The sequence below is a fragment of the Aliivibrio fischeri genome (assembly GCA_038993745.2).
GTDB lineage: Bacteria > Pseudomonadota > Gammaproteobacteria > Enterobacterales > Vibrionaceae > Aliivibrio > Aliivibrio fischeri_B.
Genome location: CP160629.1, coordinates 1 through 115,343 on the forward strand (window position 1 = coordinate 1; position 115,343 = coordinate 115,343).

General features: G+C 39.7%; 89 protein-coding genes, 1 tRNA gene, 9 pseudogenes and 2 riboswitches (1 of these 101 running past the window's edge). Of the genes and pseudogenes, 60 read left to right on the top strand and 39 right to left on the bottom strand.

Translation table 11 applies throughout. The features are described from left to right. Positions 1-312: 312 nt before the first annotated feature. The 9 genes from mioC to AAFX60_000045 all read right to left on the bottom strand — a co-directional run bounded on the left by mioC (position 313) and on the right by AAFX60_000045 (position 7,097). Positions 313-747, bottom strand: a complete 435-nt coding sequence (gene mioC / locus AAFX60_000005; protein ID XDF77669.1) for an FMN-binding protein MioC — start codon at positions 745-747, stop codon at positions 313-315. Positions 748-808: 61 nt separating this feature from the next. Further along, positions 809-2,176: a tRNA uridine-5-carboxymethylaminomethyl(34) synthesis GTPase MnmE gene (gene mnmE / locus AAFX60_000010; protein ID XDF77670.1), complete on the bottom strand. Its 1,368-nt coding sequence runs from the start codon at positions 2,174-2,176 to the stop codon at positions 809-811. 97 nt (positions 2,177-2,273) lie between these two features. Next, a complete protein-coding gene (gene yidC / locus AAFX60_000015) occupies positions 2,274-3,899 on the bottom strand; it encodes a membrane protein insertase YidC (protein ID XDF77671.1) in 1,626 nt (541 codons plus the stop codon). A 2-nt stretch (positions 3,900-3,901) separates the two neighbouring features. Then, positions 3,902-4,159 carry a membrane protein insertion efficiency factor YidD gene (yidD, locus tag AAFX60_000020; protein XDF77672.1) on the bottom strand — a complete coding sequence of 86 codons (258 nt, stop codon included), beginning with the start codon at positions 4,157-4,159 and terminating at the stop codon, positions 3,902-3,904. Then, the gene (rnpA, locus tag AAFX60_000025) at positions 4,126-4,479 is read right to left on the bottom strand and encodes a ribonuclease P protein component (protein XDF77673.1); all 354 of its coding nucleotides are present in this window, start codon (positions 4,477-4,479) and stop codon (positions 4,126-4,128) included. Before rnpA ends, yidD begins: the two co-directional genes overlap by 34 nt. A 15-nt stretch (positions 4,480-4,494) precedes the next feature. Next, entirely contained in the window at positions 4,495-4,629 is a 135-nt protein-coding gene (gene rpmH / locus AAFX60_000030) for a 50S ribosomal protein L34 (protein XDF77674.1), read from the bottom strand. A 185-nt stretch (positions 4,630-4,814) separates the two neighbouring features. Further along, positions 4,815-5,552 carry an amino acid ABC transporter ATP-binding protein gene (locus AAFX60_000035; protein XDF77675.1) on the bottom strand — a complete coding sequence of 246 codons (738 nt, stop codon included), beginning with the start codon at positions 5,550-5,552 and terminating at the stop codon, positions 4,815-4,817. Beyond that, complete coding sequence (locus tag AAFX60_000040; protein ID XDF77676.1) at positions 5,549-6,220, bottom strand: amino acid ABC transporter permease; 672 nt, start codon at positions 6,218-6,220, stop codon at positions 5,549-5,551. The genes AAFX60_000035 and AAFX60_000040 overlap by 4 nt, the downstream gene beginning before the upstream one ends. 124 nt (positions 6,221-6,344) lie before the next feature. Continuing rightward, positions 6,345-7,097 carry an amino acid ABC transporter substrate-binding protein gene (locus AAFX60_000045; protein XDF77677.1) on the bottom strand — a complete coding sequence of 251 codons (753 nt, stop codon included), beginning with the start codon at positions 7,095-7,097 and terminating at the stop codon, positions 6,345-6,347. 296 nt (positions 7,098-7,393) lie between these two features. On the opposite strand from AAFX60_000045, the gene dnaA reads away from it, so the two are divergent. The 5 genes from dnaA to ibpA all read left to right on the top strand — a co-directional run bounded on the left by dnaA (position 7,394) and on the right by ibpA (position 14,322). Continuing rightward, entirely contained in the window at positions 7,394-8,803 is a 1,410-nt protein-coding gene (dnaA, locus tag AAFX60_000050) for a chromosomal replication initiator protein DnaA (protein ID XDF77678.1), read from the top strand. Between the two features lie 32 nt (positions 8,804-8,835). Then, positions 8,836-9,936: a DNA polymerase III subunit beta gene (gene dnaN / locus AAFX60_000055; GenBank protein XDF77679.1), complete on the top strand. Its 1,101-nt coding sequence runs from the start codon at positions 8,836-8,838 to the stop codon at positions 9,934-9,936. A 13-nt stretch (positions 9,937-9,949) separates the two neighbouring features. Continuing rightward, the gene (gene recF / locus AAFX60_000060) at positions 9,950-11,029 is read left to right on the top strand and encodes a DNA replication/repair protein RecF (GenBank protein ID XDF77680.1); all 1,080 of its coding nucleotides are present in this window, start codon (positions 9,950-9,952) and stop codon (positions 11,027-11,029) included. Between the two features lie 17 nt (positions 11,030-11,046). Further along, entirely contained in the window at positions 11,047-13,464 is a 2,418-nt protein-coding gene (gene gyrB, locus AAFX60_000065) for a DNA topoisomerase (ATP-hydrolyzing) subunit B (GenBank protein ID XDF77681.1), read from the top strand. A 423-nt stretch (positions 13,465-13,887) separates the two neighbouring features. Beyond that, positions 13,888-14,322 (top strand): small heat shock chaperone IbpA, encoded by a 435-nt coding sequence (ibpA, locus tag AAFX60_000070; protein ID XDF77682.1) that lies wholly within the window; start codon positions 13,888-13,890, stop codon positions 14,320-14,322. A gap of 115 nt (positions 14,323-14,437) precedes the next feature. On the opposite strand, the gene AAFX60_000075 is transcribed toward ibpA, so the two are convergent. Continuing rightward, positions 14,438-15,685, bottom strand: a complete 1,248-nt coding sequence (locus AAFX60_000075) for a valine--pyruvate transaminase (GenBank protein XDF77683.1) — start codon at positions 15,683-15,685, stop codon at positions 14,438-14,440. 261 nt (positions 15,686-15,946) lie between these two features. On the opposite strand from AAFX60_000075, the pseudogene glyQ reads away from it, so the two are divergent. The 4 genes and pseudogenes from glyQ to AAFX60_000095 all read left to right on the top strand — a co-directional run bounded on the left by glyQ (position 15,947) and on the right by AAFX60_000095 (position 21,074). Further along, positions 15,947-16,833: pseudogene (glyQ, locus tag AAFX60_000080) on the top strand (glycine--tRNA ligase subunit alpha). A gap of 2 nt (positions 16,834-16,835) precedes the next feature. Beyond that, positions 16,836-18,902 (top strand): glycine--tRNA ligase subunit beta, encoded by a 2,067-nt coding sequence (gene glyS, locus AAFX60_000085; GenBank protein ID XDF77684.1) that lies wholly within the window; start codon positions 16,836-16,838, stop codon positions 18,900-18,902. A 145-nt stretch (positions 18,903-19,047) separates the two neighbouring features. Then, positions 19,048-20,688 (top strand): alpha-amylase, encoded by a 1,641-nt coding sequence (locus AAFX60_000090; protein ID XDF77685.1) that lies wholly within the window; start codon positions 19,048-19,050, stop codon positions 20,686-20,688. 134 nt (positions 20,689-20,822) lie between these two features. Continuing rightward, positions 20,823-21,074, top strand: coding sequence for a hypothetical protein (locus tag AAFX60_000095; GenBank protein ID XDF77686.1), 252 nt, complete (start codon positions 20,823-20,825; stop codon positions 21,072-21,074). A 45-nt stretch (positions 21,075-21,119) separates the two neighbouring features. Here AAFX60_000095 and tusA read toward each other — a convergent pair whose 3' ends face one another. Further along, positions 21,120-21,371 carry a sulfurtransferase TusA gene (tusA, locus tag AAFX60_000100; protein ID XDF77687.1) on the bottom strand — a complete coding sequence of 84 codons (252 nt, stop codon included), beginning with the start codon at positions 21,369-21,371 and terminating at the stop codon, positions 21,120-21,122. Positions 21,372-21,556: 185 nt separating this feature from the next. Between tusA and AAFX60_000105 the strand changes: the two genes are divergently transcribed. Further along, positions 21,557-21,748, top strand: coding sequence for a hypothetical protein (locus AAFX60_000105; protein ID XDF77688.1), 192 nt, complete (start codon positions 21,557-21,559; stop codon positions 21,746-21,748). A gap of 146 nt (positions 21,749-21,894) precedes the next feature. Further along, entirely contained in the window at positions 21,895-22,836 is a 942-nt protein-coding gene (locus tag AAFX60_000110) for a LysR family transcriptional regulator (GenBank protein XDF77689.1), read from the top strand. A 134-nt stretch (positions 22,837-22,970) separates the two neighbouring features. Here the strand turns inward: AAFX60_000110 and AAFX60_000115 are convergent, their stop codons facing one another. The 3 genes and pseudogenes from AAFX60_000115 to fadB all read right to left on the bottom strand — a co-directional run bounded on the left by AAFX60_000115 (position 22,971) and on the right by fadB (position 28,064). Continuing rightward, positions 22,971-23,951, bottom strand: a complete 981-nt coding sequence (locus tag AAFX60_000115; protein ID XDF77690.1) for an MDR family oxidoreductase — start codon at positions 23,949-23,951, stop codon at positions 22,971-22,973. Between the two features lie 759 nt (positions 23,952-24,710). After that, the gene (fadA, locus tag AAFX60_000120; GenBank protein XDF77691.1) at positions 24,711-25,874 is read right to left on the bottom strand and encodes an acetyl-CoA C-acyltransferase FadA; all 1,164 of its coding nucleotides are present in this window, start codon (positions 25,872-25,874) and stop codon (positions 24,711-24,713) included. A gap of 13 nt (positions 25,875-25,887) precedes the next feature. Continuing rightward, positions 25,888-28,064: pseudogene (gene fadB, locus AAFX60_000125) on the bottom strand (fatty acid oxidation complex subunit alpha FadB). Positions 28,065-28,306: 242 nt separating this feature from the next. Between fadB and AAFX60_000130 the strand changes: the two are divergent. The 13 genes and pseudogenes from AAFX60_000130 to thiH all read left to right on the top strand — a co-directional run bounded on the left by AAFX60_000130 (position 28,307) and on the right by thiH (position 42,272). Then, positions 28,307-28,923 (top strand): annotated as a pseudogene (locus tag AAFX60_000130) (YigZ family protein). Between the two features lie 56 nt (positions 28,924-28,979). Further along, positions 28,980-30,437, top strand: a complete 1,458-nt coding sequence (locus AAFX60_000135; GenBank protein ID XDF77692.1) for a TrkH family potassium uptake protein — start codon at positions 28,980-28,982, stop codon at positions 30,435-30,437. 32 nt (positions 30,438-30,469) lie between these two features. Continuing rightward, complete coding sequence (gene hemG, locus AAFX60_000140) at positions 30,470-30,994, top strand: menaquinone-dependent protoporphyrinogen IX dehydrogenase (GenBank protein XDF77693.1); 525 nt, start codon at positions 30,470-30,472, stop codon at positions 30,992-30,994. Between the two features lie 118 nt (positions 30,995-31,112). After that, a tRNA-Trp gene (locus AAFX60_000145) sits at positions 31,113-31,189 on the top strand. 181 nt (positions 31,190-31,370) lie between these two features. After that, positions 31,371-34,124, top strand: a complete 2,754-nt coding sequence (locus tag AAFX60_000150; protein XDF77694.1) for an insulinase family protein — start codon at positions 31,371-31,373, stop codon at positions 34,122-34,124. Positions 34,125-34,205: 81 nt separating this feature from the next. Continuing rightward, positions 34,206-34,400, top strand: coding sequence for a hypothetical protein (locus AAFX60_000155; protein XDF77695.1), 195 nt, complete (start codon positions 34,206-34,208; stop codon positions 34,398-34,400). Between the two features lie 104 nt (positions 34,401-34,504). Next, a riboswitch (Fluoride riboswitch) is annotated at positions 34,505-34,572 on the top strand. A gap of 126 nt (positions 34,573-34,698) precedes the next feature. Further along, positions 34,699-36,078, top strand: coding sequence for a voltage-gated chloride channel family protein (locus tag AAFX60_000160; GenBank protein XDF77696.1), 1,380 nt, complete (start codon positions 34,699-34,701; stop codon positions 36,076-36,078). A gap of 298 nt (positions 36,079-36,376) precedes the next feature. Beyond that, positions 36,377-36,489: riboswitch (TPP riboswitch) on the top strand. 189 nt (positions 36,490-36,678) lie between these two features. After that, the gene (gene thiC, locus AAFX60_000165) at positions 36,679-38,613 is read left to right on the top strand and encodes a phosphomethylpyrimidine synthase ThiC (GenBank protein ID XDF77697.1); all 1,935 of its coding nucleotides are present in this window, start codon (positions 36,679-36,681) and stop codon (positions 38,611-38,613) included. Positions 38,614-38,689: 76 nt separating this feature from the next. Next, positions 38,690-39,343 (top strand): annotated as a pseudogene (gene thiE, locus AAFX60_000170) (thiamine phosphate synthase). Next, on the top strand, positions 39,336-40,169 hold the full coding sequence (locus tag AAFX60_000175) for a HesA/MoeB/ThiF family protein (protein ID XDF77698.1): 834 nt from the start codon (positions 39,336-39,338) through the stop codon (positions 40,167-40,169). Before thiE ends, AAFX60_000175 begins: the two are co-directional and overlap by 8 nt. Continuing rightward, positions 40,162-40,374 carry a sulfur carrier protein ThiS gene (gene thiS / locus AAFX60_000180; GenBank protein ID XDF77699.1) on the top strand — a complete coding sequence of 71 codons (213 nt, stop codon included), beginning with the start codon at positions 40,162-40,164 and terminating at the stop codon, positions 40,372-40,374. Before AAFX60_000175 ends, thiS begins: the two co-directional genes overlap by 8 nt. Before the next feature lies 1 nt (position 40,375). After that, complete coding sequence (locus AAFX60_000185; GenBank protein ID XDF77700.1) at positions 40,376-41,146, top strand: thiazole synthase; 771 nt, start codon at positions 40,376-40,378, stop codon at positions 41,144-41,146. Between the two features lie 10 nt (positions 41,147-41,156). Further along, positions 41,157-42,272 (top strand): 2-iminoacetate synthase ThiH, encoded by a 1,116-nt coding sequence (gene thiH / locus AAFX60_000190; protein ID XDF77701.1) that lies wholly within the window; start codon positions 41,157-41,159, stop codon positions 42,270-42,272. Between the two features lie 117 nt (positions 42,273-42,389). Here thiH and AAFX60_000195 read toward each other — a convergent pair. The 3 genes and pseudogenes from AAFX60_000195 to AAFX60_000205 all read right to left on the bottom strand — a co-directional run bounded on the left by AAFX60_000195 (position 42,390) and on the right by AAFX60_000205 (position 47,955). After that, positions 42,390-44,836 (bottom strand): annotated as a pseudogene (locus AAFX60_000195) (family 20 glycosylhydrolase). A 259-nt stretch (positions 44,837-45,095) separates the two neighbouring features. After that, on the bottom strand, positions 45,096-46,889 hold the full coding sequence (locus tag AAFX60_000200) for an aminopeptidase P family protein (protein ID XDF77702.1): 1,794 nt from the start codon (positions 46,887-46,889) through the stop codon (positions 45,096-45,098). Positions 46,890-46,989: 100 nt separating this feature from the next. Next, positions 46,990-47,955 (bottom strand): LysR family transcriptional regulator, encoded by a 966-nt coding sequence (locus AAFX60_000205; protein ID XDF77703.1) that lies wholly within the window; start codon positions 47,953-47,955, stop codon positions 46,990-46,992. A 97-nt stretch (positions 47,956-48,052) separates the two neighbouring features. Here AAFX60_000205 and AAFX60_000210 point away from each other — a divergent pair, with 97 nt between their 5' ends. Then, positions 48,053-49,282 (top strand): multidrug effflux MFS transporter, encoded by a 1,230-nt coding sequence (locus AAFX60_000210; GenBank protein ID XDF77704.1) that lies wholly within the window; start codon positions 48,053-48,055, stop codon positions 49,280-49,282. 121 nt (positions 49,283-49,403) lie between these two features. Next, positions 49,404-49,694 carry a hypothetical protein gene (locus AAFX60_000215; GenBank protein XDF77705.1) on the top strand — a complete coding sequence of 97 codons (291 nt, stop codon included), beginning with the start codon at positions 49,404-49,406 and terminating at the stop codon, positions 49,692-49,694. A gap of 111 nt (positions 49,695-49,805) precedes the next feature. On the opposite strand, the gene AAFX60_000220 is transcribed toward AAFX60_000215, so the two are convergent. Further along, positions 49,806-50,708, bottom strand: a complete 903-nt coding sequence (locus AAFX60_000220; GenBank protein ID XDF77706.1) for a DMT family transporter — start codon at positions 50,706-50,708, stop codon at positions 49,806-49,808. Between the two features lie 127 nt (positions 50,709-50,835). Here AAFX60_000220 and rmuC point away from each other — a divergent pair, with 127 nt between their 5' ends. Genes rmuC through tatC form a run of 7 tightly spaced genes read left to right on the top strand, consistent with a single transcriptional unit; the run spans position 50,836 to position 56,886 of the window. Beyond that, positions 50,836-52,356, top strand: coding sequence for a DNA recombination protein RmuC (gene rmuC / locus AAFX60_000225; protein XDF77707.1), 1,521 nt, complete (start codon positions 50,836-50,838; stop codon positions 52,354-52,356). Positions 52,357-52,413: 57 nt separating this feature from the next. Continuing rightward, complete coding sequence (gene ubiE, locus AAFX60_000230) at positions 52,414-53,178, top strand: bifunctional demethylmenaquinone methyltransferase/2-methoxy-6-polyprenyl-1,4-benzoquinol methylase UbiE (protein ID XDF77708.1); 765 nt, start codon at positions 52,414-52,416, stop codon at positions 53,176-53,178. 11 nt (positions 53,179-53,189) lie between these two features. Then, positions 53,190-53,813 carry an SCP2 domain-containing protein gene (locus tag AAFX60_000235; GenBank protein XDF77709.1) on the top strand — a complete coding sequence of 208 codons (624 nt, stop codon included), beginning with the start codon at positions 53,190-53,192 and terminating at the stop codon, positions 53,811-53,813. Beyond that, entirely contained in the window at positions 53,810-55,444 is a 1,635-nt protein-coding gene (gene ubiB / locus AAFX60_000240; protein ID XDF77710.1) for a ubiquinone biosynthesis regulatory protein kinase UbiB, read from the top strand. Before AAFX60_000235 ends, ubiB begins: the two co-directional genes overlap by 4 nt. 51 nt (positions 55,445-55,495) lie before the next feature. After that, positions 55,496-55,744, top strand: coding sequence for a Sec-independent protein translocase subunit TatA (gene tatA / locus AAFX60_000245; GenBank protein ID XDF77711.1), 249 nt, complete (start codon positions 55,496-55,498; stop codon positions 55,742-55,744). 3 nt (positions 55,745-55,747) lie between these two features. Continuing rightward, positions 55,748-56,128, top strand: a complete 381-nt coding sequence (tatB, locus tag AAFX60_000250) for a Sec-independent protein translocase protein TatB (GenBank protein ID XDF77712.1) — start codon at positions 55,748-55,750, stop codon at positions 56,126-56,128. Between the two features lie 2 nt (positions 56,129-56,130). Then, positions 56,131-56,886: a Sec-independent protein translocase subunit TatC gene (tatC, locus tag AAFX60_000255; protein XDF77713.1), complete on the top strand. Its 756-nt coding sequence runs from the start codon at positions 56,131-56,133 to the stop codon at positions 56,884-56,886. 874 nt (positions 56,887-57,760) lie between these two features. Here the strand turns inward: tatC and AAFX60_000260 are convergent. Further along, positions 57,761-58,522, bottom strand: coding sequence for a TatD family hydrolase (locus AAFX60_000260; protein ID XDF77714.1), 762 nt, complete (start codon positions 58,520-58,522; stop codon positions 57,761-57,763). A 151-nt stretch (positions 58,523-58,673) separates the two neighbouring features. Here AAFX60_000260 and hemB point away from each other — a divergent pair, with 151 nt between their 5' ends. After that, entirely contained in the window at positions 58,674-59,690 is a 1,017-nt protein-coding gene (gene hemB / locus AAFX60_000265) for a porphobilinogen synthase (GenBank protein XDF77715.1), read from the top strand. Positions 59,691-59,960: 270 nt separating this feature from the next. Here the strand turns inward: hemB and gppA are convergent, their stop codons facing one another. Further along, positions 59,961-61,454 carry a guanosine-5'-triphosphate,3'-diphosphate diphosphatase gene (gppA, locus tag AAFX60_000270; GenBank protein XDF77716.1) on the bottom strand — a complete coding sequence of 498 codons (1,494 nt, stop codon included), beginning with the start codon at positions 61,452-61,454 and terminating at the stop codon, positions 59,961-59,963. 33 nt (positions 61,455-61,487) lie between these two features. Continuing rightward, on the bottom strand, positions 61,488-62,786 hold the full coding sequence (gene rhlB / locus AAFX60_000275) for an ATP-dependent RNA helicase RhlB (protein ID XDF77717.1): 1,299 nt from the start codon (positions 62,784-62,786) through the stop codon (positions 61,488-61,490). Between the two features lie 112 nt (positions 62,787-62,898). On the opposite strand from rhlB, the gene trxA reads away from it, so the two are divergent. The 6 genes from trxA (at position 62,899) to fre (ending at position 69,096) form a co-directional block, all read left to right on the top strand. Further along, positions 62,899-63,225: a thioredoxin TrxA gene (trxA, locus tag AAFX60_000280; GenBank protein XDF77718.1), complete on the top strand. Its 327-nt coding sequence runs from the start codon at positions 62,899-62,901 to the stop codon at positions 63,223-63,225. A gap of 239 nt (positions 63,226-63,464) precedes the next feature. Then, positions 63,465-64,724 carry a transcription termination factor Rho gene (gene rho / locus AAFX60_000285; GenBank protein XDF78862.1) on the top strand — a complete coding sequence of 420 codons (1,260 nt, stop codon included), beginning with the start codon at positions 63,465-63,467 and terminating at the stop codon, positions 64,722-64,724. Between the two features lie 159 nt (positions 64,725-64,883). After that, positions 64,884-65,879: a hypothetical protein gene (locus tag AAFX60_000290; protein XDF77719.1), complete on the top strand. Its 996-nt coding sequence runs from the start codon at positions 64,884-64,886 to the stop codon at positions 65,877-65,879. A 138-nt stretch (positions 65,880-66,017) separates the two neighbouring features. Further along, complete coding sequence (gene ubiD, locus AAFX60_000295) at positions 66,018-67,862, top strand: 4-hydroxy-3-polyprenylbenzoate decarboxylase (GenBank protein XDF77720.1); 1,845 nt, start codon at positions 66,018-66,020, stop codon at positions 67,860-67,862. Positions 67,863-68,024: 162 nt separating this feature from the next. Then, on the top strand, positions 68,025-68,288 hold the full coding sequence (locus AAFX60_000300; GenBank protein ID XDF77721.1) for a 2Fe-2S iron-sulfur cluster-binding protein: 264 nt from the start codon (positions 68,025-68,027) through the stop codon (positions 68,286-68,288). Positions 68,289-68,385: 97 nt separating this feature from the next. Then, positions 68,386-69,096 (top strand): NAD(P)H-flavin reductase, encoded by a 711-nt coding sequence (gene fre, locus AAFX60_000305; GenBank protein ID XDF77722.1) that lies wholly within the window; start codon positions 68,386-68,388, stop codon positions 69,094-69,096. Positions 69,097-69,173: 77 nt separating this feature from the next. On the opposite strand, the gene AAFX60_000310 is transcribed toward fre, so the two are convergent. Genes AAFX60_000310 through hemC form a run of 4 tightly spaced genes read right to left on the bottom strand, consistent with a single transcriptional unit; the run spans position 69,174 to position 73,244 of the window. Next, positions 69,174-70,358, bottom strand: coding sequence for a heme biosynthesis HemY N-terminal domain-containing protein (locus AAFX60_000310; GenBank protein ID XDF77723.1), 1,185 nt, complete (start codon positions 70,356-70,358; stop codon positions 69,174-69,176). Continuing rightward, positions 70,355-71,548, bottom strand: coding sequence for a uroporphyrinogen-III C-methyltransferase (locus AAFX60_000315; GenBank protein XDF77724.1), 1,194 nt, complete (start codon positions 71,546-71,548; stop codon positions 70,355-70,357). The genes AAFX60_000310 and AAFX60_000315 overlap by 4 nt, the downstream gene beginning before the upstream one ends. Continuing rightward, positions 71,545-72,306 carry a uroporphyrinogen-III synthase gene (locus tag AAFX60_000320; protein XDF77725.1) on the bottom strand — a complete coding sequence of 254 codons (762 nt, stop codon included), beginning with the start codon at positions 72,304-72,306 and terminating at the stop codon, positions 71,545-71,547. Before AAFX60_000320 ends, AAFX60_000315 begins: the two co-directional genes overlap by 4 nt. Before the next feature lie 2 nt (positions 72,307-72,308). Further along, positions 72,309-73,244 (bottom strand): hydroxymethylbilane synthase, encoded by a 936-nt coding sequence (gene hemC / locus AAFX60_000325; GenBank protein XDF77726.1) that lies wholly within the window; start codon positions 73,242-73,244, stop codon positions 72,309-72,311. A 257-nt stretch (positions 73,245-73,501) separates the two neighbouring features. Between hemC and AAFX60_000330 the strand changes: the two genes are divergently transcribed. Together AAFX60_000330 and uvrD are read left to right on the top strand one after the other, a co-directional pair. Next, positions 73,502-76,027 carry a class I adenylate cyclase gene (locus AAFX60_000330; GenBank protein XDF77727.1) on the top strand — a complete coding sequence of 842 codons (2,526 nt, stop codon included), beginning with the start codon at positions 73,502-73,504 and terminating at the stop codon, positions 76,025-76,027. Between the two features lie 84 nt (positions 76,028-76,111). After that, positions 76,112-78,313, top strand: a complete 2,202-nt coding sequence (gene uvrD, locus AAFX60_000335) for a DNA helicase II (protein ID XDF77728.1) — start codon at positions 76,112-76,114, stop codon at positions 78,311-78,313. Positions 78,314-78,728: 415 nt separating this feature from the next. On the opposite strand, the pseudogene rarD reads toward uvrD, so the two are convergent. Then, positions 78,729-79,633: pseudogene (rarD, locus tag AAFX60_000340) on the bottom strand (EamA family transporter RarD). A 227-nt stretch (positions 79,634-79,860) separates the two neighbouring features. Between rarD and recQ the strand changes: the two are divergent. Together recQ and AAFX60_000350 are read left to right on the top strand one after the other, a co-directional pair. Next, entirely contained in the window at positions 79,861-81,696 is a 1,836-nt protein-coding gene (recQ, locus tag AAFX60_000345; GenBank protein XDF77729.1) for an ATP-dependent DNA helicase RecQ, read from the top strand. A gap of 3 nt (positions 81,697-81,699) precedes the next feature. After that, the gene (locus AAFX60_000350) at positions 81,700-81,990 is read left to right on the top strand and encodes a DUF3630 family protein (protein ID XDF77730.1); all 291 of its coding nucleotides are present in this window, start codon (positions 81,700-81,702) and stop codon (positions 81,988-81,990) included. Positions 81,991-82,044: 54 nt separating this feature from the next. Here AAFX60_000350 and glpT read toward each other — a convergent pair. Next, positions 82,045-83,255, bottom strand: a pseudogene (gene glpT / locus AAFX60_000355) (glycerol-3-phosphate transporter). Positions 83,256-83,751: 496 nt separating this feature from the next. On the opposite strand from glpT, the pseudogene AAFX60_000360 reads away from it, so the two are divergent. Further along, positions 83,752-84,422, top strand: a pseudogene (locus AAFX60_000360) (7-cyano-7-deazaguanine/7-aminomethyl-7-deazaguanine transporter). Between the two features lie 700 nt (positions 84,423-85,122). Beyond that, entirely contained in the window at positions 85,123-87,921 is a 2,799-nt protein-coding gene (polA, locus tag AAFX60_000365) for a DNA polymerase I (protein XDF77731.1), read from the top strand. 724 nt (positions 87,922-88,645) lie between these two features. Here the strand turns inward: polA and yihA are convergent. Further along, positions 88,646-89,293, bottom strand: coding sequence for a ribosome biogenesis GTP-binding protein YihA/YsxC (yihA, locus tag AAFX60_000370; GenBank protein ID XDF77732.1), 648 nt, complete (start codon positions 89,291-89,293; stop codon positions 88,646-88,648). 288 nt (positions 89,294-89,581) lie between these two features. Here yihA and AAFX60_000375 point away from each other — a divergent pair, with 288 nt between their 5' ends. The 5 genes from AAFX60_000375 to hemN all read left to right on the top strand — a co-directional run bounded on the left by AAFX60_000375 (position 89,582) and on the right by hemN (position 93,516). After that, positions 89,582-90,199: a c-type cytochrome gene (locus AAFX60_000375; protein ID XDF77733.1), complete on the top strand. Its 618-nt coding sequence runs from the start codon at positions 89,582-89,584 to the stop codon at positions 90,197-90,199. Positions 90,200-90,353: 154 nt separating this feature from the next. Further along, on the top strand, positions 90,354-90,995 hold the full coding sequence (locus tag AAFX60_000380; protein ID XDF77734.1) for a class I SAM-dependent methyltransferase: 642 nt from the start codon (positions 90,354-90,356) through the stop codon (positions 90,993-90,995). Continuing rightward, the gene (gene yihI / locus AAFX60_000385) at positions 90,995-91,540 is read left to right on the top strand and encodes a Der GTPase-activating protein YihI (protein ID XDF77735.1); all 546 of its coding nucleotides are present in this window, start codon (positions 90,995-90,997) and stop codon (positions 91,538-91,540) included. The genes AAFX60_000380 and yihI overlap by 1 nt, the downstream gene beginning before the upstream one ends. A 2-nt stretch (positions 91,541-91,542) precedes the next feature. Further along, positions 91,543-92,034, top strand: coding sequence for a DUF2489 domain-containing protein (locus AAFX60_000390; GenBank protein ID XDF77736.1), 492 nt, complete (start codon positions 91,543-91,545; stop codon positions 92,032-92,034). A 108-nt stretch (positions 92,035-92,142) separates the two neighbouring features. Continuing rightward, positions 92,143-93,516: an oxygen-independent coproporphyrinogen III oxidase gene (gene hemN / locus AAFX60_000395; protein ID XDF77737.1), complete on the top strand. Its 1,374-nt coding sequence runs from the start codon at positions 92,143-92,145 to the stop codon at positions 93,514-93,516. Between the two features lie 505 nt (positions 93,517-94,021). On the opposite strand, the gene asnC is transcribed toward hemN, so the two are convergent. Then, positions 94,022-94,483: a transcriptional regulator AsnC gene (gene asnC / locus AAFX60_000400; GenBank protein XDF77738.1), complete on the bottom strand. Its 462-nt coding sequence runs from the start codon at positions 94,481-94,483 to the stop codon at positions 94,022-94,024. A gap of 140 nt (positions 94,484-94,623) precedes the next feature. Between asnC and AAFX60_000405 the strand changes: the two genes are divergently transcribed. Continuing rightward, the gene (locus AAFX60_000405; protein ID XDF77739.1) at positions 94,624-95,403 is read left to right on the top strand and encodes a class I SAM-dependent methyltransferase; all 780 of its coding nucleotides are present in this window, start codon (positions 94,624-94,626) and stop codon (positions 95,401-95,403) included. Here the strand turns inward: AAFX60_000405 and AAFX60_000410 are convergent. After that, positions 95,400-95,825, bottom strand: coding sequence for a universal stress protein (locus AAFX60_000410; GenBank protein ID XDF77740.1), 426 nt, complete (start codon positions 95,823-95,825; stop codon positions 95,400-95,402). The genes AAFX60_000405 and AAFX60_000410 overlap by 4 nt on opposite strands. Positions 95,826-96,007: 182 nt before the next feature. On the opposite strand from AAFX60_000410, the gene ftnA reads away from it, so the two are divergent. The 6 genes and pseudogenes from ftnA to AAFX60_000440 all read left to right on the top strand — a co-directional run bounded on the left by ftnA (position 96,008) and on the right by AAFX60_000440 (position 100,811). Further along, positions 96,008-96,535 (top strand): non-heme ferritin, encoded by a 528-nt coding sequence (gene ftnA / locus AAFX60_000415; GenBank protein ID XDF77741.1) that lies wholly within the window; start codon positions 96,008-96,010, stop codon positions 96,533-96,535. Positions 96,536-96,630: 95 nt separating this feature from the next. Continuing rightward, on the top strand, positions 96,631-96,969 hold the full coding sequence (gene uspB / locus AAFX60_000420) for a universal stress protein UspB (GenBank protein ID XDF77742.1): 339 nt from the start codon (positions 96,631-96,633) through the stop codon (positions 96,967-96,969). A gap of 48 nt (positions 96,970-97,017) precedes the next feature. Beyond that, a pseudogene (locus tag AAFX60_000425) lies at positions 97,018-98,201 on the top strand (NAD(P)/FAD-dependent oxidoreductase). A 116-nt stretch (positions 98,202-98,317) separates the two neighbouring features. Then, positions 98,318-99,508: an FIST N-terminal domain-containing protein gene (locus AAFX60_000430; protein ID XDF77743.1), complete on the top strand. Its 1,191-nt coding sequence runs from the start codon at positions 98,318-98,320 to the stop codon at positions 99,506-99,508. After that, positions 99,505-100,203, top strand: coding sequence for a GGDEF domain-containing protein (locus AAFX60_000435; GenBank protein XDF77744.1), 699 nt, complete (start codon positions 99,505-99,507; stop codon positions 100,201-100,203). The genes AAFX60_000430 and AAFX60_000435 overlap by 4 nt, the downstream gene beginning before the upstream one ends. Continuing rightward, positions 100,140-100,811, top strand: coding sequence for an EAL domain-containing protein (locus AAFX60_000440; GenBank protein ID XDF78863.1), 672 nt, complete (start codon positions 100,140-100,142; stop codon positions 100,809-100,811). The genes AAFX60_000435 and AAFX60_000440 overlap by 64 nt, the downstream gene beginning before the upstream one ends. On the opposite strand, the gene AAFX60_000445 is transcribed toward AAFX60_000440, so the two are convergent. Together AAFX60_000445 and AAFX60_000450 are read right to left on the bottom strand one after the other, a co-directional pair. Beyond that, entirely contained in the window at positions 100,801-101,388 is a 588-nt protein-coding gene (locus AAFX60_000445; protein XDF77745.1) for a DTW domain-containing protein, read from the bottom strand. The genes AAFX60_000440 and AAFX60_000445 overlap by 11 nt on opposite strands. Before the next feature lie 11 nt (positions 101,389-101,399). Beyond that, a complete protein-coding gene (locus AAFX60_000450) occupies positions 101,400-102,410 on the bottom strand; it encodes a hypothetical protein (protein ID XDF77746.1) in 1,011 nt (336 codons plus the stop codon). Positions 102,411-102,566: 156 nt separating this feature from the next. Here AAFX60_000450 and AAFX60_000455 point away from each other — a divergent pair, with 156 nt between their 5' ends. Then, a complete protein-coding gene (locus AAFX60_000455; protein ID XDF77747.1) occupies positions 102,567-103,202 on the top strand; it encodes a bifunctional 4-hydroxy-2-oxoglutarate aldolase/2-dehydro-3-deoxy-phosphogluconate aldolase in 636 nt (211 codons plus the stop codon). 15 nt (positions 103,203-103,217) lie between these two features. Here the strand turns inward: AAFX60_000455 and AAFX60_000460 are convergent, their stop codons facing one another. The 7 genes from AAFX60_000460 to glnA all read right to left on the bottom strand — a co-directional run bounded on the left by AAFX60_000460 (position 103,218) and on the right by glnA (position 114,592). Beyond that, positions 103,218-105,704, bottom strand: coding sequence for an EAL domain-containing protein (locus AAFX60_000460; GenBank protein XDF77748.1), 2,487 nt, complete (start codon positions 105,702-105,704; stop codon positions 103,218-103,220). A 276-nt stretch (positions 105,705-105,980) separates the two neighbouring features. Beyond that, a complete protein-coding gene (add, locus tag AAFX60_000465; protein ID XDF77749.1) occupies positions 105,981-106,982 on the bottom strand; it encodes an adenosine deaminase in 1,002 nt (333 codons plus the stop codon). 164 nt (positions 106,983-107,146) lie between these two features. Continuing rightward, on the bottom strand, positions 107,147-109,705 hold the full coding sequence (locus AAFX60_000470) for an EAL domain-containing protein (GenBank protein ID XDF77750.1): 2,559 nt from the start codon (positions 109,703-109,705) through the stop codon (positions 107,147-107,149). Positions 109,706-109,819: 114 nt separating this feature from the next. Then, positions 109,820-111,223, bottom strand: coding sequence for a nitrogen regulation protein NR(I) (gene glnG, locus AAFX60_000475; GenBank protein ID XDF77751.1), 1,404 nt, complete (start codon positions 111,221-111,223; stop codon positions 109,820-109,822). Between the two features lie 38 nt (positions 111,224-111,261). Continuing rightward, positions 111,262-112,317, bottom strand: a complete 1,056-nt coding sequence (gene glnL / locus AAFX60_000480) for a nitrogen regulation protein NR(II) (protein ID XDF78864.1) — start codon at positions 112,315-112,317, stop codon at positions 111,262-111,264. Between the two features lie 79 nt (positions 112,318-112,396). Then, entirely contained in the window at positions 112,397-112,933 is a 537-nt protein-coding gene (locus AAFX60_000485) for a DUF4124 domain-containing protein (GenBank protein XDF77752.1), read from the bottom strand. Positions 112,934-113,182: 249 nt separating this feature from the next. Then, a complete protein-coding gene (glnA, locus tag AAFX60_000490) occupies positions 113,183-114,592 on the bottom strand; it encodes a glutamate--ammonia ligase (GenBank protein ID XDF77753.1) in 1,410 nt (469 codons plus the stop codon). 537 nt (positions 114,593-115,129) lie between these two features. Here glnA and typA point away from each other — a divergent pair. After that, positions 115,130-115,343, top strand: partial view of a translational GTPase TypA gene (gene typA / locus AAFX60_000495; protein XDF77754.1) — the start only. 1,619 nt of this gene lie beyond the right edge of the window; only the first 214 of its 1,833 coding nucleotides appear in the window; its start codon is at positions 115,130-115,132; the stop codon falls past the right edge of the window.

A 115,343-nucleotide genomic window follows, 5' to 3' on the forward strand; every position in this document is an offset into this window, starting at 1 on the left:
AAGATCACTTAATATATATAAGATCTTTTAAAGAGATCTTTTATTAGATCTATTATATAGATCGTCGATCTCTGTGGATAAGTGATAAATGATCAATAGGATCATATACTTTAGATGGATCCAAAGTTGTTATCTTTCTTTGATCTTCGATCGGACAGCTTGAGGACAAAAGAGTTAGTTATCCACAAGGGGGGAGGGCGTTAGATCTTATTCAATGGATAACTATAACTTGATCACTGGATCTTTCTATAGTTATCCACATAGTAGGTGTCATCTATTTAATAACTTTTATAGATCGGACAACACTTTTTATTAACAAATGTGTTGTTTTAGCCACAATTCTGTTGGTTCTTCTGGGATACTATTTTGAGTTACATCTATCTCTAATAGAGGGTACTTTTCGATAGCGCCATGCTCTTTTAAGGTATTTTGAAGTGATTTTCCTGCTGCGCAGAAAGTGTCATAACTTGAATCACCGATAGCAACAACAGCAAATTCAACGCTCGATAATGGCTGAGTCACGCTTTCTAACTGTTGAATAAATGGTTTAATGTTGTCAGGGTAATCACCAGCACCGTGAGTTGATACAACGAGTAACCATAAGCTATCAATATCAATATCATCTAAATTTGGTTGATTATGAATATCGGTGGAAAAATCCATTTCTTCTAATAAATCAGCAAGATGGTCACCAACATACTCAGCACCACCTAGAGTGCTTCCTGTAATAATAGATACTTTTTTCATGAATTTATCCTATAAAAAATGGGCCTACATAGGCCCATTATTAATCTTATTAATATTGGTTTTATTTACCAATACAGAATGAAGTAAATATACGTCCAAGTAAATCATCAGAGGTAAATTCACCGGTGATTTCACTTAAATGTTGTTGTGCAATACGAAGTTCTTCTGCAAGGATTTCTCCCGCCATGTAACCTTCTAATTGTTGCTGACCTATATCGAGGTGTTGAGCTGCTTTTTCTAAGGCTTCTAGATGGCGTCGACGAGCCATAAAGCCACCTTCTTGGTTACCCGAGAAGCCCATGCACTCTTTTAAATGGTTACGCAGTGCATCAACCCCTTCACCTGTTTTTGCTGATAGGCGAATCAATGTAGGATCATTAACATGGCAAATACCGAGATCTTCACCGGTTTGATCCGCCTTGTTTCTGATCACTGTCATTCCCATGTTTTTTGGTAGACGATCAAGGAATTCAGGCCAAATTAATTTAGGGTCTGTTGCGTCTGTTGTTGTTCCATCAACCATAAATAAAACGCGGTCAGCTTGGGCTATTTCATCCCAAGCTCTTTCAATACCAATACGTTCAACTTCATCAGACGCTTCACGAAGGCCTGCAGTATCAATAATATGCAATGGCATACCATCAATATGAATGTGCTCTCTAAGCACGTCACGGGTTGTACCAGCTATGTCGGTAACGATAGCGGTATCTTTACCTGATAATGCGTTAAGAAGGCTAGATTTACCTGCATTTGGACGACCTGCGATAACAACCTTCATACCTTCACGCATGATGGCACCTTGGTTCGCTTCTTTACGAACCGCATTAAGGTTATCAATGATGCCTTGTAAATCACCACTGACTTTACCATCGGCAAGAAAATCGATTTCCTCTTCAGGGAAGTCGATTGCTGCTTCAACGTAAATACGTAGATAGATAAGCGATTCAACTAAGGTATTAATCTTATTTGAGAAAACACCTTGTAATGAATTTAAGGCTGATTTAGCCGCTTCTTCAGAGCTTGCATCAATTAAATCAGCAATCGCTTCTGCTTGAGCTAAATCCATTTTGTCGTTTAAGAAAGCTCTTTCTGAGAACTCTCCTGGACGTGCTGTACGGATACCATCAATCTTTAGAATGCGTTTGATTAGCATATCCATGACGACAGGACCACCATGACCTTGAAGTTCTAATACGTCTTCACCGGTAAATGAATGTGGGTTTGGGAAGTAAAGAGCAATACCCTGATCAAGCTCCAATCCATTTTCATCTTTAAATGGCGCATATTCTGCGTAACGAGGTTTTAGTTCTTTACCAATAACAGCAAGCGCAACGTCTTTTGCTTTTGGACCTGATACGCGAATGATGCCAACGCCGCCTCGGCCTGGTGCTGTTGCTTGTGCAACAATGGTGTCTGTATGTAGTGTCATGATTATTCTTTATGTCTATTGCTTACTGATATTGTATGCTCATTGAACAAAAAAGGCGACCAATGGCCGCCTTTTGTTTTACTTCAAGAGTGAAAGGTTACTTAGAATGTAAGCCTTTTTTCTCTAGAGCACGGTAAATCAGAGTTTGCTGAATTAACGTTACGATGTTTGATACTAACCAGTAAAGAACTAGGCCAGATGGGAACCATAAGAAGAATACAGTGAACATAACAGGCATGAACGTCATGATCTTCTGTTGCATTGGATCCGTTACTGTTGTTGGGCTCATCTTCTGGATTAAGAACATACTTGCACCCATTAATAATGGCAGGATGTAGTATGGGTCTTGTGCTGATAAATCCGTGATCCAACCAAAGAATGGAGTATGACGAAGTTCAACAGATTCCATTAATGCCCAGTACAGTGAAATGAAGATTGGCATTTGAAGAAGAATTGGTAAACAACCACCTAGTGGGTTTACTTTTTCTTTCTTGTAAAGCTCCATCATTTCTTGGCTCATACGCTGACGGTCATCGCCAATACGTTCACGCATCGCTGTCAACTTAGGTTGAAGCATACGCATTTTAGCCATTGATGTGTATTGTGCTTTCGTTAGTGGGTACATTGCACCACGAACGATGAAAGTAAGAACAATGATTGCTAGACCCCAGTTCACAACGATGCCTTGGATGAAAGACAATAGTTTATGAAGTGGTGAAGCGATAAACCATAACCAACCGTAATCAACAGTTAGGTCTAGGTAAGGTGCTGTAGCAGCCATTTCTTTCTGAAGTTTTGGACCTGTCCAAAGTGTTGCAGAAAGTGTTGCTTCTTGACCTGCTGGAATAGTTACAGAAGGCATACGAACGCCAATGTAACCATAGTCACCTGCTACGCGAGATGTCAGTTTTGCATCATTTACGTTACGAGGAATCCAAGCTGAAGCGAAGTAGTGTTGTAGCATACCCGCCCAACCTTGACCGTTTGTCATGTCGATAGATAAGTTTTTATCTTCCATGTCGTCAAAGCTGTATTTTTTATAGCGTGTATCTTCTGTTGAATAAGCAGCACCACGGTATGTTGGCATAGTAAGACTACCGCCATCATCCATTAAGTTTTGCTTTAGGTTTGTGTACATTTCAACAGTTGCTGGTGCTGAAGATTGGTTATCAACCGTGTAATCAACATCAATAGCGTAGCTGTCGCGTTTAAGGATTAGTGTTTTAGTATAAGTAATACCGTCTTTCACTAATGTTAAAGGAACACGTAATTCGTTTTGGCCTTCAGCTAAAACGTAATCTGTTTTTTGTGCTGTAAATTGAGCACGACCAGAGTTTGAATCGATACCTTGAGGACCGATTAGACCACTTTGAGCAACGTAGCTGTGTGTTGCGTCGTTCTTAAGAAGAACAAATTTAGCTTTAGAGCCTAGTTCTGCGTCGTATTTATTAAGAACAGATTCAATGATGTCACCACCCAATGTATCTACTTTTAAAGTAAGCACATCAGTTGTGATTGTGATCAGCTTGTCAGACTGTGCTGAATCGGCTGGTGTATCACTGTTTGCTGTTGAAGAAGTTGGAACATCACCATCCGTTTGTGTTTGTTGAACGGTACTAACTGTAGCTGGTTGCTGCGGATTAGTTTCTACTTGCCATTGTTGGAAAAGTAAAAAAGAAACTAAAGCCAGTGCGAGCAACAGAATATTACGTTGGGTATCCATCGTTATTGTTCTCTGTCTTTATGCTGCTTGGGTGGGACGGGGTCATAGCCCCCATCATTCAAAGGATGACATTTTAATAGACGTTTGCCAGATAGCCAACACCCTTTTACTAAACCGTGTGACTTTAGTGCTTCAATTGCATAATGTGAACACGTTGGAGTAAATCGACAGCGAGGTCCAATCATTGGACTGATGACGAGTTGATAAAAACGGATAAGACCGATTGCTATCCACGAGAAGGGCGAGACAGGCGATGCCATAATTTGTCTAATAGCTTGTTGAAGTCTTCGTTACTCAATTCTTGAGCACTCTTTTTAGCGATAACTACAAAGTCTTTCGCAGGTAAGGAATGTTGCTTATTGCGGAAACTTTCACGAACGATACGTTTGAACTTGTTGCGACCAACAGCAGTTTTAATTTGCTTCTTAGGAACAGCGAGACCTAAACGAGGGTGTGAAAGAGAGTTTTCTCTAGCAAGAATGGTGAAATGAGGCGAGCCAGCTCGATGAGCTTGCTTGAAGACAAATTTGTAATCTTCGGGAGTTAACAAGCGTAACTCCCGAGAGAAATCGTAATTCATCAAAATAATCTAGGATTACTTAGATAGACGCTTACGGCCTTTAGCACGACGAGCGTTAATTACGTTACGACCGTTCTTAGTAGCCATACGTGCACGGAAACCGTGAGAGCGTTTACGCTTAAGAACTGAAGGTTGGAAAGTGCGTTTCATTGGTATTACCTTATTACTGATCAGTAGTTATTAGGTTTAATTAAACCCGGCGTGGGACGTACATTCCGACGCCTCTCAACAAAGAGGCGGAATTGTAATCATTGACTCATAAATAGTCAACAAGAGGTTCCACGTATTTTCCGGATGGTGAATTATACGTTTTGTGAGCCAGAGCGCAAGGATCTTTATTCGATCCCAACTTGATTTAAGAATTTCTGCAATTTAGGATCCTGTGGATAACCAAAAATTTGCTCTGGCGTTCCTTGTTCGACGATCTTTCCATCAGACATATAGATGACACGATCGGCTACTTCTCTTGCAAATTGCATCTCATGAGTGACAACTAGCATCGTTTGGTGCTGTGTAGCCAGTTTTTTCATTAAAGTTAGCACCTCATTAACCCATTCCGGATCCAGTGCTGACGTGGGCTCATCAAATAATAGTAGTTCAGTTTCTAATGCCATAGCTCGGCCAATACCAACTCGTTGTTGTTGACCTCCAGATAAAGCCGCAGGGTAATTATCTCCTTTATCACCGAGTCCTATATCATCTAAAATTTGTTGTGCTTTTTTTAGAGCGTCGTCCTTTCTCCACTTGTGGACAGTTATTAGGCCTTCTGCAATATTCTGACGAGCAGTTAAATGTGCAAAAAGAGCGTAATTCTGGAAAATAAACCCAGTTTTTCTTCGCAAAGCCAACACATCACTTTTTGTGTGTTGTTCACTATCGACGCTGACATCACCGATACTGATCACGCCTTTATTTGCTGTTTCAAGAAAATTAATACAACGAAGCAGAGTGGATTTACCTGTTCCACTAGAACCGATAACAGCAATGATCTCTCCTTTATTTATTTCAAGATCTATTCCTGCAAGAACTTGAGTGTCGCCAAAGCTCTTATGTAAGTTTTTAACTTTTATCATCGTACATACGCCTTATTTAGTTTTTCTTCGGCCCAAATTTGTACTCGAGTCAGAATAACGACAACTCCCCAATAAATAAGTGCTACTGCAAGGAAAGCTTCAAAGAACTTAAAGCTAGATGAGGCTTCCATTTGTGCTTTTGCCATGATTTCTGCAACACCTAAAGTAAAAGCTAGAGAGGTGGATTTGATCATATCGATGAAGTAATTCATTAAAGAAGGCAGAGCGACGCGAGTTGCTTGAGGTAAAATTATTCGGCGCATTGCTTGAGATGTTGTCATCCCAATAGAAAGACTAGCTTCCATTTGGCTACGGTCAATACCAATAATAGCCGCACGAATGCTCTCAGCCATGTAGGCTGCAAAATGAAGAGTAAGGCCTATAACTGCGGCACTAAATGCATCTAATCCTACAAAGATAGGAAAGACTTGAGGAAGTCCGTAATAAAGGAGGAAAAGCTGCACTAATAATGGCGTTCCTCGAAAGAAGCTAATATAGAGTTGGCTTAGTTGATCAAATACAGGCACTTTAAATACTCGTAAGTTAGCGAGTACTAACGCAAGGGCTAAGGAAAAGAGTAATCCCCATAACGCCATTTCCATTGTGGTACCTAAATATTTAAATAATATAGGTAACAACTCAATCATGTAGGTAAAATCAAATCCCATAATGCTCTCTGTAATTATTTTTAGAAGTAAAGTGGGTAATTCAAAGAAAGATGAAACCCACTAGTAATATAGTGGGCTTATTTGATGAATGGTGAGTAATCGCTTACTTTGCGATCAGATTAGCTTATTGAGTGATGTCTGAATCGAACCATTTCTGAGAGATTTTTGCTAATGTACCATCCTCTCTCATAGCGTTTAATGCTTGATTCACTTCTTTTTGTAGCTTTTGGCCTTTTTCATTGTTTACAAATGGCCATGCATTCTCAATGGTTTCAAATGGTTTACCAGCTAGTTGCAAAGGAAGACCAGATTTCTTGATTAATTGAGCTGCAGAAAGTCGATCCATCACAAAAGCGTCTGCACGTCCTAAAGCAACATCATGCTCAATACCTGTATCGTATGTTTTGATATTGATTTGCTCTGATTTGTCGTGATCACGCAGTAATTTCTCAAAGTTTGAACCTAAATTAACGGCAACGGTTTTACCATTTAAATCATCAATGCTTTTGATGCTGTCATTGCCTTTACGTACCGTAATTTGCGCACCATCTACGACATAAGGGTCAGCAAATAGATACTTTGCTTCACGTTCTTTGGTTTTGGTAATTTGATTTGAAATCGTATCAATTCGCCCCGTTTCTAATAAGCCGAAAAGACCTGAAAAGCTAGCAGTTACGTATTCAACGTTATAATCGTTGCGGCGACCAATCTCATCCCATAAATCGACTTCAAATCCTTGCAGTTTATCTTGCTTAACAAAGGTAAATGGAAAATAGCGTCCTGACATCCCCACTTTTACTTCTGTTGCTGCTTGTGCAAATTGAGTGGTTGCTAATGTTAGTGCTAATCCTGCGAGGATATTCTTCGTCCATTTCATGATTGATACTCCTATTATTCATTCAGTATTAGGATGATACTTTTTTTGCGACTGAGCTCTAAATACCCGATGGTTATGTGTAATAACTAAATCATTAAATTATGATCATTTTTTCCGCATTGTTGATGGTTTTGGGTATAAGTCAGGTAAAAAGTGTGTTGATCTAGGTAAAAAAGCGTGATCAGTGTGAATAACTTCGATCTTATTCACTGGATCATCGATCTAACACTGGCACTATAGTTATCCACAGTATAAAATTAACGACCTTTTGAAATTAATTATGAGTGGGGTTGTCCGTGTCTTCATCGCTTTGGCTTCAGTGTTTACAGCGCCTTCAAGAAGAATTACCTTCCGCAGAATTCAGTATGTGGGTTAGACCACTACAAGCAGAATTAAATGACAATACCCTAACGCTATTTGCACCGAATCGATTTGTACTCGATTGGGTACGTGATAAGTACTTAAATAGCATTAACTCATTATTAAATGAGTTCTGTGGTAATGATATTCCTACCTTACGTTTTGAGGTGGGGAGTAAACCTGTATCTGCTCCTGCTGTACCAAAGCAGACTGCTGCTGATGTTGCTGCGGCAACTTCGGCTCCAGCGCAGCTTCAAGCGCGTCAATCTGTCCATAAACCTTGGGAATCTGAGGGTGCAGGCCCTGTTGCTGCGGATCTAAACCATCGCTCAAACGTCAACCCTAAGCATAAATTTACTAACTTTGTTGAAGGTAAATCGAACCAACTTGGTTTGGCGGCTGCACGTCAGGTTTCTGATAACCCTGGTACAGCTTATAACCCTCTCTTTTTATATGGGGGGACGGGTTTAGGTAAAACGCATTTATTGCACGCAGTCGGTAATGCTATTGTTGATAGTAAGCCGGATGCTCGAGTGGTTTATATGCACTCTGAGCGTTTTGTTCAAGATATGGTTAAAGCATTGCAAAATAATGCGATTGAAGAATTCAAACGTTATTACCGTAGTGTTGATGCTTTGCTTATCGATGATATTCAATTCTTCGCAAATAAAGAGCGTTCTCAAGAAGAGTTTTTTCATACCTTTAATGCGTTGCTTGAAGGTAATCAACAAATCATTCTTACGTCAGATAGATACCCTAAAGAAATTAATGGGGTTGAAGATCGTCTTAAGTCTCGTTTTGGTTGGGGTCTTACAGTTGCGATTGAACCGCCAGAATTAGAAACCCGCGTTGCTATCTTGATGAAGAAAGCAGAAGATCACCAAATTCATTTAGCGGATGAAGTTGCCTTCTTTATTGCTAAGCGCTTACGTTCAAATGTACGTGAATTAGAAGGGGCATTAAATCGTGTTATTGCGAATGCCAATTTTACTGGTCGTGCAATTACGATTGATTTTGTACGTGAAGCATTACGTGATTTATTAGCGTTACAAGAAAAGCTAGTTACGATTGATAATATTCAAAAAACTGTTGCTGAGTACTATAAGATCAAAATGGCGGATTTATTATCTAAACGTCGTTCTCGTTCTGTTGCTCGCCCACGTCAACTTGCAATGGCGCTGTCAAAAGAGTTAACTAACCACAGCTTACCTGAGATTGGTGATGCGTTTGGTGGTCGTGACCATACGACGGTGTTACATGCTTGCCGTAAGATTGCGCAACTTCGCGAAGAAAGTCATGATATTAAAGAAGATTATTCTAATTTAATTCGTACATTGTCATCGTAAGCCATAACCTACTTTATATATAGACGAGTATTATGAAATTTTCTATTGAACGCAGTCTGTTACTAAAACCACTGCAACAAGTATCTGGTGCCCTTGGTGGCCGTCCATCACTGCCTATTTTAGGAAATATCTTACTTCAGGTTGAAAATGGTCAGTTGTCGATGACAGCAACCGATCTGGAAGTTGAGTTAATCAGCAAAATTACTCTAGAAGGTGATTTTGAAGCAGGTGCAGTTACTGTTCCTTCTCGTAAGTTTTTAGATATTTGTCGTGGTTTGCCTGATAGTGCGAACATTACCATTGTATTAGAAGGTGATCGTGTTTTAGTTCGTTCAGGACGTAGCCGATTCACTCTTGCTACATTACCTGCAAATGATTTTCCAAACATCGAAGGTTGGGAGAGTGAAGTTGAAATTACACTTTCTCAAGCACAACTGCGCAAGTTAATTGAAAGCACTCAATTCTCTATGGCTAACCAAGATGTTCGCTATTACCTAAATGGTATGATGTTTGAAACTCAAGGTAATATTTTCCGTTCGGTTGCAACAGATGGTCACCGAATGGCGGTATGTAATATGCCGGTTGAATCTGAATTGCCAGAGCAACAAGTGATCATGCCACGCAAAGGTATTCAAGAGCTAGTTCGCTTACTTGACTCACCCGATCAGAGTGTTACTTTACAGTTTGGTAATTCAAATGTGCGTGCAGAAGTGAATAACTTTGTTTTCACTTCTAAGCTTGTTGATGGTCGTTTCCCTGATTATCGACGCGTAATGCCACAAAGTAGTAATAAAACGCTTGAAGCGGATTGTGATGAACTGCGTCAAGCATTTGCGCGTGCAGCTATTTTATCAAATGAAAAGTTCCGTGGTGTTCGTGTTAATTTAGCAAATAACCAAATGCGTATTACAGCGAATAACCCTGAACAAGAAGAAGCGGAAGAGATCCTAGATGTGGATTTCCAAGGCGATGATATCGAAATTGGCTTTAACGTAAGCTATGTATTAGATGTTCTGAATACTCTAAAATGTGAGCGTGTGCGAATTTCAATGACAACAGCTAATGCTAGTGCGTTAGTGGAAGATTGTGCTAATGATGAAGCACAATACGTTGTTATGCCAATCCGTCTGTAGATTTTAACCGTCGATGCCATTATCTCGTTTAATCATTAATGATTTTCGTAATATAACGACGTGTGATATTCAATTATCATCCGGCTTTAACTTTGTTATTGGCCCTAATGGCAGTGGAAAAACCAGTGTCCTTGAAGCGATTTATTTGCTCGGACATGGGCGTTCATTTAAGAGCTCGTTAACAGGTCGAATTATTCGAAATGACTGTGACGAGCTTTTTATTCATGGACGATTTACCACTCCAGAGCTGTTTGAATTACCTATTGGTATAAATAAACAGCGCGATGGCACAACTGAGGTTAAAATAGGCGGAGAAAGTGGTCAAAAACTGGCACAATTAGCGAAAGTGTTACCACTTCAATTAATTCACCCTGAAGGGTTTGAATTAGTTACCGATGGCCCTAAATTTCGCCGTGCATTTATCGATTGGGGAGTGTTTCACGTGGAACCTGCATTTTATGATGCATGGAGCCGAGTGAAGCGATTAACCAAACAACGTAATGCATTATTAAAAACGGCAAATAGCTATCGTGAATTGAGTTATTGGGATTTGGAACTTGCTCAACTGGCTGAGAAGATCGATCAGTGGCGAGTGGATTACATCAATCACATATCTGAAGCAACTCAACAAATATGTCAGGCATTCTTACCAGAATATGACATAAAGCTGTCATACTATCGCGGTTGGGACAGAGAAACCCCATACGCAGAATTGCTCAAGAAGAACTTTGAGCGTGATAAACAGCTGGGCTATACCGTTGGCGGCCCAAATAAAGCCGACTTAAGAATTAAAGTTGCAGGCACTCCTGTTGAGGATGTGTTGTCTCGCGGTCAACTTAAGTTGATGGTGTGTGCATTACGATTAGCACAAGGACAACATTTAACTGAGGCAACAGGAAAGCAATGCATCTATTTAATAGACGATTTTGCTTCTGAACTGGATAGCCATCGTCGCCAATTGCTGGCTCAATATTTGAAACAGACAAAGGCGCAGGTGTTTATTAGTTCGATTACTGCTGAACAGATTGCAGATATGCATGATGATGAAAGCAAGATGTTCGAGATTGAACATGGCAAAATAGCCCAAGGATAAAAACGCGAGAGTAACTCATGTCAGAAAATTATGATTCATCGAGTATTAAAGTACTAAAAGGCCTAGATGCGGTACGTAAGCGTCCGGGTATGTATATCGGCGACACCGACGACGGTACAGGTCTTCACCACATGGTGTTTGAGGTTGTCGATAACTCAATCGATGAAGCTCTTGCTGGTCACTGTAAAGATATCATTGTAACTATCCATGAAGATAATTCAGTTTCAGTAAGCGATGATGGTCGTGGTATTCCTACGGCAATCCACCCTGAAGAAGGCGTATCAGCTGCAGAAGTTATCATGACGGTACTTCACGCAGGTGGTAAGTTCGATGATAACTCTTATAAAGTATCTGGTGGTCTTCACGGTGTAGGTGTTTCTGTAGTAAACGCCCTATCTGAAAAAGTAGAATTAACGATTCACCGTGCTGGTGAGATTCATCAACAAGTTTACCACCATGGTGAGCCAGAAGCGCCATTAGCGGTTATTGGTAAAACAGATACAACGGGTACTAAAATCCGTTTTTGGCCAAGTGAAGAAACATTTACTAACGTAGTATTTGTTTATGAAATTTTAGCTAAGCGTCTTCGTGAGCTGTCTTTCTTAAACTCTGGTGTATCTATCAAGCTACAAGATATGCGTGAAGAAGATAAAGCTGATCACTTCATGTATGAAGGTGGTATTCAAGCGTTTGTACAACACTTGAACCGTAATAAAACACCTATCCACCAAAAAGTATTCCACTTTGATTCAGAGCGTGAAGACGGTATCTCTGTTGAAGTGTCTATGCAATGGAACGATGGCTTCCAAGAGAACATCTACTGTTTTACTAACAACATTCCACAACGTGATGGTGGTACGCACTTAGCAGGCTTCCGTTCTGCGTTAACACGTACGTTAAACACGTTTATGGATAAAGAAGGTTTCTCTAAGAAAGCAAAAGCAGCGACATCTGGTGATGATGCTCGTGAAGGTCTAACAGCTGTTGTTTCTGTAAAAGTTCCTGATCCAAAATTCTCAAGCCAAACAAAAGATAAGCTGGTTTCTTCTGAAGTTAAATCAGCGGTTGAATCAGCAATGGGTGAAAAACTGTCTGAGTTTTTAGCAGAAAACCCAAGTGAAGCTAAGATGGTTTGTTCGAAGATCATTGATGCAGCTCGTGCTCGTGAAGCGGCTCGTAAAGCGCGTGAAATGACTCGTCGTAAAGGTGCATTAGATATCGCTGGCCTTCCAGGCAAACTAGCAGATTGTCAGGAAAAAGATCCTGGTCTATCTGAACTATACATTGTGGAAGGGGATTCTGCTGGCGGTTCAGCTAAGCAGGGGCGTAACCGTAAAAACCAAGCGATTCTACCTCTTAAAGGTAAAATCCTAAACGTTGAGAAAGCTCGTTTTGATAAAATGCTGTCTTCTCAAGAGGTGGGTACACTGATTACTGCACTAGGCTGTGGTATTGGTCGTGATGAATACAACCCAGACAAACTACGTTACCACAACATCATCATCATGACCGATGCCGATGTCGATGGTTCTCACATTCGTACGCTTCTTCTGACGTTCTTCTACCGTCAAATGCCTGAGCTTATTGAACGTGGTTACATCTATATTGCTCAGCCACCACTTTACAAAGTGAAGAAAGGTAAACAAGAGCAATACATTAAAGATGAAGATGCAATGGCGGAATACCAAATTGCATTAGCGCTTGATAATGCATCTCTATTTACTAATGCTGATGCACCAGCAATTGCAGGTCAAGCATTAGAAGATCTAGTTGTTCAATACAACAGTGTAATGAAGCTAATTGATCGTATGTCTCGTCGTTACCCAGTATCTGTGCTGAATCGTCTTGTTTACACAGGTCGTTTAACACAAGAAATGTGTGCTGATGAAGCGTCTGCGCAAGCATGGACCGAAGCGTTTGTTGCTGAGTTAAATGCAAACGAAGTAGGTGCAAGCCAATACAATGCTGCTCTTTTATTTGATGAAGAAGCAAATGCATATCAACCTAAACTGGTTGTTCGTACTCACGGTGTTGAGCATGAATATGTACTAAGTATTGATCTACTGAACTCTAAAGAGTACGCACGTATTGCTGATTTAGCTGAAGCATTAGATGGTCTTCTAGAAGAAAGTGCTTACGCACAACGTGGTGAGCGTAAGCAACCAGTTTCTAGCTTTGAAGATGCATTGGCATGGTTAACTAAAGAGTCTCGTCGTGGTTTCTCTCTACAACGATACAAAGGTCTGGGTGAGATGAACCCTGAGCAACTTTGGGAAACAACGATGGATCCAGAATCTCGTCGTATGATGCAAGTAACGATTAACGATGCAGTAGCGGCTGATGAGTTGTTTACTACATTGATGGGTGACCAAGTTGAACCTCGTCGTAACTTCATTGAAGAGAATGCATTACGCGTATCTAACTTAGACATCTAATCTGAGCAAATATTTGCTGTAATCACTGATTTCTGTGTCGAAGGTGCCCACTTATGTTCATAAGCTCCGCGCCTTCTCCTTGAACTAAGCGATTACAGCGGCAATTTATCTCAACTTAGAATTTAGATATATGAGGAAGCACTGCTGTTGGCGGTGCTTTTTTTTATCTGAAATTTGAGGCGTTATTTTTATTTATTGTTCATAGAGTTAGTGGTGTTTTTGGTTTAAATCGAAAAATAAATAGCCTTTATCTCTTGAAAGTAAAAACAGTAAACCACATATCTAGTTATGAAGAGGATGCCGATAGGGTCTTCTGAAAATGACTTGTCCAAAAAGGAAAGTCTTACAATTTATTAGAGTCAACTAAGGACCCAAAGTTAGGGGTAGTTGTACTCACTATTGCTTAAATTAAAGGATAGTATTATGCGTAATGTAGATTTCACACCTCTGTACCGTTCAGCAATTGGTTTTGACCGTCTTTTCAATCAAATGGAAAATCATTCGGCAAAAACAAATGGCGGTTACCCTCCGTACAATATTGAACAGCAATCTGAAAATAAATACCGTATTACTATGGCGGTAGCTGGCTTTGCTGATAATCAAATCGATTTAACTCAACACGAGAATATGCTGATTGTTCGTGGTGAACGTCCAAAAGACATTGAAGAAAAAACGTATTTATACCAAGGCATTGCTGAGCGTGACTTTGAACGTAAATTCCAATTAGCGGATTACGTGAAAGTGGTGGGCGCAACGATGGAAAATGGATTATTACACGTAGATTTAGAGCGTGAAATTCCAGAAGCAATGCAGCCTCGTAAGATTGCAATTAATGGCAATAACTTGCTTGAAGGCTAATACTTAACAGTATTTATTATTGAAAATAAAGGCGCTGTGATAGCGCCTTTTTTTGTGCCTGTATTTTATTACAGCGGGTATTAGAAAAAGCAATGAGTCATGAGTACAAATTTATTTACTCTGAATAGGCCTTAAGCACTTCTTCTGCAATGATATTAATGCCTTTTTGCATCATGTCTTCATCTTGAACGTAATTCATACGTAAGCATTGATGAGCATGCTCCCAGCTGTCATCTTGTCCAATAAAGAAGTATTCACCCGGAACAATGAGTACACCACGCGCTTTCAAGCGTTTGTACAGTTCCATCGTCGTGATAGGCAGTTCATCAAACCATAGCCATAAGAAAATAGCACCTTCAGGTTTATGGATGCGGAAACGTGGATCAGTTATCGCTGTTTGTAGCATGTTCACCGCTGTTTGCGACTTTTCACGATAGAAAGGCTGTATTACGTTTTCACTTAAACGTAATAAATCACCGGATTCAATCATGTGTAATCCCATTGCTGGACCAACACTACCAGGAGCAAGATTGATAATGCCATTTAGATTTGTAATGGCTTCGGTCATCTTCTCATTTGCAATTACAATACCGCAGCGTAATCCCGGCAATCCTAGTTTAGATAAACTCATACATAGGATGGTATTGTCGTTCCAGAATGGTGTGACCTCTTCAAAGATAATGTTCGGGAAAGGGGTGCCATAAGCATTATCTAGAATCAGTGGGATGTTATTTTCACGCGCTAATTTATCTAGCTTAATGACTTCTTCGTCTGTAATTACATTACCTGTAGGGTTCGTAGGGCGAGAAACGCAAATCGCTCCGATGGATTCATCAACGGTGAGTTGACTGAAATCGACGTGATATTTAAAGAGTCCATTGTCTAATAACTCAATTTCAGGACGATAAGAAATAAAGCTATCAAATTCCAACTCAGAATCGGCGTACCCAATGTATTCCGGTGCAAGAGGAAGTAATATTTTCTTTTTTGAACCGTCCGCGTAAGTACCAGCTAATAGATTGAATAAGCTAAAGAAAGCACTTTGAGAGCCATTCGTTAAAGAGATGTTTTTTTCTGAAATATCCCAACCGTAAGTTTCTTTTAATAGCTTTGCTAATGCTTTTACAAAGCTGTCTTTACCTTGAGGACCATCGTAGTTGGCCATTGCCGCAATGAGCTCACCAGAATCGAGCATTTTTTGTGAGGCGTCTTTAAAGTAGTCGAGCATGGCGGGAATACCAGCAGGGTTACCACCACCGAGCATGATGGCTCCAGGTGTACGTAAACCATCATTTAAATCATCCATTAATTGAGTGATCCCGCTGTAACGAGTAAATTTTTCGCCAAATTGAGTAAACTTCATTACGACTACCGCGCTAATTGTTGAGTCTGAGTATTGATTGTTTTAACAACATACCTCAACACCAAACAGAGTTAAAGAGGCAAGATAATCACCATTTTTATTGCTTAGCATGTAAAGTCACGGTGAATTTTAAGAAAGTGCTTATTTTTGCTACTCCCAAAGAGCCTCGTAAGGTATAGTTACTTGTTATATTTTTATTTATTACTAACGAATCGCGCGAATTAAATTATGCAAAAATACGATATCAAAACCTTCCAGGGAATGATCCTCGCGCTGCAGGATTATTGGGCACAAAACGGTTGTACCATTGTACAGCCTCTAGATATGGAAGTAGGTGCAGGCACCTCTCACCCGATGACTTGTTTACGTGCACTTGGCCCAGAGCCAATGTCAACAGCTTACGTACAACCATCTCGTCGTCCTACTGATGGCCGTTACGGTGAAAACCCGAACCGTCTTCAGCACTACTACCAATTTCAAGTTGCTTTGAAACCATCGCCTGACAACATTCAAGAGTTGTACTTAGGCTCTCTAGAAGTGCTTGGTATCGACCCATTAGTTCACGATATTCGTTTCGTTGAAGACAACTGGGAAAACCCAACACTAGGTGCATGGGTTTAGGTTGGGAAATCTGGCTAAACGGTATGGAAGTAACGCAATTTACTTACTTCCAACAAGTAGGTGGTCTTGAGTGTAAACCAGTAACGGGTGAAATCACTTACGGTATTGAGCGTCTTGCTATGTACATTCAAGAAGTTGACTCTGTTTACGATCTTGTATGGAACATTGGTCCTGATGGTACTGCCGTTACTTACGGTGACATTTTCCACCAAAACGAAGTTGAGCAATCGACTTATAACTTCGAGCACGCAGACGTTGATTTCTTATTTGGTTTCTTCGACCAATGTGAAAAAGAATCTAAAGAGCTTTTAGAGTTAGAAAAACCGCTTCCTCTTCCTGCTTATGAGCGCATCCTAAAAGCAGCTCACGCATTTAACTTATTAGATGCACGTAAAGCGATCTCTGTAACTGAACGTCAACGTTACATCCTTCGTATCCGTAACCTAACTAAAGCGGTTGCAGAAGCATACTATGCATCACGTGAAGCCCTAGGTTTCCCAATGTGTAAGAAGAACGAGGAGAAGTAATCATGGCGAAGAATTTTCTAATTGAATTAGGTACAGAAGAGCTTCCACCAACAGCACTTCGTTCATTAGCTGAAGCGTTTGCATCAAACTTTGAAGCAGAATTAAAAGCAGCTGATTTAGCACACCAAGGTGTTAAATGGTATGCAACACCACGTCGTTTAGCACTTAAAGTTGCTGAACTAGCAGAAAGCCAAGCAGATAAAGTAGTTGAGAAACGCGGTCCTGCTGTTTCTGCTGCATTTGATGCTGATGGTAACCCAACAAAAGCGGCTCAAGGTTGGGCTCGTGGTAACGGTATTACGGTTGAACAAGCTGATCGTCTAAAAACAGACAAAGGCGAGTGGCTACTTCATAAAGAAGAAGTAAAAGGCAAACCAGTACAAGAGCTTGTTGTTGATTTTGCAGCAAAAGCATTAGCTGGCCTACCTATCCCTAAAGCAATGCGCTGGGGTAACTCTGACATTCAATTCATTCGTCCAGTAAAAACACTGACTATCCTATTAGGTGACGAGCTGATTGAAGGTTCTATCTTAGGCGTGAGTTCTGCTCGTACACTTCGTGGTCACCGTTTTATGGGTGAATCTGAATTTACGATTGATTCTGCTGCTCAATACCCTGCGATTTTAGAAGAGCGCGGTAAAGTAATGGCTGATTACGATGCTCGTAAAGCTATCATCCTAGCTGATTCTGAAAAAGCGGCAGCTGCAGTAGGCGGTAAAGCGGATTTAGAAGACGATCTTGTAGAAGAAGTAACGTCATTAGTAGAATGGCCTGTTGTTCTTACTGCTAAGTTTGAAGAAGAGTTCTTAAAAGTACCTTCAGAAGCATTAGTGTACACAATGAAGGGCGATCAGAAGTACTTCCCTGTATACGATGAGAACAAGAAACTGCTTCCTAACTTTATTTTCGTATCTAACATTGAGTCTAAAGAGCCTCGTCATGTTATTGAAGGTAATGAAAAGGTAGTTCGTCCACGTCTTGCTGACGCAGAGTTCTTCTTTAATACAGACCGTAAGCGTCCGCTTATCGACCGTCTACCTGAATTAGAACAAGCTATCTTCCAGAAGCAATTAGGTACGATCAAAGATAAAACTGACCGTATTACTGAGCTTGCAGGTTACATTGCTGAACAAATTGGTGCTGATGTTGAGAAATCTCAACGTGCAGGTCTTTTAGCTAAATGTGACTTGATGACATCTATGGTATTTGAATTTACAGATACACAAGGTGTAATGGGTATGCACTACGCAACTCATGATGGTGAAGATGAGCAAGTAGCATTAGCTCTTTACGAGCAATACATGCCACGCTTTGCTGGTGATGATTTACCAAGTACTGATATTTCTTCTGCTGTAGCAATGGCGGATAAATTAGATACGCTTGTTGGTATTTTCGGTATTGGTCAAGCACCTAAAGGTTCTGATCCATTTGCACTTCGTCGTGCGGCTCTAGGTGTTCTACGTATTATCGTTGAGAAAGAATACAACTTAGATTTAGTTGATCTTGTTGCAAAAGCACAATCTCTGTTTGGCGATAAACTATCGAATGCAAATGTAGCGACTGACGTAATTGACTTCATGTTAGGTCGTTTCCGCGCATGGTACCAAGATGAAGGTTTCAGTGTAGACATCATCCAAGCGGTTCTTGCTCGTCGTCCTACAAAACCAGCTGATTTCGATAAGCGTGTGAAAGCGGTATCTCACTTCCGTGAATTAGATGCAGCAGAATCACTAGCAGCAGCGAATAAGCGTGTTGGTAATATCCTAGCTAAATTTGATGGTGAGCTTGCTCAAGAGATTGATCTTGCTCTTCTACAAGAAGATGCTGAGAAAGCATTAGCTGAGAAAGTTGAAATCTTAGCTGAAGCGCTAGAACCTGTATTTGCAGCTGGTAACTACCAAGAAGCGTTAAGTCGTCTTGCAGAACTACGTGAACCTGTAGATGCGTTCTTCGATAACGTAATGGTTATGGCTGATGACGAAGCACTTAAGACAAACCGTCTAACGCTTCTGAATAAGCTACGTAACTTATTCTTAGATATTGCTGATATTTCTCTTCTTCAAAAATAAGAAATAGCCTTATCAAATGAAATACCTCGCTAATGCGGGGTATTTTTTTGTCTAAATATCGTATTTTCGAAAATTAGAGATTAATAATGTTGTTAACAATGGCTACAATTGAGTCACTGTTATTATTTTTAGGTTTCTGATTTCGATGAAATTGTCTGTTTGTGCAACACTTATTTCGCTGTCTTTATTAGTTGGGTGTCAAAGTACGCCATCAACTGATAATTCTTCTTTATCAGAAAACTCATCAAATCCATCATCTGACATAGCCAAGTCAACTAATAACGATGCAGCTGATAGCGTAGATATCATTTGTCCTCAGCTAGGCATTCAACCTGTAACTGTCGCTGTTTCTGATTTGTGGGCCGATGGTGAGGTTGTCACCGATGCTTATACTGGGCGCATTGCTCAAGTGAAAAATGGTAGCGTTACTTTAACGCCAAGTCGTCATAGTGGTGGCTTATTGCTGTTAGAATCAAAAAAAGAAGAAGTCCCTTTTCAATGGAAGAATGCGACTTTCTACCACATCGCAACGGATAGATTCTTTAATGGTAACAGTTGGAATGATCACAGCTATGGTCGACAAAAAACGGCACAAGGTTTTCAAGGCGGTGATATCGCAGGACTTACTCAAAAACTAGATTATTTAGCTGAGTTAGGTGTCGATGTTCTTTGGCTTTCGACGCCATTAGAGCAAGTGCATGGTTGGCTTCCAGGGAAAAACGGTAATTCTCCTGAATACCCATATGCAGGTGGAGCTACATTAGATTGGACTCAGCTTGATACCAATATGGGTACTGAGCAAGAGATGAGAATATTTGTGGATTCAGCTCATCAGTTAGGTATGCGAGTTGTATGGAGTGTTGATACCGTTCCATCAGAGCCAAGCCTTGCAGACTTACAACAATTTAATATCCAACCTAAAGATGGAAGTGACCTTCCTAGTTACTGGAATGAATGGCAACCGAAAGATGGTCAAAACCTGACTAATTATCTTGATGCATTTAAAGACGAAAATGGACAAGTACCACAGTGGTGGTCACCTGCGTGGTCAGATCCTAGTAGTGAAGGTAATATTTCCACGCCTGAGTTCTTTGCAAATAAACCCGTAACCAATGTAGCTCAAGTGAGTCGAGCTAAAAATGAAGTACTAACTCAATGGATAACGACGTGGGTTGCTAAATTTGGCATTGATGGGGTGGTTTTATCGGATTCAACACCACAATTGACCCAAAAGATAGAGGCGAGTGCGAGTAAAGCTTTTGAATTATGGAAAACACATAATCAATATAAGGCACTTGAATCCTCTTCTTTCCTAGTTGTTGATTTAAATGAGAAGGAATCATTTAAACCGCAAATAGTGTCGATGCAGAAAAATAAAGACCAGTGTTTTAGTCAATTTACTTATCGTTTATCTACGACTGAGAAATCACATGATCTATACGCGATTAATTGGTTTGAAGAACGTGGTTTAGATGAGCTATCTGAAGCAAATTACTCTGAGTACAGAGATACGGCTTCAGCTCTTTTATTATCACAAGGTAATATTGCTATTTGGTATGGCGATGAAACGGCTAAAAGCGGTGAGGCTTACAGCGAGATGAATTGGGGTCAAATGACTGGATTACGCTTATCTCTTATGTCTCATTGGAAAAAACTATTAGCTTTTAGAGCAAACCACTCTGCATTATCTGATGGAGAATATCAGGTTATTGAAAACAATAGTTACTATGCTTTTATCCGAAAAAATAAGTCAGACAATGTGATGGTTGTTTACACTGGTGAATAGTTAAGTTGTCACCAAAGTTTAATAAAATCAGAATAAGAGTGTGATACTAGGCACATAGCTTTTGTTCTAGAGGTGATAATCTACAGTTAGAATAAGTTGTATTGGTAGATGTTTCTTAAGGAAAGGAGCTTATCATGACTCGTTTTTTAGCTATATCCCCTCAAAGTCAATGCTATCTATTTACTGTCGCATTAGCTCTTAATTTATTAGGGATGGTACTTACTGATATGTGGGTACCTATGGTGGTTGGTGCAATCATTACAACAGGATTGTCAGTTGATGCTTGGGTTCGGGTACATTATGTATTACCGATGAGAAAAGAGTTGAGAAACTTACAGAATCAAATTGAAGTGATACAAAAGCTAGCACGAGATATCAATACGTAGTTTATAAGAGAAAGGCAACCATTATGGTTGCCTTTTTTGTTCGTATTATTTTGAAAGTCCTTTGCGGATCAAATAACGATAAGGAAGGGAATCAGTATCTTCTGCGATAAGTTCGTGATCCATAAAACGGCAAAAACTAGGAATGTCTCTTGTCGTTGATGGGTCATCGGCTTTAATTAATAGTGTTTCACCATCTTCCATCTTTCGAATCGTTTTTCTAACCATCATTACAGGTTCTGGGCAGCGTAATCCTTCTGCTTCTAGTGTTTGTGTTGCTGTATCAAAGTTGATGGTCATGTTTGTATCTCTTTACAGTTAAAGGCGACCGAGATCATACTGCTGTAAAAAAAATAATCAATACGCGTTGGCAAAGAACTGAAAAGGGAGTAGATTAAATTTAACAACAAATTAACATTGGAACGTTAACTTGTTGTTTTATCCATTCTAACTCTCGGTTAGAAAGCAACAGAAGGATCGTCATTATGCTTACTCAAATAGATCGCTTAACTATTTATTGTGTTCTTTGTCTTGTTACTATTAGTTCATTAGTATTGCGTACTCCTGAAAACATCAGTTTATTTCCACTTATTAGTTTGGCATCTGTGATGGTAGCGCTAACGGTAGAATTAAAAACATGGTCAGAAGCAGAAACTGCGGAAGAACAAGATTCTTAACTTACTTCTAAAAAACAAAAATACTCTCCAGTTTCCCGTTTTTTCATCATTCTTAATACCAAATAAGAGTTGAATGAAATGCGGGATTTTTTTTATTCAGAAAACAGTTACACTCACTAAGTAGATTAAGCCTAATAGGTAAGGTTATGGAATTAGAAGAAGTTTATCGTCGTGATTTAAATTTGTTAATTGCACTTAAAGTATTGTTAGAAGAAAACAGTGTTAGCCAAGCTGCGGTGCGACTTAATTTGAGTCAGTCGGCAATGAGCCGAGTATTAGGGCGGTTACGTGATTTATTAGGGGATCCGCTATTTACTCGACAGGGGCAGCATTTAGTTCCAACTCAAAAAGCGTTAGAGATTAATGAGCAGATAAACCTCCCATTAGAATCATTACGTCAGTTGTTAACACCAAGCGACTTTACACCTATGCATTGTGATCAGCATTTTTTAATCGCAACCACTGATTATGCAATGCAAACAATCTTACCTTATGCATTACCAAAAATTTATGAACAAGCGCCAAATATCTCATTAGAGTTTGCACCTTTAAATCATGAAAACTTATTTAAGCAACTCAGTACTGAAAAAGTAGATATGGCAATTTGTCGTCCTATCGGCTCTGTATTACCACTTAAACAGGAAGTGTTAGGGCAGGTCGGTGTGTTGTGTTTACTCTCTAAAAATCATCCGTTATCTGGCTCAATACTGACCTTGGATGATTATCTGTCTTTGCCACATGCAATGATAGCAATTAGCGATGGAGTAAAAGCGTTAATTGATGCGGCTTTATCAGGACAAAGAGAAAGAAGACAAGTACTTAGGGCTTATCATTTAGAAGCGGCGTTAGCGATTGTCGATAAAATGCCATTGGTGATCACTGTGCCCGCAGATTTGGCGTATTTAGTGGCTGAACGCTACGATTTAGTGATTAAACCATTACCTTTTGAATTTACTCCGTTTGATTATTCACTGATTTGGCATTCGCGTTGTGATACATCACCAGCTCAAACCTGGCTACGACGAGTGGTTAAAGAAGAGTGCGGTAAGTTAATTGAAAAACGTATTGAAGATATTGGTTTTGCATAATAAAAAAGGCAGCGATTATGCTGCCTTGAATTACTGATGTTATCTAAAACTAAGTTAGGTAGGACTTAGTTTTAAACCTTTTAGATTTTAATAACTACTTAGATTTTAATAACTACTTAGATTTTAATAACTACTTAGATTTTAATAACTACGCGACCTGTGATTTGACCATTGGTAATGTCTTCAGCAGCTTGGATAGCATCATCAAGAGACACTTCTTTTGTTGCTTGGTCAAAGAATGATGCTGGTAGTAGTTCAGCTAATTGTTCCCATGCTTTAATGCGTTTTTCGCGAGGGCACATTACAGAGTCAATACCTTGTAGGCGAACATTGCGTAGAATGAATGGCATTACCGTTGTTGGTAAATCAAAACCACCAGCAAGACCACATGCCGCTACTGCGCCGTTGTAATCTACTTGTGCTAATACTTTTGCCAATACTTTGCTACCAACAGTATCGATAGCGCCAGCCCATAGTTGTTTTTCTAATGGTTTTGCTGGTTCTTCTAATTCGCTACGCTCAACAATACGAGTAGCACCTAGAGATTTTAGTAATTCGCCATTTTCAGAAGCTCGGCCTGTTACTGCTGCAACTTTATAACCCAATTGGTTTAGAAGTGTAATTGCAACACTGCCCACACCGCCGCTTGAACCCGTTACTAGGATTTCACCGTCTTCAGGTTTAATATCGGCATCAACAATAGCTTGTACACATAGCATTGCCGTGAAACCAGCTGTACCGATTGCCATTACTTTTTTAGCATCTAGGCCTTTTGGCATAGGTACTAACCAGTCACCGTTTAGGCTTGCTTTCTCAGCCATACCACCCCAGTGACCTTCACCAACACCCCAACCAGTAAGAACAACTTCATCACCCGCTTTATAGCGAGGATCATCTGATTGAGAAACCACACCTGATAAGTCGATACCAGGAACCATTGGGAAGTTACGAACAATGCGTCCTTTACCAGTGATCGCTAAGCCGTCTTTGTAGTTAAGAGAAGAGTAGTTTACGTCGATTTTAACATTACCTTCAGGTAGTTGAGATTCATCGATCTCAGTAACTGCTGCAATTGTATTTCTATCTTCTTGATTTAGAACTAATGCTTTAAACATAACGAACTCCAATAAGGATAATAACGAACATCAAACGGTCTGTTTGACCAATGAGAGTAAGTGTAGGTGAGTTTTGAAAAGAAAAAAAATGATACTTAAACATGAGCTATATGCGTTTTATGCATAGATCACTAGTCTAGAAAATAAACAAAAAAATGAAAATAAGATCTTTACTTTTTTCTAGTTCGTGGTAATTTTGCGCCTTGCTCTAATGTATAGAGTTATTAATACAAGCAATAAGTACAAGTAAAACCCTCAGAAATATCTTCAAAAAAGTATTATCTCCGTGTTTCATTTCACTTTTCCAATCATTAATAATTGAACATTTCAGCAGATCGTTAGCAACGAATAAGCCTAACTGGATCTATTTATAATGTAATGTGACCGTGTGCAATCGAGGTTGTGAAAATGCGTCGGCTTTATACCTAACTAATGCTGTTAGGCTGCTTCCGTTACAAAGCAGAAAGATAAAGGACGTACAATCTCTCTAGTATAAATTACATAAGATAAATATCTCTTCTCAGGCTAAACGAAAGCATCACTTTGATGCATGTTTATACTTAAGTTAAGAAGGATATCTCATGTCTAAATCAACAGGCAGAAAGCGTTTTTGGTTCCACCAATCTCGTGATACAAAAACTACATTCAAAAAGTAGTCTGTTTATAGCACTCAGCTATAGATAGAAAGAAAAAGTCGCTTCAATGTTCATAGAACAGAGAGCGACTTTTTTTGTTTTTAACGTTTGAATTTACTTAGTATTAAGGGCGCTCAAACACAGTAGCAATCCCTTGCCCTAATCCAATACACATTGTCGCAACACCTAACTTGGCTCCAGTTCGCTCCATGTTATTGATTAATGTGGTGGCAATGCGAGATCCAGAGCAACCCAGAGGATGACCAAGAGCGATAGCACCACCATTTAAGTTGACCTTTTCATCCATCACATCAAGTAAGCCTAAATCTTTAATACAAGGTAGTGATTGAGCGGCAAACGCTTCATTCAGTTCGAATAACTCAATATCATCCAGTGATAATCCGGCACGTTTTAATGCTTTTTTCGTCGCTGGAACAGGGCCGTATCCCATAATAGATGGATCGCAACCAGATACGGCCATTGAGCGAACTTTCGCTCGAATAGGTAAACCTAACTCATAGGCTTTCTCTTCGCTCATAACTAGCATCGCTGATGCGCCATCCGATAATGCCGATGAACTGCCTGCTGTAACCGTACCATTTGCAGGATCGAAAGCTGGTCGTAATGCAGCTAATCCTTCTAATGTTGTTTCAGGTCGAATGACCTCATCATGTGTGACTAAGGTTAAAGCGCCATTTTCATCGTGACCTTCTATTGGAAGGATCTCCGAATCAAAATAGCCTTCAATCGTTGCTTTATGTGCTTTTTGATGGGATGCGAGCGCAAAGGCATCTTGCTGCTCTCGAGATATACCGTGCATTTTACCTAGCATTTCAGCCGTTAATCCCATCATTCCTGATGCTTTAGCAACACTTTTTGAAAGTCCTGAATGGAAATCAACGCCATGGTTCATTGGTACATGCCCCATGTGTTCAACGCCACCAATAATGCAAATTTCGGCATCGCCAACCATAATGGCACGTGATGCATCATGCAGAGCTTGCATGGATGAGCCACATAAACGGTTAACGGTTGTTGCGGCAATACTTTGTGGTAAACCGGCAAGCAGTGCGGAATTACGTGCAATATTGAAGCCTTGTTCTAACGTTTGTTGTACACATCCCCAATAGATATCTTCAATTTCATTAGGATCGACACTTGGGTTTCGTTTAAGCAAACCTTTCATTAGATGCGCTGATAAATCTTCAGCGCGAGTATAACGAAATACACCGTTTTTTGAGCGACCCATAGGTGTTCGAATACAGTCAACAATAACTACGTTTTTCATGATTAATCCTTCCCTAGGCTGACGGTGCTGATAATGATTGAGGCGCTGGGTAATAACATTCACCATCGGCTGCTTTTTGTTTGATGCTTTCTGGTACTTGATAAACGGCACCTAGATGTTCAAATTCTTTTGCTATGTCGAGATAAGTGGTTAATCCAATTGCATCAAGATAGCGGAATACACCTCCTTTAAATGGAGGGAAGCCCAAACCATAAACCAATGCCATGTCAGCTTCTGCAGGAGAGGCAATAATTCCTTCATCTAAGCAGCGGATGACCTCATTAATCATAGGTATCATCATGCGAGCACTGATCTGCTCTGATGTATAAGGTTGCGTTGTATTGGTTACTGTCGCAATAATGCCTGCTGTGCTTTCATCAATGTTCTTTTTAGGTTTGCCTTTTCTATCTATGCTATATGCATAAAAACCACTTCCATTTTTTTGACCATAGCGATCGGATTCGAACATCGCATCAATCACATCTCGTCCATTTTTTGCCATTCGCTCAGGGAAGCCTTGTGCCATGACGGCTTGTGCGTGATGTGCTGTATCAATTCCAACCACATCAAGTAAATAAGCTGGTCCCATTGGCCAACCAAACTCTTTTTCCATTACTTTATCTATTTGTTGATAGTCACCACCATCACGAAGCAACAAACTGAACCCTGCGAAATAAGGGAAAAGAACTCGGTTAACAAAAAATCCAGGGCAGTCATTGACGACAATAGGTGTTTTTCCCATTTGAGAAGCGTAAGCAACAACACGATCAATGGTTTGCTGTGACGTTTTTTCACCACGGATCACTTCAACGAGTGGCATCCGATGTACAGGATTGAAGAAGTGCATGCCACAGAAATTTTCTGGGCGTTTTAATGATTTTGCTAGTAAGGAAATAGGTATTGTCGATGTGTTTGAGGCTAAGATGGCATGCTCATTCACTTCATTTTCAACTTCAGCTAATACTGCAGCTTTAATCTTTGGGTTCTCAACGACGGCTTCTACGACAATATCTTTGTTTTCAATACTGGCATAGTTTAGTGATGGGGTAATAGAAGAGAGTACTTGTGCCATCTTTAAACCAGATAAGCGTCCTCGTTCTAATTGTTTATTAAGTAGTTTAGAGGCTTCATTCATGCCTAAATCTAATGATTGTTGAGCAATGTCTTTCATTAATACAGGGACGCCTTTTGATGCGGATTGATAAGCAATACCTCCACCCATAATTCCAGCACCAAGAACCGCTGCGCTAGTAACGGGTTCACTATTTTTTATGGCTTGTTTCGCTTTACTCTTCACTAATTGATCGTTTAAGAAAATACCAACTAATGACTTAGCCACATCTGTTTGAGTGAGTGCAACGAAGTTTTTATTTTCAACTTCAAGTGCAGCATCACGATCCATGAAGGCACTATTTTCAATGGACTTTACTGCTGTCATTGGTGCAGGATAATGTTTACCTGCCATTTTCATTATCATGCCTTTTGCGACATTAAATGACATTGCAGCCTCTAGAGGAGAGAGTTTTAATGGTGCTTTTTTCTGTGTACGACGAGATTGCCAATCCAGTTGACCCTCTATCGCTTTTTTAAGCATAGTGACAGAATCTGTTATCAAGGTTTCACGTGAAACAACACCATCAACCATTCCCAGAGCTAAGGCATCTTTTGCTCGCTTTGGCTTACCCGTTGTGATGACTTCCATTGCAGGATCGGCACCAATTAAGCGAGGTAAGCGCACTGAGCCACCCCAACCGGCATGATCCCAAGCTGTGTTTCGGGTAGACCGATAGATGCCGTTTCATCTGCTAATCGAAAATCCGTAGCAAGGACACATTCACAACCGCCTCCTAAAGCAAATCCAGTAATAGCAGATAAAGTAGGTACTGGAATGTCTTCTAGACGATTAAAAATGGCGTTAGCTTGATGTAACCAATCACTGAGCTCTTCTGTCGGAATATCAAACAAACCAAGAAACTCCGTAATATCAGCACCAACAATAAATGCACTTTTATCTGATGATAGAAGTAGACCTTGTAAGTCCTTTTGTGAGTAGAGTGCATCTATGGCTTCACCAACCGATTGTAGGGTGGCTAAGTTGAGCTTATTTACACTGCCTTTAGCATTAAATACTAAGTGAGCAATGCCCGGTTCGATGTAGTCTACAGAGAGGTTTTCACCTTGATAAATCATTTTCTATCTCCATGAAATAAAAACCAGAGAGGTGTATTCATTATTATATTAATCTGGTTTGACCAGTTAATATTGGTTCTTATTTAAACAGATTTCAAATTAAATTTAACAATTTGTTTACGTTTATCTTGTTTGATCACAAATTTGTTTGATGTAAACCGAGAATAAACATCAGCTTAAAAGAGTAAATTTCGACAGAAGTGATACACTTTAAGGTTCCGTTTTTGCTATCAGTGTAAGCTATGAATGACCAGCCATATCAAGTACCCAAGGCGATGGTGGTATTTGAAGAAGAGATAAAAAAAGCATCTTTATAACGTATTTAGCTCGAACGTCTTCCGTTGATGACGCGAAAGCATTTGTTGCTGAAATAAAAGCTAAGCATTCAGATGCTCGTCATAACTGCTGGGGGTTTGTTGCGGGTCGACCTGAAGATTCTATGAAATGGGGATTCAGTGATGACGGTGAGCCGTCTGGTACTGCAGGCAAACCAATATTAGCTCAATTGAGTGGCAGCGGTATCGGTGAGATAACAGCGGTTGTTACACGTTATTACGGTGGTGTGCGTTTAGGTACTGGCGGTTTAGTAAAAGCTTATGGCGGCGGAGTTCAACAAGCATTAAAACTGATAGAAACTGAAGAAAAAAGAATTACTGATACGGTTATTTTGCACTGTGATTATAACTTAGTGAGTTTGGTCGAAACTTTGTTGAGTCAATTTGAAGGTATTCAAGTGGATGCACAATACAGTGATAAGGTAGTGATGAGCGTTGAGTTAGAAAAGCGCGTTATTGAAGAATTTAAGATTGCCATTATCAATAAGAGTGGCGCAAAAATTGAATTTCCTTCAGATACATGAAATTCAAATACCATTAATTATTTAGGATATGAGTGACGTCAAGCGTCCAATAAACCATGCAGTTTCGTTCAATTATTCGAATCGTGGGTATTTTACTCGCGGTATTCAGTTTTTTCATGTTGGCTCCTGCCTTTATCGCGTTTATATATCGTGATGGTGCCGGTGTACCATTTGTTATTACCTTCTTTTTATTATTAGCTGGTGGCGGGGCTCTTTGGTTTCCTAACCGCCAGCATAAACATGAATTAAAATCACGTGATGGCTTTTTAATTGTCGTTCTTTTTTGGATGGTAATCGGTAGTGCAGGAGCATTGCCATTTTTGTTTTCAGGTTCACCAGATATTTCGGTAACTAATGCCTTTTTTGAATCATTTTCAGGGTTAACGACAACTGGTGCAACGGTACTAACTGGGTTAGATCATTTACCAAAAGCGATTTTATTCTATCGCCAATTGCTCCAATGGTTTGGTGGTATGGGGATTATTGTATTAGCTGTGGCTATCTTACCTGTTCTAGGAATTGGTGGTATGCAGCTGTATCGTGCTGAAATCCCTGGTCCAGTTAAAGATTCCAAAATGACGCCACGTATAGCGGAAACAGCAAAGGTGCTTTGGTATATCTACCTAACCTTAACTATTGCCTGCGCATTGGCATTCTGGGTTGCCGGAATGGGGTGGTTTGATGCTATTTCTCATAGTTTTTCAACCATAGCGATTGGTGGATTTTCTACTTATGATGCCAGTATGGGGCACTTTAATAGCCCTGTGATTAACGCTATTACGGTCGTATTTTTATTGATATCAGCTTGTAACTTTTCACTTCACTTTGCTGCGTTTGCATCGGGTGGTGTTCATCCAAAATATTATTGGCGTGATCCTGAATTTAGAGCATTTATTTTCATTCAAATTCTCTTATTCTTAATTACTTTTTTATTGTTGCTAAAGCACAATACATATAACTCGGTCGGAACCGCAATTGATCAGGCGTTATTCCAAACCGTGTCAATTTCAACGACAGCAGGATTTACGACGACTAGCTTTGCTGAATGGCCACTGTTTTTACCTGTTTTATTACTGTTTTCTTCTTTTATTGGTGGTTGTGCAGGCTCAACCGGTGGCGGTATGAAAGTGATTCGTATTTTATTACTGTCATTGCAAGGCATGCGTGAAATTAAGCGATTGATTCACCCAAGAGCGATTTATACGATTAAGATTGGAACTAAAGCATTACCTCAGCGTGTGGTTGATGCGGTATGGGGTTTCTTCTCTGCTTATGCCTTGGTGTTTGTTATTTGTATGCTGGCATTAATTGCTACAGGGATTGATGAATTAACTGCTTTCTCTGCAGTTGCAGCAACATTGAATAATTTAGGACCAGGTTTGGGTGAAGTTGCGGTTCACTTTGGTGAAGTAAATGATGCCGCAAAATGGATACTGATTATCGCTATGCTGTTTGGACGTTTAGAGGTATTTACGCTTCTTATTTTGTTCACACCGACGTTTTGGCGTAGCTAGTTTTTATAATTCAACAGATTAAAGGGTTTACTGTGGAAAGAGTATTACTTCTTCACTCAAGTCGTGAAGGTCAAACGATTAAAATATTGAACTACATTGCGACAAAGTTAGGAAGTGATGTTCAGTGTGAATTAGTTGATTTACACCAACCGCTATCGGTTTCATTTTCTGATTATGATCGTGTTGTTATTGGTGCTTCAATTCGTTATGGCCACTTAAATAAAAAGCTGTATCAATTTATCACTAAGTACCAAACGGAATTAGAACAGGCTAAGGCTGGGTTCTTTATTGTTAACTTAACCGCTCGTAAAGAGGGGAAAGATACGCCTGAAACGAGTGTGTACTTTAAGAAGTTCTTACTTAAATCGCCTTGGGTTCCTGCGTTACAGGATACGTTTGCTGGTGCATTGTTTTATCCTCGCTATAACTGGTTTGATCGTGTCATGATTCAATTCATAATGAAAATGACAGGTGGTGAAACGGATCCAACTAAGGAAGTTGAATACACTAACTGGCAACGAGTTGATCAATTCGTAGAGAAGATTAAACGCGGTTAAGTTTTACCCATTTTGGATAAAATAGTGCGATATAAGTAGAATTTTTGTTTTAGATTCAAATTTTTAGCTTCAAAAGTATGGATTTTATTATTGAAGTGATTACAATAGCACGCACAACAGGGGTGTAGCTCCAATTGGCAGAGCAGCGGATTCCAAATCCGCGTGTTGGGAGTTCGAATCTCTCCACCCCTGCCATATTTAGAGAAGGCTTGTATCGAAAGGTACAAGCCTTTTTGCTATCTGGGGTTTGAGAAAATAAACGAGATCAATACCTTATTGATAATAATAACTATTTCCCTTTATATCTTGCAATTATGCTTAATTTATATTCAGATACGTAACTTATAAAATATAAATATAATTACCAGGATGTATTATGAAAGGTTATTGGTTGGCGTTTATTGCTTGCTTGTTTATTTCAGGATGTGCAACCACATCAGTTACAGAACTTAAATCTGATCCTCGTTGGGTCAGTGGTCAGCTTGATAATGGGTTCCGTTATCATATTTATCCTGATCGAGAAAAAGAAGTATCTATTCGTTTTATTGTTCATGCCGGCTCATTTCAAGAGACACAAAATCAAAAAGGTTACGCTCATTTTGTAGAGCATATGGCTTTTAATGGTAGCGAACACTTTTCGCAAAATGATGTTATCTCTCTATTTGAAGATGCAGGATTAAGTTTTGGAGCGGATATTAACGCTTACACTTCTTATTCTGAAACCGTGTATAAACTTGATTTACCTGATAACTCTCAGCTTAACAATGCGCTTGTTTGGATGAGAGATATTGGTGATGGTATTGAACTGTCATCTAAAGAAGTGGAAAAAGAGAAAGAGGTTATTCTTGGTGAGTTTCGTTACTCAAGGTTAGAAGATAAGCCTATTTCGGCTCAGTTTTATGAGCATATGACCGCAGGAACTGTTTATGAAAATAGCGATCCTATTGGGAATAAGGAGTCGGTTTTATCTGCGTCCCCAACACAACTTGCAGAGTTTTATCAGCAGTGGTATCAACCTCAATTAACCGAAATTGTTATTAGTGGCGATGTTACTCTTGAAGGTGCGATTACACTGATAACTAAACATTTTGAAAGTTGGAAGAAAGGCTCTTCAGGTGTAAGTACGATGCCATTAGAGTCTCTAAATCAAAATGACTTTATTGCTAAAGTGGCAAGTGGTGAGCCACCAAGTATTGCTCTGGTTATTGAGCGTGGTGATTTTAGAGTAAATACAAGAGAACAGCAGCATCAACTATGGTTAGATGAAATTGCTCATTCAATTATTCAGCAAAGGTTAGGTGGTGTATTCCTTGACGCTGCAATGCCTGTTCAATGGATTTACTCGATGGATTACTATGTATCTGATCAGCGCTATTTTATTTCTTCAGTTTCATTTCCTGCTAGTTATAGAACCCAAAGCCAAACACTATTTTTAGATACGTTAGCTTCATTACGAGATCATGGTGTGTCACATGGTGAGTTGGATAACTTACTTCAACCTTATCATTATCAACTTGATAATCTTGATGCAAATCTTGAAAACTTAACGCCTTATGATCATGTTGAAAACAGAGTTAATGGTGTTGTGAGTCAGCAGATAAGTCAATCCAGTTTAGATTACAAGGCAAGTTTGACGTCATTTTTAGCAGCGACAGATTTGAAGGTTGTTAATGATCATATTGATGAGTTGCTTTCGTCTTCATACCAATTTGCTATTGGTGTTGATGCCGTTGAATCTCTCTCTCAAATAGAATTAAGTATTCCTGAGTTAAAGTCTGTGTATGCAAAATCGGGAAGTGAACCACTAATTAATAATGTTAGTGCCGCTTTTCCTGTTCCAATGAGCAGTGGAATGATTTTGTCTGAAACTAAATTATTTGAGGAGGTTGATTTAACTCGCTGGACACTAGATAACGGATTAAATGTTCTTTATTTGAGAAAAACCGATGCCGGTGATGACGTGGTGTTTTCGTTAGCAAGCCAAGGCGGAATAGCAGCATTGCCTTCAGAGTTGATACCAGCAGCGAATATTGCCATACCAGCAGTGACTCGTAGCGGTCTTGGTAAATTCACAGGCTCTCAGTTAGATGCTCATTTGAGAAATGAAGGTATTGAGCTTTATCCTTTTATTAATTTTACTCATCACGGTCTTGAAGGAATTACGGATAAGGAAGGGCTTGCTGAGACGTTTGCTGTAATTACTGCAATTATGTCTGAAATTAATGTTGATGAAGGGCAGTTAAAAGCGGTAAAGCAGGAGTTTGAACAAAACAGAGATGCTTATATCTCTACATCTCTTGGTCAGTTTACTAAAGCTATTAATAGGAACACTTATTCTTCTATTAATCGACATCAACTACTCGATGGGGAGGATGTAAATCTCGTTACTAGTGAACAGATTAAACGAGTACATCAGTTATTATTTCAACAGAATCGTAATTATCAGTTAGTTATTGTAGCTGATTTAAAACCGTCAGAGTTAAAACCATTACTTCGTCAGTACTTAGCAAATATACGTTTAGGTGCTGCAGAGAAAACGAATTACGCTGTTACTTATAAGTCAGATTCTGTACCGAGTATTAGCATGGCGGTAAATACCGAACAGAGTAGTCATTATATTTCTCAGTTTATAGCGGTTCAGGGCTTGGAAGATCACTCTGCAAAATCCATTTTTATTCAGGATATGCTGCAAAGAATAGTATCTAAGAGATTGATGCACTATGTTCGAGAAGAACTCAGTTTAGATTATGCTCCATATGCGCTTATGGTGAATGCTGACAGTGAGTTTAAGCCTCATTGGGTTATGGGGGCACAAGTTGACCCTAAGAATGCAGAGCTTATTGAATCTGCCATTGATAAGGTAATAAAAGATTTATTACGTGGGGTAACAGAAAATGAAGTTAATGCTGCAGCTAAACAGCTAGTGGTTGATTTAGAACCATTAAAAAATAACAGCACTCAACAAGCATGGCTGCTAAATCGTTACACCATACATAACTACGGAATTGAAGCTCTATTTGGTATTTCAGAAACAGCAAACTCAGTTAATGCAGAAGATATAAATAGATTGATCAAATATTCATTTGGTAAAAACAGTCATCAATTTAAGTATCTATCGACTCCAATTTGATTTTTTTGTGATCTATATCTTGTTTTTTAGGGCGTAGATAGTAAAATCGCTGCTTAATTAATCATCTAGGGTTTTGTTTAAATGGGTTACGATTTAGGTACTGTTTATCTTGGTCAAATGGCTGCAAAAAAAATGCTTAACGAAGAAATGTATGGCAAACAGCAACCAAGAATAAAAAAAACAGCAGTAACAAAAAAACTTTGGAAAGGATTCGAAAAAGTTAACACTAAAATGGCAAACATGGTGAGTGGATACACTCCTGTATTAACTTGGTAAATGATTTACTGAATAGTTTGAAAGGGCATACCTAAGGTGTGCCTTTTTTATTTGCCATTTGAAAATGATAGGAGTAGCATTCCGCTTGTTGTTTGGTTCTTATGCTAAATACGGGTGATGGATTTCCACCTTTAACCGCTCTATTTTTAGAGATAATGATTCCTACTATAGCGTTACCCTGATCAGTGAGTCTGATCGTATTGGGGTAGATCCGTCTATGGTAGAGCAGTTTGTTATTTCTCTTCTCTTCTAAGATCGTCTATCCTTTTGTTTAACCATTATTTAAAGATAGAGATCCATGGCACATCCTCTTAATCGAAATTTTCAAAACTTATTTCAAGTAGCTCGTTGGTCATTACTAATTCTACCTGTTGCTTTATTGGTAGGGTCATTTAACGCATTTTTCTTATGGTTACTAAGTGAAGCGACGCAAGCTCGTATTGCGAATCCATGGCTGATTTATTTATTACCGATTGCCGGTTTAGCTATTGTTTATAGCTACCGAAATTGGGGTAAAAATTCGGCGGGCGGTAATAACTTAATTATGGATGAAATTCACCAAGCAGGGGAAGGTGTTCCAGTAAGAATGGGGCCATTAGTGTTATTTACTACGGTGATAACGCATTTATTTGGTGGTTCTGCTGGTCGTGAAGGTACGGCTGTTCAAATAGGTGGTGCAACAACAGATTGGTTATCTAAAGTCTTTAAGCTATCTGAAGATGACCGAAAAATGATGCTAACCGCAGGTGTTGCTGCTGGTTTTGCTTCTATTTTTGGAACGCCTTTTACTGGGGCTATTTTTGCTCTTGAAGTATTGTTTATTGGGCGTATTAAGTTCAATGCCATCATTCCTGCACTATTGGCTGCTATCTTAGCTAATGTGGTCGCTTCGGCTTGGGGTGCTCATCATACGCATTATTTAATTAACTTTGATCAGGTTAGCACCTTGTTTGGTCATGCTGTTGATATCGATCTTTTATTAATGGCTAAAGTGATTATTGCTGCAATTGGTTTTGGTATTGCTGGTTATTTGTTTGGTGAGTTAACTCATGGCTTTAAAGACCTGTTTAACGCAACATTAAAGAACCCATATTTGATTGTAGTTGTGGGTGGTTTGATGGTCATCATCATTACGCAATTACTTGGCAATTATGATTACATTGGTATTGGTGTTTATCCAAGTCGTGATGGTGGGGTGAGTATTACTTCTGCATTTACAGAAGGTGGAGCTGAGTGGTATAGCTGGATTTTAAAATTGGTATTAACTGCGATTACTCTTGCTGCTGGTTATAAAGGTGGTGAAGTAACACCGTTGTTTTTTGTTGGTGCTACGTTAGGTAACTTCTTAGGTTGGGTTATGGGGGCTCCGGTTGATTTATTTGCTGCTCTGGGTTTCCTTGCTGTATTTGCAGCTGCAACCAATACACCATTAGCTTGTACGATTATGGGTGTGGAACTGTTTGGTGCTGAGTATTTACCTTATTTCGCATTAGCGTGTTATACGGCTTATTACTTTAGTGGTCATACCGGTATTTACTCTTCGCAACGTGTTGCTGTTTCTAAAACATTAGAGCATGGTCGTGATCATGACGGCCTAAATAAAATAGGGTCATATCGTGAACATAATTCATCGTCATTAAAACACCTAGCGAATAAGCTAACTAAAAAAGACAAATAGTTTCACGTGAAACATGATGGTTTATCTAGATTAGAACTTGGTAGAGAGAATTAGAACCTAATGTGCTTCTCCACAAAAAATAACATTGTATTTGGTGGTGTAAGAGCTACCGATGATAAAGGTGGTTTTTTGCTGCGAAGCACACAAGGTTTAATATGGATTGTCGATATGTAAAACTCTATATGCGCTCACTCACAAACTCAGCCAACCACTTGATAACTTTTTTGTCTTCCATTTCATTTCTTGCATACTTTCTTTATACTCCGAATACGTTCAGATTTTGATTCAACGATCTGAAAGAAACTTGTCGGAGTGCTTAGTGCTTTTTAAAGTACGAGCTGAGACCGCAGTGCGGGATCCGTAGAACCTGATCAGGCTAATACCTGCGAAGGGAACAAGAGACAATTTACATCTCAGTTTATGAAACCATATCTACAGATTGAAAGGTACAGACGTAGCTGAATTTTAGCTGCTATTTATTCTTTTTAACTTGTGGGCATAACAGTACAGACAGATATTCTCTGCAGCATAAACTAAGAACCTCTTGCTACAACTCAAATCCGGCAAGCAATTATTCTATTTTTATCAAGGAATTTTGCTATGTCGTCAAGTCGTAAACAAGCACGTTTAGATGCTAAAACCAATATTGAATCGTTATCGGTTCAACCATATCCGAATTCAAATAAAGTCTATATTGAAGGCTCTCGTCCTGATATTCGCGTTCCTATGCGAGAGATTTCATTAGCTGACAGTTTAGTTGGTGGTACCAAAGAATCACCAATTTTTGAACCAAATGAACCTATCCAAGTTTATGACACTTCAGGTGTGTATACCGATCCAAGCTACGATATCGATGTATACAAAGGATTACCTAAGTTGCGTCAAAAATGGATAGAAGAGCGAAATGATACCGAGTTACTTGATGGCGTGAGCTCTGTTTATTCGCAAGAGCGTTTAGCGGATGAAACTCTTGATGAGCTTCGTTATGGAAATTTACCAACGATTCGTCGAGTGAAACAAGGACAATGTGTCACTCAACTTCATTACGCTCGTCAGGGAATCATTACTCCTGAAATGGAATACATAGCGATTCGTGAAAATATGGGTCGTCAGAAGTTTGCAGATGAGCAACTTAATCACCAACATCCCGGTCATAGTTTTGGGGCTAACTTACCAAAAGAAATCACACCTGAATTTGTGCGTAAAGAGGTTGCTGAAGGGCGCGCAATTATCCCATCAAACATAAACCATCCAGAAGCAGAACCAATGATCATTGGTCGTAATTTCTTAATTAAGGTCAACGCTAATATTGGTAACTCATCGGTGAGTTCATCAATTGAAGAAGAAGTTGAGAAGTTAGTTTGGTCAACGCGTTGGGGCGGTGATACGGTGATGGATTTATCTACGGGCCGAAATATTCACGAAACACGTGAGTGGATTCTACGTAATAGTCCGGTGCCAATTGGTACGGTTCCAATGTACCAAGCTCTTGAAAAAGTGAATGGTGTAGCCGAAAACCTAAACTGGGAAGTGATGCGAGATACCTTAATCGAACAAGCTGAACAGGGGGTTGATTACTTTACCATTCACGCTGGTTTATTGCTTCGCTATGTACCAATGACAGCAAAACGTGTCACAGGGATTGTATCTCGTGGCGGATCTATTATTGCTAAGTGGTGTCTTGCTCATCACCAAGAAAGCTTCCTTTATACACACTTCCGTGAGATCTGTGAAATCTGTGCTAAATACGATGTGGCCTTATCTTTGGGTGATGGCTTGCGTCCGGGCTCTGTTGCTGACGCTAATGATGAAGCGCAATTTGCCGAATTACGCACTTTAGGTGAGCTAACTAAAGTTGCGTGGGAATACGATGTTCAAGTCATTATTGAAGGTCCAGGTCATGTTCCTATGCACATGATTAAAGAGAATATGGATGAACAACTTAAACATTGTCATGAAGCGCCATTTTATACACTAGGGCCACTAACGACAGATATTGCTCCTGGATATGATCACATTACTTCAGGTATTGGTGCTGCCATGATCGGTTGGTACGGCTGTGCCATGTTGTGTTACGTAACGCCAAAAGAACATCTAGGTTTACCAAATAAAGACGATGTGAAGACTGGCTTGATTACTTATAAGTTAGCAGCACACGCAGGGGATTTAGCCAAAGGTCATCCAGGTGCTCAAATCCGTGATAACGCATTATCAAAAGCCCGCTTTGAATTCCGTTGGGAAGACCAGTTTAATCTGTCTCTTGATCCTATTACCGCTCGTGAATATCACGATGAAACCTTACCGCAAGAATCAGGCAAAGTTGCTCACTTTTGTTCAATGTGTGGGCCTAAGTTCTGCTCAATGAAGATCTCACAAGAAGTCAGAGAGTACGCTAAAGATTCGGAACAAGTTGCTTTAGACCAAGCAATTGAAATTAAGATGATAGATGACCCTCTAGAAGGGATGCGTCAAAAGTCAGAAGAATTTAAAGCGTCTGGGTCTGAACTTTATCATCCTGCAGTTGAAGCTGAATAACGATGATAATAAGGGATGTTTCACGTGGAACATCCCTTAGTTTTGTATACGGAATTGAGGTGAGACAGCAATGTTTGCATTCCCTAATATTGATAAAAGTAAGTTTGGTTTATATCCCGTAGTTGATGATGTGTCGTGGATAGAAAAATTATTAAAGCTCGATGTAAAGACAATCCAATTGAGAATTAAGAATCCAGAACAAGCAGACTTAGAGCAACAGATTATAAAAGCGATTAGGCTTGGCCGCGAATACGATGCTCAGGTGTTCATCAATGACTATTGGCAGTTAGCTATTAAGCACAACGCATTTGGTATTCATCTTGGACAAGAAGACATAGAGGTTGCTGATTTACAGGCGATTGCTGAGGCGAATATTTGTCTTGGTTTGTCGACACACGATGATAGTGAACTATTAAAAGTAAAAGCCTTAAATCCAAGCTATTTAGCGCTTGGTCATATTTTTCCGACACCAACGAAAGAGATGCCATCACAACCACAAGGTTTGACCAATCTTGCAAAGAATCAACAATTAGCTGGTGATACTCCGACCGTTGCGATTGGCGGTATTGATCTCTCCGTTGCTAATGATGTGTGGCAAACCGGTGTTGATAGTATTGCGGTAGTTCGAGCGATTACTGAGGCTGAGGATACAGAGCAGGCCGTCGCGAAATTTAACGCCATCATTTCTGAACCAAGAAAAGAAAATCTACAGGAGGTTGCTTGTGAGTAACCAGTTAATGGAAGGGTTAAGTGACCAAGATTTTCTGCGTTATAGCCGTCAAATTATGTTGCCTGATATTGGTGATAAAGGGCAAATAGCATTAAGAAATAGTACGGTTCTAATAATCGGTTGTGGCGGATTGGGTTCTTCAGTTGGAATGTATTTATCCGCTTCTGGTGTCGGTACATTAATCATTGCTGATGGAGACAAAGTTGAATTAAGTAACTTACAGCGACAAGTGGTGTATCGCGATAACAACTTAAATCAAAATAAAGCGATGGCAATGGCGCAGCAACTTAAAGGGTTGAATAGTACAACTCATATTGAAGTGATCAGCCATAAGTTAACAGAGCCAGAGTTATCCCGTTTTATTAATCAAGTCGACGTGGTTTTGGATTGCTCTGATAATTTGCCAACACGACATGAAACTAATGCTGCATGTGTAAAGCATAACGTTCCACTTATTTCTGGTGCAGCAATTGGATGGCAAGGGCAGTTAATGTTGTTTTCAAATCAGGTCACGCAAAAAAACACGTCGTGCTATCACTGTTTATTTCCTTTTACTGAAAGCCACCAAACACAAAACTGTCAGTCGTTCGGAATTGTGGGACCGGTGGTAGGCATGATAGGAAACTTACAGGCATTAGAAACCATTAAATACCTTACTCAACCGAGTTACATGAAATGGGGCACCATTCATCAGTTTGATGGCCGCTCTTTGGCTTGGTCATCGATAAAAATTCCAAAAGACAGTCAATGTTCAATCTGTGCTTCAACAGTAACTAATGATGTTTCACGTGAAACACACTCAAAAGGAGAGACTTGTCATGAGTGATTTAATGTCAATAGAACTTAATGGTGTGTCTTATCGAGTTGAGGTCACGCATACATTATCTTCATTTTTAGAATACCATGGTATTGATACACAAGGATGTGCTGTTGCAATCAGTAATCAGATAATACCGAGATCAGAGTGGCAAAAGCGTGGGTTATCACAGGGTGAATCCATATCTTTATTTCAAGCAATCGCTGGAGGCTAACATGAATGACTTATTAACCATTGGAGATAAGACGTTTAGATCACGTTTATTCACCGGAACAGGAAAGTTTCCAAATGCCAACGTTATGCAAAAGGCACTTATAGAGTCTGGTTCTGAATTATCAACAATGGCGTTAAAACGTGTTGAAGTGAATAACCCTGAAGACAATATATTAAAGCCGATTGTGGATGCTGGAATTAACTTATTACCCAATACGTCTGGTGCTAAAAATGCTCGTGAGGCAATTTTCGCTGCACAACTGGCTCGTGAAGCATTAGGGACAAATTGGCTTAAATTGGAAATTCATCCTGATCCCAAATACTTAATGCCTGACCCAATTGAAACATTAACCGCAGCAGAAGAGTTAGTGAAACAAGGGTTTATTGTCTTGCCATATTGTCATGCAGATCCCGTTTTATGTAAGCGACTGGAAGAGGTTGGCTGTGCTGCTGTCATGCCATTAGGTGCGCCTATTGGTTCAAATAAAGGTATTGTCAGTCGTGACTTTTTAGAGATTATTATTGACCAAGCTCGAGTACCTGTAGTGGTTGATGCAGGTATTGGTGCGCCATCTCATGCCGCTTTGGCAATGGAACTGGGGGCTGATGCTGTGCTTGTGAACACTGCGATTGCAGCTGCAAGAAACCCAATCGCAATGGCAACTGCATTTAAATTAGCTGTGCAATCTGGCCGATTAGCTTATGAAAATGGGTTGGCGTCAGTCAACACTCAAGCCGTTGCTTCTAGTCCATTAACGGCATTTCTTGATTAAGGTGAATGAAATGACATTTACTGATGAATGGGAAAAGTTACATTGGGATGAAGTTAAGCTCTCTATCTATAGTAAAACGTATCATGATGTTGAAAGAGCGCTAAGTAAATCCAAACGAGATCTTGAAGATTTTAAAGCCTTAATTTCTCCTGCTGCAGAAAGCTATCTTGAACAAATGGCTCAAGAGTCTGCACGATTAACTCGCCAACGTTTTGGTCATACGATTGGTTTTTATATTCCTTTGTATCTTTCTAATCTTTGCGCGAATGCATGTACTTATTGTGGTTTCTCAATGGAGAATCGCATTAAGAGAAAGACGCTCAACCAAGATGAGGTTGCACAGGAAGTGATGGCGATTAAAGCGATGAATTTTGATAGTGTTCTTTTGGTAACGGGAGAACATGAAACCAAAGTTGGGATGAATTACTTTCGTCAAACATTACCGCAGATAAAGCAGTCGTTTAATTATCTCGCAATGGAAGTTCAGCCTTTAGAACAAGAAGAGTATGCAGAATTAAAAACCTTAGGTTTGGATGCGGTGATGGTGTATCAAGAAACGTATCATCCATCTACTTATGCGGAGCATCACCTTCGTGGTAATAAAACCGATTTTAAATTTAGATTAGAAACGCCTGACCGATTGGCAAAAGCGGGCATTGATAAGATTGGAATTGGGGCGCTTATTGGGCTAGAAGAGTGGCGAACAGATTGCTTTTTTGTGGCAGCGCATTTGGATTATTTAGAGCGTCGATATTGGCAGACTCGTTACTCAATTTCTTTTCCAAGATTGCGACCATGTGAAGGTGCGCTGCAACCAAAATCAATAATGAGTGACAAACAACTGGTGCAATTAATTTGTGCTTATCGGTTGTTAAACCCTGAGGTTGAACTGTCATTGTCCACTCGAGAGTCTGAACATTTTAGAGATAATGTATTGCCATTAGGTATCACATCAATATCCGCTGCATCGAAAACACAACCGGGTGGTTATGCAAATGATGACCAAGAGCTTGAACAGTTTTCTATTAGTGATGAGCGATCTGCTGAATCTGTTTCTTTAGCGGTACAAGCGAGGGGGTTTGAACCGGTTTGGAAGGACTGGGAGCGAGGGTTTACCTCTATTTAGCATATTGTAAGCAAGCGACATCTATTAAATTGGATATAAAAATAACCTGAGAGCAGTAAATTAAAGTACTACTTAACTTAAGTAGTACTTTATTTAGTTTGTTGATTTTTAGTTCAGTTACTTACGTAACTGACGAACTAACTCTTCTGTTGGGCGAACAATAGCAACAATCATTTCATCGTACATTCCTGATGCATTTGTAGTAATAGATAATAGGTTATCTAGTTGTGTCGATGTTGGTTGTTGGCCTTTTTCAAGCTCATTAATAACTGCTAACGTTGCTTTTGCTACCTCAACATGTTTTTGGGCTAGCAGTACAGTATCTAAAGAAGATACATTATTTTTAAACATGACTTCTGATTTTTGCGCACTCTCTAAGACAGTTTGGTAATGTTTTTGTAGTGCTTTTAAATCACTCTGATCATTGATCGCCGTCTTTGCAAGTTTCATCATTTCTAATACTGCAAAACTCTCCACTGGAACTGCGTCTGCAAAGCGATTTAATCTTTCGTATTGATTGTATAGTTCTCCTTTTGGATCGGTAGAATTATACTTCGCCCAGTTACGAGCATAGTATTGGGCAGGTTCTGCATAGTTTGCAAAACTCATCAGTGCAGACACATCACCGCCGTTAGCAATACGTAAATACTGCTTATAGCTATTGGTTTGATGTTGTAAGCCAACAGAAATCGTTGCCCAGCTGTCCATTGCCTGTAGGCGTTGGTACATGCTGTCTTCATCGGTAAGCTCTTCAGCTGACCATAAACGTTCAGCAACGGCATAAGTTCTAGGCCAAATTCGACCTTCAACGGTTAGGTCGTCGTAGTTTTCTGCCCAGATAGCAGCTTCACCACCAAGAATAAGTTTTTCTTCATCTTTATTTAAAGCAACAGGATAGCCACCATTAGGAGCTGGAATCACTGAGTTCTTGATTGATGAACTTGCGGTTATTTTACCTGTTGTTGGCCAGCGAACATTTCCGACTAGCTGGTAGCTTTCTTCTTTAATGTTGCCGTTATTAAAGATTAGATTAAATTCGGTGTAAGACATGAAGTTATCAAAATGACCACGGAATGACTCACCTTTGGTGTATTCTATGATATCGACTTTAGCTCGTGATTTTCCGTTGTAATCTGTAAAGGCACGGGCATTACCATTCTTATCGGTAATGATAGTTAGGGTACCTTTACGTGGTCCACCTTTGCCTCTTGGTTTCTGCCAAGTGTAGGTTTCGAATGTTTCTCCACTGTGCAGTTGATCATCGACTTGTGGTCCCTTTGGCATAGGGTCATTACGATAATGGTAGCTGGTTGGTTGTGGTTGATCTAAATAGAACCCCGTTGAAAGCAATCCGGCATAACCTTCTTTTGCTGCTCGACCAATACTGTCATGTCCACGCCAGCTTTGAATGACAATCGATGTTGGCAGATCTTTATGCCAAATCTCATCCCAGCCCATGATCTTTTTACCTTTCTTGTTTAGCATTTTTTCAATGCGTGCATTTAGGTATGACTGTAAACCACGATTACCATCAATATTATTTTCTGCGATGAATGCTTGGATTTCTTTATTATCTGTCCATTGTTGGTAATTTGGCTCATCACCACCAATGTGAATGTATTCATCTGGGAACAGCTCAGTTACCTCACTGAATACTTTGTCGAAGAAGACATAGAGTTCAGGGTTAATAGGATTCATTAGAGGAACAAAAACACCCCAAGCGCGTTGTTGATCGTAAGATTGTTCACCTTCTCCAGACATTAATTCAGGGTAAGCATGAGCAACAGCTGAAGCGTGACCAGGCAATGAGATCTCAGGAATTACTCGAATACCGCGTAGGCGGGCGTATTCAACAACGTCTTTGATTTCTTCTTTTGTATAGAAATCACCATCGGCAGTTTTCTCCCACAGCTTAGGGTAACTTTCGATTTGAATTCGGATTGCTTGGTCATCCCATAGGTGCCAATGAAAGACATTCATTTTTGCGGAAGCAAAACCATCAATCTGACGTTTAATTGTATCAACGGTGACAAAGTGACGAGAGGAGTCAAATGAAGCTCCACGCCATGGGAAACGGGTTCATCTTCAATATTTACTTGAGGAACAAAGTAACCCGCTTTGGATGTGTTGATTAATTGAAGAAAAGTCTCTGCACCACGGAGTGCTCCGTATGGACGATCAGATTCTAAAATGATTTGTTTTTTATTGATGGTTAATTCGTAAGACTCGTCAATGTCGTTATCTTGAATTTTATTTTTGGCCGCCTTACTCACATCGATAATTAGCGTCGCTTCCTTTTTAGATGAAGCAAAAGGAGTAAGTAGTGGTAATCCAGTTTGAGCTTCTACACGTTGAATAATACGTAAGGCAAGTTGCTGAATGCGCTCTGATTTATAACCATCAATATAAATACTGAAATCACTAGTAATTTCTAATTGGCCTGAATTTAACTCTACTGATTGAGGGTATGGCATCAAGTTTAAGTCTGTATTGGGAGCTGAAGCGAGGGATGATGCACTAAAAAGAAAGCTTGAAATCGAAAGAGTTAAAAGTGTTTTTTTCATTATGTGTAGTCCTATATTCCTTTAAATTCCAAGGAAGGATTACGTATAAAGAGGATTTTGTATGTGACCAAATTATGGTTTGTATTAATAATATTGAGTGATTTATTGTTAGTTAGATATTGTGGCGCAAAATGTTTGTATCTGTGAAATAAATTACATAATAAATTTGAACTGTAACCATGTTTCACGTGGAACATATATTTTTTACTAAAAAAATGCCACGTAAATACGTGGCATTTTATTGTTGTATTTTAATGAATTAGCTTTCGTAGCTTAATTCATCGGTCGCTTGTCTAAGCCATTCTTTTACTTCGCCATCAACAAGAGGGCTAACTTCATTCCAGACTTTCTGATGATAGTGATTCAACCACGCTAACTCTGGGCGATTTAGCATATCAACATTGATCAGACGTTTATCGATAGGACAACGTGTTAAAGACTCAAATCCAAGAACCGAGAAGTCACCTTGAGTTTCAATTTCAACGACTAGTTCTAAGTTCTCAATACGGATACCAAACTCGTCTGCACGATAATAACCTGGCTCATTAGAAAGCACCATTCCAGGAAGAAGAGCTGTATTATTTACTACTTTAGCAATACGTTGAGGACCTTCATGGACACTTAAGAAGTGACCAACACCGTGGCCAGTACCATGATCATAATCATAACCTTGCGCCCATAAATGTTGGCGAGCAAGGATGTCTAATTGATGTCCACATGTACCTTTAGGGAAGCGAGCATTTGCTAACCCGATATGGCCTTTAAGAACTAAAGTAAATTGCTGTTTAATGTCATCACTTGGTGTACCAACCGCTAATGTTCGAGTGATGTCTGTTGTGCCATCTGGATACTGACCGCCTGAATCAACTAGGTATAAACTGTTCATTTGTAGTTTACCTGGTTCAGGTTGGTTTTGATGATTGTAGTGACACATTGCCGCATTACCAGCAGCTGCAGAAATAGTATCGAAACTTAAATCAGCCAGAGAGGGGTCTTCTTCACGGAATGCTTGAAGTTTGTCTGCTAAAACAGCTTCGTCGTGTAAAGTGCCAGCTTCAATCTCTGCGTCAAACCAAGTTAAGAATTTAGCCATAGCAGCGCCATCACGAACATGACAAGCACGCATGCCTGCTTTTTCCGTTTCGTTTTTAGCGGCTTTTGGTAGTAAACATGGGTCAGATGCTTCAATGATTTCTGCGTTCGCATTACTTAAGACTAATGACATCCACGCGTTTGATGTTGCTGAATCAACTAGAACTTTTTTACCTGCAAGTGATTCTAATGTTGCTTGCAAGGCATCTGGTTGGTGAACTCGAACACCTTGGCCAACATGAGCATTAAACTCTGCAGGAAGACGTGAAGGTTCTAGGAAAAAATCAACACTTTCATCTGCGTGAATAATGGCATGAGAAAGAAGTACTGGTAGGCGAGAAACATCCAAACCACGGATATTCAATAACCAACAGATGGAGTCTAGTTGTGTTAATAGCGCAGCGTCAGCTTTTTTCTTTGAGACTTCTTTTGCAATTTCTTTACGCTTGTCTTCAGAACTTTGGCCGACAAATTCTAATGACATTAAACGCACATCAGACACTTTAACTTCTGGGCGGTCTAACCATAACTCATCAATAGGGTTAGTGGCGATTGCTTCAAGAGTTACAACGCCTTCAACATTTTTTGATGCTGTTTTTAGCCATTGAGCTGTGTGCATGCGTGGGTCTATTGCCACTTTTGAACCCGAAGTAAGACTGTCTTTAATCCATTCAAGCAGTGGTTCTTCATGTAGGTGACGATATTCAAATACATCTGCAGGCACTTGTTTACGAACTTGAACGGTATAACGGCCATCCACAAAAATAGCCGCTTTTTCTTTAGTAATAACAGCCGCACCAGCAGAACCAGTAAAACCAGTAACCCAATGCAAACGTTCGTTATGCTCTGGAATATATTCACCTAGAAATTCATCTTCATGAGGAATAATTAAGGCATCGAAATCTTGTTGAGCAAGCCATGTACGTAGTTGTTCAACACGCTGAGAAGTTTGTGGGTGCATCTGAGTGTCCTTTTATACCTGTGATTAATTGGTATGACTCTGTCCGTGTGTACGAGGCAGAAATTAGTTATGTTTTTTGTAGAGTTATAACCTAGCGCTTTTAGTGTTCATCTGCAATTGTTGATATTGATAAATCTTTACAGTGATTAATTATGGTATTTCTAAGCCAACAATTTGCCGCATCATTCTCTTTTTGTTGATGCCAAAATAGGGTGTATGCCATTTGAGGTAAGTCTGTAGGCAAGGGTAATACAACTAAGTTAAGTTGCTTGGCTATTAATTTTATAAAGTGGCTTGGTGCTGTGAAAACTAAATCGGTATGAGTACATAAGCTCGCAGCACTATTAAAATCAGGCACAATAATACCAATACTACGTTCTAGTCCTCTGTCTGCTAATTTGTAATCAAGCAACCATTGGTCTTTACCATCACAGCGAACTTGTACATGACGTTGTTGAAGGTAAGTGTCTAGCGTCCATTCTTGTTTTAATACAGGATGATTACGGCGAACCAAACACATTTGGCTATCTCTATAAATTTCTTTGCTGCAAATATCTTCAGGCGTATGCATAGTGATATTGGCGTATTTTGGGTCGAGGTCTTTACCTGTAATACCTATATCCATTTCACCAGATTGAAGTTTCTTTAATGTGTTGGTATCCCATGCATGAGTATCTAACATGACATTAGGGGCTTTGTTTAAAATATATGACATGAAGTGTGGAAGCAGTAATGGATAAGTACTTTCAACCAAACCTAAGCGAAATCGATAATGACTGCTTTTAGGATCAAAATTTGATGCTTCAGTGATACTTTCTAAGTGACTTAATAACGTGTGAAGTTGTTCTTGAAGGTTTCGTGCTTTTGCAGTGGGTTGCAAACCATAAGATGTGCGAGAGAAAAGTGGATCGTTAAATTGTTCGCGTAATTTCGCTAAGTTTTTACTAACGGCAGATTGGCTTAAGCACAAACGTTGAGCTGCACGGGTGACACTTTTTTCTTCTAATAATAAATGAAGCGTAAGAAGAAGATTAAGATCAATCTTTGCCAGTTTTTCGAAAAACATAGAGATATTCCAAATAAGAATGTTAGATCTGAATATAAACCATTTCTGTTCATATCTCTAATTGAGTACACTCCTCGAATCATTTTAGGAGTTATCAATGCATACGCCAGTTACACCTCACTCAGCAACATCAATGTCATCAGTATCGGACAAAAAAATCATCACATTAATGGTGGTATTAGTATTGTTCAGCCCATTAGCTATTGATATTTATCTTCCTGCTTTACCAGCGATGGCGGCAGAGTTTCATGTACCATCAACAATGGCTCAAGATACGATTACTTGGTTTATGTTTAGTATGGGTTTAGGGCAGTTATTTGCAGGTCCATTAGCTGATCGCTATGGTCGTAGACCAATCGCACTAACGGGTATTGTTATTTATGGTTTAAGTGCAGTATTAGCTTATTTTGCACAAGCGATGGAAATGCTATTACTGGCTCGGTTATTACAAGGTTTTGGTGCTTGTGCTACCTCGGTTGCGGCTTTTGCTTCTGTGCGAGATTCATTTGGTGCAGAGAAAGGCGGGCGTATGATCAGCTATTTAAACGGCGCTATCTGTTTTATTCCTGCTTTAGCTCCGATTTTAGGTAGCTACTTGACTCATCATTTCGGCTGGCGTTCAAATTTTAGTTTTATGGCTGGTTTTGCTTTAGTTGGTTTTGCTTTAATTCTTACTAACTACAAAGAAACAAAACCGGAAAATACAGTTCAAACAGGGAAACTTATTAGTCCATCTCGCTATTGGTCTGTATTAAAGAATCCAACCTTTTTGTTCCATGCTTCTTTATGCATGTTATCAATGGGGGTTATTTTAGCTTATGTTACTTCAGCACCTGTTTTCTTGATGGATCAATTAGGGCTGACTATGAATGAGTTTACCTATTGGTTTGCGATTAATGCAGCGATCAATATTGCAGTTTGCTTTATTGCTCCTAAGTTCATGATCAAGTTTGGAACAAAACGAGTTTTATTATCTGGCTTAACGATACTAGCGATATCTGGTGGTTTAATGTTAGGTATGCAACATATTCAGCAAGCTTGGGCGTTTATGGTCCCAATATTTTTGGCTTCTGTAGGCTATGCATCAGTGCTTGGCTCAGCAGCAGGTAAAGCGCTGGCACCATTTGGTGATAGAGCGGGAACAGCTGCCGCATTGTTAGGGTTATTTCAAATGAGTGGTGCAGGTATCATTGTTGGCACAATGCAAAGATTAGCACTCCCATCTGCACAACTCTTAACCCTAATGATGTGGCTTCTTATCCCAGGTTTGCTGATTTTATTAACTAAAACAGGCCAACGTTGGCATTCTGAAACCGTTACGCAGTAATTCGCATAATTTGAACAGAAAAAGAGCAATTTTACTTTTTAATATATTCAGTTAATTATGGTTTCAGTGTATATTCAGCACTTAATTACTGTTGATTGAAAATTAAAAGGCAAAACACGCAATGTCGATGTCCGTTATTGAAATGGCTCGTGTCCTAGAGCAAATGGAAGAGTCACCAGAAAAACTCATGTTTGGTAAACTACTTTCTGAACTAGGTAATCAAAGCCAAGAGCGCGTAAGAAGCGCTGCGCGACAAGTGTCTGTTCCAACATTGCGTGATCTGATTTACCAATTCCAAGTGGTAATTGAAGAGCGTAAAGGTGAAACGACAAAAAAACTGGCTGAAGAAATGGCAAAAGAAGGGGTTTCGTTAGAAGACTTCCAAGCTTATTTAGCGAGTAAGAATAAATAATAACCTTAATTCAAATTTTGGTTAGGTAATTAAAATAGAAAAGCAGCGTATATACGCTGCTTTTTGTTTTTTAGGTATTCAGTAAATCTCTATTTATTACTCACATTGCAATTATTGCTCTGTTTGGCGCTCTTCCTTTTTACCAAAGAACTGTTGGATCAGTAGACCACACACAATCATAATTAATCCGATTAATGTTGATGGGTGTATTTCTTCTCCGATGATATTGGCTAGTAGCAGCAAAGAGATAAATGGAGAGGCAAAAATTAGGTTACTAATTCGTGCCGTATTTTGTGTTAAACGTAATGCCGACAACCATAAAACAAAGGTAACGCCCATCTCAAATAACCCTACGTAAGAAACCGCAGCCCAACCACTCATTGGTATTTGAGCCCATGGTGCTCCTTCATAAATACTTAAACCTATCGCAACAGGTAGAGCAACTAAGAAACCAAGTAAAAGCCCAAGAATAGGATCTGCTTTATTTTTCGTATTAAGAATCCAGTAACCCGCCCACAATAATGTTGAGAATAAGGCTAAGCCCACACCTAGAGGGCTATCAAATTCTAATGCAAGCACATCACCTTTAGTTGCAATAACGATTACACCTAGATAGCCTAAAACACACGCAATCCAATCTTGTTTTCGTATTTTTTGTCCAAGAAAAACCGCAGCCATTAAGGTTAAGGTAATTGCCCAACTGTAATTAAGAGGCTGAGCTTGAGATGCCGGTAATAGATCATAAGATTTGAATAGAACCAAGTAGTAAGCAAGGGGATTAATTGCACCTAATAAAATGTAATACAAAGGGTTAGCTAAAAAGGTATCAATCAGTTGCGATAGTGTTTTTTGATAAGCAGCAACACCAGCTAGAGCCAGAATAGAAACAGCGCTTGCAATGGTTAGCATTTGGGTTGGCGTAAAATGCTCAAGAGTGATTTTAAAAGCAGTGGCAACGGTTGACCACAACAGAACCGCAGCGACACCAAATCCTAAAGCACGACGTTCGTTCATTGTTATTGTTCTCAGTAAAAAATCCATTTGGATCTGGAGTGTACCTGTGCTTGAAAAATAGTGTTAACTGGACATTTATCCAGTATCAAAATATCCTATGGTAATTCGTGTTTACATTGAGTGAGTTATGGAATTTTTGAATCAGTTTGGTGGGCATTTATTGTTTGGTTTTGCAGGCGCTAGTATCGCGTATGCCGTTGCTCATGTATTAACAAAAAGTCGAAATCAGCAAGAGCTAGCTTTATTGGAGCATGAGTTAGAATCAGAAAAAAAATTGGCAAATTCTCAATTGCATCAATTAACCCAACAAGTTGAAAAGCAGCAGCAAGAGCTCGATGAGCTTGATCTTGAGCGCGATAAATTAGCGCAAGAGCAAAAGCAATCTCATGGGCGTTTAATGGCGGCAATGGAAAAGCTGCGTTATTTTGATGCTATTCAAAAAGAAAAAGAGTACTTAACTCAGCAGCTCGAGTTTTCTCGCCAAGCAAATTCAAATGTCGAAGCCGAATTGAGAGAACAAGAAGCACGTAATGAAGAAGAACGCAAAGCAAGCCAAGAGAAGATTGAATTACTTGAGCGAGCAGAAGAAAGGTTAAAGCAGCAGTTTGAAAATTTAGCCAACCAATTGTTTGAACAGAAAACCAAAACGGTTGATGAACAAAACAAGGTGAGTTTAGAAGGTTTGTTATCTCCATTAAAAGAGCAGCTTGAAGGATTTAAAAAACAAGTAAACGACAGTTTTGGTTTTGAAGCTAAAGAGCGCCACACTCTGGTACATGAAATTCGTAGCCTACAACAGCTTAATGAGCGAATGACACAGGAGGCGGTAAACCTGACCAATGCTCTTAAAGGCGACAACAAACAACAAGGTAATTGGGGTGAAGTTGTTCTTTCACGAGTATTGAAAGAATCCGGCCTTAGAGAGGGGCACGAATACGATACTCAGGTCAGTATGGATGACGAAGACGGTAAGCGTTTTTATCCTGATGTGATTGTTCACTTACCTGATGAGAAAGATGTCGTGGTTGATTCAAAAATGACCTTAGTGGCATATGAGCGTTTTTTTAACAGTGAAGATTTTAATCAAAAAGAACACGCGCTTGATGAACATTTAATGGCCATTCGAGCTCATTTACGTGGATTAAGTAAAAAGGATTACCACAAGTTAAATGGCTTACGCAGCTTAGATTATGTCTTAATGTTTATTCCTGTAGAGCCTGCATTCCAAGTTGCGATAGAGGCTGACCCATCGCTCATCTCTGATGCGATGGAACAGAATATTATTATCGTTAGTCCTACAACGTTATTGGTTGCGCTTAGAACCATCAGTAATTTATGGCGTAACGAGAGACAAAACCAAAACGCCAAAATCATCGCAGAGCGAGCAAGTAAACTGTATGACAAAATGCGTCTTTTTGTTGATGATATGGAGGCCGTTGGTGGTGCACTTGATAAGGCGAATCAAAGTTATCAGGGGGCAATGAATAAATTGGCTAGTGGGCGTGGGAACCTAATTCGTCAAGCTGAAAGCTTTAAAGAACTCGGTGTTGAAGTGAAGAGAGACATAAATCGCCGTCTTATTGACCAATCTTTTGAAGCCGATACGACGCAAACACTTGGTGATAATGGGTTGGATAAAGTAGACTAGAGGGCTGTTGAATTCAGAGAGACCGGATTCAGCGAACCTATCTCTAGAGGACGAAAAATGACGGACAAGATGAACATGGCTGAAGAAACAACACACTTCGGCTTCACTACAGTCGCTAAAGAAGAAAAAGTAGCGAAAGTTGCAGAAGTATTTCACTCTGTAGCAGCAAAATACGACATCATGAATGACCTTATGTCTGGTGGTGTTCACCGTGTTTGGAAACGATTCACGATTGATTGTAGTGGCGTACGTCCAGGTCATAAAGTACTTGATTTAGCTGGTGGTACTGGCGATTTAACGGCTAAGTTTTCACGTATTGTTGGTGAGAAAGGTCAAGTTATTCTTGCTGATATTAATAACTCAATGCTAAACGTTGGTCGTGACAAACTACGCGATATGGGCATCGTAGGTAATGTAAATTACGTACAAGCAAATGCGGAAGAATTGCCTTTCCCTGATGACCATTTTGATTGTATTACCATCAGCTTTGGTCTTCGTAACGTAACGGATAAAGATAAAGCATTGCGTTCGATGTTCCGTGTTCTTAAACCGGGCGGTCGTTTATTAGTGCTAGAGTTTTCAAAACCAATCCTTGAGCCGTTATCAAAAATTTACGATGCGTACTCTTTCCACCTATTACCAAAAATGGGTGAAATCATCGCAAATGATGCAGACAGTTATCGCTACCTTGCTGAATCTATCCGTATGCACCCAGATCAAGAAACACTGAAAGGCATGATGGAAGATGCAGGGTTTGAGCAAGCAAATTACTACAACTTAACGGGTGGTATCGTTGCTCTACACCGTGGTTACAAGTTTTAAGGGATAGAATAATGCCATTAGAACCATTCGTAACAGGCGTGATGGAGACAGGGTTAAATACTCTGTTAAAAGAATCACCAGAGAGCAAAGCGGCATTGCATCGTTTAAAAGAAAAGATTATTCATGTTCATTTAAATGAAGTGAACAAGGATCTTTTCTTTGTATTTAGTCACCTACAAGTTGATATTCTTTCTCGATTCGAAGGTTCTGTTGATTGCTACTTAGCTTTAAATCTTTCTGTTTTGCCACAACTGCGTGATCAAAATAATATTACTCAACTTATCAAACAAGATAAGTTGGTATTGGAAGGCGATTTAAAACTTGCTCAACAATTTTCTGCATTACTTGAAGAGTTAAAACCAGATGTTGAAGATAAATTATCTCAATATACTGGTGATATTGTTGCTCATACTTTAGTTAGTGGAGTAAAAGGTGGAGCGTGCTGGGTGAAAAAACAGATCACACGTCAAACTCGCCATGCAGCAGAAGTTCTTACTGAAGAGTGGAAAATGGCACCTGCACCATTAGAAATCGCTCACTTTTGCGATCAAGTAACCGATGTTGAAGCTCAATTTACAGAGCTAGATGCTCGTTTATCTCGTCTAATACAAAAAACAGGGTTAGAACAAGCATGACGCCATCTGAGTTAAAGCGCTTATATCACATCACTAAGGTTCAACTTGAGTATGGGTTAGATGAGCTGTTACCTGAACATGCGTTAACTCAATTGCCAAAGCGATTACGTAAAGGTTTATTCTGGATTAAAAATAAATATCCTGAAAAACCACTTGGTGAACGCTTACGTCTAGCATTACAAGAGCTCGGTCCTGTTTGGATTAAGTTCGGTCAAATGATGTCGACTCGTCGAGATCTTTTTCCTCCTCATTTAGCTGACCAATTAGCGTTACTTCAAGACCAAGTTGCGCCATTTGACGGACAATTAGCGAAAGATCAAATGGAGATGGAATTAGGTGGACCACTCGATAATTGGTTTACCGATTTTGATATTAAGCCGTTGGCTTCTGCTTCCATTGCTCAAGTACATACCGCAAAGTTAAAAGACTCGGGTAGAGAAATTGTTCTTAAAGTAATTCGCCCTGATATTCGTCCTGTCATCGAATCTGATATTCGCTTAATGTATCGCATGGCGAGATTAGTTGAACAACATATTCCTGAAGCTCGTCGTTTAAAACCAGTTGAAGTCATTGAAGAGTACGAAAAAACCTTACTTGATGAGCTAGACTTAAGAAGAGAAGCCAGTAATGCAATGCAGCTGCGCAGAAACTTTGAAGGCAGTGAAGAACTTTATGTACCTGAAGTCATTTTAGATTTAAGCTCTGAGCATCTTATGGTGTCAGAGCGCATTTACGGTATTCAAGTATCAGACATTGAGCAGCTTGAAAGAAACGGCACTAATATGAAGTTATTGGCTGAACGTGGTGTTTCAGTTTTCTTTACTCAGGTGTTTCGAGATAGCTTCTTTCATGCTGATATGCACCCAGGAAACGTATTTGTAAATCCAGATAATCCAGAAAATCCACAATGGATCGGATTAGACTGTGGTATTGTTGGAACACTCAATAAGGAAGATAAACGCTATTTAGCAGAAAACTTATTGGGTTTCTTTAATAGTGACTATCATAAAGTTGCGCAATTACATGTTGATTCTGGTTGGGTTCCGGCAGACACTAATGTTGAAGAATTCGAATTTGCTATTCGAATGGTATGTGAACCCATTTTTGCAAAACCATTAGGAGAAATTTCTTTTGGTCATGTGCTGTTGAACTTATTTAATACAGCGCGTCGTTTCAATATGGAAGTGCAACCACAATTAGTCTTGTTACAAAAAACATTGTTGTACGTAGAAGGACTAGGCAGACAGCTTTATCCGCAATTAGATCTATGGGCAACCGCCAAACCGTTTTTAGAAACGTGGATGGCAAAACAGGTAGGACCGGCAGCCTTTGTGACTGCTTTGAGTGAGAAAGCGCCATTCTGGGCTGAAAAATTACCCGAACTGCCAGATTTAGTTTATGACAGTTTGCGCCAGGGCAAAGTTCTTAATCAACGAATGGATAAACTTTACGCAGGTTACCGTCAAAGTAAGCGTCAACAAGCAAAAGGGCAATTCCTATTTAATGTTGGAGCCACACTTCTGATTTGTTCTGCGGTGTTATTAACCAGTAACATTACTGTGTTAGCATCAATTAGTGCTGCTACAGGAGCTGCGTTTTGGCTATTTAGCTGGCGAGCATATCGTCGTTAAACGTCGCTTTATTTAGCAATTTTTTAACCCTAACACGCTGAGGAAATAAGCATGGGTGGTATTAGTATTTGGCAACTTCTTATTATTGCAGTAATTATCGTTCTGTTATTTGGTACGAAAAAATTACGTGGTGTAGGTAGTGATTTGGGTTCTGCAGTTAAAGGCTTTAAAAAAGCGATAAGTGAAGATGAGCCAGCAAAAGAAGCGAAAAAAGACGCTGATTTTGTACCTCAAAACTTAGAGAAAAAAGAAGCTGAAACAGTAGAAAAACAAAAGCAAAACGACAAAGAGCAGGCATAATAAGTGTTTGATATCGGTTTTTGGGAACTGATACTGATCTCTGTTGTTGGACTAGTTGTATTAGGACCGGAACGTTTACCAAAAGCGATCCGCTCTGTTGCGCAGTTCATTGGAGCAGCAAAAAGCATGGCGAATAACGTCAAAGATGAGCTGTCACAAGAATTGAAGATACAAGAACTTCAAGAGAATTTGCGCAAAGCAGAACAGATGAATATGGATGACTTATCGCCTGATCTTAAAAAATCAGTAGAAGAGTTAAAACAAGCGGCAGCAGATGTCACTCGTCCATATGCAAAACCAGAAGAAGAAAAAGCAGAAACGCCAAGTGCGGACAGCTCTTCTTCTGCAGCATCTGACTCAACTTCTAAAACGAAAGCAGAGTAATTATGTCATCAGTTGAATCCTCTCAGCCGTTGTTAGCGCACTTACTAGAGTTAAGAAATCGTCTATTAAAAGCAATCATTGCAGTTATTGTCGTGTTCTTAGGTTTAGTTTGGTTTGCTAATGACATTTATGAGTTTTTATCAGCGCCTTTGGTAGAAAGACTGCCAGAGGGAGCAACTATGATAGCAACTGATGTCGCGTCACCATTTTTCACGCCCATAAAGCTGACTTTGGTGGCATCGATATTTGTCGCTGTTCCAGTAATTCTTTATCAGGTATGGGCATTTGTAGCTCCTGGACTGTATAAGCATGAGAAAAGACTCATCATGCCGTTACTATTCTCTAGCTCTTTGCTGTTTTATGCCGGTGTATCATTTGCCTATTTCGTTGTATTTCCTTTGGTATTTGGTTTCTTTACAACCATTGCACCTGAAGGGGTTCAAGTAGCAACTGATATCGCCAGTTATCTTGATTTTGTTTTAGCATTGTTCTTGGCTTTTGGTATTGCATTTGAAGTACCTGTTGCCATCATCTTGCTATGCTGGACTGGTGCTACAGACCCAGATACGTTAAGACAAAAGCGTCCATATATTATTGTTGGTGCCTTTGTTGTAGGTATGATGTTGACACCACCAGACATTATTTCTCAGACGTTGCTGGCAGTACCTATGTGTATTTTGTTTGAGATTGGTTTGTTCTTCTCACGCTTTTATGTGAGAGAGGATAATGAAGATGATTTGGAACAAGATGAAGCATAATGCTTGATAGAAAATCTGAATATTGAAAAAGCGTTGATGATTATCAGTGCTTTTTTTATGCCTGCTTTAAACCATACAAAGTGAGTTAAGTGATCATGATCACGCTCTATTTTTGAGGCTTTATAGAGATAAATAGACAAACAGGAAACCGCTTGTGCGAGATCTCTCACAAGCGAGTGAGATTTAGCGCTTTTTTTTTGCGCTGTTTTCTCTCTGTTTTTTATTAAGTTATTGATATTTAATGTTTTGTGTTTGTTTGGGGATGGGGTTATATTTTTTTTTGCAATTATTTGAAATTAGTCTATTGCTGAAAAAAGTGAAAAGCGTAATCTTATTGGTGTCGGAAGGATGCTGACACGGAACAGGAACTAGCCAAGGATTTGGTACGCTTCAGGATGAGGCACTCGGTTACTTAGGATTAGTAATCGGCATGGATAGCGAAATGGACATTGAATGGACGCAATAGTAACTAGGATGGTTGCTACTAAGGAAAGACAATGGACACCTCTAGGATTGAGGTAAATGGACTGCACATCAGGACGATGTAAAGGACACCGCTCAAGGAACAAGCGAAGAGAGTTAACTAAGGATTGTTAACGGATCAGGATAGATCATGGACACCGCTAGGATGGCGACGAAAGGAATAAGCTGACGGATTCAGCATACTATCAAGGATTTGATGCATGGAGCACCATTAGTAGCCGGACTGCTGCGAGTAAAGTTATAGCCCCGCTAGATGAAAATCTAGTGGGGCTTTTCTTATGGAGCAAAGTAAAAAAGCAGGGACGAGAGGCGAGGACGCTTCGCTCGAGGGGCAAGGAAAGGCAAAAGCCTATACGCTGCGCTAACTAGATACTTTAAGCTAAGCGATTTCTTAAATCCCAAACAATTTCATCGCATTCGCCGTCGTAATCGCATCCACATCAGCCAAACTCATTTCACGTAAATCCGCTACACGTTGAGCAACTAATTGCGTATACGCAGGCTCATTGCGCTTACCACGATGTGGAACGGGTGCTAAGTAAGGACAATCGGTTTCTAGGATTAAATAATCCATATCAAGATGAGGAATAATCTTATCCATCCCGCCATTTTTAAAGGTAGACACACCACCAAGGCCTAAATGAAACCCTAAATCATTAATGGCTTTTGCTTCATCAACTGAACCACCAAAGCAGTGGAAAACACCAGATAATGAACCGTCTTGCTCTTGTTTTAATAAGCTTAATGTTTCTTCAATAGAATCACGAGTGTGAATAACAACAGGCAGTTTCATTTCTTTTGCCCAATTTAATTGGGTAATAAATGCCATCTCTTGTTCTGCTTTAAAGGTTTTGTCCCAGTATAGGTCAATACCTATTTCACCTACTGCAATGAAGTTATGCTTCTCAAACCATGAGTGAATAGTTGCTAAGGTCTGTTTAACATCAGCATTCACATAACAAGGGTGTAATCCCATCATTGAATGACAAACATCAGGATAAGCTGCTTCGGTTTTGAGCATTGGTTCGATAGATTCTAAATCGATGTTAGGTAGTAGAATTTTGCTAATACCTTGTTCTAGTGCGCGCTGAACAACAGCATCTCTATCTTCATCAAATTCTTTTGCATAAATATGAGCGTGAGTATCTATCATGGTGAAACCCTAAAACAAAAAATAATGGCTTCTATCATACCAAGTTCAAAGTAAAAATCAGATCTATACGAAAAAGTCACTTGAAAGACTACGATTAGCCACTCGATAGGTATATATTGGAAAGCATCATAAATACAAAAAGGAGCACAGTGTGTCTGTATCCATTCTTGGTGCGTTTCCAAACCGTCGCATGCGCCGTATGCGTAAACATGAATTTAGCCGCCGACTAATGGCTGAAAACCAACTAACAGTAAATGATTTGATTTATCCAATGTTTGTTCTTATGGGTAAAGATCGTCGTGAGTCTGTTGAGTCTATGCCGGGTGTTGAGCGTTTATCTATCGATTTACTGCTTGAAGAAGCGCAACGTCTTTATGATTTAGGTATTCCTGCGATTGCACTTTTCCCTGTGGTTTCTCAAGACGTTAAAAGTCTATGTGCTGCTGAAGCTTACAATCCTGAAGGTTTAGTTCAACGTACAGTTAAAGCCCTAAAAGAACATGTTCCAGAGCTTGGTGTGATTACTGATGTGGCTTTAGACCCATTCACAACTCATGGCCAAGACGGCATCATCGATGAAGATGGTTACGTAATGAATGACGTGACAACTGAAGTTCTGATTAAGCAGGCGTTATCGCACGCAGAAGCGGGTGCTGATGTGGTGGCTCCGTCTGACATGATGGACGGCCGTATTGGTGAAATCCGTAAAGCGCTAGAAAAAGCAGGTCACGTTCATACACAAATTATGGCGTACTCTGCAAAATATGCGTCTTGTTATTACGGTCCTTTCCGTGATGCAGTGGGTTCTTCATCTAACCTAAAAGGTGGTAATAAAAAGAATTACCAGATGGATCCTGCAAACAGTGATGAAGCAATTCATGAAGTTGCTATGGACATCAACGAAGGTGCGGATATGGTGATGGTGAAACCAGGTATGCCGTATCTGGACATTGTTCGTCGTGTTAAGACTGAACTTCAAGTTCCGACGTTTGCTTACCAAGTATCTGGTGAGTATGCGATGCATAAAGCCGCTATCATGAATGGTTGGCTGAGTGAACGCGATACGGTGATGGAATCACTACTGTGCTTTAAGCGTGCTGGTGCTGATGGCATCCTAACTTACTTTGCGAAAGATGTAGCAGAGTGGTTGGCGGAAGAGAAGAAGTAAGAGTAGGGACGAGAAAAAGCAGGGTTCAGATCGCTTTGCTTAAAGGTTTCAGGGGAAATGTGGTGAGCTTTGGTGTTAACTAGATACTATGCGCTGCGCTAACTAGAAACGATAAGAGCGAGAACTTTGCATCTTTTAAGTTCTTCAACTAAAAAATAAAAAAAGCATGATGATTTTAGTTAATCATCATGCTTTTATTTTTCCTGAAACCTGTACAGTAAGGCACTTGCTTTTGCTCTTATAGAAGCGAAGCGTTCTAGTCCCTAGTCCCTAGTCCCTAGCATCTATAACCAACTCCCAACCAATATTCGTCTGTTTATCCGCCTCGATCTCTAACTCAGATCTCGTTAGAGGATTTGCCGCCAACCAAGCTCCATCAATCGACAATGACAAAACATCATTTTTTTCTGATAGCGTTACAGTAGGTGCTAAATTCACATCACGACGATGAGTGAGAATAATCGCTAAACGTAAAATACGTAGCATGCGTTGAGCCGAGATATCAGAAACGGCATGTTGAGTTGGCATGGCTGAGAAATATTCGCGGTAACGGCGTAATAACTCACCAAGTAAGTGTTTTTGAGCACGAGTGAAACCTGGTAAATCCAGTGCGTTAATTAAATAGGCTGAGTGCTCTCCACCTTTTTTATAATCAATACACATACCAATTTCATGAAGCTGAGTTGCCGCAGTAAGCAATGGCAATGCTTGTGGCTCAATAAGCCAGTCGTTACCACATTGCTGCACAAGTTGAATTGAGAGGTCAGTGACCTGTTGAGCGTAGTCAACGTCTAATTGATAACGTTGTTGGGTGCTCTTTATTGTGCGTTGACACACTTCATCGTGTTGCAGTTCATCGATCATTCCGTAGCATAGGCCTTCACGTAACGCGCCGCCAGCTAGAGTCATAGAATCGATGTTCAATAATTCAAAAATAGCAATAAGGATGGATAAACCGCTTGGGAACACTAATGCTCGCTCAAGTGTTAACCCATCAATATCTAACTCTTCTAAGTGTTCATATTGCATTGCTTGCTTTTGAAGGCGCTTTAGCTTGGCTAAGGTGATGACCTCATCCATGCCTTGCGCCAACATAATTTCTTGCAATGCTTGTACCGTACCGCTTGCTCCAACACAGGTCTGCCAACCTAGGTCAGTATATTGCTGTAAAATTGGAGCTAACGTCTCTTTAGCGCCGGCAATTGCTGCATTAAAGTTCTTTTGGGTTAGGGCACGATCTTTAAAGTAGCCTTCTAGCCAAGTTACACAACCCATTTTTAAGCTTGTGAGTGCTTGTGCTTCAAAGCCTTCACCAATAATTAGCTCTGTACTTGCTCCGCCGATATCAACGACTAAACGACGGCCATTACCACCTGAAGTGTGCGCAACTCCTTGGTAAATCATACGAGCTTCTTCTTCGCCTTCGATCACGTTAATGTTGTGACCTAAGATTTGATTGGCTTTTTCTAAGAAGATATCCACATTGCTAGCGACACGCAGCGTTGCTGTACCGACAATGCGAATATTTTCTACAGGGATGTCTTGCAGACGTTCTGCAAATAAGCTCAAACAATCCCACCCACGTTGCATAGCTTCATGGCTGAGTGTGTTATTTTCATTTAATCCCGCAGCTAAACGAACTTTACGTTTAATTTTAGCCATGGTTTGCACACTACCATTTATATGACGCACAACAAGCATATGGAAGCTATTGGAGCCTAAATCGATGGCGGCATACATTGGTGACATTGTTGAACTTTTCATAACATCCTTTTACTTTTTTACTGAGCGCTCAATTTACGACTGAGTATTACGTGGTTGACGTGGGCGAGTATGCTTACGGTTGCCGCCTTGACGTTGACCATTGTTATTACGACGATTTTGCTGTGGACGACGTTGAAGTCGTAGTGGAGCTGGCAAATCTTCTAGTAATGCCGAAGCGTCGTAATCAGATTGTGGAATAGAATGCTCAATATATTCTTCGATAGCAGGAAGGTTAATTGCGTATTCTTCACATGCGAAGCTAATAGAGTTACCGCTTGCACCAGCACGACCTGTACGGCCAATACGGTGAACGTAATCTTCTGCTTCGTTTGGTAAATCAAAGTTAAACACATGCGTTACTTGTGGAATATGTAGACCACGAGCAGCCACATCGGTAGCAACTAAGATATCAACATTACCTTGTGTGAACTCTTCTAAAATGCGCTCACGTTTTTTCTGAGGAACGTCACCAGTTAGAAGACCAACACGGTGTTTATCAGCAGCTAGGTGACCCCAAACTGATTCACATTTGTGTTTTGTGTTTGCAAAGATAATCGCACGATCTGGCCATTCTTCTTCAATAAGTGTTTGAAGTAATGCCATTTTATGATCATTTGAAGGATAGAAAAGCTCTTCCTTAATGCGATGACCTGTTTTTTGTTCTGGCTCAACAACAACGTGCTCTGGCTCTTGCATGTGTTCAAACGCAAGCTCTTGCACACGGTAAGATAATGTAGCAGAGAACAGCATGTTTAAACGCTCTGTTGGCGCAGGCATACGACGGAAGATAAAGCGAATATCTTTAATAAAACCTAAATCGAACATACGATCGGCTTCATCAAGAACAACAGCTTGAATCATCTTAAAGTCGATGTGACCTTGCTTGTAAAAGTCGATAATACGACCGGTTGTACCGATCAAAATATCAACACCTTGCTCAATCACTTGTTGTTGTTTTTCATAACGCTCACCACCGTAAGCCAGTGCCGCTTTTAGGCCTGTACTTGCGATAAGTGATTCAGCATCATTGAAGATTTGAATCGCTAATTCACGTGTCGGAGCCATGATAATGGCACGCGGTTGTGTGATTTTACGACCTTCAGGTGCTGGTGTCGTTAATAGGTGATTAAAAGTAGCAGTAAGGAACGCTAGCGTCTTACCTGTACCCGTTTGGGCCTGGCCTGCAATGTCTTGGCCGGCGAGCAGTACCGGCAATGCCTTAGCTTGAATTGGGGTACATTTGATGAACCCTTTTGTATTCAAACCATCGATAACCTGAGGCTGTAAACCTAGGTCGGCAAAGTTTTGCTCTGTGATGTGCGTCTTTTTCATTGCTATAGAATATCAGTTAAAGCTTGCAATACGAAACGGATTCCATTCAAATAGAGAATCAATTTGCTGGTTATCATCAAATCAGCCTTTAAATTTAACGTTGGAGTTGACGATGAGCGACAAAATTTTGCAGCTTACAGATGGCGGTTTTGAAGAAAGTGTAATCAACGCTGCAGGCCCTGTACTAGTAGATTTCTGGGCAGAATGGTGTGGTCCTTGTAAAATGATTGCCCCGATTCTGGATGAGATTGCTGATGAGTACGAAGGCAAACTAACGATTGGTAAATTAAATATCGATCAAAATGCTGGTACACCACCAAAATTTGGTATTCGTGGCATTCCAACGCTACTTCTTTTCAAAGATGGCGGCGTAGCTGCAACGAAAGTGGGTGCACTTTCAAAGACTCAACTTAAAGAGTTTCTTGATGCAAACCTATAATTTAGGATGGTATTAAGTCAGATAGAACCGCATATAATGAAAAATTATGTGCGGTTTTGTTTTATCTGAGCTAAGCTAAGCCCATAAATAGGGTTAACCCCCTAGACTAAAAACCGAATAAGTGATAATTTATCGCGCGTAATTTATACGATTTCATTTCTTGACCGAGCTCGAAGGTCATTCATTCTTAAATCAACTAAAGATAGAATCTGATTTTGACTAAACAACTACCTACCACTATGAATCTTACTGAACTTAAAAACCGATCTGTATCGGACCTTGTTGCTCTTGGCGAAACACTAGGCCTAGAAAACTTAGCTCGTCTAAGAAAACAAGACATTATTTTTTCTATTCTTAAGCAGCACGCAAAGAGTGGCGAAGATATATTCGGTGACGGTGTTCTAGAGATTCTGCAAGATGGCTTTGGTTTCCTTCGCTCGGCAGACAGTTCTTACTTGGCGGGTCCTGATGATATTTATGTATCGCCAAGCCAAATTCGTCGTTTTAACCTGCGTACTGGTGATACCATTGCCGGAAAGATTCGCCCACCAAAAGATGGCGAACGCTACTTTGCTCTTCTTAAAGTAAACGCTGTAAACCACGACCGTCCTGATAACGCACGTAATAAAATCCTTTTTGAAAACCTTACTCCTCTACATGCTAACGATCGTTTACGCATGGAACGTGGTAATGGTTCAACAGAAGATATTACAGCACGTGTTCTTGATTTAGCATCACCAATTGGCCGTGGCCAACGTGGTCTTATTGTTGCTCCGCCAAAAGCGGGTAAAACAATGTTGCTTCAAAACATTGCTCAAAGTATTGCGCATAACCACCCTGAGTGTGAGTTGATGGTTCTACTTATCGACGAACGTCCAGAAGAAGTAACAGAGATGCAACGCCTAGTTAAAGGTGAAGTAGTTGCATCAACGTTTGATGAGCCAGCGTCTCGTCACGTTCAAGTTGCTGAAATGGTTATCGAGAAAGCAAAACGTCTTGTTGAACATAAGAAAGACGTAGTTATCTTACTTGACTCAATCACTCGTCTAGCTCGTGCATATAACACAGTGATTCCATCATCTGGTAAAGTTCTTACTGGTGGTGTAGATGCAAACGCACTTCACCGTCCTAAGCGCTTCTTTGGTGCTGCACGTAACGTTGAAGAAGGTGGTAGCTTAACTATCATCGCAACAGCACTTGTTGATACTGGCTCTAAAATGGATGAAGTTATCTACGAAGAGTTTAAAGGTACAGGTAACATGGAATTACATTTAAACCGTAAGATTGCGGAAAAACGTGTATTCCCAGCTATCGACTTTAACCGTTCAGGTACTCGTCGTGAAGAGTTGTTAACTAAAGCTGATGAGCTACAGAAAATGTGGATTCTACGTAAGATTGTTCACCCAATGGGCGAAATTGATGCGATGGAATTCTTAATTGATAAGCTATCAATGACGAAAACAAATGATGAGTTCTTTGATGCGATGCGTCGTCAGTAATTGATAAAAGACTCATTTATTAGATTTATAGCTCAAAAATAATGAAACGCTACCACTATGGTAGCGTTTTTTGTTGATTAAATGTTAATTTGATCGCATTATCATTTGTACTAAGTTTGAACTCAGTATTGTACTTGGGTTCATTTCAGGGAGTAACTTATGCGACAAGGACTGTTAGCATCTATCTTCCTTTTTACTAGTTTGCTGTTTGGGCAAGTATTAGCCTCTGAGATTCAACCAAACTTTAAGAATAGTTTATTGAATGATCAGCAACTCAAGAAGAAGGTGGAAAAACTGCATCAATATCTTATTGATGATGACACCACAACATTAAACTTTTCTCTTAATCGTCTTTCTATGCCACAGCAAGAAGCGGTACGCTTTATGTTGCTTCAATACATTGAAAAAGAAAGATTAATCTTATCTCCAACAGCCAGTATTTGGTTAAAAGAACAGTTAACGCTGCATCCAACTTATACCATTAAAGAACAAGGTGATGGTTATGTAGTGACAAAGTTAGCGTTTGATTATTCAAGTATTGCTGCTCGTGTATTAAATCAGATGAAGAAAGAACAACAAGTATTGGACTTCATTCTTGCTGCTGAAGAAAAGCGCCTTATATTATCTGAATGGTTAACGGGTGAACCTCATCAAGTACGTGTACGTCAATCTATTGTGTTAGCTGAATTAGATAGCCTTACGCCAGAAGCGTTAGACTATCTTGTTAATCAAATTACGGACGACACATTATCGGTGTGGTTGCCAACCACTGAAGTGATGGTTCGTTTAGCTCAAGTATCTAAAAATCCTAAAATATATAAGATGTTATGGCGTATGCGAACCGATCAATACAGTATCAATGAGCTTAATCGTTTAGCGAGATTAGCACCTGATCCATTTGCGACAGAGCAACTAATGGCTGCAACTAAAAATCCATCACTGAAGCAGAGTGCTTTTGCTTCACTTGCTCAACTTCATCCGCTGCCGCAAGAGGTTCAGCATTTTTTGTTAGCGAAACTTGATCATATTCAGGATGGTGGTGCCGTCGCAATGCACTTAGCGAATTATGGACATGCTTCTTGGTTAGAAAGTTTGGTAGGTAATAGCAGTAATGTTCGTAGTCAGCACGTAAAGTTTGCTTTATCTCAGAATTAGTAGGGGTTAGTCCTCTGAATATAGGTTAATTTCTGCCTGGAAAAATGTGTTTTGGTTCTAGGTTATGACTTTTAAGTAGGTTGGGCATATTCATTTGTTTGGGTATAATCTATTCAAACTCATTAGATGTAGATAGCGATGCAATATAAGGATTTACGTGATTTTATCGGCCATTTGGAAGATATTGGTCAGCTAAAACGCATTTCACACCCCATTGACCCTCATTATGAAATGACAGAGATCAGCGATCGTACTTTACGTGCGGGTGGTCCTGCTTTGCTATTTGAAAATCCAATTGGCTATGATATTCCGGTTTTAACTAACTTATTTGGTACGCCAGAGCGTGTCGCTATCGGCATGGGCCGCAAAGACGTTTTGGAACTGCGTGAAGTTGGTAAATTACTTGCGTACTTAAAAGAGCCTGAGCCACCAAAAGGCTTTAAAGATGCATTAGATAAATTGCCAGTTTTTAAGCAAGTTTTGAACATGCCAACGAAGAACATTCGTAAAGCGGCATGCCAACAGATTGTTTGGCAGGGCGATGATGTTGATCTTGATAAAGTTCCTGTGATGAGCTGTTGGGCTGATGATGTGGCTCCGTTATTAACGTGGGGGTTAACGATCACCAAAGGCCCACATAAAAAACGCCAAAACTTAGGTATTTACCGTCAGCAGAAGCTGAGTAAAAACAAAGTGATTATGCGTTGGCTTGCTCACCGTGGTGGTGCGTTAGATTTGCGTGACTGGATGGAAACTCATCCAGGAGAACCTTTCCCTGTCTCTGTAGCATTTGGTGCCGATCCTGCAACGATTTTAGGTGCAGTAACGCCAGTACCTGACACCTTATCGGAATATGCGTTTGCAGGCCTTCTACGAGGCAGCAGAACCGAAATAACCAAATCCATTAGTAATGACTTGGAAGTACCAGCAAGTGCTGAGATTGTCCTTGAGGGCTATATTGACCCAACAGAATTTGCCGATGAAGGCCCTTATGGGGATCATACCGGTTACTACAATGAAGTTGAAAAGCACCATGTGTTCACGGTTACGCACATTACTATGCGTAAAGAGCCGATTTATCACAGTACGTATACGGGCCGTCCACCTGATGAACCCGCGGTATTAGGTGTGGCATTAAATGAAGTATTTGTGCCGATCTTACAAAAGCAGTTTCCTGAAATCATTGATTTTTATCTTCCACCAGAAGGTTGTTCATACCGCATGGCGGTAGTGACAATGAAGAAACAATACCCAGGACATGCTAAGCGTGTGATGATGGGAGTATGGTCGTTCTTACGTCAGTTTATGTATACCAAGTTTGTATTGGTCTGCGATGAAGAGGTGAATGCTCGAGATTGGTCACAAGTAACGGCGGCAATGTCTCAGCATATGGATCCGGCTCGTGACAGTTTGATGATAGGAAATACGCCGATAGATTCATTAGATTTTGCTTCACCTGTGGTGGGATTAGGCTCAAAAATGGGCTTAGATATCACGAAAAAATGGGAGGCAGAATTAGCGTTATCACCAAATGTGGAATGTTCATTAACAAGCAGTGAGCAGATTGAAGGGTGTATCGCTGAAATAACCAAAACGTGTCCTGAGATTATTGAAATTCATTTGCAGAATGACAATGCCAATATGGTGGTTGTATCCATCAATAAACAGGCAGCAGGTAATGCTAAGAAAATCATGGATGCCATTTGGGCTCAATTTGAAGAGAACAAATTTGTGATTGTGTGTGACGATGATGTCAATGTGAGTGATTGGAATGACATCATTTGGGCGGTAACAACACGAATGGATCCGGCGAGAGATACTTTATTCTTACAAAGCGAAGGTGAAACCTCAAAAATGGGGTTAGATGCCACCAATAAATGGGAAGGTGAATGTCTTCGTGAGTGGGGAACACCAATCAAGAAAGATCCTGAAGTGGTCGCTAAAATTGACTCTATTTGGGATGAATTAGGTATTTTCAAATAAGAATTGGTTTACTACCTATTTTAGTGAAGTGTAATGTCTTGTAGCAAAACAGCTGTTGCTATCGATAAGCTATCAACATCAATTAAATCCATTCTGCTTTTGCGGAAAGACATTTCATTTCACTGAATAAAGTGAAGTATTAAAATCAATAAATTAAGTGTAATGAAAAAAATAACGCTACTACCACAGCAAAAAGAATTTAGCATCGAAGAAGGACAAACTATTCTTGATGCGGCACTCGAGGCGGGAATTAATTATCCAAACCGATGCCAAGTCGGCGCATGTGCTATGTGCTTATGCAAAAAATTAGAGGGTGAAATCGAATACGATCTAGAGCCTCTTCTTACCGATAAAGAACAACAAGAAGGGTGGGTATTTGCGTGTCAGGCAACAGCAAAAAGTGATTTAGTGCTGTTGTTAGAATAAATCCTCCCCGTATAATTAGAGTTTAATGCTCAATACACATAATAATGACAGCGTACAAATGCCATATTAAAAAGGCATCAGCTGAAAAAGGAAAGTCATGCCAATCAATTGCAAAGTAAAGTCTATCGAGCCATTGGCTTGTAATACTTTTCGAATTTTACTTCACCCAGAACAGCCTGTTGCTTTTAAAGCAGGCCAATACCTAACGGTTGTTATGGGTGAAAAAGATAAACGCCCATTCTCAATCGCAAGTAGTCCTTGTCGCCACGAGGGTGAAATTGAGTTACATATTGGTGCCGCAGAGCACAATGCTTATGCTGGAGAAGTGGTTGAATCAATGAAATCGGCACTAGAAACTGGTGGTGATATTTTAATTGATGCGCCTCATGGTGAAGCATGGATCCGTGAAGACAGCGAGCGTTCAATGTTATTGATTGCTGGTGGTACAGGTTTTAGTTATGTACGTTCAATTCTTGATCACTGCATTAGCCAAAAGATTCAAAAACCAATTTACCTATACTGGGGTGGTCGTGATGAATGCCAACTGTATGCAAAAGCAGAATTAGAGACCATTGCTCAAGCGCATAGCCATATTACGTTTGTGCCAGTGGTTGAGAAAAGTGAAGGCTGGACAGGTAAAACGGGTAATGTGTTAGAAGCGGTAAAAGCTGATTTTAACTCACTAGCAGATATGGATATTTATATCGCAGGTCGCTTTGAAATGGCTGGTGCAGCACGTGAGCAATTCACCACAGAAAAACAAGCGAAGAAAGAACAACTGTTTGGTGATGCATTCGCATTTATTTAGTCGAGCTTTCTAACAAATATCAATAAAAATGCCACTCAATAATGAGTGGCATTTTTTATGGATGTTATAAAAACGAATTAGCCTTTATCATCAACCATAGTCAGTGCTTTACGAGAAAGATCTGCTGCCGCTTGTTTGCGGTTTTGCTTATCTAATACTCGTGCAAGATAGGCGTAATCAGACATATCTTCACGAATCGCTAATGCAGCCTCAAAATGTTCACGTGCAGGCTGCCATTTTTGTGTTCGCATATAAAGCTGTGCCAATGTGCTTTGAATTACTGGGTTACGAACATCGTAATCTGCCATGCTTTCAAGCAACACGGTTACTGGATGATAATCAGCAAGATTTAGTGTAGGCAGTAGCGCAACGAGACGATCATCCGCTCGTTTCTTTAAGTTATCTCGTAAGATAATGTACGCTTCTGAATCTGCTTTGCGTGCTTGTAATTGTTGGATAAGACAAATCAGAATTGGAACATGTTTTTTAAGTTTCTTTGGTAAGGCATCCCAATGTTCTAGTAAACCAGCGGTACCTTTATTGGTCGCAATTACGGCCATTAATCCACATTCTGCTTTTTCTTCTAACTCTAAGGCTTGTTGGTCCGTAATTAGGTTAGCTTTACTTAATGGATGAATGATATTTTTTAGAGCCTGCCATTCATTTAATGCAAGGTAACACTCTTTTAGTAGTTCTAATAAAACCGGATTACGAGGGTAATCAACCTTAACAAACTGTAAGGTCGCTAATGCCAGTTCATACTGTTTTTGGCGCATTTGCAGTTTAGCGCTGGTTAATGCAACCGCTAATGTGCTGTCATCTTGTTCTGATGCTAGCTGTAGGTATTTATCTCTCAGATCAATTTGCTGACGGCCTTGAGCAGCTTCTGCAGCAGCTAAATAATTTAATAGTGGGAAATCATTATGACGCCCACCTTTAGTAATTAGACGCTCAGCTTCTTTCCATTCACCTTCGTGCAGTTTAATCATACCTTTAAAGGTGTTGTAACGAGCTTTACGCAAATGACGAGCACTAAACCAACCACGAGTATAATTACTCACAGATAGAATACGCTTCACGATCATTTCAAGTAAGAACAAGCCAGCAATCAAAGCACCAATAAAGAGCACTAAGGTCGTTAAGCTCATCTCTATGGTCGTATTAGCAACGGATATCAATACATAGCCTTGTTGATCAGCAAAGGTCGTTCCCACGATTAATCCACCGACTAAGACAATCGCCAGAAGAAGTAATCGGATCATGATTTACCTCCTTCAGTTGCTTCAGTCTGTTTTACTGTTGCTTTTGGGGTGTCACCAATCGCTTGAACATTACGGCGAAGTCGCTCTGAAATGAAGTCCGACAATAGCGCTTGAGTCTTCATTTTCTTTGGATAACGAACGTCTACTTTGTATTTTGCTAAAGAGTCTAGCTGAGCCATAAAGCTTTTCACTGCAGGATCATCTTGTTGGAAGTACTGAGAAGACCACAGTTTTGCGCTTTCTAGTGATGTTGCATAAACCTCACTTTGCTCACGATAAAGTGCTTTAGATGCCAGTAGCAATTTGCCTTTAATGTTCTCTTTTAAGTAAAAATGCTGCTCAGGGCTAAGTAGTGGAATAACGTTACCTTCACGAACTCGATATGTAATGAAGTGGCCAGCAAAATCATTAAGAGATTGTTTTAGGTTTGATTGCCAATCATTAATGTTGGTTGAAACGTGTTTTTCTTCGACAGCATCAGCTTCTGGAAGAACGGCGCTTGCCAATGGCAGTTTATTAATTTGTTGTTCTAGACTATTTAATTTTAATACTAAGCCATCACGGTCAATTAATGGGATCGCTTTTAATGTCGCAATGTCATCAGCCATTGCGCGACGTAGCGGTGTAAGGCTTGGATCGTTTAATGCAGAAATTCGTTGGTCTGCGTTTTCCATTAAACGCGTTGCACTGACCACATCATGTTCCAACCATAATTTACGACCAGCCATTTTTACTAAGTAATCCGCTTCTGCAAGTAACCAGTCATTTGGACGACGACCTTTGATATCAGCAATCGCCAATTGAAGGCTAGCAATGCTCTTATCTTGTTGCTGCATTAGAACCGTCGCCTTACGTACAATCTCATCTGCTTTATCGGTAATGCGCTGCTCTGCTGCAACCAGTTTTGCATCAAGCGTGGTATCTGCTGTTTTTAATTTTTGCTCAAGTTGAGCGATTTGGATTTGTTGTTGGGTAACTTGTTGTTGCGATGCTAAGAAGGCACCGCCACTGAATAAAATAGAGATAATAATGGCAACAGTCCCTAAGCGACGGCCTTTTTTATCGACAATATTTTCTGTGTTAGAAGCAGAGTGAGTGGTGGTTTTCTCTGGCTCTTTTTTTATATCAGGGGCTGTAGTCACAACCGGCTTATCTTCGGTTGGCTGTGTTGTATTATTATTTTTTGTCATTTGAAAATCCCATCATAATGATGCTCACTGATATAGTGCAGCAAGTCGGAATTAGAGGCTCCGCCAACCGTTTCAATATGTTGATAACCAAGTTCTTTTGCAAACTGGTTAATGCGCTCACTTGGTACCAATAATCTAAGCTTCAGTACCCACTTTAAATCTGTACTTGCAAATTGAGAGGTGAAAAAAGAGAGTTGTTCACCACTGGTCACAATCAATGTGTTTATGTTCTTTTCTTGCCACTCTCGAGTTTTGATGGATGCATCAAATGCGATGGCTTGACGTTGGTAAGCCTCACAATATGTTACGTCCACATTGAGATCGTTCAGAACTTGATAAATCAGATCTCGTCCGCCATTTCCTCGAAGAATAATGGCTTTTTTCCCTGTCGCGTTTTGTAAGACAGGAAGGGCTAATAAATGTTCACTGTCGCTATGGGTTGGGTAGTGTACTGGATCTGAAATATACTTTTTGAGGTGTTGAGCGCTCTTTTGACCGACCGCAATATAATTAACCCCCTGTTTCCACTCTAATTGTAGCTGTTTTAAATAATTTTGCGTGTGTTCAACAGCGTGCTGACTAACAGCGATAATAAAATCACCATCATTAAGTGAAGAAAATAGTCTAGGGAGTTGAGACAGTTCATTGCCGGGGTGAATGGTGATAAGAGGGTGAGAAATAGCTGGATGCCCTGATTGATTCAAGGCATCACATAAAGCTTGGCTCTCTTGCTCAGGGCGAGTCACCAAAATCGTCATAGTTACGCTTCTGCGTATAGGCGTTCTAAAATTTCTTTCGCGCCATCGTTTAAAAGTTGATCTGCAAGTTGAGTACCTAAAGCTTCCGCGTCAGAAACCGGTCCAGATACTTCACCACGGATCATCACTGAGCCATCAGGTTCGCCAACAAGAGCACGTAACCAAATTTGGTCACCATCAATTAGTGAGTAGCTACCGATTGGTACTTGGCAACCACCTTCTAAGCGGTTATTCATCGCACGCTCACACAGAACTCGGTTTGCTGTTTCTGGGTGATTTAGAGGTTCAAGTAAAGTACGAAGGCGATCGTCATCTAAGCGAGCTTCAATACCAACGGCACCTTGACCTACAGCAGGTAATGATTGCTCAGGTTCGATTGCACTTTTGATTCGGTCTTCTAGACCTAAACGAATTAAACCAGCACAAGCAAGAATGATCGCATCGTAGTTACCATCATCCAGTTTTTGTAGACGAGTTCCCACATTACCGCGTAATTCTTTGATAATAAGATCAGGACGAGCTTCTTTAAGTTGGCATTGGCGACGTAGGCTACAAGTACCAACAACGGCACCTTGAGGTAACTCATCAATATTGTTGTAAGTGTTCGATACAAATGCGTCACGTGGGTCTTCACGCTCACAAATCGTAACAAGACCTAGACCTTCAGGAAATTCAACTGGCACGTCTTTCATTGAGTGAACAGCAAGGTCTGCGCGGCCTTCTAGCATCGCAACTTCAAGTTCTTTAACGAATAAGCCTTTTCCGCCAACTTTTGCTAATGGCGTATCAAGAATAATGTCGCCTTTCGTTACCATAGTAACCAATTCAACTTCCAAACCTGGGTGAGCGGCTTGTAGTGCATCTTTAACAAAGTGGGCTTGCCATAGAGCCAAAGGGCTTTTACGAGTGGCGATACGAACAGGTAATTGCTGTGACATAGTAGTATCCGATCAAAATAATTACCTTATCCTACCATTACTTGAGGGTGAGGTGAAAATACAGGATGACAACAGTGTGATTATGGGTTAAAAACATCAGCGCAAAAGGTAAGGGTATTACTTTTTGTAGTGATGCGCTAAACTTTACGTCTAAAGTTAAAAGTGTTATCTTGATCACGTTTTATAGTCGGTATTGAACGAATGCTGTTCAATATTCACCATCATCTTAGATGACAAAGATTAGCTAGGCTTTCTATTTGCAAACCTATATTGAAACATTAATTGCTCGACAGCAACGCCTCACGGAACAACGTGTAGAGCGAGCTTTAGCACTAATGAAACCACTTGGGCAAGAGATCTTCCATCAATTGCCATTGCTATTGCATTTCAATCATTCGGAGCTTCCGGGTTTTGTTGAAGGTGCACCTAGTGGTATTAAACAATTTCATGCAAATAAAAAGCAGCGTGAGTGGATGGCTCAACTTACGCTTCGTTATCCTCTATCTACTTCAAATCAAGGTAATATTCTTGGTTTGTATTCAATGGGTAGTACTTCTTCTATTGGCCAAACCGTTGCCAGTGATCTCGATATTTGGGTTTGTATTCCTGAAAATCTTCCTGCCGAGAAAAAAGCACTTCTACAACAAAAATGTGATGCACTCACCGAGTGGGCATTGCAATTTTATATTGAAGCTAACTTCTTCTTAATGGAGCAGAATCGCTTTAGAGATGCGTATTCTGAAGAGATGACAGGTGATAACTGTGGTTCTTCACAACATCTTCTTTTGCTTGATGAGTTTTATCGTACCGCCGTATGTCTTGGTGGACAGCAATTGCTATGGCAAATTATCCCTCCAGAAATGGAAGAAAGTTATGATGATTATGTCGATCAGTTGTGTGAGCAAGGGATTATTCAGCGTGACCAATGGATTGATTTTGGTCGTCTTAACCATATTCCTGCAGAAGAGTATTTTGGCTCGAGTTTATGGCAACTATATAAAAGTATCGATTCACCGTTTAAATCGGTGTTAAAAGCGATCTTATTAGAAGCTTATTCTTGGGAGTACCCGCATACACAACTATTAAGCATTGATAGTAAACGCCGATTCTTTGCCGATGATCCCGATCTTTATGGGATGGATGCGTACTACCTGATGCTTGAGAAAGTGACTCGTTATCTTGAACGAACCAATGATATGTCTCGTTTAGAGTTGGTTCGTCGTAGTTTCTATTTGAAAACACATGAGAAGCTTTCAAGAAGACAAGGTCAAGGCTCAGTTGAATGGCGTCGTAAGGCGTTAAGTGAGTTAACGACACAATGGGGATGGAGCTCTGAATACATTACAGAGTTAGACTCTCGTCGTACTTGGAAAGTAGAACAGGTGAAGAAATCACACCACGATCTGCTTGAAGCCTTGATGCAAAGTTACCGAAATTTGATCCGTTTTGCGCGTAATAATGACATAACGTCGTCGATCAGCCCTGAAGATATCAGTATTCTTGCTCGTAAGCTTTATGCTGCATTTGAAGAACTTCCAGGTAAGGTAACGCTACTTAATCCTCAGATTTCACCAGATTTACACGAAGCGGATTTAAGTTTTATTGAGGTGCCAGAAGACAGTATTAATAAAGCTGGCTGGTACGTTTATAAAAAACCATTAATTGCTAAAGAATTAATGGGCGCTAAATTTTTAGAGCATAACCGATATTTAAGTAAATTAGTGGCATGGGCGTTCTTTAATGGCCTACTAACTGAATCAACACGTTTGGATGCCGTGGTTCGTGATGCTGATTTGAATATCGATAAGTTCTACCAAATGGTGAGCGATTTAAGAAACACTTTCTCTGTGTACTTACCGCAGCCAACCAAAGAAGAATTAGGCAGTCCTTGTGAAGTTCGCCAACTTTCTATTTTTATTAATTTAGAAAACGATCCAACAGAGCGATTGAAACTGAAACCTGAGCGTATGAACCAGGCTGATGCGGATATTTTTAGTTGTGGCAGTGAGCAAAACAACCTAATTGGCAGCGTTGATTTAGTGTATCGAAATTCATGGCATGAAGTGAGAACACTAAACTTTAGCGGTGAAACCGCCATTCTTGATGCGTTAAAAACCGTATTGTGCAAAATGCACCAAGATGCTGCTCGTCCAGAATCTGTGGATGTGTTTTGTTATAGCAAACAGATGCGTGGCATTATTCGTAATAACATTTATCAACTGCTGGCTGAGTGTATTGAGCTTCGTTTAAAGCCTGTTGAAAATAACGAAAAACGTCGTCGTTTCAAAGGCATCAAAATTGGTTCAACCATGTATGGATTGTTCTTTGAGCGTCGTGGTGTATCGATTCAAAAACTGGAAGATTCCGTTCAGTTTTATTCGAGTATTTCTACCAATAAGGCGATTGGTTCAACCACCATACCTTTGGGTGATAACAGTGGTGTGGTTATCCCTGATGCGGTGGATTCATTTGCGAGTGAAGGTTTGATCCAATTCTTCTTTGATGATTCGCAAAATGATGACGATGGTTTCAATATTTATGTCTTAGATGAAGAGAATAAGATTGAAATCTATCACCAATGTTATGGCAGCAAAGATGATATGGTGAACAGCATTAATCACTATTACACTTCAAGTCGTAATAACGAAGATTTGTCCAATCCAGATAAGGTGAACTTTAACTTACCTCAGTTTTATGAGGTGGTGTATGGTGATACACAAGAGGCGTCGATTCATTCATATCGTAGTGGACAGCAACACGCGAAAGTAAAACAAGTCATCTAAAAAGCAAAAAGAGACCCGAGATTTGGGTCTCACTTCATTTCAGTATATACTCCGTCTACATGTATAAATAACCAGTGTGATGTGATGGACGTTTCTTTTCTTCTTGATGGTCTTAATGACAAACAGCGCGAAGCCGTAGCTGCTCCGTTAGAAAACATGCTTGTACTTGCGGGTGCCGGTAGTGGTAAAACTCGAGTACTTGTTCATCGTATCGCATGGTTAATGCAAATTGAGCAAGCATCTCCTTTCTCTATCATGTCAGTGACCTTTACCAATAAAGCTGCAGCTGAAATGCGTGGTCGTATTGAAGAGCTAATGCATGGTAGTGCAGGTGGTATGTGGAATGGTACTTTCCACGGTATCTGTCACCGTATTCTTCGAGCTCATTATCTTGATGCAAAACTGCCTGAAGGTTTCCAAATTATTGATTCTGATGATCAACAACGTTTATTAAAACGATTGATCAAAGCACAAAACTTGGATGATAAAAACTGGCCAGCTCGTCAAGCGGCTTGGTTTATTAATGGTAAAAAAGACGAAGGTTTACGCCCTCACCAAATTAACTCTTTTAACGATCCAATTACTCAAACATGGTTGAAAGTTTACAGTGCTTATCAAGAGGCTTGTGATCGTGCTGGTTTAGTGGATTTTGCTGAAATCTTACTGCGTGCACATGAGTTACTTCGTGATCACAAGCATATCCGAGAGCACTACCAAGCGCGTTTTAAGCATATTTTGGTGGACGAATTCCAAGATACCAACAACATCCAATACGCTTGGCTACGCATGATGGCAGGGTCAGATTGTGATGTGATGATCGTAGGTGACGATGACCAATCCATTTATGGTTGGCGTGGTGCTCAGATTGAAAATATTCAAAAATTCTTAGATGAATTTGTTGGTGCAAAAACCATTCGTCTAGAACAAAACTACCGTTCAACTGCCAATATTCTAAATGCAGCCAACGAATTGATCAGTAACAACACTGAGCGTATGGGTAAGAAGCTATGGACTGAAGGCGTTGAAGGCGACTTAATTTCCATTTATTCGGCGTATAACGAATTAGATGAAGCACGCTTTGCTGTCGGTAAGATTAAAGAGTGGCGTGATAATGGTGGTGCGTTGGAAGACTCCGCTTTCCTATATCGTAATAACGCCCAATCTCGTGTTCTTGAAGAAGCATTAATTCAAGCTGGCTTACCGTACCGAATTTATGGTGGTATGCGATTCTTCGAACGACAAGAGATCAAAGATGCTTTGTCTTACTTACGTTTAATGAATAACCGTAATGATGATGCTGCATTTGAACGTGTTGTTAATACGCCTACTCGTGGTTTAGGTGACAAAACGTTAGAGACAGTACGTTTTGCTGCTCGTGAGCGTGGAGCAACCATGTGGCAGGCGAGTATCGCTTTAATTGAAGAGCAAGTATTACCGGGTCGTGCTGCTGGGGCATTAAGTCGTTTTATCGAGCTAATTAATGCACTAGAAGACGACACTCGTGATTGTCGTCTGCATGAACAAACTGACCAAGTGATTAAAAGCTCAGGTTTGTTTGCTATGTATGAACAAGAGAAAGGCGAAAAATCAAAAGCGCGTATTGAGAACTTGGAAGAGCTGGTAACGGCAACTCGACAGTTTGAAAAACCTGAAGAAGCAGAAGAGATGACCGATCTGACGGCTTTCTTAACTCATGCAGCATTAGAAGCGGGTGAAGGTCAGGCTGATGAGTTTGAAGATGCCGTGCAATTAATGACATTACACAGTGCTAAAGGGCTAGAGTTCCCACTTGTGTTTATGGTTGGTGTTGAAGAAGGCATGTTCCCAAGCCAAATGTCAGCAGAAGAAGCTGGACGTTTAGAAGAAGAGCGTCGTCTTTGTTATGTTGGCATGACTCGTGCGATGGAGAAACTTTATATTACGTATGCAGAGATGCGTCGTTTGTATGGCCAAGATAAATATCACAAACCATCTCGTTTCATTAAAGAGATCCCAACAGAATGCGTAGAAGAAGTACGTATGAAGGCGAAAGTGAGTCGTACAGGGTCATATGGCAGTTATGGTCAAAGCGCTTCATCAGACAGTCGTTTTGGCCAAAAAGCGGTGAATAATAATTTCAATGAAACAGGTTATGCATTAGGGCAGCGAGTGAAGCATCCAAAGTTTGGTGAAGGAACCATTATCAACTTTGAAGGCGCAGGACCACAAGGTCGTGTACAAGTTGCGTTTAATGGTGAAGGGATTAAATGGTTGGTTACTCAGTACGCTAAGCTAGAATCAATGTAGGTTGGTTTTAATTAATAAAATAAAAAAAGAGAGCAGATGCTCTCTTTTTTTATCTATTATTTAGCCACATCTGAATTCATCGTAAAAGGACTTAAAAATTGTAATTCATTACAATTGTGACATTTAAATTTCTTTGTATTACGTTGAGTGATGTATCTTTCAACAAAACTTCGTTTAGATGGTAATAGCGGTAGTTCCGCTTTACAGTTCTTACACCTAGCCATATATTGAACCTATTTACAATGTTATCAATAGTTTATGATATTTTTATTAAACCAGTGTCACATATTGAGAAATAAATTTCACGGATATATTGCTAATTAAGTATAAAAAAGTGCAATAAATAGGCGTAGATCTAAATATAAAAATTAGGTATACATTTTAATGTTACAAAATTATACCTAGCTCTTTAGTGTTATTTATTCTTTTTGTTTCTAGCCATGAAAGCATCTGTGGTAAAGATAACTAATGCGCCCAGATAAACCCAAAAGTAATTGCTTTATCAGCACTAAATTCTTCCCCATATAATCCGACCGCTAGCAAGAACATTAAGCTTGGGCCTATATATTGGAAAAAGCCTAGTGTAGACAGTTTTAGTCGAGTAGCTGCTCCAGTAAAACAGAGTAATGGGACCGTTGTGATGATACCGGCAGCGATCAGCAACAGATTTAAGTTCAGCGTATTTTCACTAAAATTTGATGTCGCAGAATCAGCAATAAACAATAGATAAATTAGGGTAAGTGGTAACATCACTAAGGTTTCTATGAATAATCCGGTTTGTGCATCCATTGCGACTTTTTTACGAAGTAATCCATAAAATCCAAAACTACACGCAAGCGCAATGGCGACAACTGGAATTGAACCAAAGGTTATTAGTTGGATTAGCACTCCAGCACTTGCAAATAAAACCGCGATCCATTGAAGCCGTCTTAATCGCTCCCCAAGAAAAATCATTCCAAGAACAACGTTGAGCAGCGGATTAATGTAATAACCTAAGCTCGCGTCCAGCATATGTCCGGCATTCACAGCCCAGATAAATATCAGCCAATTAGCACCAATTAATACACTGGTTGTAATTAGATAAGTCATTTTTTTCCTATCTTTTAGTGTATTGATAACCGTTGCCCAGCCTTTGGAAAAAGAGAGTAATGCCGCCAAAAAGAAAAAAGACCAAATAACACGGTGACTTAAAATCTCTAAAGGAGAGACTTCGCTGATGGTTTTAAAATAAATTGGTGCAATGCCCCATATGGTGTAAGCACCAAGAGCAAATAAGACACCCTGGCGAGTGCGTTGTTGTTCGAGAGTCGTTGTTGGCATATGTGAGTTCTTAACAGTGCGAGTAAAATAGAAAAAAGAGATGTCAGGAGTGACACTCTAAAGATATTATTATTTTCGCTAGTATATATGACGTTAGAAAAAGATGCTTTTTTAATCGTGTATTGAAGATAATACAGTGTCGAATATGCCGTGTTTTTTCCTATTGCTCTTTTACTCACCGATAAGCATGGGTAGAATGAGCCTCCCATATTATTGATGAGTTTTTTATGTCCAGCATGATCGCAGAGCAACCAATGGAAGAGGTGTCGCCAAGTTACACGGTTTTAAAAGACGTGTTTGGCTACCAAGAATTCCGTGTTGGACAAGAAGAAGTCATCAATGCCGTTCTTGATGGTAAAGATTGTCTTGTGATCATGCCGACAGGTGGCGGTAAATCACTGTGTTATCAGATCCCCGCATTGGTTTTTGAAGGGTTAACGTTAGTTATCTCTCCCTTAATATCCTTAATGAAAGACCAAGTTGATCAGCTTAAAGCGAATGGGGTTAAAGCGGAATGCTTAAACTCAACCATTGAGCGTGAAGAGCAAATTGCTATTTGGAACCGAGTGAATTCGGGTCAGGTCAAAATGCTTTATGTGTCACCTGAGCGAGTGATGATGCGTGATTTTATGGATCGTTTAGAGTCTCTAAACTTGTGTATGATCGCTGTTGATGAAGCGCACTGTATTTCTCAATGGGGTCACGATTTTCGTCCTGAATATGCGTCACTAGGACAGATTAAACAGCGTTTCCCTAGTGTTCCTATCATGGCTCTCACTGCGACTGCTGATGAAGCCACTCGTAAAGATATTCTACATCGTCTTTCTTTGCCTGAACCGCATCAATACTTAGGTAGCTTTGATCGCCCAAATATTCGTTATACGGTATTAGAAAAGCATAAACCGGTGAGCCAGATCGTTCGTTATCTTGCGACTCAAAAAAATCAATGTGGTGTGATTTATTGTGGTAGTCGAAAGAAAGTTGAAATGCTAACTGAGAAGCTCTGCAACAACCATATTCGAGCGGCGTCTTATCACGCAGGTTTAGATTTGGATGAGCGTAATTACGTTCAAGAAGCCTTTCAACGAGATGATATTCAAATCGTTGTTGCGACGGTTGCCTTTGGTATGGGGATCAATAAATCCAACGTACGTTTTGTTGCTCACTTTGATATTCCAAAGAACATCGAGTCTTATTACCAAGAGACAGGTCGAGCGGGGCGTGATGGCCTACCAGCAGAAGCGGTCATGCTTTATGATCCTGCCGATATAGTTTGGTTAAGAAAACTGGTTGAAGAGAAGCCTGAAGGCCCTCAAAAGCTTGTAGAAAGCCATAAATTGAATGCTATGACCGCCTTTGCTGAAGCACAAACTTGTCGTCGTCAGGTTCTTTTAAATTATTTTGGTGAATACAGTGCTAAGCCCTGTGGTAACTGTGATGTGTGTTTAGATCCGCCAAAGCAATTTGATGGAACAGAAGCGGCACAAAAAGCACTTTCTTGTGTTTATCGAGTAAATCAAAGCTTTGGTGTTGGCTATGTGGTGGAAGTGCTACGTGGGCTTAAAATTGCTCGTATTCGTGAGCATGGGCACGATAAGTTATCGACCTACGGTATTGGCAAAGAACACACCCATGAATACTGGGTAAGTATTATTCGTCAGTTAATTCATAAAGGATTATTGGTACAGAATATTACGCGCAATTCTACATTACAGCTAACGGAAGAAGCCCGTCCGATTTTAAAAGGACAGGAGCCGTTAGAGCTTGCGGTTCCACGACTGGATATTGCCGCTAAAACTGCCAAATCAGAGAAATTGAATAATCGTAATTACGATAAGCAGTTGTTTGCTAAGTTACGTAAGCTGCGTAAATCCATCGCTGATCGAGATGACTTACCGCCTTATGTGGTATTCAGTGATGCAACCTTAATGGATATGGCTGACATTTTACCTACCTCTTATGGAGAGATGTTAGCGGTAAATGGCGTAGGGCAGAAGAAACTCGAAAAATACGCAGATCCATTTTTAGATTTAATTGAAATGCACTTAACAGGACAAGGATAAGTCATGAGTTTATTTTCAGTCATCGAGTTTGATAAAGAAGTAGGGCGCATTATTTTTGCCATTCCTGAATTCGATTTTGATACCTTTAATGACATGGGGAAGCAATTAGTATCAGCAATGGATGCAAAGGTGATAGAGCAGCAAGTGGATGCCGATTTGCATTCATGGCTTATTGATTTTGAAGGAACGCATTTACTGCTACGAGCTGAGCACTATTCAAACTCAGTGTGGTTAGAAAGTTTATCTTCAGGAGAAGCGCTAGACGAACTGAGCTTTATTGTTGGTTTGTTTTAAGTTGCTTAATTTTTAAAAGAAAACGGCTGTAAATATACAGCCGTTTTTTTTGGATTAAGCCATGTGACTTTCTTTCTCAATCTTTTCTTTATGATGCTTTTGCTCACCAATTAGTGCATAAGTTAAGCAAACAATAGAGATGACACAAGAGGCAACTAAGATCATAAAGCCACCATCCCAACCAAAGTGGTCAACGGTATAACCAAGCAGTGCATTTGCTGCAACAGCTCCACCAAGGTAACCAAATAATCCAGTTAATCCTGCCGCTGTACCCGCCGCCTTTTTAGGTGCTAATTCCAACGCATATAAACCAATAAGCATTACCGGACCATAGATTAAGAAACCAATAGCAACTAATGCGATCATATCAACGGTTGGGTTTCCTGCAGGGTTAAACCAGTAAACCAATACTGCAATAGTCACTAATGCCATAAATAGAATCCCAGCAGGCGCTCGTTTCCCTTTAAATAACTTATCAGAAATCCAACCACATAGAAGGGTGCCTGGAATACCAGCCCACTCATATAGGAAATATGCCCAAGAAGATTTATCAACAGTGAATTCTTTGGCTTCTTTTAAGTAAACAGGAGCCCAATCTAAAACGCCATAACGGATTAGGTAGACAAAGGCGTTGGCTATCGCAATAGACCACAATAATTTATTTGAAAAAACATATTTGAAGAAGATTTCTTTCGCCGTCATTTCTGTTTCATATGCGGAATCATAATCATCTGGGTAGTCGTTTTTAAATTCTTCAATTGGCGGAAGACCGCATGATTGAGGAGTATCTCTTACTGTTAACCAAACAAAAAAAGCAACAAGAAGAGCAAAGAAAGCTGGTACGTAAAACGCAGTTCGCCAATCATCATTAAATGCCCATAAACCAAGAAGGAACATTGGCCAATTAACCCGCCTCCAACGTTGTGTGCAACGTTCCATACCGAAACTATTTCACCACGTTCTTTTCTTGACCACCAGTGCACCATGGTTCTACCACAGGCAGGCCATCCCATCCCTTGAAACCAACCATTTAAAAATAACAAGATAAACATGGCGGTAATGCTGCCTGTTGCCCAAGGCATAAAGCCAAAACAAAACATAACGAGAGCAGACATGACCAAACCAGCACTGAGAAAATATCGAGGATTGGAACGGTCAGAAACACTTCCCATTAAGAATTTAGATAAACCATAAGCGATAGATACCGCAGCTAGAGCAACCCCTAAATCGCCTCGACTGTATCCTTGTTCGATAAGGTAAGGCATTGCTAAACTGAAGTTTTTTCGAACAAGATAGTATCCAGCATAACCAAAGAAAATGCCGAGAAAAAGTTGCCACCGTAACCGTTTATAAGTGCTATTGATTTCTCCTGTTGGGAGTTGTGCGATATGTGCTTTAGGTTTAAAAACACCAAACATAGCCGACCTCTTATTTTATTATTAATTTTCATTATCGAACCTATTTTTAGGTTCGTTCGAAATTTTGGCTATTATTATAATGATTGGTTTAGAAAACTGTGTCAGATGGTCGATTTGTATAAATAAAGAAGAGATGTTTTGAAGTTTGTGAGTACGCTTAGACTATCCCCTGATTTGGTTAACGCCTTGCTCATTTTGGTTGTTTTTAAATCTTGTGATCAAAATCGGTTAATGTATAATCACCGCCCTAAAAATTGGCTAGAGTCATTACGTAAATAAACGGTGATTTTAGCTTTGTGTTTAATTTGGGTTCCCTCGCCCCCAATGACAAAAAGGTACTTATATGAGTACATTTACGCCCGCGCAACAGCGCAACGCTTTATCTTTCCTTGTTGTATTCCATCTCGTAATTATCGCATCAAGCAACTATTTGGTTCAGTTACCCTTTACTATTTTTGGGTTTCATACCACCTGGGGTGCGTTTACCTTTCCATTCATTTTTCTCGCTACTGATTTAACGGTTCGTATTTTTGGTGCCAAAATGGCAAGAAGTATTATCTTCTTTGTTATGTTGCCAGCATTAGCGGTATCGTATTTTTATCGGTAGTATTTTTTGAAGGTCAGTACCAAGGTTTTTCTCAACTTGGCGAGTTTAATTTATTCGTTGCGCGTATTGCAGTAGCAAGCTTTATGGCTTATCTACTAGGACAAATTTTAGATGTGCATGTATTTAATCGTCTACGCCAATTAAAGCAGTGGTGGATAGCACCAACATGTTCTACTTTGTTTGGTAACGCATTAGATACACTGGCTTTCTTTAGCATTGCTTTCTACCAAAGTCCTGATGCCTTTATGGCAGAGCATTGGACAGAAATTGCATTGGTTGATTATGGCTTCAAACTGGTGATCAGTTTAGGTTTATTTGTTCCAATGTACGGCGTGCTACTGAATTACCTAACTCGTAAGTTAACTTCTGAAGGTCATCAATTAGCGACACAACCTTCACAGGTGTAAGTTAAAATGATCCAAAGAAGAAAAGGCTAACATTATGTTGGCCTTTTTTATTGTCTATACTATTGAAATAAAAGGGATATTGAAATTAGTTGAGATCTTTTCTCATTTACCTATTGCATTCTAAATGAGAATGGTTATTATTAACTTGTCTTCAGGGAATACGCACACGGAGTTATCCGCACTATTTCAAGAAGGCACGACATTGCTCACATTGCTTCCAGTGTAAATCAGCTACATGAGCAGTGGTGGACGTACAAACGTATTACCATTGTTCTCTTTTTGCTGAGCGGCGTTTCATTTAAGAAGACGCCGCTTTTTTTTGTCCGTTTTTTGAACTGACAGCAAGAAATTTTATAAAAAATCCGATTGGGTTTGGTGAAAAATTTAGCAATAAAAAGGTGTGTTTAATATTATTGTCCACAAAGCATGATCAAGAAAGGATCTCTTTGTGGATCGTTTTTGTTGATCTAAGTTTTTGATTTTTTAGTTTTTAATTTCTTTTTTCTTGATTGATAAATAAGTTGTTAATTAAGCAAAAAATAATTACAAACAGAGTTATCCACAGAAGTGGAGGTTGTCTGAATAACTCTTTTTTTATGTGAATTAATGAGCAAAGCAGCGAAGGACAGTATTTTGTTGTTATTGAGTCATGGTATAGAATGAAATTCACTGATCATCAACCCTCTGGATATTACAGACTATGGCAAGAATTCCTGATAATCCGTTTATTTTAGTAGACGGCTCTTCTTATCTTTTCCGCGCATATCATGCTGCACCTAACTTCACTAATGGTGATGGACAACCAACAGGTGCGGTATATGGCGTAATTAACATGCTTCGTAGTCTGTTAAAGCAATTTGAAACCGATCGTATTGCGGTTATCTTCGATGCAAAGGGCAAAACGTTCCGTAATGATATGTACCCAGAGTACAAAGCAAATCGTCCACCAATGCCTGATGATCTGCGTTGCCAGATTGAGCCACTACATAAGCTAATTAAAGCGATGGGCTTGCCTTTAGTTTCTATTCCAGGCGTAGAAGCGGATGATGTAATCGGTACGTTAGCTTCTCAAGCATCAAAAGCTGGGATCCCAGTTCTTATCAGTACTGGTGATAAAGATATGGCACAATTAGTTGATGAAAATGTCACTCTGATTAATACCATGACCAATGTGATCATGGATCCTGAAGGTGTGGTTGAGAAGTTTGGTATTGGTCCAGAGCTTATTATTGATTACTTAGCATTAATGGGCGATAAAGTGGATAACATTCCTGGTGTTCCAGGTGTTGGTGATAAAACCGCTAAAGCATTATTGCAAGGTATTGGTGGTTTAGATGCTTTATATGAACATCTTGATGATATTGCACCTCTTGGTTTCCGTGGTTCTAAAACTATGGCTAAAAAGCTAATTGATAACAAAGAAGGGGCTTACCTTTCTTATGAGTTAGCAACGATTAAGTTGGATGTTGAACTGGATAAAACGCCAGAAGAGTTTGTTAAACAAGAGCCAAACGTAGATGAGTTGATTCAAATGTTTGGCCAAATGAACTTTAAGCGTTGGTTAACTGAAATGTTAGATGGAAGCGACGGTAAGATCGTTTCACATGAAACATCGTCTAATAGCGTATCAACTTCAAGTAAGCAAGATGATGCAGAAGAAGAGCTAATTATTGCCGCTCAAGTAGATCGTTCAAAATACGAAACGATTTTAACTAAAGAAGCGTTTAGTGTATGGCTAGATAAACTAAACAATGCTGATGTTGCGGCTTTTGATACTGAAACCGATAGTTTAGATTACATGGTGGCGAACCTTATTGGTTTATCATTTGCTGTAGAAGAAGGTGAAGCGGCTTATGTTCCCGTTGCACATGATTACCTTGATGCTCCAGAACAACTCGATCGTGATTGGGTACTTGAGCAATTAAAGCCGTATTTAGAAGATGACAATAAAGCAAAAGTTGGTCAAAACTTAAAGTACGATGCGAGCGTTTTAGCGCGTTATGATATCGAAATGAAAGGCATTAAATTCGATACTATGCTTGAGTCTTATGTGTATAACAGCGTTGCTGGTAAGCACAATATGGACAGTTTGGCATTGCGTTATCTTCAACATAACACCATTTCATTTGAAGAAATTGCAGGTAAAGGTAAAAAGCAATTAACCTTTAACCAAATCGCTTTAGAGCAAGCTGCACCTTATGCCGCTGAAGATGCGGATATCACATTGCGTCTGCACCATGTATTGAACGCGAAATTAGAAGCCGATGAAAAACTAAAATCAGTATTTACAGATATTGAATTACCATTGGTATCTGTCCTTTCTCGTATGGAGAGAAAAGGCGTTTATATTGATGATATGTTGCTTTCAGCACAATCACTTGAAATCGGTCAGCGTTTAGATGAGTTAGAAAAAGCAGCATTTGAAGTTGCAGGTGAAGAGTTCAATATGAATTCACCAAAACAACTTCAAACCATTCTATTTGAGAAAATGGAACTGCCAGTAATTAAGAAGACACCTTCTGGATCGGCATCGACAAATGAAGAAGTGCTGCAAGAGCTGGCGCTTGATTACCCATTGCCTAAATTGATTTTAGAGTATCGTGGCTTAGCGAAACTAAAATCGACCTATACAGATAAACTTCCTAAGATGATTAACCCATCTACAGGTCGTGTGCATACTTCTTATCATCAAGCGGTAACAGCAACAGGCCGTTTATCATCGACAGATCCAAACTTACAGAATATTCCAATTCGTAACGAAGAAGGTCGCCGTATTCGCCAAGCGTTTGTTGCACCTCATGGTTGGAAAATTCTAGCAGTCGATTACTCTCAAATTGAATTGCGTATTATGGCTCATTTATCTCAAGATAAAGCGCTATTAGCGGCTTTCTCGGCTGGTAAAGATATTCACGCAGCGACAGCAGCAGAAGTGAAGGGCGTTTCTATTGAAGAGGTGACTTCAGAAGATCGTCGTCGTGCTAAGGCGATTAACTTTGGTTTAATCTATGGTATGAGTGCGTTTGGTCTTGCTAAGCAAATTGGGATCCCTCGTGGTGAAGCACAAGATTACATGAATGTGTATTTTGAGCGTTACCCAGGAGTGATGCAGTACATGGAAGAGACTCGTTTATTAGCGACTGAACAAGGTTATGTTGAGACATTATATGGCCGTCGTCTGCATTTACCTGAAATCAATGCACGAAACGGTATGCGTCGTAAAGCCGCAGAACGTGCTGCGATTAATGCCCCAATGCAAGGTACTGCTGCCGATATCATTAAGAAAGCGATGATCTTGGTTGATGAATGGGTTGAAACTGAAGGAAAAGATCGTGTGAATCTTTTAATGCAAGTACACGATGAATTGGTTTTTGAAGTAAAAGAAGACGCATTAGATGAAGTGACGACTAAAGTAAGAGAACTAATGGAGCAAGCTGCTCAACTTGATGTTCCACTCGTTGCTGAAGCCGGTTTTGGTAACAACTGGGATGAAGCGCACTAATCTTGTGTCACAGTCATTTGAATAAATGTATCTATCGATTAGTTACGTTACTGATTAAATTGTAATTCAGTTACAACTGAAATTAAAACTATGAGCCAGCGCACGCGTTGGCTTTTTTTTACCTAAAATAAAGTGAAGTTTGTCAGGTATTTGTTGTGTTTTTTGATACGAAACTGAAAAAAAATTACAAATAAAGGTTTTCAAAACTGTTCGTTTGTTGTACATTTATCTGCGTAGGGTACAGAGGTAAAGATGTTCTATCTTTCAGACCTTTTGTTTCACGTTATTGAATTTGGCTAAATTCAGCCGCCTCAGTCAACCTTTTTGACTGGGGCGTTTTTTCTTTCTGGCCTTCCAAAAAATCTTATCTGTTTTTTATTTCTTGTAAGTTTCCCACAATATGTAATTTTTATTACACGTTATCAAATTGATAATTCATTTCATTAATTAACTTAAGTTTTTGATTTTTAGGTGTTAGTTTGATTTTGATTCAATCTTTTTGTCTTTTTGGGGATTGTTTTTAATCTTATTGATTAAATTAAAAATAGGCGAGTGGTCGTAGTTTGGATATATAGCGGATTTGTAGCATGATGCGTGGCAGAAAAATAATAACAACCTCTTTATCTCTCCCATTTCCCCACCTTAGCTTAAGGTGGGGTTTTTATTTGCCTTTCGCAAACTCATTACTAACAGAGTCGCTTAGGGGCAATGGTGCTAAATAAGGTTATTCTGCATCCAGATCTTCGATGAATTCATCATCTAGCTCAAAAGCAGGTGCAAACCACTCATCTAATTTAGCGCGCAGCTTATCAACACCAATGCCTTTTAAAGATGAAAATGCATCAACTTCAACTTCGCCACCAAAATCAACAGCAGCTTCACGAACTTTAAGTACTTGTGCTTTACGAGCACCGCTTTTCAGCTTGTCTGCTTTCGTTAATAGGATTTGTACTGGGATATTTTGGTCTACAGCCCAGAAAACAAGTTGTTGGTCGATGTCTTTTAGTGGATGACGAATATCCATTAATACAACCAAACCTTGTAAACATTGGCGTTTTTGTAGGTATTCACCTAACGATTTCTGCCATTTTTTCTTCATTTCAAGTGGTACTTGAGCGAAACCATATCCCGGTAAATCAACGATATGACAGTTTTCTTCAACTTTAAATAAGTTAATAAGCTGAGTACGACCAGGTGTTTTAGAAGTCTTTGCTAGGCTTTTCTGGTTGGTTAAGCGATTTAATGCGCTTGATTTACCCGCATTAGAACGGCCAGCGAAGGCAACTTCAATACCTTCATCTTCAGGTAGATGGCGAATATCTGGTGCACTCGTAATGAAATGCGTCTTTTGGTAGTGAATAGTTTTGCTCACTGGTTAACTCCGTCTCGACTAAAACCAAGCTGTAGATAATGATCCAAGTTGGATTATTGTAGTCAGCTGATTACTTTTTTGTGAAAATGTGTAAAATAACCGCATCAAGTTAGTCATTATTAACTTTTTAGTGACAAACTTAGAATGAAAACGGTAAAGGCCGCTCATTGTATCATGCTGTAGCCAATTTAGAGCGGTACTGGAAGCTTAATATCCAACACAATGTAAATAAATCTTGTTAAAAAGAGTAACTCATTGTGCAGGAACGATAATAATAAATGGAATGTCATGAAAAAATTAGCGCTGATATTAACTCTCCTAGCTAGTTGCTCAACATGGGCTCAAGGAGATATCGAAGCTGGGAAGCAAAAATCTGCAACATGTGCCGCTTGTCATGGTCAAGAAGGTAACAGTACTCTGACTCAATATCCGAATATTGCAGGCCAACACGCCGGCTATCTTGAGAAGCAACTTAAAGAATTTAAGTTAGGAATGGAAACTCAAGGTAAGCAAGGTCGTCTCGAGCCAGTAATGAGTGGTATGGCAATGCCATTAACAGAGCAAGATATTATGGATTTATCAGCCTATTTTGCCTCGTTACCAATGGCCGACAATACAACACCAGAAGAGGTGATTCCAGAAGGTAAAGCCTTGTATTTAGCGGGTGATATGGAGCGTGGTATTACTGCGTGTGTTGCATGTCATGGCCCTCGTGGTAACGGTACATCACTATCTGGCTTCCCTAAAATTTCTGGTCAACATGCTGATTATGTGAAAGCGCAACTAGAGAAATTCCGTTCAGCAGATCGTGCAAATGATATGAATGCAATGATGCGTGATATTGCGAAAAAACTGACTGATGAAGACATTGATACGTTATCGAAATATGTGGGTGGGCTGCATTAATTTAATGTAATTCGCATCATCATTACGTCTAAATTTAAAGAAGCAGCTCTCGTAGCTGTTTTTTTTATTAAAAAATCGGTTAAAACGATTATCTTTGCACCAGTATCGGGTATACTTCCCGCCCTAGAATTTTCAGGTAGTGGAGTGGGTTCACATGCAATCTTGCCCTTTGTGTCAACATTCTAAGGCTGATGATTTCCATCAAGATAAGCGTCGTCGATATTATCGATGCCAGCAATGTCATCTTGTTTATGTGGATGAATCAGACCGTTTAGATGCAGAGAACGAAAAAGCTCACTATGACCTCCATGAAAATAATCTTGACGATGAAGGGTATAGAACCTTCTTATCACGATTTGCAGAGCCTTTGTTGTCACGTGTTGGTGAGACACCTCAACAAGGACTAGACTTTGGGTGTGGTCCTGGACCTTTACTTGCTCATATGATGAGAGAGGCCGGTCACCACGTCGAACTTTATGATATTTATTACGCCCCAGATAAGAGCGTGCTGAATAAGCAGTATGACTTCGTCAGTTGTACAGAAGCTGTTGAGCATTTTTATCAACCTCAAAACGAACTGGAATTGTTATTGAGCTTGGTAAAACCTGGAGGTTGGTTAGGTATCATGACGAAACTAGCCAGGGACGAAAGCGCGTTTGCCACTTGGCATTACAAAAATGATTTAACCCATGTCAGCTTTTTTAGCATTGAAACCTTTGAGTTTATTGCCAAGCAATATCAACTTGAACTGGAGTTTGTTGGAAAAGATGTCATTTTACTGAGGAAAACCCAGTAATGAGCCGTATTAAAAAAGCCCGTAAGCCGGGAATGTCGAGCCAACCAGTTGTTGTTACTCGTAACCGTACTGACCGTGATGTAGAAAGCCGCGAAATTAAGCGTAAAAGAAAACGTAAAGGTTTAAAAGCCGGTGCTCGTAATGCAGAAAGCAACGCAGAGCAAGCTCGTCGCAATGCACAGAAAAAAGATCCACGTCTTGGTAGTAAAAAACCAATTCAATTAGTTGTTGAAGCAAAACAAAAAACAACTAAGCAAGAGCGCCGTCTAACTAACGAGCAAGAGCTAGCAATGTTAGAGAATGATGCGCAATTAATGGTTCTTCTAGATCGTCTAGACAGTGGTGAGAACCTAGGTACTGGTCTACAGAAATACGTAGATGAAAAACTAGCTCGCATTGAACACCTAATGGGTCGTTTAGGTCTATTAGATGACGAAGAGCCAGAAGAAATTGAAGAATTCCCAGAGTTCGCAGAGCGTAAAGCAAAAAGCGATGATGATCTTCTAGCGGAATTTGATGACTTCAATATGGATGATTTTAAATAATTATGTCTACAGTAACCCTGTTAGCACTGCTTGGTGGTGCAATTATTCTTGCGTTAGCCGGTTATGCTGGCAGCTTACTGATGAAGTTAAAAAAGCAAAAAGAACTGCAAGAACAACATAGAAAATTGGCGATACAGCAACGTAACGCCAATATTTTTGAGAATGTGGTATTACTTTGCCAAGCAGGTCTTCAAGACCGATGTGATTTCTCAGAGCTTTCTATTCGTTTGTACTGCATCATGGATTATCTGCAAGAAGATGAGCGTATTGATGTAGAAAAAGAATACCCAGCATTATCTGAATTATACCATGTTGTAAAAGACATGGCGCGTGGCGATGAAAGGCAAGAGCTAGCGAAAAAAGATCGAATGAAAGATAACTTAGTTCGAACTAAGGCTGAAGCTCGCCTACAAGATGCGATTAAAGAAGAAATTCAACAACTGCATGATCGTGTTAAACCACTGAATCAAAATATTGATATTAAAATGATCTGATCGACACTTCTATTTACTACTGCATTGAAGTCATCGGCTTTATGAAGCAGATGTTTTATGATGCAGGGTAATGGTGTCAGTGCAGATATAAAGAGATGGAAGTAAGTCATGTCAAATCAACAAATAGTATGGGACCAAGAGATCATTGAGAAGTATAACTACTCAGGTCCACGTTACACCTCTTACCCAACTGCTTTAGAGTTTCACGAAGCGTATACTCCTGCTGAATTTGATATGGCATGTACTCAGTACCCTGAGCGCCCACTTTCTCTTTATATCCATATTCCGTTTTGCCACAAACTGTGTTACTTCTGTGGCTGTAATAAGGTGATCACTCGTCATCACCATAAAGCGGATATTTATCTTGATTCACTAGAACTTGAAATTCGCCAGCGTGCGGCACTATTTACTGAGCGTAAAGTAACGCAATTGCACTTTGGTGGTGGTACACCAACGTTTCTAACTAAAGTTCAATTTACTCGTTTAATGACCTTATTACGTGGTGAATTCCAGTTTGAAGAGGGCGCTGAAATCAGCATCGAAGTTGACCCTCGTGAAATCGAATTGGATATGCTGGCTCACTTACGTGATGAAGGGTTCAACCGTTTAAGTATTGGTGTTCAAGATTTCAATAAAGAAGTGCAGCAGTTGGTTAACCGTGACCAAGATGAAGACTTCATTATTCAGATGGTACAACGCGCTAAAGATCTTGGCTTCCGCTCAACGAACCTAGATTTAATCTACGGTTTACCAAAGCAATCTGCTGATTCACTAGCTAATACGATCAAACGTGTACTAGAGATGGAACCGGGTCGCCTATCTGTATTTAACTATGCGCACATGCCAACTCTGTTTGCTGCTCAACGTAAAATTAAAGATGCCGATCTACCTGCGCCAGCTGAAAAGCTAGTAATGCTTCAAGAGACGATTGAAACATTAACAGGTGCTGGTTATCAGTTTATCGGTATGGATCACTTTGCTTTACCTGATGATGAATTAGCGGTAGCGCAACGTGAAGGGGTTCTTCACCGTAACTTCCAAGGTTATACCACTCAAGGTGAGTGTGACTTATTAGGTATGGGTGTATCAGCGATTTCAATGATTGGTGATAGCTACGCTCAGAATAAGAAAGATCTAAAAGAATATTACGCACAAGTTGATGAACAACGTCATGCTTTATGGCGTGGTGTGGCTTTAGATAATGATGATTTAATTCGTCGCGAAGTGATTAAACAGCTTATTTGTAACTTCACTCTAGATACCAAAGCGATCGAAGCAGAGTTTAATTTAGACTTTGATACGTACTTTGCTGAAGACATTAAATTACTGCAAACTTTCATTAATGATGAGTTAGTAACAATGCATGAAGGTCGTATTGATGTTGAGCTTCGTGGCCGTCTTCTGATCCGTAATATCTGTATGTGTTTTGATAAGTACTTACGTGATCGTGCTCGTCAGCAGCAGTTTTCGAGAGTTATCTAAGCGTAGGGACGAGAAGCGAGTGCGGACTTTGTCCTTAAGGGGCGAGTAAGAGCCTTGTGACTTGTTTGCAAATTTGAAACCGTAGGTGTTAATGCTCCTGCGGTTTTTTTGTTTTTAAGAGCAAGGTTTCAGGACGCTTCGCTTGCAGGTTTCAGAATTGGTTATTTTTTAGCTTTGGGTATTAGCAATCCCCTCTAACTCCCTCTTGTATTAGCTTGATCGATTTCAATGATTCAGTGTTAAAGGGGAGAACCACCTTTGGCGCTGTAATTACAACGGTCACAATACAGTTCCTCCCTTGAGAGAGAAACTAATGAGATTAGTAATGTTGATATAAGGGGAGGTTAGGAGGGGTTGGTAAGGAATAACTAGAAACTATACGCTGCGCTAACTAGATACTATAAGAGCCAGTATTATTGATGTGAATCGTATTTATTACATCGTTAGTGCTTTTGATTCTATAGTTTCTAGAGCGAAGCGTTCTAGTTAGCGTAGCGTATAGTCTTTAAGGCTTCACATTACGACTAATAGGATTCTGCAGCGAGATCAGCGTCTCTGTCGACTGCACTTCATCAATCGCTTGCAGTTTATCAATCAAGACATATTGCAACTCTTCAATGCTCTTACACATCAATTTGACGAAGATATTGTAAGCGCCAGTGGTGTAATAGGCTTCAACCACTTCTTCCAAGGCATCGAGTTTCGCTAAGGCTGAATGATAGTCACGCGCCGCATAGAGATTAATACCAATAAAGCAGCACACATCGTAGCCTAAGGTTTTTGGATTAACGACCACCTCGGTACCTTCAATGATGTTAGCCGCTTTCATTTTTTCAATACGAACATGAATGGTTGCAGGGCTTACATCAAAGCGTTTTGCGAGTTCAGCGTAAGGCGTTCGAGCATCATTCATTAACGCTTGTAAAATATCTCGGTCGAGATCATCGATTTTGCTAGTTTGGTTCATGATGCATCCTTACATAATGGGCAATCTTTAAATTACCTTAAGATAAGAGATTCGGCGAGCACTTTATCTAGTCGTTTTTATTAATATCCATTACCATAGGCACTGACTGTTCCTAATTATTAAGCTTGTTGGAGTGCCCTGTGCAAATAGCGTTATTGTCTGAAGATCCAAATCGTCAATCTGAGTTAGAGGCCATTGCCGCTCGCTGGGGATTAAAGCACGATGAAGATAATGTATTTGCGTTGGTGTTAACTGAGCAACAGCTAGAATTACGTAAACGTGATGAACCAAAACTTGGTGCAATTTTTGTTGATCTAGTATCGGGAGCAGTGGCTCATCGTCGTAAATTTGGTGGCGGTAAAGGACAATCTATTGCGAAAGCTGTTGGTTTAAACAAAGGTGCGACACCTATTGTTCTTGATGGGACGGCAGGGTTAGGTCGAGATGCGTTTGTATTGGCATCTCTTGGCTGTAAAGTGCAAATGGTTGAGCGTCATCCTGTTGTTGCCGCATTGCTGGATGATGGATTAGCTCGAGCAAAACAAGACGCAGAGATAGGCGTGTGGGTTGCTGAGCGCATGTCGTTATTACACGCTTCAAGTCATGATGCATTAGAGCAATTGATGGCTCAAGATGATTTTGTGCAGCCAGATGTTGTGTATTTAGACCCTATGTATCCGCATCCGGTGAACAAAAAGAAAAGCGCATTAGTAAAAAAAGAAATGCGTGTCTTCCAATCTTTAGTTGGTGCAGATAACGATGCCGATGCACTGTTGGCACCGGCATTATTGATGGCGACAAAACGAGTGGTCGTTAAGCGCCCTGATTACGCAGAGTGGTTAGATAATCAAAAACCATCAATGGCGATTGAAACGAAAAAGAACCGTTTCGATGTTTACGTTAATGCCGCGATGGCTTAATCTTTAAATGGAACCACTAATACATCAATCGGACAGGTATTAATCACTTGTCTGGTTGATGACAGTAATTTACTCCAGAAGTCTTGGTGGTGCCCACAGACCACTAAGTTCACATCAAGATTTTCAATGGCTTCAGTCAATTCATTGCTTAAATCACCACTACTTACCAATGTTTTGTGGATAGGATAATCCGCAAACTCCACCAGATGCTTCATCGCTTCTTTTGATGCTTCCATCGCTTGGTGTTGTGTTTCTGCTAGGTTGATATCAATCAGACCGGTATAAAGCTCTGCATAGCTAACATCAATATGAATAAAAGAAACTTTAGCATCTAACGCTTTTGCAAGACCAACGGCTTTACTTACTAGTGCCTTGCTCTCTTCTGTTAAATCAACAGCAACAAGAATGTGTTGGTAACTCATGATATATCTCCTTTAAATTCAAAATTGAATTATTTGATAACTATAGATTAGCACCAGAATTGTTCTTTTTTTGTCGTTTAGATCTCGTTCTGATTGATAGTTATTGATTAATCAAAGAACGAGGGATATATGATATAATTGTTAAAATTTCAGATGAAAATAGCTCATAAAGGAATCTAAAAATGTTAGCTCAAACTATGGTTGATCACCTAAATGCACAAATTAATCTAGAATTTTTCTCATCTAATCTATACTTACAGATGAGTGCTTGGTGTGAAGATAAAGGTTTTGATGGCGCCGCTGAGTTTTTCCGAGCTCACGCTGCAGAAGAAATGGAGCATATGCAACGTCTGTTTACTTATGTTAGCGAAACCGGTGCAATGCCAATTTTAGGTGCAATTGAAGCGCCACAATCGGAATTCTCTAGCCTTGGTGATGTATTTCGTACAACGTTAGAGCATGAGCAAATGATCACTCAAGAGATCAACAAATTAGCTCATGTAGCTTTTACTTCTCAAGACTACTCAACGTTTAATTTCCTTCAATGGTATGTTGCTGAGCAGCATGAAGAAGAGAAATTATTCAAAGGAATTTTGGATAAAATTGACCTAGTAGGTGAAGACGGTAAGGCATTATTCTTTATCGATAAAGATTTAGCGGTATTAGCGAAATCTGGTTCTACATCTATTATGGATAGCACTGCTGGATAAATATCAATCTTTGCAATGTAGTCGTCTACAGATAATGTAAGTACACCAAGGGTCGTTATTTATCAGGCACACAGACAAGAATGTCGGAGGTGAGTATGATAAGTGGCGACCTAATTTTATTGGCATTATTTACAGTGACAGGTATCAATATTATTAGATATCTAAGTACGCTAAAAACCCTTCTTTTTGTTATGAGAGAGGCACATCCATTGCTGTATCAGCAGGTTGATGGACGTGGTTTTTTCACCACGCATGGTAACTTTGGTAAGCAAACCAAATTACTCCAATATTTATGGCAAGAAGAGTATCTTGATCATCATGATACGCTCTTTGTATTCAAATGTGAGAAAGCTCGCTATCTCTTTATGCTGTCTAGTGCACTACTGGTTGTGAGTGTTGCGGTGTTTTTCTTAGTAATTAGTTTGGGCATCTAGCGCTGATAATAGTACACTCCATGCCAACTAAATTTGGGTGAGAGTGTCATGAAAAAAGTAGACGTAGTCGTTATCGGTGCCGGTGCTGCCGGATTAATGTGTGCAGCAGAAGCAGCGAAGCGTGGTCGTTCAGTATTAGTTGTTGATCATGCAAAAAAACCGGGACGTAAAATCCTTATTTCAGGTGGTGGTCGCTGTAATTTCACGAATTACGATGTGACTGCGACTAACTATGTCTGTCAAAACCTCACTTTGTAAAATCGGCTTTATCTCAGTACACCAACTGGGACTTTATCTCTTTGATCTCCAAATACGGAATTGAGTTTGAAGAGCGCGACCATGGACAACTTTTCTGTGTTGATTCAGCAAAAGAGATTGTCGATATGTTGCTTAAAGAGTGTGAATTAGTTGGTGTTAATTACCGTTATCGCTGTGACATCTCTGACATTGAAAAAACGGACACAGGCTTTACGCTTATGCTTGATTCAGATGAGTTAGCGTGTGAGTCTTTGGTTGTCGCAACAGGTGGTTTATCGATGCCAAAATTGGGTGCAACGCCATTTGGTTATCAGATTGCTGAGCAGTTTGGACTTTCTATGGTACCAACGACTGCAGGCTTAGTGCCATTCACTCTGCATAAAGAAGATAAAGAAGCATTTTCTGAACTGTCTGGTATTGCGATTCCTGTTGTTGTGGAATCAGAGAACGGTAGCAGTTTTAAAGAAAACCTATTGTTTACTCATCGTGGGTTATCTGGTCCGTCTATTTTACAAATTTCGTCTTATTGGAAAGCAGGACAAAAGGTAACGATTGACCTTCTTCCTAATGACGATTTAAGTGAAGAACTAGACAAAATGCGAGAGAGCAACCCAAATCAAAGCATCAAAAACTCACTTGCTAAATTATTACCCAAAAGAGTAGTTGAAACTCTGTTAAATAAGACTATTTTTAATGAGCGATCTCTAAAACAAGTCAATCCAAAAGAGCAGCAAGAGTTATGCTCTTTACTTCACAAATGGCAAGTTTTACCAAATGGAACAGAAGGCTACAGAACAGCCGAGGTGACATTAGGTGGGGTAAATACAGACGAATTGTCTTCAAAAACAATGGAGTCTAAGAAAGTACCTGGCTTGTATTTTGTCGGTGAAGTCATGGATGTGAGTGGTTGGCTTGGTGGCTATAATTTCCAATGGGCATGGTCTAGTGGATATGTTGCAGGAATTAATGTGTAGTTAGTTCCATTTTTTGCACCTTTGTTCGCCTTAATTTTATAAAACGCATACGTTTCTACCGTTTCAGTTATGGATGACATGTTGTTAATTTTATTTTTATAAGGGCTTAATAAATAATGCAAACTCTCTCATTTAGTGTTCAAAGCATTACGCATCTTAAAGAAGAGTGTGATTCACTATTAATAGAGAGGGCATCAGGATGTTTAATTCAGATATTCTCTTCTCAATCTATGGAAGAAGTATCTACTTATTATTCCTTTTTACAGTGCTTATTTCCTCACGCTGAGATCGTTGGTCTCAGCGCGATTCATACCAGTATCAATTCCTCGGTATTCACTCAATCAACCATTGTATCTATTTCTACTTTTGATTCTTCAACCGTGACATCAGCGTCAATTGTCCATGGTGAAAATGAACCACTTGTTGGTCATCAATTATTAAGAAAACTATCCGTTAATCAGACGACGAAAAGCGTTATTGCTTTTAGTTGTTATGGCTCTGCAAGCAATTACAAGCTCTTTGAAGCTTTTTCTGAGCAAGCTTACATTGTTCCTGTATCGGGTTGTGTTGCGACAGATACAGGTGAAGGCGCCTGGATTCTGTTTAATGGTGAGTTTCATCAAAACCAAATCGTTGCTGTTGCTTTACATGGTGAAAAATTACAGGCTTGGTATGAAGCCTTTGTTGAATGGAATCCCATTGGTAAGCACTTTCGAGTTACTGCTTCTGAAGGTCGAGTGGTTAAAGCGATTGACCATATTCCTGCATACGATTTTTATTGTAAGTACTTAGCTGACAACAAACCACTTGCGCTTAGCCAAATTCAAGCTTTTCCTTTAATGCTAGAGGAAGAGACGGCACGCATTATTAATACGGTTGAATCAATAACTAAAGAAGGTCATTTATTGTTTTCAGCTGAAGTGCCTGTTGGTGATGAGGTTAGATTATCGTATTACCATCCGTCGTTAACGCAAGAGCAAGTGAACCAAGGTGCGGCTCGTTTGGCGAATCGACGACCTGAATCTATTTTTATTTATAACTGTGAATCGCGGATTGAAAATAGTACTGAATCAACAGAATTACAGGCGTTTTCTGATGTTGGTTTATGCCAGGGTGTTTATGGGATGGGAGAATTTTTTCGATCTCATAATCAGCAGATTTTACACCATAGTTTAACCTACCTTGCGTTAAGTGAATCAGAAGAAGTTGCATCAGAATACGATACTTTTTCTCGTGCGCCACGTGTTCATAACTTAACGCCGCTGTTCTCATTAATTAAAATTCAATTCAAGATTTGGATCATATGACCTCTGAATTGGAAGAGAAAATTAGAGAGCAGTCACTGCGTTTAATTCAAACTTATCGTACGGACAGAAGAACGGGTTTACTTAATCGCACGGTACTGAAAGAGCGCCTTTCTCATATAGCGTTAACGGATCATTTACTCTCTTTTAAATTAACCAATTTAAGCCAAGTAAATGAAAAGTATGGTTACCATGTCGGTGATAAGTTACTGCAAGATATTAGTTATTATATGAAAGAGCATTTAGGCTTAGCAATTGAGTCTGAAATTGAGCTCTACAGTATTGGTATTGCTGAATGGGGTGTCATATTTAATAGCGATACTGCCAGTGAGGTATTACGTAAGCAGATTACTGGTTTTATTGAAAAACTAGAACATGAAAATTTTGAACCTTATGGTTTAGATGATGTGGACTATTTAAGTGTTTCTATTTCTGGAGGCCTTATTAGTCGGCGTGATTTCCCAACCATTGCTTCTGAAGACTTAATTCTAAAAACGGTAGAGGCAAGGCGAATTGCTATGCGTCGTAATCGCCACTTGTGTAATGCCCGAGAATTAATGAAAGAAGAGCGTACTCGTCAAAATCAACTGGATTGGCTTACTTGTGTCAATCGAGCGATTTCTCAAAAGGAGTATTGGTTTATGGGCAACCTATTTATAAAGCGCATACTCATGAGCTGGCATCAACAGAATGTCTAATGCGAATTCAAGAGGACGACCAAATATTTGCTCCGGGACAGTTTTTACCAGCTGTTGAGGGGACACATCTCTATACTCGCTTAAGTAGAGAAATGATTTCGAGTATCTTTGAGATCATGCAGTCGAATGATTTGACGTTCTCGATTAATTTATCTCCTCAAGATTTATTAAGTGATAGAACACTAGATTTATTAGAGTCATCCATGATCCGTTTAGATAACCCAATGCGAGTGGGATTTGAAGTGTTAGAAACGGAACAAATTCAAGATTATGGGCATATCATTGAGGTGTGTAATCATTTCCGACGCTTAGGTGCGCGAATTATTATTGATGATTTCGGTTCAGGTTATTCCAATATTGATGCGATCATGAAACTAGAGCCTCAGGTGATTAAGCTTGATGGTTCAATCATCAAAAATGTACATCAAGATAAGCGACAACGTTTGATTTCTCAGCAAATGGTACAGCTTTGTCATGTATTAGATGCCAAAGCTGTGGCCGAGTTTGTTCATAATCAAGAGGTGTGTTCAATTGTTGAAGATATGGGCGTGGATTACTTACAAGGTTACTTTTTAGGTGAGCCTAAATCGTTACACATTAAGACGTAAACTTATGTCCACTTCGTTCAGCTTGAAACACCGTTAAAAATTGATCGTAATAACATGAAAGAGCTTGAGCATTCTCAGGCTCTTTTACCATCTCTAAGACTTCAATTCCTGCTTCGCACGTACATAGGTTACCTTCACTTTGATTTCTACGTAAGTGATAGCGAGATGCTTCGTCAGTTTGAATTTCTAAGCAAGGTAATGCTTTTAACCAAGGACTTTTATTCACCATTTTTTTGGCTTCTTGCCATGTCGCATCGAGCAGTACAAAAAGTTGTTTTTTGCTTGAGTCATGTCGATGGTGAAAATCACCACTGAGAACTGGCTCTTTACTTGGGAAGAGTAACCAGGTTTCAGTATCTGCTTGGTTTATTTTACTAATAAGCGCTTGAGGTGGTTCTTTTCGTTGCCACGTGTATTCCGTTGTATTGGACAAACTATTGAGGATCAATTTTCCTGTATTGGTGAGTTTGTGGCGTTCGTTTTCATGATAGAGCAACGCAAACTCAATATTTGAGCTTAAATTTGGTTGATGTGCGCAAATACAATTATGAGTAAATCCACAAATAGAGCAGGTCATGAATATGTCCATTATTGACTGGTTGAAAATAGGGTTAACCCTGATTTTATTGGAAAGGTAACGCCATTCACCGTTTCTTTATCCGTATGAATTTGTTTTCCTTTTTTAGTGAATGTTCGCTCTGCAATTAAGTATTGGCGTTGATGACGGCTCATTAACACGTGTACATGGTCATCACGAGTTGCCTGCCATACTCCGGTTTCAACTAATGGGTCTTCACCTGTCTGATTATCATAGGTCGTAATTGCCGAGTGATCAGGATTTAAAACCAGATTAATGTTGAGCCCTGGTGTTGTTAGCGTGCTAGTCCCTTGGTAAGTACCAACCCAATTAAGCGTAGTATCTTTGGGTGCTAATGTTCCACAACCTTTATAGGTCGTATCATTAACCGTAACTTCTGAATTCCAACCATAAATAGACTCAACCATGCTGTCATTGCATAAGCCTTTTGTCATAATTAACGAGAAATTCTCGCTGTGGTATTCTCGTCTTGTCGGAGTAAATTCCTGTTTGGTGATAAGTTGTTTTTTGGTTTTATTTCCCATTTGAGAAAAGACCAATTCACCACTCTTTACCTGCATATTCCAAAAAGGTTCATTACCAAATGCTTTGGTTGGCTGTGGTGGTTGGGCACAACTTGGACCTTCTCCTGCAACTAAACGATTAATATGAGACACAACAAATCGAGCAGGATAGTCGCTAGAAAAACCGCCTTTAGGTGGAGCCTCAAAATGACCAATAAATTCACCATACATTTCTTGGTAAGGTCTTGATTGAATGTCTGTTCCCGCTTTCCATTGTCTTGGAGATAGGTTTACCCAGTACTGTTGATCACTATTACAAGGCTGAATACTTTGAGACTCATGACCAATGATTACTGTACCTCTCAACATAAAAGTATGAGGTGAGTTAATCTCATTTTGTTGAGCTACCATATTATTTTTAGGTGCTGATGTTTGTTGGCTGCACCCTGTTAATAATAGCAATGTGGCACTAATTAGAGTGGTTAATGATGTTTTCATTATAGGATTCTCAACATGGTTGGTTTAACTCTGGGAGTGAGTATGCCATAGGACATGATAAATGCGTGAAAATTCACCTTTGTCAGAGCTATTAGTAGGATTTTAGCGTAAAATGCCGGGGTTATTTTAAATGAGTAAAGAGAGCTAAGAAAAAATATGAGTTGGAACCTTTCGCCTTCAGACGTATTTAGTGCATCACCAGTTGTTCCTGTTATGGTTATCGAACAATTGGAAGACGCTGTACCAATGGCTCAAGCACTTGCAGCTGGTGGAATTAACGTGTTCGAAATTACGCTTCGAACAGCGGTTGCTTTAGAGGCAATTACTGCAATTCGTAAAGCGATGCCAAAAGCATTGGTAGGCGCTGGTACTGTTATTAGTACGCATCAGTATGACCAAGCTGTTGAAGCGGGCGCTCAATTTATTATTTCTCCAGGGTTTACACCAAGTTTGTTAGCTCATGCTAAAACAGCGGATGTTCCGCTAATCCCAGGTGTTGCAACGCCTTCTGAGGTGATTCGAGCTATCGAATTAGGTTACTCTCATCTTAAGTTTTTCCCTGCAAGCGCATTTGGTGGTCCATCAGTATTGAAAGCAATGGCGGCACCGTTACCACAAGTTCAATTCTGTCCAACTGGTGGCATTAATCCACAAAACGTAAATGATTACACAGCATTAGATTGTGTGGCTACTGTGGGTGGTTCTTGGATGCTACCAAAAGATGCTGTCGCAGCAAAAGATTGGAATAAAGTAACGGTATTAGCAAAAGAAGCGGTTGAGCTAATTAAGTAATCGCACTTATTTTTGTCACGCCTGAGCATGATGAATCAGGTGTGACAACTCTCCCCATTGTTCAATTGGTAACGGTTTACTGTATAGGTAGCCTTGTGCAATATCACAACCTAAAGAGTCCAATATTTCTGCTTGCTCTTTTGTCTCAACCCCTTCAACAACAATCGAAACGTTAAACCCTTTTGCCATGTGAATGATGGCGTTAACAATCGATGTTTCTGCATTATCTCGAGTTAGATTTTTTACAAACGAGCGATCTATTTTTAAGCAGTCAAAAGGCAGAGTGTGCAAGTAAGACAGTGATGAGTAGCCTGTGCCAAAGTCATCAATTGCAATATGAACCCCAAGCGCTCGAACCTTATTTAATAACTCAATAATAAAGGCATCGTTATTCAATAGGCGAGACTCAATGATCTCTAAACTTAAGTTTTTAGGCTTAAGACCTGATTCTGTCAATGCGGCTTGTAAGCGTTGATAGCTATTCCCATCATGCAGTTGCTCTGTTGAAACATTAACATGCATAACGAAATCTTCTGGCCATTCACCGGATGCAATTTTTTGTGCAGTGTCGATGCACGCTTGTCTTAATACCATACGACCAATATTGATTATCATGCCGTTATCCTCAGCAAGAGGAATAAATTCATTTGGTGATACGATACCTCGTTGTGGTGAATTCCAACGAATTAACGCTTCTGCACCATGAATTTTACCGTCTTCAAAATTCACTAATGGTTGATAGTAAGGGAGTAACTCTTCATTTTTTATTGCGTGTGATAGCTCCGCAGCTAACTTGGTTTTTTTCTGAGAGATGTCGGCCATGTAAGGCTCAAACACAGCCAGTTTGCTTGATTTACTTTGTGCATAAGCAAGAGCCAGACTTGCGCTACGTAGCCAGTGCATTGCATTGTGGTTATTTAATTGATAAACCAATCCCGTAGATAATTGGATAACAACCTCACCAGAGGCGGATTGTATAGGGGTATTAAATATAGATTGCAGCTGCTGGGCGTAATTAATTAACTCTTGAATATCATCAATATGATAAAAGAACAGAGCAAACTCAGCGCCACCAATGCGGGCCATTTCTATATTTTGATCTTGATAGTGCGTTTTTAATCGCTCTGAAATATCAACAAGAAGATGGTCACCACTTAAGTGTCCAACAGAGTCATTGATGTCTCGAAAACCATTAATGGTAAAAGAGATGAGTCCTGAATTATCTGTAATGGCAGGAGATATAACGTTATCGAGACCTGTTCGACTGTATAAATGAGTCAGTGAGTCGTAGGTTACTTTATCTTGTAACTCTTGAAATGATCGTTTTAGGTTGCTTGCCATAAATTTAAACGAACGGGTTAGAACCATGACTTCTTGAGTTGTGCAATTAATTGGCAAAGGTGTATCCCAATTACCTTGAGCTAGCTCCTTTGCTGAATTGGCGGTATCAATAATTGGCTTTATTAATTTTCGAATAACATAAACCGCAAGCACAAAAGCGATAAGGCAGGCGATAACAGTAATAATAATGGTGAACTGTCGTCGCTGTGGCAATGCCCCAAGTAGAGTTGATTCTGGTATTGATGCAATGATATAGCCTTCAACAGGAATACGTTTCCTGAAAGGGCTGATCATCATAAAGTGTTTTTGAGCATCAATATTTAGTGAAATTATTTTTTCTTGTAATGCATTATCAAATCCTACTTTTTCAATATATAGAATCGTCTCTTTAACGATTGGGTTTTCAATGCTGTTTATGCGCGAGATATCATGATGCATTGGTGCATTAGGATTATGATCTGAATGTAGCCAAACGGTTCCATTACTATCAACGATAGAGATATTCCCGTTGATTTCATCGGCTTCTTTATCTAAGAATTTATTGAATGAAGTAAGTAAAACATCTGTTGTAATAACACCTTCAAGTTCTTTATTTTTATTATAAACCGGAGATATTGCAGAGAGCAGAGAGGACTCATTTTCTTCTACGTTTGAATAAATATCACTCCATCGAGCTTTCGGGTCTTCGAGTGACTTTTGATACCAAGGGCGAGTTCTTGGATCATAGTTTTTTATGATGTTAAGTACTGGTGATTGTAAATTATCGCCTTGATAAATATATAAGTGGCTATTCTGCTCTTTTAGAAGTAAGTGAGTGGTGCCGTTATTTTTATTTTTTCTAAAGCCAATGTAATCACCTTTTTGATTGCCATAGCCAATGATATCGACTTGTTTAAGTGTACTGACTTCTTTTTTTAAGTTTTGATTTAGGTAACGCTGTAGTTTTTTAGCGTTTTCTGGCAAATAAAGCTCATTACGCTCAATCGTATTGCGCATATTGATATTTGCATTTAATGGGTCTTCTAATTGATGGTAAAGAGCTGCATCAATACTGCGAGAGGAAGAATCTAATAACTTTTCACTGATGTGACTGATCATGTCTCTATAAATGCTTGCTTGGCTGTTAAGTACCACTGTCATGATCAAAGTAAAAATGATCATAAATGGGACGGTAATGGCAAACTTTAGAGATATGTTGTTTTTACATGACATAAAAATAGCGACCAGAATCACACTTAATAGAATGGAGTCGCGTATGCTATCAGCAATAGAAAAGAGAAATATGTCTCAATTGTTGGATGGCGAGAGATTGTTCAGTTTTACGTTTAAAGTAGAGATGAGAGTTGAGTGCGCTTTGTTAAAGGAATGGGAAAAAGCGAGAAGACTGGTGTTGGTATTACAACACCAGTTATATATTATTTTTAGTCCCTATAGTTTCTAGCGCTTAGCTGCCATCTCACGTAGAGCTTGTTTCTCTGAATCAGATAAGAAAGCCAGATCTAATCCATTAATTTGAATTTGTTTAAGTTGCTCTGGCGTTAAGCCAACTTTTGGTGCAGCAACTTCGTACTCATGAGGTAATTCAATACCCTCAACCGCTGGGTCATCTGTATTAAGACAAGCTTTAACACCGTAATCTAAGAATGTCTTAATTGGGTGAGATTCAAATGAAGCAACCGTACTTGTTTGAATGTTAGAGGTTAAGCAAGACTCAATACCAATGTTGTTTTTAGCTAGGTATTCCATCAGTTTTGGATCTTCAATGGCTTTAACACCATGACCAATTCGTACTGCGCCAAGCTCATTAATTGCTTGCCACATACTTGCAGCACCTGCGGCTTCACCTGCGTGTACAGTGACACGAAGATCTGCATCTTTCACTTGTTTAAAGTGATTTACAAAAAGGTCACCTGGTTGGCCTAACTCATCACCTGCAAGATCGATTGCAACTAATTTGTGTTTTTGAGTCAGTAGGCCATCTAATTCTTGTTGGCAAGCATCTTGACCAAAGGTACGACTCATAATACCGATTAAGTTAGCCTTAATACCAAAATCACGACAACCCGCTTCTACACCATCAACAACCGCTTCAACAACACCAGCAACAGGTAAATTGTGTTTCATTGCCATGTAGTATGGTGAAAAGCGTAATTCAGCGTAATCAATTTGAGCATTCATTGCATCTTGAACGTTTTCATATGCCACTCGGCGACAGGCATCTAAATCACCAAGAACAGCAACACCCCAATCAAGTTTCGATAAGAAAGCCACAAGACTTGGCTCGGCTTCCACAATTTGTACGTGTGGACGAAGCGCTTCGATATCATATGCAGGAAGGTCTAAACCAAATTTTTGGCCTAAATCTAAAATGGTTTCAATGCGAATATTTCCATCTAGATGACGGTGTAGATCGGTTAAAGGAAGCTGTTTAATGATCATTATTATTTTCCTAAAAAGTGTCCCAATTCCATTGGTGCATCGGCATTGGTATAAAACTGAATATAAGTAGATATTAGAGCAGAGTATAGAGACAAGTGTGGAATGTGTCAGTAGCAAATCGGTTAAAAACAACGCAATCTGAACGATTGCGTTGTGATGTTAACTTATTCTGTTGGCCAATCTTCTAAAGGAATAGGGCGACTGTAGAGGAAACCTTGAGCGTGATGGTAATTGAGTGAAGCCAACAATTTAGCTTGTTCTTGTGTCTCAATACCTTCAGCAACCAGAGTAATATCAAATCCTTGGGTCATATTGCATACGGCTGCTGCAATAGATGAATCGATATTTTCAGCCGTCAAATCTTTGATAAATGAACGGTCGACTTTTAATACATCAAATGGCAGTTTATGAATATAAGCAAGGGATGAATAACCCGTACCAAAATCATCAATGGCTATTTGCACACCTAAATCACGAATTTTCTGCATAGTATTTATGGTCGAATTATCATGATTTACTAAGCGTGATTCCGTAATTTCTAGGGTTAGATTTTCTGGAGCCATACTTGTATTGTGTAATACTGATTTTAGTTCATCCAAAAAGTTATTTTGAGTTAATTGGCAAACCGATAAATTTACGTGCATATGAAAATCAGCAGGCCATAGACCTTGATTAATACGCTCAACGGTATCTAAGCAAGCTTGAGTTAACACTTGAGAGCCCATAGGAATTATCATGCCGTTTTCTTCCGCTAACGGAATGAAATCTAATGGTGAAACCATTCCTCTTTGTGGGCTTAACCAGCGAATTAGTGCTTCAGCTCCGATGGTTTTTCCACTCTTTATATCAATTATTGGTTGATAAAAAGGGACAAGCTCTTTGTTTTTAATTGCCAAAGACAGTTCAGCGGTCATATTTGCTTTATGTAATGAAGCCTCTGCCATTTCAGGGGTGTACAGTGACATATTAAGGTTGTTCTTTTTCGCTTGGCCTAGAGCTATGCTGGCGTTTCTTAACCAAAGTGTCATGGAATCACAGCTTAAATCACCATAAACCAAACCTGTTGATATACTCAAAAGGGAGTTGTTTGATGCCACTCTAAATGGAGTCATAAAACAGCCTTCCATATCTCGAGCATACTGTTTTAGTTGTTCGACATCATCGAGTTTTGAGAAGAACAGGGCGAATTCATCACCACCAACCCGAGCAATGGCAATGTCGTTATGAGTAAAGCTACACTGTAAGCGCTCACTGATGTTTTTGAGTAATTGGTCGCCCTCTAAAATACCAAAGCTGTCATTGATATCTCTAAAATTATTAATCCCGATAACTAACAATCCTTGCTCATAATGATCTTTCTTATCAAGCATGATTCGGCATTGTTCTATCAGTCCTTGTCGACTGAGAACTTGAGTTAAGGAGTCAAAGGTAATTTGCTGGCGCATTGCATCAAATGACGATTGGAGCTTATTGGTCATGTCATTAAATGCATTCATTAATAGTGTTGTTTCGTAGATGCTGCCTTGAGCTTCAACGTTATTATTCCAATTACCACTTGCGATATTACGTGCTGCATTTGCAGTAGTAAAAATAGGTTTGGTTACTTGCGTAACAAGATAAACACCAACAATTAAACCAATAGCAGCGAGAACAATACCAAAAAACAAACCACGACGTTGCTCTTCTTGAAGGTGGCCAAGAAGGTCACTTTCCGATATTGAGATAACGATGTACCAATTTAAATTATTACCATCGATATAAGGGGTGATTTGACTGAAGTAGCGTTCGCCTTTGTAGTAGAAAGAGAAAACTTCAGCGTGATTATTTTTATTATTAATTAACTGGTTGGTTTTGATGTAAGTAGCGCTTTGTTGAATTGTTTCATCACAGCTTTCAGTGGCAAGTAAGCGAGAACCAATTGGACTATTTTGAGTCCCGATAGATAAAACACTGCCAACACTTGAATGGGCAATTAAGCGTTGGTTTTCATCAATAAGGTAAATGACCCCTTTGGTGTGTTGTGTTTCTTGAGATAAAAATTTATTAAATGAATCCAGTTTTACATCTGCTGCAAAAACGCCAATAAAGTCATCATCATAGAATACAGGGTGCATGGTTGAGATGGTGATTTCTTTTTTTTCATCGGCGTTAGTATAGATTTTAGACCAAGAGGGTTTTAATGTGGTAGCTGCGGGCTTATACCAAGGACGAGAGCGAGGGTCATAGTTTGCAATGACTGTGCGAATATCATCAGACATCTCGCTACCACGATAAATAATAAGATCATCATTGGTTCTTTTATCTTGAAGCATCAGGGACAAATCAGCATTAGGCTCTCGGCGAAAGCCTATGTATTCTTTTTTCTCTCCACCAAAAGAGAGTACATCCATTTGTTCAAGGCCAGTATAAATGCCTTCAAGGCTATCTTTTAAGAATTGTTGCAGCTGTTTAGTATCGTTAGGGTGATACATTTGATAGCGCTGAATTTGATTAACCATGCTTTTTACAGCAAAGTTAGGGGCGTTTAAAAAGATGTTTAGGTCGGCATGGGTATTTTGAGTGTAAGAGGTGAGTACCTTTTCGCTTACATCGCCAACCAGCTTTTCATAGCTATTATTTTGAGTATAAAAAACGATACTTAACGTCACCAACAATACAGCAATGAATGGAAGCATTACTGCGGTTCGTAAGGAAAATTGTTTTTTATTTGTTGGTTCTGTCATTGGCTATACACTGCATTGTTCTGTGTTTTTAGATAAATGGTGCGACCGATATTATCTAAATAACTCAATTTGCTTATTATAGATATATCGGCAGCCATTACAGAATCTTCAGTTTTATTCCAACTCTTTTAATTTCCTTGTTAGTGTGTTTCTTCCCCAGCCAAGAAGTTTTGCGGCATCTTGTTTATGTCCATGCGTATGATGTAGTGCTTTATCTAATAAGATACGTTCAACATTGGGGATCACTTTATTTAAAATATCTTCTTCACCTTGATTCAATTGATTTTCTACCCATGAACTAAGTTGTTCTTGCCAATCAGTGACTTGATGCTGCTGTTGAGGTTTCGGTGTGGAGAATAATTCTGACGGTAAATCAGAAGGCAACACTTCTTGACTGCTTGCCATTACCGTTAGCCAACGACAGGTATTTTCCAGTTGACGGACATTACCAGGCCAGTCGCATTGGCTTAATTTATCACTGGCACTTTGGCTTAGTGTCTTACATTCGACAGCCAGCTCTTTTGCGGCTAAGCGTAAGAAATGTTCCGCGAGTTTCTTTATGTCTTCACGTCTTTCTCTTAAGGCGGGAATATGGACTCTAATGACGTTTAGGCGATGGAATAAATCTTCTCTAAATTCACCATCAGTCACTAGTTTTTCAAGATTTTGGTGAGTGGCTGCAATGATACGAACATCCACTTGAACCGGAGAGTGTCCACCAACACGATAAAATTGCCCGTCTGCAAGAACACGCAGCAACCTAGTTTGAATATCTAATGGCATGTCTCCAATTTCATCTAAAAACAACGTACCCCCATTAGCTTGCTCAAAGCGGCCCTTTCGAACAGAGTTTGCACCTGTAAATGCGCCTTTCTCATGACCAAATAGCTCCGATTCAATTAAATCTTTAGGAATTGCAGCCATGTTAAGAGCGATAAATTCATTATTTGCTCTTGGGCTATGTCGGTGTAGGGCGTGAGCAACCAATTCTTTACCAGTACCAGATTCACCATTAATTAAAACGGATATTGATGAGCGAGATAAGCGTCCGATCGCTCTAAACACCTCTTGCATCGCGGGTGCTTCGCCAATGATCTCTGGAACATGATGCTCCTTTTTCGGAGTATTGATGCTCTGTTTTTTTTGTTCTTGGCTGTGCGCTAAAGCCCGCTCTACTAACGTGAGGGTTTCATCAATATCAAAAGGTTTAGGGAGGTATTCAAATGCTCCTTTTTGATAAGCACTGACAGCTGCATCTAAATCTGAGTGTGCCGTCATGATAATCACAGGTAATTCTGGGTAATTTTCTTGGATATGATGAAGAAGTGATAAGCCATCCATTCCCGGCATACGAATATCAGAGATAATCACATCAGGAACATTGCGCTCTAGTGCTTGAATGACACTTTCAGCATCACCAAAACTTTCACACATCATATTGGTGCTGGTTAAGGTCTTTTCTAATACCCAGCGAATTGAGCTGTCATCATCAACAACCCAGATAAATCCTTTACTCATAATTTTGCTTCTCCGTTATCCCTTTTGTGAGGTTATTTTTATTTGAGAGGGAGGTAAATGGTGAAAATGGTTTTTCCCGGCCAGCTAGAGACATCTATTTTCCCATTATGCTGATCGATTAAATTTTGCGAGATAGATAATCCCAATCCTGTACCGCCTTCACGGGCACTAACCATAGGATAAAAAAGCGTATCTTGAATGTGGCTAGGGATCCCAGGACCATTATCAATAATGTCTATTTTTGCTGCGAGTTTATGACGTTGGCCATAGATGTTGGTTTGGAAATCCGTTCTGGTTTTTAAGGTAATCGTACCGTCAGGTTGGTTTTTAAGAACTTCAGCTGCATTACTTACGATATTGAGAATTGCTTGTTCTATTTGTTCCGCATCTACGTCAAAATCGGGTAGGCTTGGGTCATAATCTCGAATGATCTTTACTTGGTAAGATGAGTTTAATTCAATGAGTTGGCGAACTTTTTCAATGATCGCATGCAGGTTTTCTGGCTGTTTTGTTCCGAGCTTTTGAGGGCCTAGTAAACGGTCGACTAAATTTCGTAGACGGTCGGCTTGTTCAATAATGATTTGAGTATATTCATGAAGTTCGCGTTCAGGCAGCATACGTTCTAGTAATTGTGCCGCTCCACGTAAACCACCTAATGGATTTTTAATTTCATGCGCTAAGCTACGAACAAGAACCTTTGCTGCTTGTTGTTGTGCGTGTTGATTAATCTCTTGAGATAGGCGTCTTTGCTGCTCTATTTGACGAATTTCAACTAATAAATAGAGTGATTTATTGATAGCAACTGGGCTAGAAGTTAGCTCGATATAAAGTGGTTGTTCATCAATCATGATACGAACATCACTGTCAGTCACACTTTGTCCTGTGTTCAATGGCAGCATGAGAGTGGATAAATCAAATTGCGGAGAGTGAAATAAATCATCAAAGGCGTGTTGAGCCATACGCTGAGCACTCTGAGAGAACAGTTGCTCAGCTGCAGGATTGGCATAATGAATTTGGCGTTGATCATCGAGCAATAAAATTGCTGTGACTTGATGTTCAAGTAATTGAGTTGAGAAATCCATCGTTAACGCCATCATCCTTATAGCAAATTAATAAATGCACCATCATGGTGCATCATACCTTGCTTTTTAGAATGGAACTATATGAATTCCTCTAGTTTGCAGACGGTCGGTGTAGATACACAGTGATAATAGGTGATGATGCAATTCTCTTGCCGTCTTTGATAGCAACAACAGTAATAAGGTGAGTACCTCGATCTATGCCTGTTAGCTTCCACTCAGTTGATGCTTGAGGTAGGCCGTAAGGGGAACCATCAAGCATAAGTTGTAGTTTTTCATCGATGGATAACTTACGGTTTAAATCCGTTAATACGGTGATGTGTCCACGAGAGCTTCGAATGGTTTCTTCTTGTTGCAAGTTGCTAAATGAAATCTCAAGCTTTTTGTCTTTTTTCTCTGGTGTTTTAGATTTGGCTTTTTTTGCGACAGGCTCTACGGATGTAGCCGTATCATCGTAAGATTCCTCTAAAGGAACAGTAGTAGATAAAGAGAGTTGTTTCGATTTGATGTTTGTTGGTGGTGGAGAATCACTGAAATGCCTTGTTCCATCACTGTCTTCCCACGTATACACCGTACCAGCAAAGGCAGATGTAGAGAATAAGATAAGAAATATAAGCTGTTTATAAGACATATTACCACCATGGATGATGCATTGCTGATCGAATTAACTGTCTTGGTTATTCAGTTAATTGGATTGCCATTATCTTATGACTTCATACGATACTACAGAGATGAAATCTCGAACGGCTCTATAAAGAAAACGAACCAAAACAGAGTGTTGCCTTTAAATCCTTTTTTGCCAATATAAAAAAGGCTCGCCTGTGAGGCGAGCCTAAAAATTAATCAATTCTTTACTTTAATCAGCAATAAATTGTGAATATTAAACTGAGTAGTACATTTCAAACTCAAGTGGGTGAACTGCTGTATTGATTGCTTCCACATCTTGAGATTTAAGACCGATGTAAGAATCGATAAAGTCATCAGAGAATACGCCACCAGCGGTTAGGAACTCACGATCCTCGTCTAGTGCTTTAAGTGCGATATCTAGAGATTCTGCAACTGTTGGGATTTCTGCTGCTTCTTCCGCTGGAAGGTCATACAGATCTTTATCCATTGCTTCACCAGGGTGGATCTTGTTCTTAATACCGTCAAGACCAGCCATTAGCATTGCTGAGTAACATAGGTATGGGTTCGCTGCAGGGTCACCAAAACGAACTTCGATACGACGAGCTTTCGGGCTTGGTACTACTGGGATACGGATAGATGCTGAACGGTTACGTGCAGAGTATGCAAGCATAACAGGTGCTTCAAAACCAGGTACAAGACGCTTGTATGAGTTAGTTGATGGGTTAGCAAATGCGTTGATTGCACGAGCGTGTTTGATGATACCGCCAATGTAGTAGATAGCCAATTCAGATAGGCCGCCGTACTTATCGCCAGCAAATAGGTTAACGCCATCTTTTGCTAGAGATTGGTGAACGTGCATACCAGAACCGTTATCACCAACAAGTGGCTTAGGCATGAATGTCGCTGTTTTACCAAATGCGTGTGCAACGTTATGTACAACGTATTTGTAGATTTGAGTTTCATCCGCTTTTGTTGTTAGCGTATTAAAGCGTGTAGCGATCTCATTTTGACCTGCAGTAGCAACTTCGTGGTGGTGTGCTTCAACAACAAGGCCCATTTCTTCCATGATTAAACACATAGCAGAACGGATGTCTTGAGATGAATCAACAGGTGCTACTGGGAAGTAACCGCCTTTAACACCAGGACGGTGACCTTTGTTACCGCCTTCGTATTCTGTACCTGAGTTCCAAGCTGCTTCGATGTCGTCAATCTTGAAGAAAGAACCAGACATGTCTGTGTTAAAACGTACATCATCAAATAGGAAGAATTCTGGCTCAGGACCGATTAGAACTGTGTCAGCAATACCAGTAGAGCGCATGTATTCTTCAGAACGTTTAGCGATTGAACGTGGATCGCGATCGTAACCTTGAAGTGTTGCTGGCTCTAGGATGTCACAACGAATGTTTAGTGTTGAGTCTTCTGTGAATGGGTCAAGAACCGCACTTGCTGGATCTGGCATCATTACCATGTCAGATTCGTTAATGCCTTTCCAGCCTGCAACTGAAGAACCATCAAACATTTTGCCTTCTTCAAAGAAGTCCGCATCAATTTGGTGAGAAGGGATTGAGATATGTTGCTCTTTACCTTTTGTATCGGTAAAGCGCAAATCGATAAATTTAACTTCGTTCTCTTGAATCAGAGCTAGTACGTTTTCTACTGACATGTAGGATAACCTCCGGTGTTATAATATAAATATTGGTCAGCTTAGCTGTTATAAACTACATTGCTAGAAGCATGCCAAAAGTAATAATCCATTAATATCAATAACTTACTTTTATTGGTGCCTATTTAAAAATACGATTTGCACCAATTTGATCTCCATTTGCACTATCTTGGTGCAAAGTAAAATCAAGTTATTAATTACTTCTAGGTGCTATTCAGCAGTTAAATCAAAAATTTGTCAATACGATTGATTTGAAAAGAGCGTAATGAAATGTATTTATTACAAATAATTATTTGATCTTAAAGTTCTTTTATTTTTTTTCTTTAAAAGGGAAGTAAAATCTGAGAAGGTAAAAATAGAGCGCAAATTGACTGTTTTTCCATCGTTTTTGTGTGCTGTATTAAATTAATTTAAAAATAATTGTGTCTTTAATCACATATTTCGTGGGTTTTGCTCTAAAATCTGTTAAATTATTGACCGTTTTTAAACCAAGTAGTGCCAATGGTGGCTCTACACGCTCTGAGTGAATTTGAATCCATGTCTACTCCACAGATTGATAAACTAAGAAATATCGCAATTATTGCGCACGTTGACCACGGTAAAACAACACTGGTTGATAAGCTATTACAACAATCAGGCACACTAGAATCTCGTGGTGAGACTGAAGAACGCGTAATGGACTCGAACGACATCGAGAAAGAGCGTGGTATTACGATCCTTGCAAAAAATACAGCGATTAACTGGAACGATC

Coding starts and splice junctions, on each gene's coding strand:
- mioC (XDF77669.1), bottom strand. CDS start 747: ATGAAAAAAGTATCTATTATTACAGGAAGCACTCTAGGTGGTGCTGAG.
- mnmE (XDF77670.1), bottom strand. CDS start 2,176: ATGACACTACATACAGACACCATTGTTGCACAAGCAACAGCACCAGGC.
- yidC (XDF77671.1), bottom strand. CDS start 3,899: ATGGATACCCAACGTAATATTCTGTTGCTCGCACTGGCTTTAGTTTCT.
- yidD (XDF77672.1), bottom strand. CDS start 4,159: ATGGCATCGCCTGTCTCGCCCTTCTCGTGGATAGCAATCGGTCTTATC.
- rnpA (XDF77673.1), bottom strand. CDS start 4,479: ATGAATTACGATTTCTCTCGGGAGTTACGCTTGTTAACTCCCGAAGAT.
- rpmH (XDF77674.1), bottom strand. CDS start 4,629: ATGAAACGCACTTTCCAACCTTCAGTTCTTAAGCGTAAACGCTCTCAC.
- AAFX60_000035 (XDF77675.1), bottom strand. CDS start 5,552: ATGATAAAAGTTAAAAACTTACATAAGAGCTTTGGCGACACTCAAGTT.
- AAFX60_000040 (XDF77676.1), bottom strand. CDS start 6,220: ATGGGATTTGATTTTACCTACATGATTGAGTTGTTACCTATATTATTT.
- AAFX60_000045 (XDF77677.1), bottom strand. CDS start 7,097: ATGAAATGGACGAAGAATATCCTCGCAGGATTAGCACTAACATTAGCA.
- dnaN (XDF77679.1), top strand. CDS start 8,836: ATGAAATTTTCTATTGAACGCAGTCTGTTACTAAAACCACTGCAACAA.
- recF (XDF77680.1), top strand. CDS start 9,950: ATGCCATTATCTCGTTTAATCATTAATGATTTTCGTAATATAACGACG.
- gyrB (XDF77681.1), top strand. CDS start 11,047: ATGTCAGAAAATTATGATTCATCGAGTATTAAAGTACTAAAAGGCCTA.
- ibpA (XDF77682.1), top strand. CDS start 13,888: ATGCGTAATGTAGATTTCACACCTCTGTACCGTTCAGCAATTGGTTTT.
- AAFX60_000075 (XDF77683.1), bottom strand. CDS start 15,685: ATGAAGTTTACTCAATTTGGCGAAAAATTTACTCGTTACAGCGGGATC.
- glyS (XDF77684.1), top strand. CDS start 16,836: ATGGCGAAGAATTTTCTAATTGAATTAGGTACAGAAGAGCTTCCACCA.
- AAFX60_000090 (XDF77685.1), top strand. CDS start 19,048: ATGAAATTGTCTGTTTGTGCAACACTTATTTCGCTGTCTTTATTAGTT.
- AAFX60_000095 (XDF77686.1), top strand. CDS start 20,823: ATGACTCGTTTTTTAGCTATATCCCCTCAAAGTCAATGCTATCTATTT.
- tusA (XDF77687.1), bottom strand. CDS start 21,371: ATGACCATCAACTTTGATACAGCAACACAAACACTAGAAGCAGAAGGA.
- AAFX60_000105 (XDF77688.1), top strand. CDS start 21,557: ATGCTTACTCAAATAGATCGCTTAACTATTTATTGTGTTCTTTGTCTT.
- AAFX60_000110 (XDF77689.1), top strand. CDS start 21,895: ATGGAATTAGAAGAAGTTTATCGTCGTGATTTAAATTTGTTAATTGCA.
- AAFX60_000115 (XDF77690.1), bottom strand. CDS start 23,951: ATGTTTAAAGCATTAGTTCTAAATCAAGAAGATAGAAATACAATTGCA.
- fadA (XDF77691.1), bottom strand. CDS start 25,874: ATGAAAAACGTAGTTATTGTTGACTGTATTCGAACACCTATGGGTCGC.
- AAFX60_000135 (XDF77692.1), top strand. CDS start 28,980: ATGCAGTTTCGTTCAATTATTCGAATCGTGGGTATTTTACTCGCGGTA.
- AAFX60_000150 (XDF77694.1), top strand. CDS start 31,371: ATGAAAGGTTATTGGTTGGCGTTTATTGCTTGCTTGTTTATTTCAGGA.
- AAFX60_000155 (XDF77695.1), top strand. CDS start 34,206: ATGGGTTACGATTTAGGTACTGTTTATCTTGGTCAAATGGCTGCAAAA.
- AAFX60_000160 (XDF77696.1), top strand. CDS start 34,699: ATGGCACATCCTCTTAATCGAAATTTTCAAAACTTATTTCAAGTAGCT.
- thiC (XDF77697.1), top strand. CDS start 36,679: ATGTCGTCAAGTCGTAAACAAGCACGTTTAGATGCTAAAACCAATATT.
- thiS (XDF77699.1), top strand. CDS start 40,162: ATGAGTGATTTAATGTCAATAGAACTTAATGGTGTGTCTTATCGAGTT.
- AAFX60_000185 (XDF77700.1), top strand. CDS start 40,376: ATGAATGACTTATTAACCATTGGAGATAAGACGTTTAGATCACGTTTA.
- thiH (XDF77701.1), top strand. CDS start 41,157: ATGACATTTACTGATGAATGGGAAAAGTTACATTGGGATGAAGTTAAG.
- AAFX60_000200 (XDF77702.1), bottom strand. CDS start 46,889: ATGCACCCACAAACTTCTCAGCGTGTTGAACAACTACGTACATGGCTT.
- AAFX60_000205 (XDF77703.1), bottom strand. CDS start 47,955: ATGTTTTTCGAAAAACTGGCAAAGATTGATCTTAATCTTCTTCTTACG.
- AAFX60_000210 (XDF77704.1), top strand. CDS start 48,053: ATGCATACGCCAGTTACACCTCACTCAGCAACATCAATGTCATCAGTA.
- AAFX60_000215 (XDF77705.1), top strand. CDS start 49,404: ATGTCGATGTCCGTTATTGAAATGGCTCGTGTCCTAGAGCAAATGGAA.
- AAFX60_000220 (XDF77706.1), bottom strand. CDS start 50,708: ATGAACGAACGTCGTGCTTTAGGATTTGGTGTCGCTGCGGTTCTGTTG.
- rmuC (XDF77707.1), top strand. CDS start 50,836: ATGGAATTTTTGAATCAGTTTGGTGGGCATTTATTGTTTGGTTTTGCA.
- ubiE (XDF77708.1), top strand. CDS start 52,414: ATGACGGACAAGATGAACATGGCTGAAGAAACAACACACTTCGGCTTC.
- AAFX60_000235 (XDF77709.1), top strand. CDS start 53,190: ATGCCATTAGAACCATTCGTAACAGGCGTGATGGAGACAGGGTTAAAT.
- ubiB (XDF77710.1), top strand. CDS start 53,810: ATGACGCCATCTGAGTTAAAGCGCTTATATCACATCACTAAGGTTCAA.
- tatA (XDF77711.1), top strand. CDS start 55,496: ATGGGTGGTATTAGTATTTGGCAACTTCTTATTATTGCAGTAATTATC.
- tatC (XDF77713.1), top strand. CDS start 56,131: ATGTCATCAGTTGAATCCTCTCAGCCGTTGTTAGCGCACTTACTAGAG.
- AAFX60_000260 (XDF77714.1), bottom strand. CDS start 58,522: ATGATAGATACTCACGCTCATATTTATGCAAAAGAATTTGATGAAGAT.
- gppA (XDF77716.1), bottom strand. CDS start 61,454: ATGAAAAGTTCAACAATGTCACCAATGTATGCCGCCATCGATTTAGGC.
- rhlB (XDF77717.1), bottom strand. CDS start 62,786: ATGAAAAAGACGCACATCACAGAGCAAAACTTTGCCGACCTAGGTTTA.
- trxA (XDF77718.1), top strand. CDS start 62,899: ATGAGCGACAAAATTTTGCAGCTTACAGATGGCGGTTTTGAAGAAAGT.
- rho (XDF78862.1), top strand. CDS start 63,465: ATGAATCTTACTGAACTTAAAAACCGATCTGTATCGGACCTTGTTGCT.
- AAFX60_000290 (XDF77719.1), top strand. CDS start 64,884: ATGCGACAAGGACTGTTAGCATCTATCTTCCTTTTTACTAGTTTGCTG.
- ubiD (XDF77720.1), top strand. CDS start 66,018: ATGCAATATAAGGATTTACGTGATTTTATCGGCCATTTGGAAGATATT.
- AAFX60_000300 (XDF77721.1), top strand. CDS start 68,025: ATGAAAAAAATAACGCTACTACCACAGCAAAAAGAATTTAGCATCGAA.
- fre (XDF77722.1), top strand. CDS start 68,386: ATGCCAATCAATTGCAAAGTAAAGTCTATCGAGCCATTGGCTTGTAAT.
- AAFX60_000310 (XDF77723.1), bottom strand. CDS start 70,358: ATGATCCGATTACTTCTTCTGGCGATTGTCTTAGTCGGTGGATTAATC.
- AAFX60_000315 (XDF77724.1), bottom strand. CDS start 71,548: ATGACAAAAAATAATAATACAACACAGCCAACCGAAGATAAGCCGGTT.
- AAFX60_000320 (XDF77725.1), bottom strand. CDS start 72,306: ATGACGATTTTGGTGACTCGCCCTGAGCAAGAGAGCCAAGCTTTATGT.
- hemC (XDF77726.1), bottom strand. CDS start 73,244: ATGTCACAGCAATTACCTGTTCGTATCGCCACTCGTAAAAGCCCTTTG.
- uvrD (XDF77728.1), top strand. CDS start 76,112: ATGGACGTTTCTTTTCTTCTTGATGGTCTTAATGACAAACAGCGCGAA.
- recQ (XDF77729.1), top strand. CDS start 79,861: ATGTCCAGCATGATCGCAGAGCAACCAATGGAAGAGGTGTCGCCAAGT.
- AAFX60_000350 (XDF77730.1), top strand. CDS start 81,700: ATGAGTTTATTTTCAGTCATCGAGTTTGATAAAGAAGTAGGGCGCATT.
- polA (XDF77731.1), top strand. CDS start 85,123: ATGGCAAGAATTCCTGATAATCCGTTTATTTTAGTAGACGGCTCTTCT.
- AAFX60_000375 (XDF77733.1), top strand. CDS start 89,582: ATGAAAAAATTAGCGCTGATATTAACTCTCCTAGCTAGTTGCTCAACA.
- AAFX60_000380 (XDF77734.1), top strand. CDS start 90,354: ATGCAATCTTGCCCTTTGTGTCAACATTCTAAGGCTGATGATTTCCAT.
- yihI (XDF77735.1), top strand. CDS start 90,995: ATGAGCCGTATTAAAAAAGCCCGTAAGCCGGGAATGTCGAGCCAACCA.
- AAFX60_000390 (XDF77736.1), top strand. CDS start 91,543: ATGTCTACAGTAACCCTGTTAGCACTGCTTGGTGGTGCAATTATTCTT.
- hemN (XDF77737.1), top strand. CDS start 92,143: ATGTCAAATCAACAAATAGTATGGGACCAAGAGATCATTGAGAAGTAT.
- asnC (XDF77738.1), bottom strand. CDS start 94,483: ATGAACCAAACTAGCAAAATCGATGATCTCGACCGAGATATTTTACAA.
- AAFX60_000410 (XDF77740.1), bottom strand. CDS start 95,825: ATGAGTTACCAACACATTCTTGTTGCTGTTGATTTAACAGAAGAGAGC.
- ftnA (XDF77741.1), top strand. CDS start 96,008: ATGTTAGCTCAAACTATGGTTGATCACCTAAATGCACAAATTAATCTA.
- uspB (XDF77742.1), top strand. CDS start 96,631: ATGATAAGTGGCGACCTAATTTTATTGGCATTATTTACAGTGACAGGT.
- AAFX60_000430 (XDF77743.1), top strand. CDS start 98,318: ATGCAAACTCTCTCATTTAGTGTTCAAAGCATTACGCATCTTAAAGAA.
- AAFX60_000435 (XDF77744.1), top strand. CDS start 99,505: ATGACCTCTGAATTGGAAGAGAAAATTAGAGAGCAGTCACTGCGTTTA.
- AAFX60_000445 (XDF77745.1), bottom strand. CDS start 101,388: ATGACCTGCTCTATTTGTGGATTTACTCATAATTGTATTTGCGCACAT.
- AAFX60_000450 (XDF77746.1), bottom strand. CDS start 102,410: ATGAAAACATCATTAACCACTCTAATTAGTGCCACATTGCTATTATTA.
- AAFX60_000455 (XDF77747.1), top strand. CDS start 102,567: ATGAGTTGGAACCTTTCGCCTTCAGACGTATTTAGTGCATCACCAGTT.
- AAFX60_000460 (XDF77748.1), bottom strand. CDS start 105,704: ATGATCATTTTTACTTTGATCATGACAGTGGTACTTAACAGCCAAGCA.
- add (XDF77749.1), bottom strand. CDS start 106,982: ATGATCATTAAACAGCTTCCTTTAACCGATCTACACCGTCATCTAGAT.
- AAFX60_000470 (XDF77750.1), bottom strand. CDS start 109,705: ATGACAGAACCAACAAATAAAAAACAATTTTCCTTACGAACCGCAGTA.
- glnG (XDF77751.1), bottom strand. CDS start 111,223: ATGAGTAAAGGATTTATCTGGGTTGTTGATGATGACAGCTCAATTCGC.
- glnL (XDF78864.1), bottom strand. CDS start 112,317: ATGGCGTTAACGATGGATTTCTCAACTCAATTACTTGAACATCAAGTC.
- AAFX60_000485 (XDF77752.1), bottom strand. CDS start 112,933: ATGTCTTATAAACAGCTTATATTTCTTATCTTATTCTCTACATCTGCC.
- glnA (XDF77753.1), bottom strand. CDS start 114,592: ATGTCAGTAGAAAACGTACTAGCTCTGATTCAAGAGAACGAAGTTAAA.